The following is a 113,867-nucleotide window of genomic DNA, read 5'->3' on the forward strand; positions in this document are numbered from 1 at the left end:
CGGTGTCCTTGAACGGCATCAGTTTCAGGGAGGGATCGAGCTTGTCGCGGGTGATCAGGCCCTTGTTCTCCATGAACGGCAGCAACGACTCTTCGAGGTCATAGCGGTAACTGGTGTTGTCCATGTCGAACACCGCGTAGTTACCTTTGTTGGCGTTGGCCGCGATCATCGCGTCCAGTGCCTTGGCCTGGTCGGCTGGCCAGTGTTTCAGATCCGTTGCGAAAACCTGGCCGGCAAGGCCCAGGCAAAGTGCTGCAGCCAGTAATTTCGGTGCGAACTTCATTGGCGTTTCTCCCTGAATGTGAAAGAGATCGACGCTAACAAATAAGTGTGACAGTCCCCGCCTGTCAGCGACCGCCTGCGTCCCTTTCGCGCCAGTTGCATTTCTGACAGCGACATCTGCTTATTCCAAAAACGACGGACACCATACGTTTTTGATATTAATTCATTAATTTTCAAGCTGTTAGGCTTGCCGGTTCGCAGCTGCCCCGGAAGGCAGCTGGCAAAAGTCTAATGGGAGTTCCAATGAATCTGCCGCTGATTCTCAATCTGCTGGTGTTCCTCGCCCTGCTCCTGGGCCTGGCGCAAACCCGCCACACCACTTGGAGCCTGGCGAAAAAAGTCCTGCTCGCACTGGTGCTGGGCGTGGCATTCGGTGTGGCCTTGCACACTGTTTACGGTGCCGGTAATCCGGTGCTGAAAGCCTCGATCGGCTGGTTCGATCTGGTGGGCAACGGTTATGTGCAATTGCTGCAAATGATCGTGATCCCGCTGGTGTTCGCCTCGATCCTCAGCGCCGTGGCCCGCCTGCACAACGCCTCATCGCTGGGCAAGATCAGCTTCCTGACCATCGGCACGCTGCTGTTCACCACGGCCATCGCGGCGTTGATCGGCATCGGCCTGACCAACCTGTTCGGCCTGACCGCCGAAGGCCTGGTGGCCGGCACCCAGGAAATGGCGCGCCTGCAAACCATCCAGACCGATTACGCCGGCAAGGTCGCCGACCTGAATGTGCCGCAGCTGTTGCTGTCGTTCATTCCGCAAAACCCGTTCGCCGACCTGGCGCGAGCCAAGCCGACGTCGATCATCAGTGTGGTGATTTTCGCTGCGTTCCTGGGTGTCGCGGCGCTACAACTGCTCAAGGATGATGTCGAGAAAGGTCAGAAAGTGATCAACGCCATCGACACCCTGCAAGCCTGGGTGATGCGCCTGGTGCGTCTGGTGATGAAGCTGACCCCGTACGGCGTGCTGGCACTGATGACCAAAGTGGTCGCCGGCTCCAACCTGCAAGACATCATCAAGCTCGGCAGTTTCGTCGTGGTGTCTTACATCGGCCTTGGCCTGATGTTTGTGGTGCATGGCGTGCTGGTGTCGGCCGCCGGGATCAATCCGCTGCGCTTCTTCCGCAAGATCTGGCCGGTGCTGACGTTTGCCTTCACCAGCCGCTCCAGCGCTGCGACGATTCCGTTGAGCATCGAAGCGCAGACCAGTCGTTTGGGCATCCCGCAGTCCATCGCCAGTTTCGCCGCTTCGTTCGGCGCGACCATCGGCCAGAACGGTTGTGCCGGTCTGTACCCGGCGATGTTGGCGGTGATGGTGGCGCCGACTGTAGGCATCAACCCGCTGGACCCAGCGTGGATCGCGACGCTGGTGGCGATTGTCACGCTGAGCTCGGCCGGTGTGGCCGGAGTGGGTGGCGGCGCGACGTTTGCGGCGCTGATCGTGCTGCCGGCGATGGGATTGCCGGTGTCACTGGTGGCGTTGCTGATTTCGGTCGAGCCACTGATTGATATGGGGCGTACGGCGTTGAATGTGAGTGGTTCGATCACGGCTGGGGCGATTACCAGCCAGGTGATGCAGCAGACTGATAAAGAATTGCTGGATGCGGATGAGCATTCGGCGTTGGCGCAGGCTTGAGTAGCGTCAGTTAGACCGCTATCGCGAGCAAGCTCGCTCCCACAGGGATCTGTGGTGTTCACACAATTTGTGATTCACCTCAAAACACTGTGGGAGCGAGCTTGCTCGCGATGCTTTTAAACCTTTTCCCAGACTTCGAAGTTGTAGGCCGGCTTGTCATCCACCGCCGGATTTTCGGTGTTGGAAACCAGCTTCCACTGGCCCAAATCAAACTCCGGAAACCACGCATCCCCTTCCGGGCTCAGCGCCACTCGGGTCAGGTATAACCGATCAGCCTGCGCCAGCCCTTGCGCATACAACTGCGCGCCACCAATCAGCATCAGCTCATTAACGCCCTGTTCCTTCGCCCATGCTTCAGCGCGAACGATGGCGGCTTCCAGCGACGGATAAACCTCCGCGCCTTCGAGCTGCAGATCCGCCTGACGGCTGACCACGATGTTCAAGCGGCCCGGCAACGGACGACCGAGTGAGTCCCAGGTCTTGCGCCCCATGATGATCGGCTTGCCCAGGGTGGTGGCCTTGAAATATTTGAAGTCCCCCGGCAAGTGCCAGGGCATGCTGTTGTCGACGCCGATCACACGGTTTTCACCAAGGGCTGCGATCAGGCTGAGGGGGAGTGATTTAGTCATACCGGCGAGGATACCAGAGCCTCGCTTTCGCCGATAAGCGTCACAGCGGTTATGCTCTCAGCTCAATGAAGCGACGGGATGCCGCGTGACTGAACTCAATACCCTCTGGCTGACAGAAACTATCCGCCTGCGCGAAGAACACGCAGGCCCCCTGGAAGACCTTGAAGCCAACCGGCTGGCCCGCAGCGTCGGCGGTGATTTGCCGTCGCGCATTCAACGCCGGGCCCTGTGGCTGGCTGAACGTGATGGCTTGGTTACGGCCCTCAAACACTGGCTGCAAGGCGCACGACTGGCGCTGATCGTAATGGCGGTGCTGGCGGTGATCAGCGGCGCCGGCCTGGCCTTTGCCGCAATGGGCGATGGCCTGCACCCGGTGAATGTGTTCTGGGCCTTGGGCAGCCTGCTCGGGCTCAACCTGATCCTGCTGCTGAGTTGGGCCCTGGGCCTGGCGTTTGCCGGAGAACACGGCGCCAGCCTCGGGCGACTATGGCTGTGGCTAAGTGAAAAACTCGCCCGGGACGCAAAGGCCGCGCAACTGGCCCCCGCCCTGCTCCTGTTGTTGCAACGGCAGAAACTCAATCGCTGGGCCATCGGCGTATTGGTCAACGGCCTGTGGTTGCTGGCGATGATCAGCGCCTTGGTCATTCTGCTGACACTGATGGCAACCCGGCGCTACGGCTTCGTCTGGGAAACCACCATCCTCAGTGCCGACACCTTTATTGCCGTAACCCAGGCGCTTGGCGCCCTGCCGGCCCTGCTCGGTTTCAGTGTTCCCACCGAGCAGATGATCCGTGCCAGCGGCGACGCCGCACTGAGTATCGAAAGCGCGCGCCAGGCCTGGGCAGCATGGCTGGTTGGCGTTCTGCTGGTCTATGGGATTTTGCCGCGCCTGCTGCTCGCACTGTTTTGCCTGTGGCGCTGGAAATCCGGGCAAACGGCGCTCCGCCTGGATTTGAACCTGCCCGGCTACGCACAGCTTCGCGAACGCTTGATGCCCACCAGCGAGCGTCTCGGCATCAGCGATGCGGCGCCTGAGCAACTGCATCGCGTGGAAAGCGGCGTCAGCGAACAACAAAGTGATGGTGCTCTATTGGTCGCCATCGAGCTGGACGACGACCGCCCGTGGCCACCGCAATTGCCGAAAAACGTGAGCAACGCTGGCATCCTCGACAGCCGCGAATCGCGACACAAACTCCTCGAACAATTGACCCGCTTTCCCCCGGCACGCCTGGCCATTGCGTGCGATCCACGGCGCTCGCCGGATCGCGGCAGCCTGGCCCTGATTGCCGAACTGGCCCGCAGCGCCAGCGCCACCCGCGTGTGGTTGTTGCAGGCGCCCCCCGGTGAAGCACTGGACGCGGAACGTCTGGGCGACTGGCACGTGGCGCTGCAACAGCTTGAGCTGCCGTTTGCCGATTGTGCACCGATGAACTGGCTGGAGACGGGTCATGACTAATCCCCTGAAACTCGCCGTGGTCGGCCACACCAACGTCGGTAAAACCTCACTGCTGCGCACCCTGACCCGCGACGTCGGCTTCGGTGAAGTGTCCCATCGTCCCAGCACCACGCGGCATGTCGAGGGCGCACGGTTGTCGGTGGACGGCGAGCCCTTGCTCGATCTCTACGACACCCCGGGCCTGGAAGACGCCATCGCCCTGCTCGACTACCTCGAACGCCTGGAGCGGCCTGGCGAACGCCTCGACGGCCCGGCGCGGCTGGCGCGTTTCCTGGATGGCAGCGAAGCCCGGCAACGCTTCGAACAGGAAGCCAAGGTGCTGCGCCAGTTACTGGCGTCGGACGCAGGGCTCTACGTGATCGACGCCAGGGAACCGGTACTGGCCAAGTATCGCGACGAGCTGGAAGTGCTGGCCGGTTGCGGCAAACCCTTGCTGCCGGTGCTGAATTTCGTCAGCAGCGCCAACCACCGCGAACCGGCCTGGCGTGAAGCGCTGGCGCGGCTGGGCTTGCATGCCTTGGTGCGCTTCGACAGCGTCGCGCCGCCGGAGGATGGCGAGCGTCGACTCTATGAAAGTCTCGCCCTGCTGCTGGAAACTGCCCGGCCGCAGCTCGAACGACTGATTGCCGATCAGCAAGCCCAGCGTCTGGCTCGCCAACAAAGCGCAGAGCGATTGATTGCCGAATTATTGATCGATTGCGCTGCCTGCCGACGCAGTGTGGTCAGTGAAGCCGAGCAGGAACAAAAGGCAATCAGCGAACTGCGCAAAGCCGTGCGCCAGCGTGAGCAGCGTTGCGTCGAGTCCCTGCTCAAGCTGTACGCCTTCCGCCCACAGGATGCCGCCGCCAGTGATTTGCCATTGCTCGACGGTCGTTGGGGCGACGATTTGTTCAACCCGGAAACCCTGAAACAACTGGGCGTTCGAGTCGGTGGCGGTATCGCAGCGGGTGCCGCTGCCGGGGCCGGGGTCGATTTGCTGGTGGGCGGCATCACGCTAGGCGCGGCGGCATTAGCCGGAGCGATTGCCGGCGGCGCGCTGCAAACCGCCCGCAGTTATGGCAGCCGCTTGCTCGGCAAGATCAAGGGCCAGCGCGAACTGACGGTGGATGACAACGTGCTGCGCCTGTTGGCGTTGCGCCAGCGGCAATTGCTGCAAGCGCTCAATGCCCGTGGGCACGCGGCGATGGACAGTATTCAGGTGGCCACGCCACAGGATAAAACCTGGCGCGAAGGCAAACTGCCCGAGGCCCTGAACAAGGCGCGGGCGCATCCGCAGTGGTCGTCGCTCAATCCTCATTCAAAATTGAATCAGGGGGAGCGGCAGGAGCAGATCGAGGTTCTGGCACAACAGCTGTAGAGGCAGGAACACTTGCTTTGCCTGGACTGACGCCATCGCGAGCAAGCTCGCTCCTACAGGGGATTTGTGTCGATCACAGATCCAATGTGGGAGCGAGCTTGCTCGCGATGGCCGCGCCTCGGTTCAAAGGCTTTATGCAGCCAACAGCCGCACCGCTTTGCCCTTCAACACTGCCAGATCAATCACCGGCACATGCATCTCTTTCGCCAGCTCATCCCACTGGCGCATGCGCAAGCTCACGGCACACAACGGGTCCTTCTCGAACGCCTCAGCCTCTTCAGCCGTCATCACCCCGCCCTGATATTCCAGGGTTCGGCGACTGGCTTCACTCAAGCGCTCGTAGTATCCCGCCTCCTTGAGCGTCAGGTAACGCTTGGCCTGCACGTGGTATTCGACCAGCCGAGCCATACGCTCGCTGAAGCCGACGCGGCGCAGATAATCCGCGCCCAGACGCTCATGGCTGACAACGCCGAAGCCGCCCATGTTCTCCGCGCTTTCACCACAGATATGCCCGATGTCATGAAAGAACGCCGCCAGCACCACTTCATCGTCGAAGCCTTCGGCCATGGCCAGTTCCGCCGCCTGGGACATGTGCTCGATCTGCGAAACCGGTTCACCGATGTAATCGCTGTCGCCAAAACGCTCGTACAGACTGAATACTTCGGCGACGACTTGTTCATTGCGCCCCATCAGATTTCCCCCAACACAGCTGCGATGTTTCGTTCAGCCATCGCCGGCCCGACGCTCATGCCGACACCGGTGTGCATCAACGCCACGCTCAGGCCTTTTGCCGGGCGCAGGAACGAAAACGGTCCCGGCCCCCGTGAACCATAGACCCCCTGCCAGCGTTCGACCACCTGCACCTTGCAGCCCAGAGTTTGCTCGGCCAGCTCGATCATCCAGTCATCGACCTGCTCGGCATTGAAGGGCGACGGATCGCTGCCGTAATGGTGCGAATCGCCAATGATCAACTCGCCATAGGGCGTCGGGCTGATCAGCAGGTGGATGCCGTTTTCGTGCAGGTGCGGCGCGTGCCGCAGAATGTCTGCCTGCACCGCCGCGGCCTCCGGCAAGTCGGCGAAGGCGCCGTAGTGCACGCAACTCAAACCGGTGAGCAGCGCGTGTTGCAGGTTGAGGTGGATTTGCGGTCGGGCGCGGAGCATTTGCAGGCGGCAAATTTGCGGCTCGAGTTCAGCGATCTGTTCGGCCAGTAACGTCTGATAATCGTGGCCGGAGCAGACAATGATCTGCTCGGCACTGAAGCTGCCAGCGGTGCTGTGCAGGCGACCCGGCTCGATATCGCGCACCAGGGTAGAAAAGTGAAACTTGACCCCCAGGTCGCGGCGCAGGAAATCGATCAACGCCGGAATCGCTTCGCGGGAATACAACTGCTGATCGTCCATGCCATGCAACGCCGCACGGTGATGACGGAACTGACCGTCGTACAAATCGCGCAATGCTGCGCCGCGCAACAGGTCGACACGGTAACCGTGCTCCACCGCGCGGCCGTCGCAGAAGGCTTGCAGCAGCTGTTCTTCCGCCTCGGTTCGGGCGAACAGGTACGAGCCATTGCGCTTGAGTTGCAGGCCGGCGAGCTGGGCCCAATCACCCCAGATTTCGCGACTGGCGCGGGCCAGTTCCAGCATCGGCCCCGGCGGCTGGCCAGTGACCAGTGCCTGGCCGAAGTTGCGCACCGAAGCGCCGAGGGGCGCTTCGCTGCGCTCGAAAACCGTGACCTTGAGACCGCGCTTGGCGGCAGCATATGCGTGGGACAAGCCCAGGATGCCGGCGCCGACGATCAGCATGTCGTTGTGTTGTGTCATGGGGTCTTGTCCTGAATTTGAAACCGCTTTCGCGAGCAAGCCCGCTCCCACAGGAGACCGCATGCCTTATGTGGGAGCGAGCTTGCTCGCGATGAGGCCCTTTCAGCCGATAAAGATCTTACTTGGCCGCCACTTTCTCGGACTTGCCGTCATAGCGCTTGCGCCACTCGGTCAGGATCTCGTCGCGGTTCTTCGAGGCCCAGGCGAAGTCGTTCTTGATCAGGCGTTGTTCGTAGTCGGCCGGCAGTTCGGTCTGTGGCTTGGCGATGCCAGGCTGGGCGAGCACGGCGAAGTTTTCCTTGTAGAGCTCCATCGCCTCAGGGCTGGCCGAGAAGTCAGCCAGTTTCTTCGCCGCCTCTTCGTGGGCAGTGCCCTTGATCACGGCAGTCGCTTCGATCTCCCAACCCAGGCCTTCCTTCGGCAGGATGATGTCCAGCGGTGCGCCCTGGCGTTTCAGTTGAACAGCCGGGTACTCGAAGGAAATACCGATCGGGAATTCACCAGCAGCCGCCAGTTTGCAAGGCTTGGAACCGGAGTGAACGTACTGGCCGATGTTCTGGTGCAGGCCATCCATGTAGGCCCAGCCCTGCTTCTCGCCGAAGGTTTGCAGCCAGGCGCTGACGTCGAGGAAGCCGGTGCCGGACGATGCCGGGTTTGGCATGACGATCTTGCCTTTGTACTCAGGCTTGGTCAGGTCCTGCCAGCTCACGGGCTTGGTCAGGCCCTGCTTCTCGGCTTCGACGGTGTTGAAGCAGATGGTCGCGGCCCACACGTCCATGCCGACCCAGGCTGGTGGGTTGGCCGCGTCGCGGTAGTTGGCGCCGATCTTGCCCAGGTCTTTCGGCGCGTAGCTTTGCAGCATGCCTTGCTGATCGAGAATCGCCAGGCTCGAAGCGGCCAGGCCCCACACGGCGTCAGCCTGCGGACGGGCTTTTTCGGCCAGCAGTTTGGCGGTGATGATGCCGGTGGAATCACGCACCCATTTGATTTCGACGTCCGGGTTGGCCTTTTCGAACGCTTGCTTGTAGGTCTTCAGTTGTTCGGCTTCGAGAGCGGTGTACACCGTCAACTCGGTTTTCGCCGCAAAGGCGTTCAGGCTGAAAGCGGTGAGGACAGCAGCGGCCAGGGCCATAGGCTTGAACATGATCTTTTCCTGTTTTTGAGTTGAGGGGTTGTGCAGATTCAATGACCGGGTGTGGTCTGCCGCCAGGCCTGGGAGCGGCGCAGCAAACCGCGCGAGGCCCAGGCCAGCAGCAGGGACACGCCCGCCGAGGTAATCAGGATCAGGGTCGACATCGCTGCCGCACCGCCGACGTTGCCGGCGTCATCCATGTTCAGCACCGCCACTGCCGCGAGGATGGTGTCGGGGCTGTAGAGGAAGATCGCCGCCGAAACGGTGGTCATGGCCGAGACGAACAGGTAACGCACGATGTCCAGTAGCGCCGGCAGGCAGATCGGCACAGTGACGCGCAGGTAGTGGCGGTACAGCGGCGCCTTGAGCGACAGAGCGGCGGCTTCGAATTCGGCATCGAGTTGACGCAGCGCGGTGGTGGCGGTCATTTGTGCGGTGGTCAAATAGTGAGCAATGGTGCAGACGATCAGCAGCGTCATGCTGCCGTAGAACACGTGCAGCGGGTTGCCGGTGAGGTTGAAGAAGAAGACGTAACCCAACCCCAGCACCAGGCCTGGCACCGCCATCGGTACGAAACTGAGCATGCGCAGGGTCAGGTTCAGGCCGCGCTGACCCTTGGTTTTTTCCATCAGGTAGGCGCCGGTGAAGATCAGCAGGCTGCCGATCAACGCCGTGCCCAAGGCCATCTTCAGGCTGTTGCCATAGGCCAGCCAGCCACCGCCGGCGGTTTCGTTGAACTGATAATGGTTGAGCGACAGCGACAGGTTGTACGGCCAGAACTTCACCAGGGACGAGAACACCGCCATGCCGAACACCAGCAGCAACGCGGCGCAGATCAGCAGGACGATAGCCAGGTAGCAGCTGTCGCGCAGCTTCGACGGCGCGGGTTTGAACACCTGGGCACGACCGCTCATGGAATCACCGTGACGCCGACGCAACCAGGCATCGACCCCGAAGCTGAACAGCGCCGGTAGCAGCAACACCATGCCGATCAACGCGCCACGACCGAACTGTTGCTGGCCGACCACCGCCTTGTAGGCCTCCAGCGCCAACACTTGATAGTCGCCACCGACAACCACTGGTACGCCGAAGTCAGTGATGGTCAGGGTGAACACCAGACAGAATGCGGCGAACACGGCCTGACGGGTCGCCGGCCAGGTGATGCTGCGGAAGGCTTTTGCAGGACTCGCGCCCATGCTGGAGGCGGCATCGAACAGTCGCGCATCGGCCAAGGACAGGGCCGACAGAAGAATCATCAAGGCGTGCGGGAAGGTGTAGATGACTTCACCAAGCACAATGCCCCAGAAGCCGTAGATGTTGTCCGAGAGCAGGCCACGCAGCATGCCCTGGTTGCCGAACAGATAAACCAGCGCGATGCCGGGCAACATCGAGGGCGCCATCAATGGCAGCAGGGAAATGCCACGCCAAATGCCTTTGGCGGGAATCAAGGTTCGTTGCAGCGCGTAGGCAAACAGGTAGGCCAGCGGTACGACAATGGCCGCGACACTGAGGGAAACCTTCAGGCTGTTACCGAGCAACCAGTGGAAGTTCTCGCTGGTCACCAGCTCTTTCGCTGCGACCCAGCCACCGCCCTGCCCGGCCTCGGCGCTGAAACCGCGCCAGAGAATCGCCAGCAACGGCATCAATACGGCAACGCCCAACAACACCAGCATGAGGACTTTGCCGCCGATCACGAACAACCGGTCACCGATCTCGGCGCGGGTGGTCTGCCGAACCTGCTTGTGCGGCAGCGGCAGCGCGATGTTCGCGCTCATCAGGCAAACACCTGCAGGCTACGCGGCGGCAAGGCGACCATGATCTGCTGGGCACCAAGGCGCGGCATGGCTTCTGGCGCCAACTCCGCCAACAGCGGGTGCCCCGGCAACTGATCGAGCTCGAAGCTCATGCGGCAGCGATTGCCGAGGAAGGTGATTTCACGAACCTTGGCCGGGAACAGGTTTTCCTCGTGCACCAGCGGGTTGACGTTGATCGCTTCCGGACGGCAGAACAAACGGCCCGACGCGGACTTGGCGCTGCCTTCGGCCAGACGCATGTTCATCCCGCCGACCTGGGCGTGGCTGTCGCTGTTGCGCTGGAAGGGTAGCCAGTTACCCTGGCCGACGAACTCCGCCACGAATGGCGTGGCCGGGCGGTTGTAGATTTCCTGCGGCGTGGCGTACTGCTCGACCTTGCCGTTGTTCATCACGGCGATACGGTCGGCCATCAGCATGGCCTCGTCCTGATTATGGGTGACCATCAGGGTAGTGATGCCGAGGTTGCGTTGCAGTTGGCGCAACTCGGTGCACAGATGCTCGCGCACCCGGGCATCGAGGGCCGACATCGGTTCGTCCAGCAGCAATAGCGAAGGTGCCGGGGCCAGGGCGCGAGCCAGTGCAACCCGCTGCTGCTGGCCGCCGGACAACTGGCCGGGATACTTTTTCTCGCTGCCGACCAGGCCGACCAATTCCAGCATCTGGCCGACTCGACGGCGCACTTCGTCACGACCGCTGCCGGCGAGGCCGTAGGCAATGTTCGCTTCGACGGTGAGATTGGGAAACAACGCGTAGGACTGGAACAGAATGCCGTAGTCCCGCGCCTGGGGCGCCAGGTGGGAAACGTCGCGATCGCCCAGGTACAACTCGCCGCTGTCCTGCTTCTCCAGACCGGCGATGCAGCGCAGCAAGGTGGTCTTGCCACAGCCCGACGGCCCCAGCAGACACACCAGCTCACCGGCCGCCACGTCGAGGGACACGTCATCCAGCGCCGTGAAGGCGCCAAAACGCTTCTGTACACCGCGCACTTTCATCGGTGCGCCGGGGTTGGTCAGGGCAGTTGCGATCGGGTTGTTCATGGACGGACCTCATCGAGCAGATGAGGGCCATCCTAGAGTTGTAATGAGTCCGTCATGTGGCAGTAAGGCAAAAACTGCCGATAGTGGTATTCGAGGATTTTGGTTCAAGTCTTGTGTTGCCTGAACTGGCCTCATCGCGAGCAAGCTCGCTCCCACAGTGGGTTTGAGGTGAAACACAGATTGTGTGAACACCCAAAATCCCTGTGAGAGCGAGCTTGCTCGCGATGAGGTCGGTACAGGCACCACAGAATTCAGGCCGGGGACATTTCCTGCGCCAACCCAAGAAACGCCGCCGGCAGCCGCGCGTTTTTGCGTTCCTTGAGGCAGTACAGGTATTCGGGAATCTGCGGCGCATTCTCGATAGTCAGCACCCGCAACTGCGGATCGTGCGGCACTTCCTGACGGGCAATGATGCTGATACCGATGTTGCGCAGCACTGCTTCGCGGATCGATTCACGACTGCCGATCTCCAGCAGCGGACCGAAGCACACGCCAGCACTGGTCAGTAACTCTTCGGTCAAACGACGGGTGGTCGAGCCCGGCTCACGCATCAGCAAGGTATGTCCGGCCAGCGCGCTGAGCGGTACGTGATCGTGAACCGCCAGCGGATGATTGCGATGCACCGCCAGCACCAACGGATCGCTGCCGAGCACCCGGCGAATCAGTCGTGCGTCATCGAGCAACTGCGACGAGGCCGCGACATCGACACGGTAATCCTCCAGTGCTTCGAGCACTTGCTGGGAGTTGCCGATTTCCACCGACACCTCCACCTGCGGCAGGCGTTCGCGGAACGTTTTCACCAGGTCGAGGATGTAATACGGCGCCGTGGCGGCAATACGCAACGTGCCCTGGACCTGGCCGCAGTTACGCAGGAAAAACTCGATGTCGGCTTCCTGTTGCATCAGCACCTTGACCATAGGCAGCAGCCGCGCGCCCTCCTCACTGACGCTGAGACGCCTGCCGCCGCGATAGAACAGCTCGACCGAGTACTGACTTTCGAGGTTGCGGATCTGCGTCGTCACCGTCGGCTGGCTCAGGCCAAGCTTTTTGGCAGCCTGGGTAATGCTGCCCAGGCGGGCCACCATGTAAAACGCCTTCAGCTCGGCACTCAGCACAACCGTCCCTCATCCTTTACTTGCGCAGCAGGCGCAAACCGTTGAACACCACCAGCAAACTCACGCCCATATCGGCGAACACTGCCATCCACATGGTAGCGATCCCGGCAAAGGTTACCCCAAGAAAGATCGCCTTGATGACCAAAGCCAGGGCGATGTTCTGTTTGAGGATGCTCGAAGTCTGCCGGGACAGGCGAATGAATGCCGGAACTTTGCGCAGATCGTCGTCCATCAGGGCGACATCGGCGGTTTCGATCGCGGTATCGGTGCCCGCAGCGGCCATGGCGAAGCCGATTTCGGAACGCGCCAGTGCAGGTGCATCATTGATGCCGTCGCCGACCATGCCGACCCGATGCCCTTGAGCATAGAGAGTTTCGATAGCCTGCAATTTGTCCCCCGGTAACAGGTCGCCCTTGGCCTCGTCGATGCCGACTTGTGCTGCAATGGCCTGCGCGGTGTGGACGTTATCGCCCGTGAGCATCAGGGTTTTGATACCCAGGTCATGCAGTTGCCGGATCGCTTCGCGGCTGGACTCTTTTACCGTGTCCGCCACGGCAAACAGCGCCAACGGGCCGGACGAATCAAGCAGCAGCACCACCGACTTGCCCTGCTTTTCCAGGGCAAACAGCTTTTCTTCCAGCGCTGGCGAACACAGGCCCAGATCCTCCACAAGACGATGGTTGCCCAGATGGTAGAGCTGGCCGTTGATCTCGCCGCGCACCCCGCGCCCGCCCAGCGCTTCGAAGTTATCCACAATCAGCGTCGCGGCCTGGTTATCCACAGCCGCCTTGGCGATGGCCAGGGAAACCGGGTGATCCGAGCGCCCGGCCAACGCGGCGGCAATGGCGGGCGCCGAGTCGTCGGCGGTCGGGTCCAGCGACAGGTAATCGGTCTGCACCGGTTTGCCGTGGGTGATGGTGCCGGTCTTGTCCAGGGCCAGGTAGTCGAGCTTGTAACCGCCCTCCAGATAAACGCCGCCCTTGACCAGAATGCCTTTACGCGCCGCCGCCGCGAGGCCGCTGACGATGGTCACCGGTGTGGAGATCACCAGCGCACACGGGCAGGCCACCACCAGCAGCACCAGCGCCCGGTAGATCCAATCGAACCACAACTCGCCCATGAACAATGGCGGGATCACCGCCACGGCCAGGGCCAGGACGAACACTGCCGGGGTGTAGATTTTCGAGAAACTGTCGACGAAACGCTGGGTCGGCGCCCGCGCGCCCTGGGCCTGTTCGACGGCGTGGATGATGCGGGCCAGGGTCGAGTTATCCGCCGCGGCGGTCACCTCGTACTCCAGGGACCCGGCCTGATTGATGGTGCCGGCGAAGACTTTGTCGCCGACGGTTTTTTCCACCGGCAGGCTTTCACCGGTGATTGGCGCCTGATCGATGGTCGAGCGACCGGACAGCACTTCGCCGTCCAGGCCGATACGCTCGCCGGGGCGCACCCGCACCCGCGCGCCGAGCCCAATGTTTTTGACATCCTGCTCAAGCCAGACCCCGTCAGCCTGCAACACCGTTGCCGTGTCCGGCGTCATCTGCATCAAACCGCTGATGGCATTGCGCGCGCGGTCAAGGGACCTGGCTTCGATCAACTCGGCCACGGTGAACAGGAACATCACCATCGCCGCTTCCGGCCACTGGCCGATCAGCACCGCGCCGGTCACGGCAATGCTCATCAGCGCGTTGATGTTCAGATTGCGGTTTTTAAGGGCGATCCAGCCTTTTTTGTAAGTACCGAGGCCACCACTGAGAATCGAGACCAGCGCGATAACCGCCACCACCCAGTTCGGCGCGAAACCGGTGAAGTGGATAACTTCTGCCAGCAATGCACCAACACCGGACAGTGCCAGGGGCCACCACGGCTTTTTCCGGGGCGCGGGCGCCGGGGTTTCATCACCCTGGTCCATCGGCTCGGCCTGCATGCCCAAGGATTTGATGGCCTCGACGATCGGCTCGATACAGGGCAAATCGTGGGTTACGCCGAGCACCCGATTAATCAGATTGAACTCAAGCTGCTGCACGCCGGTCAGTTTGCTTAGCTTGTTCTGAATCAGCGTCTGTTCAGTTGGACAGTCCATTGCCTCAATGCGGAAACTGCTCAGTCGGGCTCCGGGCGTCGGCGATTCGCTCAGTTTTACCAGCGCAGGCGCTGCCGCTTTAGATGAGCAGCAGGCGTCGCCGTGACCGCCGTGGCCATGTTTTTGCACGGGCTTGAGCTTGTGGCTGTGCTCGTGCTCAGCCCCGGGTTTGTGGGAGTGCAGGGAATCGCTCATTGGTTGCGTCCATAAGAGTGCCTGTTGCCAAGTAAAGACCCTGTAGCCACTATAGGGTCAAGCACCCTTTCTGGAGTTTTGGAGATTGGCGTCATGAAAATTGGAGAGTTGGCGAAACTCACGGACTGCGCCGTGGAAACGATCCGCTACTACGAGCGCGAGAACCTTCTGCCGGAACCGGCCCGCAGTGACGGCAATTATCGCGTCTATACCCAGGCCCACGCCGAGCGCCTGACCTTCATCCGCAACTGTCGCACCCTCGACATGACGCTCGAAGAAATCCGCAGCCTGCTGGCGTTTCGCGACAGTCCGCAGGATCAGTGCGAAAGCGTCAACGCGCTGATTGACGAGCACATCCACCATGTAAAGGCGCGGATCGACGGCTTGCTGGCCTTGCAGACGCAACTGCTCGACCTGCGCCAACGCTGCGGCGAAGGGCCAAGTATCGATCAATGCGGGATTTTGCAGCGGCTGGAAGTGAGCGGCGGGGTGGTGGCGACGGAGGTGGAGCATTCCCATGTGGGCCGTAGTCACGGCCACTAGAAACAACACAAAACCCTGTGGGAGCGAGCTTGCTCGCGATGGCGTCTGTTCAGCCAACATGGATGTCGACTGATACACCGCTATCGCGAGCAAGCTCGCTCCCACAGGGTCGGTGGTGTTTTTTCAGACCGCCATCGGCGCGGTCATCGGCGCGTGGTGTTCGTAGCCTTCCAGCGAGAAATCGCCCGGTTCCACCAGCTCCAGCCATTCCGGCTGATAAACACCCGTCTTGGCAAACTCCGGCACACGGTCGGAAATCACCAGTTTCGGCATCGGGAAGGGCTCGCGATTGAGCTGTTCGTTGAGCATGTCCAGGTGGTTTTCGTAGACGTGGGCATCACCGATGAAATAGGTGAACCAGCGTGGCGTGTAGCCGGTCAGGCGACCGATCAGGCTCAGCAGCGCAGCGCCTTCGGTGAGGTTGAACGGCGTGCCCAGGCCCAGGTCGTTGGAGCGAATGTAGAGGGTCAGGGAAATCTCCCTGGTCTCGACATTCGGGTGGAACTGATACAGCAAGTGGCACGGCGGCAGGGCCATTTCATCGAGCTGAGCGCAGTTCCAGCCGTGGAACAGGATGCGGCGGCTGCCCGGGTCCTTGATGATGGTATCGACGCACTGGCGAACCTGGTCGATGGCCTTGTACAGCACCACGTAGGCCTGACCGTCTTCCTCGCCTTCGGCAATCTGGCGATAACCCTGGCTCAGGGTCTGCTCGATGGCAGCCGGGTTGCTGACCGGGATCTGTTTGTACGCCGGCCATTTGCGCCATTGCACGCCGTAGATTTCGCCGAGGTCGTCTTCGCCCTGACGGAACGGGTTGGCCAGCCACTGGGCGTTTTCGTTGGCGTTCTGGTCCCAGACCTTGCAGCCCAGGGCGCGGAATTCGGCAGCGTTATTTACGCCACGCAGGAATCCGCACATTTCGCCGATGGCGGATTTGAAGGCCATCTTGCGCGTGGTGATCGCCGGGAATCCTTCCTGCAGGTCATAACGCAGCATCGCACCGGGAAAACTGATGGTGTTCACGCCGGTACGATTGGCCTGTTTGGTGCCGTTCTTGATGACGTGGGCGACCAGTTCGAGATATTGCTTCATGAATTACCTGTGTCCTTGAACCCGCAACCATCGCTGCGGGGTTCGAATTTTATACGGCTGCCGCTGGAGTCGCCGGGGCGCGGTGATACGCCAGCCAGATCAGGAACAGCCCGCCGACGATCATCGGTACGCACAGCACCTGGCCCATGGTCAGCCAGTTCCAGGCCAGATAGCCCAACTGGGCGTCCGGTACGCGGACGAACTCGACGATGAAACGGAAGATGCCATAGAACAGCGCGAACATCCCCGATACCGCCATAGTCGGCCGCGGCTTGCGCGAGAACAGCCACAGGATCAGGAACAGTGCCACGCCTTCGAGGGCGAACTGGTACAGCTGCGACGGATGACGCGCCAGTTGCGCCGGATCGGTCGGAAAGACCATCGCCCACGGCACGTCGGTTGCCTTGCCCCACAACTCGGCGTTGATGAAGTTGCCGATACGCCCGGCGCCCAGGCCAATCGGCACCATCGGCGCAACGAAATCCATCAGCTGGAAGAACGACTTGTTGTTCTTCTTGCCGAACCACAATGCCGCCAGCATCACGCCGATGAAACCGCCGTGGAACGACATACCGCCCTTCCACACTTCGAAGATCAGCGTCGGGTTGGCCAGATAGGCGCCCAGATCGTAGAACAGCACATAACCCAAGCGCCCGCCGACAATCACCCCCATCGACATCCAGAACACCATGTCGGAGAGTTTTTCCTTGGTCCAGGTCGGGTCGAAGCGGTTCAACCGGCGGGAGGCCAGCAGCCAGGCGCCGCCGATGCCGATCAGGTACATCAGACCGTACCAGTGGATTTTCAGCGGACCGATGGCCAGGGCCACCGGGTCGATCTGCGGGTAAGGCAGCATTGCGACTCCTCGTTAGAGTTCAAATCTTAAAAATTCCCGGGCGACGCTGCCACCTCAGGATTAAGCCAGGATTGCGCTGCCCGTCAGAGCAGATGCTTCAGACTAGAAAGTTCAGGCCAACGCAGAACAGCAAAGCGGCAAACAGCCGTTTCAGCAACCTCGGCGACAACCTGTGGGCCAATCGCGCGCCCAAGCGGGCGAACACCATGCTGGTCAGGGCAACGCCCAGCAACGCCGGCAAATAAATGAAACCGAGACTATGGGCCGGGAGCAACGGATCGTGCCAGCCCAGAATCATGAAACTTAATGCACTGGCCAGGGCAATCGGCAGACCGCAGGCCGATGAAGTGGCCACGGCTTGCTGCATCGGCACACTGCGCCAGGTCAGGAATGGCACGGTCAACGAACCACCGCCAATGCCGAAAATCGCCGAAGCCCAGCCAATCACGCTGCCGGCCACGGTCAGACCGAGTTTGCCCGGCACGGTTCGGCTGGCCTTGGGTTTGACCTCAAGCGCCAGCTGAGCGGCGATCACCAGGGCGAAAACACCAATGAGCTTCTGCAGGTTGGGGCCGGAAATCGCTTCGGCCGTCAGCGCGCCAAACCCGGCACCGACCAGAATGCCGACGGTCATCCACATGAAGATCGGCCAACGCACGGCGCCACGGCGATGATGCTCGCGTACCGCGTTGACCGAGGTAAAGATGATCGTCGCCAGGGAGGTACCCACCGCCAGGTGCGTGAGGATCGACGGATCGAACCCTTGGGCCTTGAAGCTGAACACCAGCACCGGGACGATGATGATCCCGCCGCCCACGCCAAACAGCCCGGCGAGTACACCTGCACAGGCGCCGAGCGCCAGATAGAGCAGAAATTCCATGTCGTCCCGCCCGCATCCCCAAAACCGGAGCGGCATGGTAACGGATGCATGGCCTCAAGCTCCACTGTGCAAGGCGATGGATCGATGAGCGATGTCTGCGTAGAGTGAGCAAAAAACACACAAGGACAGCCTGATGTGCCTGATTGTTTTTGCCTGGCGACCGGGTCATGCCCAGCCGCTGGTCGTGGCGGCCAATCGCGATGAATTCTACGCCCGCCCCAGCCTGCCCCTGGCGCCATGGCCCGAAGCGCCGCATGTGCATGCCGGGCGCGACCTCGAGGCCGGTGGCACCTGGCTCGGTGTCGGTGCCAACGGACGATTTGCGGCACTGACCAACATCCGCGATCCCCATCGACCGCCGGGACGCAAGTCTCGTGGGGAGCTGGTCGCGCGATTCCTCGAGGGCGATTGCTCGATTGATGACTATTTGGCCGACGTTGTCAGACGTTCGCCTGAATATGGCGGTTTCAATCTACTGGTTGGCAACAGGAACGAGCTCTGGCACTTCAACGCCCGGGAATCGGAAGCCGTAATGCTGCAACCGGGAGTCTACGGCGTGTCGAACGCCGGGCTGGATACGCCGTGGCCGAAGCTGCTCAAGGCCAAGGCTGCATTGAGCGAGGTGCTGGATGATCCGAAGCCTCAGGCGCTGCTGGCGTTATTGAGCGATGCGCAGACCGCGCCGTTTGCCGAGTTGCCGGATACCGGAGTGGGGCTGGTCACCGAAACGTTGTTGTCGAGCGTGTTCATTGCCAGCCAGAGTTATGGAACGCGGGCGAGTACAGCGTTGATTGTGCAGGCGGATGGGGCGCTGCATATGGTCGAAAGGAGTTTCGGGCCGTATGGCGGGCATCTTGGGGAAGTGGAGATCAGGCTTTAGTCTTGTGTTGCCAGCACAGGCCTCATCGCGAGCAAGCTCGCTCCCACAGGGGATTTGCGGCGTTCACAGATCCAGTGTGGGAGCGAGCTTGCTCGCGAATGGGGCGCCGCAACTCTAGAGGGGCTTGATTGCTGCCGGATTGATCATCCGCGCCAACCCGAGGTTCTTCAGCGCCAGCTGCAACGAGCTGTGAATCACTTGCGGGTTATCGATAGTCATGAGCTCAGCCAGCAATTCCTTGGCCTTGCTCAGGTTGATCTGGCGCAGCATCCACTTCACTTTCGGCAAGTTGGTGGCGTTCATCGACAGGCTGTCGAACCCCATCGCCATCAACAGCACCGCCGCCGCCGGATCACCGGCCATTTCACCGCAGATGCTCACTGGCTTGCCTTCGGCGTGGGCATCACGCACCACGTTCTGCAGCGCCTGAAGCACTGCGGGGTGTAGGTAATCGTAAAGGTCGGCCACCCGCGGGTTGTTGCGGTCCACGGCCAGCAGGTACTGGGTCAGGTCGTTGGAACCGACCGACAGGAAATCCACTTGCCGCGCCAGTTCTTTGGTCTGGTACACCGCCGCCGGAATCTCGATCATCACGCCAATCGGCGGCATCGGCACGTCGCAGCCTTCGTCGCGTACTTCGCCCCAGGCGCGGTGGATCAGGTGCAGCGCTTCTTCCAATTCATGGGTGCCGGAGATCATCGGCAGCAGAATCCGCAAGTTGTTCAGGCCTTCGCTGGCCTTGAGCATGGCACGGGTCTGCACCAGGAAGATTTCCGGGTGGTCGAGGGTGACGCGAATGCCGCGCCAGCCGAGGAACGGGTTATCTTCCTTGATCGGGAAGTACGACAGTGACTTGTCGCCGCCGATGTCCAGGGTACGCATGGTGACGGGTTGCGGGTGGAACGCAGACAGTTGCTCGCGGTAGATCGCCAGTTGTTCCTTTTCGCTCGGGAAACGCTGGTTGATCATGAACGGCACTTCGGTGCGGTACAGGCCCACGCCTTCGGCACCACGCTTCTGCGCACGCGCCACATCCGCCAGTAGGCCGGTGTTGACCCACAGCGGCATGCGGTGGCCATCGACCGTCACGCACGGCAGATCGCGCAGCGCATCCAGCCCCAGGGCCAGTTGTTTCTCTTCCTCGACCACCTCGGCGAACTGCTTGCGCAGCACTTCACTCGGGTTGGTGTAGACCTCGCCATGGTAGCCGTCGACGATCATCTGGATGCCGTCGACCTTGGAGTATGGCAGGTCGACCAGGCCCATCACGGTCGGGATGCCCATGGCGCGGGCCAGGATCGCGACGTGGGAGTTACCGGAACCGAGTACCGACACCAGGCCGGCCAGCTTGCCTTCCGGCACCTCGCCGAGCATCGCCGGCGTCAGTTCTTCGCTGACCAGAATGGTGTTGTCGGGGTAGACCAGGGTTTGCTGGCGCTCTTCCTGCAAATAAGCCAGCAAGCGACGGCCGAGATCCTTGACGTCCGATGCTCGCTCGCGCAGGTAAGCGTCGTCCATCAATTCGAAACGGTTGACGTGATCGGTGACCACCTGGCGCAACGCACCCTGGGCCCACTGGCCGGTCTTGATCACGGTGGTCACTTCGCTGCCCAGCGCAGCATCGTCGAGCATCATCAGGTAGACGTCGAACAAGGCCCGCTCTTCCGGGCGCAACTGCGTGGCAAGCTTGGCGGACAAGGTGCGCATGTCGGCGCGCACGCCCTCGATGGCGGTCTTGAACAGCCCCAGTTCGGCGTCGATGTCGGTGATGGTCTTGTCCGGCACCACGTCCAAGTCGGCGGGCGGCAGCATGACCACCGCAGTACCGACCGCGGCACCCGGCGAGCCCGGTACGCCGACGAACTTGGCTTCCTGGATGCCCTTGCCCTGACGACCCAGGCCACGGATGGAGCCTGTGGCCTCGGCATGGGCGATAACGCCGGCCAACTGCGCGCTCATGGTCACGAGGAAGGCTTCTTCCCCTTCATCGAACTGGCGACGCTCTTTTTGCTGGATGACCAACACGCCGACGACGCGACGGTGGTGGATGATCGGCGCGCCGAGGAACGAAGCGAAACGCTCTTCACCGGTTTCGGCGAAGTAGCGATAGCGCGGGTGGTCCGCGGCGTTTTCGAGGTTCAGGGGTTCTTCACGCGTGCCGACCAGACCCACCAGACCTTCGTTGGGGGCCATGCTGACCTTGCCGATCGAGCGCTTGTTCAAGCCCTCGGTGGCCATCAGTACGAACCGGTTGGTCTCCGGATCAAGCAGGTAGACCGAGCAGACCTGGCTGCCCATGGCCTCTTTGACGCGCAACACAATAATCCCCAACGCCGCCTTGAGATCCTTGGCGGAGTTAACTTCCTGGACGATCTTGCGCAGCGTATTGAGCATGGCTCGGGGTCGAACTCCGTCGTCAGTCGCGCGCTAAAAGGCGCGGGGCAAGCTCTTTGAGAGCGCGTCGATACACCTCGCGCTTGAATGTCACCACCTGGCCCAACGGATACCAATAGCTGACCCAGCGCCAGCCATCGAATTCCGGTTTACCGGTCAAATCCATCCGCACCCGCTGCTCGTTGGAGACCAGGCGCAGGAGAAACCATTTCTGTTTCTGGCCGATGCACAGCGGTTGGCTGTGGGTACGTACCAGACGTTGCGGCAAACGATAGCGCAACCAGCCCCGGGTGCAGGCGAGAATTTCAACATCTTCGCGCTCAAGGCCTACTTCTTCGTTCAGCTCGCGGTACAAGGCGTCTTCCGGCGTCTCTTCGGGGTTGATTCCCCCCTGCGGAAACTGCCAGGCATCTTGATTGATTCGGCGAGCCCATAGCACCTGGCCGGCGTCATTCGTCAGAATGATCCCGACATTGGGGCGAAAACCATCGGGGTCGATCACGGCAACAACCTCGCAAACGCATGTCGCCGCATTGTTCCACAAAGGTTGTGAAGGCGGCAACGAAGGTTCCTACCTTATGTGCACTCTTGTGAAAAGACCGTATTCTTGTCGCCTTTTTACTGACTTTTCAGCGGGTAACTGCAATGCGCCTGGCTTTATTCGATTTGGACAACACCCTTCTGGGCGGTGACAGCGATCACGCTTGGGGCGATTACCTGTGCGAACGCGGCTTTCTCGACGCCGTCGCCTACAAGACTCGCAACGATGCGTTCTACCAGGATTACCTGGCCGGCAAACTGGATAACGCTGCTTACCTGAACTTCTGCCTGGAGGTACTCGGCCGCACCGAAATGGCCACGCTGGATCAGTGGCACAGCGATTACATGCGCGATTGCATCGAACCGATCGTGCTGCCCAAGGGACTTGAACTGCTGAAGAAGCACCGCGATGCCGGCGACAAACTGGTGATCATCACGGCGACCAACCGCTTCGTCACAGGCCCCATTGCCGAGCGCTTGGGGGTCGAAACCCTGATCGCCACAGAATGCGAAATGGTCGATGGCCGCTACACCGGGCGCAGCACCGACGTGCCGTGCTTCCGCGAGGGCAAGGTTACGCGCTTGAATCGCTGGCTGGAGGAAACCGGGTTTACGCTGGAAGACAGCTACTTCTATAGCGATTCGATGAATGATTTTCCGTTGCTGGAGCAGGTGACCCATCCGGTGGCGGTCGATCCGGATCCGAACCTGCGGGCCGAGGCCGAGAAGCGTGGCTGGCCGGTGATCAGCCTGCGCGGCTGATATCGCCTTACTGTAGGAGCGAGCTTGCTCGCGATGGTCGTTAACGATAACGCGGGGCACCTGATGCCCCGCGGCGATCTTGAGTTTTTCGCGAGCAAGCTCGCTCCTACACAGGCTTGGCCCCCATCAACCCGGCAATGGCGACAAAGCAGACAAAGCTGAACAACGCCAAGGCAAAGGTGAATTTCCCCACGCCACCCGGTGTCTTGCGCAGTTTGTTGAGCCGCACCAGCAGCCAGAACCACGCCAGTGCCGCCACGGTGTACAGCACGCTGGAGGCCAGCAACCAGGTCTGCCCCAGCGGCCAGCCCACCAGGTGCACCATCCACCAGCCGGTAAACGGCATGCTCAGCAGTGCCAGGCCCATCAGCAGCCAGACAAACACCCTTGGCCGCTGCAAGGTGCGACTACCCGCCGTCGCGTCACCCTTGCGCCGCGCCAGCAAAATCCAGACTCCCAGCCCCAGCGCACAAGCCAGCAGTACAACTGTCGCCACCATGTGCGCCGCTTTCAGAGCAGTTAACGTTTCCATTGTCAGATTTCCTTATTGCCTTGCCCGTCAGCGTAGCCGTTCAGCCAAGAAACAGCTGATAGGCCGGGTTGTCGCTTTCGTCCCAGTACGGGTAACCGATTTCTTCCAGCGCCGCCGGCACCAGGTGGCGCTCGTCGTGGGGCACCTGCAGGCCCGCGACGACCCGGCCATCCGCCGCGCCATGGTTGCGGTAGTGGAACATTGAGATGTTCCAACGCCCGCCCAGCTTGTTGAGGAAGTTGAACAGCGCCCCCGGACGCTCCGGGAATTCGAAACGCAGGATCACTTCATCGACCACATGCGCCGCACGCCCGCCGACCATGTGACGGATGTGCAGCTTGGCCAGTTCGTTGTCGGTCAGGTCCAGCACCGGGAAACCCTGCTCGCTCAGGCTGGCGATCAGCGCGCTGCGCGGGTCGTTTTCCGGATGGGTCTGCACGCCGACAAAGATGTGCGCTTCGCTGCCGGTGTTGTAGCGGTAGTTGAATTCGGTGATCTGGCGCTTGCCGATGGCCTCGCAGAACGCCTTGAAGCTGCCCGGTTTCTCGGGAATGGTCACGGCGATGATCGCTTCGCGGCCCTCGCCCAGCTCCGCACGCTCGGCGACGTGGCGCAGGCGATCGAAGTTGACGTTGGCCCCGGAGTCGATGGCCACGAAGGTCTGGCCGCTGACGCCGCGCTGCTCGACATACTTCTTGATCCCGGCCACGCCCAAGGCGCCGGCAGGTTCGGTGATCGAGCGGGTATCGTCGTAGATATCCTTGATGGCGGCGCAGATTTCATCGGTGCTGACGGTGATCACTTCGTCGACATGGTCTTTGCAGATGTCAAAGGTGTGCTGACCGATCTGGGCCACCGCAACACCGTCGGCGAAGAGGCCTACGGTCGGCAGTACCACGCGCTCGCCGGCCGCCATGGCCGCTTGCAGGCAATTGGAGTCATCCGGTTCGACGCCGATGATCTTGATGTCCGGGCGCAGGTACTTCACGTACGCCGCGATGCCGGCGATCAGGCCGCCGCCACCCACCGGGACGAAAATCGCATCCAATGGCTGCGGGTGCTGGCGCAGAATCTCCATCGCCACGGTGCCCTGCCCGGCAATGGTGTGGGGATCGTCGTACGGGTGAATGTAGACGTAGCCTTTTTCGTCGACCAGTTTCAGCGAGTAGGCCAGGGCTTCCGGGAACGAGTCGCCGTGCAGCACCACTTTGCCGCCACGGGAGCGCACGCCTTCGACCTTGATCTCCGGGGTGGTCTTGGGCATGACGATGGTCGCTTTCACACCCAGCACCTTCGCCGCCAGGGCCAGGCCTTGTGCATGGTTGCCCGCCGACGCGGTGACCACGCCGCGAGCGCGTTCTTCGTCGCTCAACTGGGTCAACTTGTTGTAGGCGCCGCGAATCTTGAACGAGAACACCGGCTGCAAGTCTTCGCGCTTGAGCCAAATGCTGTTGCCCAGCCGCTCGGAGAGCTGGCGGGCAGACTGCAACGGAGTTTCTACGGCAACGTCATAAACGCGCGAGGTGAGGATCTTTTTGACGTACTGTTCAAGCATCGGAAAGCATCACTGAGCGGGTTGGGCAGGACCAAGGAGTCTAACCCGGCTTTCAGGCGTGCGACCACCCTGTAGGAGCGAGCCTGCTCGCGAAAAACTCGAGGGCGCCACGGGCCGTCCGGTTTTACGCGTTATCGTTCACGACCATCGCGAGCAGGCTCGCTCCTACAGGGAACAGTCACGACCTGCCAATCGGGCAATGACCTTCCCCGCCCCGAAGCCTATAATGCCGGCCTTTCGTCCCCTCCCAGGCACCCCGGAGCCCGCATGAACCAGGATCAACTCAAACAGGCAGTGGCTCAGGCCGCCGTCGACTTCATCCTTCCGAAACTCGACGACAAGAGCATCGTCGGGGTCGGCACCGGCTCCACCGCCAACTGCTTCATCGACGCGCTGGCCAAGCACAAGGGCGCATTCGACGGCGCCGTCGCCAGTTCCGAAGCCACCGCCGCGCGCCTCAAGGGCCACGGGATTCCGGTGTACGAACTGAACACCGTCAGCGATCTGGAGTTCTACGTCGACGGTGCCGATGAAAGTGACGAGCACCTGAACCTGATCAAGGGCGGCGGCGCTGCCCTGACCCGCGAGAAGATTGTCGCGGCCGTGGCCAAGACCTTCATCTGCATCGCCGACGCCAGCAAACTGGTGCCGGTCCTCGGTACTTTCCCGCTACCGGTGGAAGTGATCCCGATGGCCCGCAGCCACGTGGCCCGCGAACTGGTGAAGCTCGGCGGCGACCCGGTTTACCGCGAAGGCGTGCTGACCGACAACGGCAACATCATCCTCGACGTGTTCAACATGCAGATCACCAATCCGGTGGAACTGGAGACGCAGATCAATGCGATCGTCGGCGTGGTCACCAACGGTTTGTTCGCGGCACGTCCGGCGGATCTGTTGTTGCTGGGGACCAGCGAAGGCGTGAAGACCCTGCGCGCTGAGTAACCAGGACCGCCCACATTTTTGTGGGCAGATGAAAAACCTGTGGGAGCGAGCTTGCTCCCACAGTGTTTTGTGGTGTCGGTCAGAGTTGCGTGGGTTTCTTGAACACGTAGAACAGGTTCGGCTCGCTGACGATGTACAGCGTACCGTCGTCGTCCACGGCGATCCCCTCCGCTTGCGGCACGGTTTTTTGCAGGCCATGGCGTCCCTTGCTCAATGACATTGTGCTCAGCGGCCGCCCATCCACATCCAGCTCCAGAATCAATCGCGACTCATCCGACAGCGCCAGCAAATGCCCGCTGCGCTCATCGTATTGCAGGCTCGACAGATCCCGCACGAACATCCCGGCATCACGCTTGGGGTCGTTGATCACGTGCACCGAGTAGGATTCTTCAGGATTGAAGCGCGGAAAACCGTGCACCTCGTAGATCAGCATCGGGTTGCGCTCCTTGGCGACGAACAGGCGCTTGCCCACTGAATCGTAAGCCAGGCCCTCGAAGCCCTTGTTGCCGCCCATGTGAACGCCAATGGTCATCTGCTCGGCATCTGCCGCATCAACGAAAGTGGTGTCCTGCTCCAGACGAATCTTGATCAGCCGCTGCTGACTTTCGTCAGTGACCACGTAGATGTCTTCGCTGATGAACTCCACCGCCTCCGGATCGCCGAAACCGACCAGCGCCACACGACGCAAGATCCTGCCGTCGAGGGACAACTCGATCAGCTCGCTTCGTTTGTTGGTGACGGTGAACAGGCTTTTGCGTACCGGGTCGTAGGTCAGCGCTGAAACGTTGTCGGCCAGGCCATCGATCACCTGCGCTTCGGTCACGACCTGATACTGGTCCAGGCCCATGGACCGGGAACTCACCGGCTGCCACAGCGTATGCAGATTGAACCAGGTACGCTCGAACAGGCGCATGTACTGGGCGATCGCTATCAATGCGATCAGCAACATCACCGACAGAATCAGAATCAGGGATTTGGGGCGGGCAAATCGACGCATTCGGGTGGGCTCGGGGTCAAAACAGGCGGATGAAATATCACGCCCGTCTGAACTGAAGCTTAATGGCCGCTGGCCTTTTACGTACAGGCAATCAGCGCAGGCGTTGGTTACTTCTGTTTTTCAAAGCGATAAAACAGGTTCGGTTCACTCACCATGTACAGCGTGCCCGCTTCATCCATGGTCACGCCTTCGGCACGGGGAATCGTATTTTTCAGGCCGTTGAAGCCACGCAGCAGGGTGATGAAACTGACCTGCTCACCCTTCTTGTCCAGCTCCAGCAACAGGTGCGAGTCGGCGGACAACACCAGCATGTGGCCAGTCCGCGGGTCGACGGCCAAGGCAGACAAGTTGCGCATGTCCAGCGCATGGCTGGCCAGCTTCAGCTTGTCGCCGGTCAGGACCTTGCCGTCACCTTTCCAGGCAAACAATGCCGGCGGGCGCTCTTCGCCCAGCAGCAGTTGCTGATTGCTCGGGTCCCAGGTGACACCCTCGAACGCCTTGTTCTGGTCGCTGGAAGGCCCGAGGTCGTATTTCGGGAAATCGGCCATATTCAATTCGCGGGTATCGGCATCGACCTTGACGATAGAGATCAGATGCTCGCGCTCATCGACAATGGCCAGCCGGCCGTCGCCCAGCACGGTGACGCCCTCAGGGTTGCTCCAGCCCACCAGCGGCATTTTGCGCAGCACATCGCCCTGCAGGTTCAATTCGACCAGGAACGGGTTCTTGCCCATGACCGAAAACAGAGTCTTGGTCTGAGGGTCGTAGACCATGTCCGATGCTTCATCCTTCTCCATGCCCGGTAACGGCTTGGCATCGATCACCGCACGATAGTCCGGCAGCCAGATGCTCGCCTGGCGCTCGGCCGGGCTCTTGAATTGTTCCTTCACCCAGAGCACGCCCCGCGAATCCCAGTGCATGGCGAATGCAACGCCGTAGGCGACAACAGCCACCAGCAGCAGCCAGGTGTGCCAACGCAGGGCGAAGCGCGAACGGCGGACAGGTTCAAGCGTGGAAAGCGGAGAAGTGGCCATCGGGGAATGCGTTCCAGAAATTCAGGCTAGGGGTAATAGCACAGTTTGGGGCCGGCTCAGAGGCCGAAAGCCCTGAAATTATCCAGACAGGATGTGAAAAAAACGGGAAATGACAGGGTGAGCCTTTTACAGACCCTGAAAAAACCAATGTGGGAGCGAGCCTGCTCGCGATGGGGGGCGTGTCAGCCAACAAAGATATTGAATGACACACCGCTATCGCGAGCAGGCTCGCTCCCACAGGGTACAGCGGTGTTACAACTAGCGAACGCTGCTGGTGAAACTGCTGGCGCCCGGCAATTCCAGAACGATCTCGTCACCGACATTCAGCGGGCCAACGCCCACTGGCGTGCCGGTGAGGATCACGTCCCCGGCCTGCAACGAGAAGCAGCCGGCCATGTGCTGGATCATCGGCACAATCGGGTTGAGCATCGCGCTGCTGTTGCCGTCCTGGCGCACTTCACCGTTGATGGTCAGGCGGATGCCGATGTCGGTCAGGTCGGCAAACGTGCTGCCGGACACGAACGGAGCAAGTACTGCCGCACCGTCGAAGGACTTGGCGATTTCCCAGGGCAGGCCCTTGGATTTCAGCTCGGCCTGCTTGTCGCGCAGGGTCAGGTCCAGGGCTGGAGCGAAACCGGAGATGGCGTCGAGCACTTCTTCGCGGCTCGGTTTGGTCGACAACGGCTTGCCGATCAACACCGCGATTTCCGCTTCGTAGTGCACCGAACCGCGCTCGGTCGGAATGCTGAAACCACCTTCCAGCGGCACCACGCAACTGCCCGGCTTGATGAACAGCAGTGGTTCGGTCGGCACCGGATTGTCCAGTTCCTTGGCGTGTTCGGCGTAGTTACGGCCGATGCACACCACTTTCCCCAACGGGAAGTGAATGCGCGTACCGTCGACATACTGGTGCTGATAGCTCATTACCGACTCCTGCTTCGTTGGCTCTTAAAGTTCGAAAATCAAACAGCGAAAATCTTGCCCGGGTTCATGATGCCGTTCGGGTCGAACACCGCCTTGACCGCTTTCATGTACTCGATCTCGACCGGCGAGCGGCTGTAGGTCAGGTAGTCACGCTTGGTCATGCCCACGCCGTGCTCGGCGGAGATCGAACCGTTGTACTTCTCGACGGTTTCGAACACCCACTTGTTGACGGTGGCGCACTTGGCGAAGAACTCGTCCTTGCTCAGGTTATCCGGCTTGAGGATGTTCAAGTGCAGGTTGCCGTCGCCGATGTGGCCGAACCAGACGATTTCGAAATCCGGGTAGTGTTCACCGACGATCGCGTCGATTTCCTTCAGGAACGCCGGGACTTTCGACACAGTGACCGAGATGTCGTTCTTGTACGGCGTCCAGTGGGAAATGGTTTCGGAGATGTATTCGCGCAGTTTCCACAGGTTCTGCAACTGGGTTTCGCTCTGGCTCATCACGCCGTCCAGTACCCAGCCCTGCTCGACGCAGTGCTCGAAGGTTTCCAGGGCGTGGTTGGCCACTTCTTCGGTGGTCGCTTCGAATTCCAGCAGCGCGTAGAACGGGCAATCGGATTCGAACGGCACCGGCACATCGCCACGCGCCATGACTTTGGCCAGGGCTTTGTCGGAGAAGAATTCGAAGGCGGTCAGGTCAAGCTTGCTCTGGAAGGCGTGCAGCACCGGCATGATCGAGTCGAAATCGGCGGTGCCGAGGACCATGGCGGTGAGGTTTTTCGGCGCGCGGTCCAGGCGCATGGTCGCTTCGACCACGAACCCGAGGGTGCCTTCGGCGCCGATGAACAGCTGACGCATGTCGTAGCCGGTGGCGTTCTTGATCAGGTCGCGGTTCAGCTCCAGCACGTCGCCCTTGCCGGTGACCACTTTCATGCCGGCAACCCAGTTACGGGTCATGCCGTAGCGAATCACCTTGATCCCGCCGGCATTGGTGCCGATATTGCCGCCAATCTGGCTCGAACCTGCCGAAGCGAAGTCCACCGGGTAGTACAGGCCGTTTTCTTCGGCCACGTTCTGCAGGTGCTCGGTGACCACGCCCGGCTGGCAAACGGCCGTGCGGTCAGTGAGGTTCACGTCGAGGATCTGGTTCATGTAGTCGAACGACACGACCACTTCACCATTGGCCGCCACCGCTGCCGCGGAAAGACCGGTACGACCACCCGACGGCACCAGCGCCACCTTGTGTTTATTGGCCCACAGGACAATGGCCTGGACCTGCTCGGTGGTCTTGGGGAACACGATGGCGGTCGGGGCCGGGGCGAAATGCTTGGTCCAATCCTTTCCGTAAGCATTCAGGGAGTCGGCATCGGTCAGCACCTTGCCAGGCTCAACCAGGGTCTTCAGCTCTTCAATCAGGGCAGGATTGGTCATCGACAGAACTCTCGAACAATTCATGGTCATCCTGAGAACGCTTCACGTCGCAGGAATGAGTGTTTAGCGGGGTGCATATGCTAGCATAACGACCCCGCAGGATAGTGCCCAAGGGCTGTTCTGCGGTGACGGCTTTCCTGCCGTGCGGGTCAGCTCCGGGCTGCTCCCTTTCCTGCCATTTTTCTCCGGGATACAGGTTTACGCAGATGAGCAAGACTTCTCTCGATAAGAGCAAGATCAAGTTCCTTCTTCTCGAAGGCGTCCACCAATCGGCTGTCGACGTCCTCAAGGCGGCGGGCTACACCAGCATCGAGTACCTCACTGGTTCTCTGCCGGAAGCCCAGCTCAAGGAAAAGATCGCTGATGCTCACTTCATCGGCATTCGCTCCCGCACTCAACTGACCGAAGAGATCTTCGATCACGCGAAGAAGCTCGTGGCTGTAGGGTGTTTCTGCATCGGCACCAACCAGGTCGACCTGGACGCGGCCCGCGAACGCGGCATCGCGGTGTTCAACGCACCGTACTCCAACACCCGTTCCGTAGCGGAGCTGGTGCTGGCCGAAGCGATCCTGCTGCTGCGCGGCATCCCTGAGAAGAACGCTTCCTGCCACCGTGGCGGCTGGATCAAGAGCGCGGCCAACTCCTTCGAGATCCGCGGCAAGAAGCTGGGCATCGTCGGTTACGGATCGATCGGTACTCAACTGTCGGTCCTGGCGGAAGGCCTGGGCATGCAGGTGTACTTCTACGACACCATCACCAAGCTGCCACTGGGTAACGCCACTCAGGTAGGCAACCTGCACGAGCTGCTGGCGATGTCCGACATCGTTTCGCTGCACGTACCGGAAACCGCCGCCACCCAGTGGATGATGGGCGAGAAGGAAATCCGCGCCATCAAGAAAGGCGGCATCCTGATCAACGCCGCCCGCGGCACCGTGGTCGAACTGGACCACCTGGCGGCTGCCATCAAGGACAAGCACCTGATCGGCGCGGCCATCGACGTATTCCCGGTGGAGCCACGCTCCAACGACGAAGAGTTCGAAAGCCCGCTGCGTGGCCTGGACAACGTGATCCTGACCCCGCACATCGGTGGCTCCACCGCTGAAGCCCAGGCCAACATCGGCCTGGAAGTGGCGGAAAAACTGGTCAAGTACAGCGACAACGGTACGTCGGTATCGTCCGTGAACTTCCCGGAAGTGGCCCTGCCGGCTCACCCTGGCAAGCACCGCCTGCTGCACATCCACGAAAACATTCCGGGCGTGCTCAGCGAGATCAACAAAGTCTTCGCCGAAAACGGCATCAACATCTCCGGTCAGTTCCTGCAGACCAACGAGAAGGTCGGCTACGTGGTGATCGACGTCGACGCCGAGTACTCGGACCTGGCGCAAGAGAAGCTGCAACACGTCAAGGGCACCATCCGTAGCCGGGTGCTGTTCTGATCGCGACTTGAGCGACAAAAAAAGGGAGCCTTCGGGCTCCCTTTTTCATTCACGCTACAACGTTACTTGACGTTGACGGTGATCTTCTCGGAAACGATCGGCGGATCGAACGGCATGTGGTTGCTATCGCCCAGTTCAAGCTGCAAGGTGTGTTTGCCCGGCGTGAGCGTTACTTCAGCCTGGGTCTGCGCGTTGCCGAAATGCTGGTGGTTGGCATCTTTGGGAATCGGCGCACCGGCGGCTGGCAGTTCATCGACGTCAATCAGCAAGTGGTGATGACCGGTGTTCTTGGTGGTATTGCCCGCCGGTGCCAGGGCAACGTTCTCGACAGCGAACTTGACGACGACCGTCTGTGGAACCGTCGCACCATCCTTGGGAGACACGATGGACACTTCGGCGCCCTTCGGAGCCGGCGTTGCACTGGCCAGCACCGAAACACCCATCAACAGGCCAGCCAAAGCAGCACGTGACATAAAGGTTTTCATTCTCTTCTCCAGTTTTTCCGTAAAATTCGCGTGACCATGACAACTTCATGGCCATTCGTTGTCGAAGGCACTCGACAACCATAGCAAAGCGAGCCTGAATCAGAGGATCGCGATAATAAATTCAAAGGAGTGACCATGCGCTTTCTGCCTGGCCTGATCTGCCTGCTACCCCTTCTGAGCCCTTTGGCTCATGCCGAATTGATTGATGACGTCAACGACCGGGGCGAATTGCGCATTGCCGTTGAAGCCAACACTCCCCCGTTCAATTTCAAGGATGACGACAAGCTCACCGGCTTCGAAATCGAGTTGGGCCAACTGCTCGCAAGTGAACTCGATGTCCGGGCCGACTTCGTCGTCACCGACGGCAGCGATCTGCTGACCGGCGTCGAAAGCGGCAAATACGACATCGCTATCAACCACATAGCAGTGACCCCGGATCTCAAGGATCGTTTCGACTTCAGCGAACCTTACATTCAAACCAATGCGCAATTGATCGCGCAGAAAGAAGAGCCTCGCTCCATTTTGCTGGTCCAATCGCTGACGGAAGAGAAGCCCAAAACCAACCCGGCCGTGAACCTGGCGATTCCGTTTCAGAAGGGTAATCCGGCGTTCCAAGCCAGCCTGGAAAACGCATTGCAACGAATCAAGGATGACGGGCGACTGCAAGCGCTGGAACAGAAGTGGCTGGGGGCGGATGCGGGTGTGGTGCCGAAACCTTGAGCCATCGGGAAGTTGAAGTAAAAGATGAACCCTGTGGGAGCGAGCTTGCTCGCGATGGCGGCCTGACATTCAACATCAATGTTGGCTGGACAGGCCTCATCGCGAGCAAGCTCGCTCCCACAGTGCCTTGTGTCGCTCGTTAATCGAGCATTGCCAACGCCTGTGCCGCCTGCGGCAACTCCAGCTCACTGAACACCTGCACCCCGTGACGGTTGAGTAGCGCAGCCGTCACGCCCTCGCCACTGACTTTCACGCCGCTGAACGTCCCGTCATAGGTCAGCAAATTGCCGCAGGACGGGCTGTTGGCCTTGAGGACGGCGATGCGGATGCCATGCTTTTTTACCAGTTCCAGTGCCTGATACGCCCCCGACAGAAACTGCGCACTAACGTCCTCGCCCTCGGTGGTGATCACCAACGCCTGGCCATCGAGGACTTGCGTGCCCTGCCCGCCTGGAATTTCCGCCGCCGCCCGAGGTGTTGGCAATCCACCAGCCACCTCGGGGCACAACGGTATGACCCGACCCTCATCAAGCCACTGCTGAAGCTGATCGAACGGCCCACTGGCCCCGCCGTCGTAACGAACCCTGTGGCCCAACAGGCAGCGGCTGACGAGAATTTTCTGCATGATCAGAACGGCTCGTTGCCGCGCCGGCGGAACCAGCCGGTCAGCGACAGGCGATCCCGGGTTGCGGGCAGGACTTCGTGGGGAACCTCGCCGGAGAGAAACACCACCAGGCAGCCACCGACAGGTTCCACGTCGTAGACGCGATCATTGTCGAGGTACATGCGCAACTGGCCGCCGTGTTCGGGAAGCCAAGCGTCATTGAGATAAACCACCGCCGAAACCATGCGCCGGTCGTCATCGCGAAAACGGTCGACGTGCTTCAGGTAGAAGGCACCGGGCGGGTACATCGCAAAATGGCTTTCGAAATCCTCCAGGCCGAGAAACAGACCGCGATTGATCGCCTCGCGCAGGCTGTCCATCAAACTCAGATAGCTGTCGCACGCCTCGGCCTGGCCGGGGTCGATCCACTGGATATGGTCGCCACGAATCCCTTCGCGGATCTCCGATGACGGCCCACGGCCCACGGCGGCCGGAGCCAGCTGACCCTCGGCAGCACGTTTGCGACACTCGGCCGCCAGCTCTCGGGTCAAGTCCTGAGGCAGGAAAATATTCTGCTGCGACCAGCCGTGCTCGGCCAGGTCGTCGACGATTCGTAGCAGCAGCGGGTGATCAGAGGATATTTGCATGGCGCGCATAGTATTCCTGTGCCCGGAAATCCGACAGAGCCGCGCAGCGGGTTGATACGAATTCTCGACAAGCAGGGGTGCCACACGGAGAATAGTCGCCTGCTGACTGGAGTCCCTATGCGCCGTTTGCTTTTATCCCTGCTGATGTTCTGCGTTTTGCCCGCCTGGGCAGACGGCCACGATCAGTTGTACAAGGTCGCCGGCTGGCCGGAACAACGCGCGCATTTCAGCGATGCCCTCTCGGCTGCTCAGCAACGCTACCAGGGCAGCCTGCCGCCGGCGGTGTTTCAGGCACTGGTCAGCAACAGCAATCAGCGATTTTCCGCCAAGGCCGTGGACCAGCGTGCCGAAGCGCAATTGCGCAAGAACCTCGCCGACCCCAAACCCGCGCTGACGTTTTTCCAGTCGCCCCTGGGCAAGAAAATCGTCGCCGCCGAGTTGCTGGCGACCCGTCGCGACCAACTGGCAAAAAACGCCAAGGGTCTGCCAAAGATGCAGGCCAGCGACAGCCGCATGTTGATCATCGGCCATTTGGCACAAGCCCTGCCCGCTCGCGAGGCCGGTGCGGAAGTCAGTCTGGCGATTGCTGGCGTCGCCGCCGATAGCTTGAGTTCAATGATCCCGGGATTGCTCGGTGCCGGTCAGGCGCAGGGCATGCTCAACGGCCAGCGCCAGCGCCTGATGGAGCAGATCGGTAGCGACCTCAACAACACACTGCTGTATGTCTATCGCGACCTGTCGGACAACGAACTGGAAGAGTTCGCAACCTTTGCCGAATCGGCGGAAGGCCAGGCTTATTATCAAGCGGCGCTGGCGGCGATTCGGGCGGGGTTGGCGGTGGGGCAGAGCAATTCTAACCTGACCCAGTGATCTTCGGCACCTGACCGATCGCTATCGCGAGCAAGCTCGCTCCCACATTGGATCTGCGTACGCCGGCCCATTGTGGGAGCGAGCTTGCTCACGATGGGGCCGGAACAGGCACTAGGGATTGCGACCCTTGATCCGCCTGGTCAAAAACCCGAAATACTCCTGCCGCATCACCAGCGTCTCATTCGCCAGATGATGTCGTGCCTCGGGCAGCATCAGCACCTGCGGCCGATCAAACTTGCCCCGCAACACTTCCAGGTTGTACTCCCAATCCACCGTCATGTCGGCCTGCCCCTGCACGATCAGCGGCCGGCGGGTACTCATGGGGGCGGCCTCGATGCGTTTGATCCAGCGCGCCAACGCACCCACCCAGGCTGTCGGCAAGCGCAACGGCTGCAACGGATCGGCCTGCAGAAACGGCAGAAAGGCCGGGTCGTTGGAGTTCTCGCTGAAACGCCGGGCGATGGCTTTGACGAAAGGCTTGAGCAGGTAGTAACTCAGTTGCGACCAACCCCACGCCCGCGGCCGCACCAGCGGCGACAGCAAAATCACCTGGCCCTGGGCCGGGCTGCTCGCCCCCGCATTCAACACATGATCGATCACGATCGCCCCGCCGGTGCTCTGCCCGCACAAGTGCCACGGCTGCGGCAAGTCGAGGGATTGCGCCTCGCGGAACAACCCTTGCAATGCGTCCTGATACTCGGCGAAATCCTTGATGCTCGCCCGTTCGCCACTGGACAGGCCATGCCCCGGCAAGTCGCAGGCAATCACCGCAAAGCCCTGGTCCAGCGCCCACTCGATCACATGCCGATAGAGCCCGGTGTGGTCGTAGAAACCGTGGATGACAAACAGCGTCGCCTTGGCTCGCTCGGGCCACCAGAACTGGCTGACCAGCTCATAACCGTCGACCTCGAATCGCCCAAGGCCGCTGCGCACCTGACGCGAGGCAAAATCCAGCCCGTAGAATTGCTGGTAAGCCTGCGCCTGCGCCGACAACGCCTGCCCGGCAGCCAATGGCAGCAGGCTTGCACGTAGAAGATCAGGGTCGAAAGTAGCCGGCATGGACGATTCCAGAACGTGAAACGGACTTTATAGGCCTGCGATATTCATCTGTCGCGGCAAGCATGGCAAGCTAGCCACCCTTCGAGGATTGAACCGATGCGCTCGCCCCTTCGCGCCCCCCTGTTTGCCAGCCTGCTCGCCGTGGTGTGTGCTGGCGTATTGTGGGCGGCCTACGACTGGTTCCAGGGGCGTTACCTGAGGGCGTTCAGCGAGCACACCGCGATGTTTTCCGGTGATCCGCTGCGCCTTCCCGAATCCCTCGCCGGCCCTGGCGCCATCCGCCTTGTGCATTTCTGGGACCCGGCCTGCCCGTGCAATGTCGGCAATCAACAACACCTGACCGAGCTGGTCGAGCGCTACCGACCCCATGGCGTGGAATTCTATGCCGTGCAAAAACCCGGTAGCCACGGCCAATTGCCGAGCACCTTGAGCAGCCTCAAAACCATCGACATCCTGCCCGGCTCAGAGCAGATCCCCGCCAGCCCGGCCGTGGCGATCTGGGATCGCAGCGGCAAACTGGCGTACTTCGGCCCCTACAGCGAAGGCCTGACCTGCAACTCGAGCAACAGCTTTATCGAGCCGATCCTGCAAGCGCTGGATGAAGGCCGCGCAGTGAGTGCCACGCACACACTGGCCGTAGGTTGTTACTGCCCGTGGCCTGTCGATCCAACTAAATAGGGAAAGACGCGGTAATACGAATCCCTCCTACGGGCGATGCGCCAAATCGGCACCCCGTGTTACACAGTGGCATCAGGAATCACAATAACAACAAGGACTCTTATGAAACGCAGCCTGACCGCTCTCGCTCTGTTGATCGTCGTGCTGGCCTCCGGAGCCGGCTGGTACCTCTACAGCAAGCAGCCGTCACGCCAGGGCATGGTGGAACTGCAACACCTGCAAGGCTCCGTCACCGTGCGCTACGACGAACGTGGCATCCCGCACATCCGCGCCGACAACGAAACCGACCTGTACCGCGCCCTCGGCTACGTGCATGCCCAGGACCGCCTGTTCCAGATGGAAGTCCTGCGTCGCCTGGCCCGTGGCGAACTGGCTGAAGTGCTCGGGCCGAAGCTGCTCGACACCGACAAACTGATGCGCAGCCTGCGCATTCGCGAACGCGCAGAAACTTACCTGGCGAACCTCGACAAGCAGTCGCCCTCCTTCATCGCCATGCAAGCCTATCTGGACGGCATCAACCAGTATCAGGACAGCCACGTCAAACCCGTGGAGTTCGATGTGCTGGGCATTCCAAAACGCCCGTTCACGGCCCAGGACACCATCAGCATCGCCGGCTACATGGCCTACAGTTTTGCTGCGGCATTTCGTACCGAACCCTTGCTGACCTTCGTGCGCGATCAACTGGGGCCCCAATACCTGAACATCTTCGATCTCGACTGGCAGCCCAAGGGCGTGCTCAACGGGACCGGCACCACCTTGGCCAGCGCCGACTGGAAAGACCTCAACGCCCTCGCCCGCTTGAGCGAACAAGCCCTGGCTGACAACGGCCTGCCACAGTTCGAGGGCAGCAACGCCTGGGTCGTCGCGGGTAGCCGGACCCAAAGCGGCAAGCCGCTGCTGGCGGGTGATCCGCATATCCGTTTTTCCGCGCCGTCGGTGTGGTACGAAGCGCAGCTCTCGGCGCCCGGCTTCGAACTCTACGGCCACTATCAGGCCTTGATGCCGTTTGCGTCGCTGGGCATGAACCACGACTTCGGCTGGAGCATCACCATGTTCCAGAATGACGACCTCGACCTGATCGCCGAGAAGGTCAACCCGGACAACCCCAATCAGGTCTGGTATCGCGGCAAGTGGGTGGACATGACGACCAGCGAGCAGCAGATCGCAGTCAAGGGCCAGGCGCCAGTCACCCTGGTGTTGCGTCAGTCGCCCCACGGCCCGATCGTCAACGATGCCTTGGGCAGCGGCGTCGGTAAAACCCCGATTGCCATGTGGTGGGCATTTCTCGAAAGCCAGAACCCGATCCTGGAGGGTTTCTACCAGCTCAATCGCGCCGACACCCTGGCCAAGGCCCGTGGTGCCGCGGCAAAAATCCAGGCCCCGGGCCTGAACGTTGTCTGGGCCAATGCCAAGGGAGATATCGGCTGGTGGGCGGCGGCGCAATTGCCTAAACGCCCGACGGGTGTACGCCCGTGGTTCATCCTCGACGGCAGCACCGCCGAGGCGGACAAGGATGGCTTCTACCCGTTCAGCGCCAACCCTCAGGAAGAAAACCCGGCCCGGGGCTACATCGTCTCGGCCAACTTCCAGCCGGTGTCGCCAACCGGCATGGAGATTCCCGGCTACTACAACCTTGCCGATCGCGGCCAGCAACTCAATCGCCAGCTCAGCGACAAAGCGATCAAATGGGACCTGGAAAACAGCCAGAAACTGCAACTGGGCACCACTACCGCCTACGGCCCGCGCCTGTTGGCACCGCTGTTGCCGGTGTTGCGCGAAGTGGTGAGCGATCCCGCCGAACTCAAACTCGTGGAGCAACTGGCCCAGTGGAAAGGCGATTACCCGCTCGACTCGACCAGCGCCACGCTGTTCAACCAGTTCCTGTTCAACCTGACTGACGCGACGATGCGCGATGAACTGGGTAACGACTTCTTCGAAACGCTGCTCTCGACCCGGGTGATCGACGCCGCGCTCCCCCGCCTTGCCGCCAGCGCCGATTCGCCGTGGTGGGACAACCGCAGCACCCTCGGCAAGGAAACCCGTGCCGACACGGTGAAGGTCGCCTGGCAAGCCAGCCTCGCGCACCTCAAGAGCACCCTCGGCGCAGACGCCTCGCAATGGCAGTGGGGCAGCGCGCACACATTGACCCATGGCCATCCGCTCGGGCAGCAGAAGCCGCTGGACCTGTTCTTCAATGTCGGCCCCTTCGCCGCACCTGGCAGTCATGAAGTGCCGAACAACCTCTCAGCGAAAATCGGACCGGCACCCTGGCCCGTCACCTACGGCCCTTCGACCCGGCGCCTGATCGACTTCTCCGACCCGGCCCACAGCCTGACCATCAACCCGGTCGGCCAGAGCGGAGTCCTGTTCGACAGCCACTATGATGATCAGGCCGAGGCCTACGTCGAGGGGATGTACTTCCAGGCGCATCTCAATGAAGAAGAGATCACGGCCAATACCCGCAGTACGTTGAAGCTGTTGCCGGCGCGGGCTGTACCATAGATTTTTGCTGGCCGGGCCGGCCTCATCGCGAGCAAGCTCGCTCCCACAAGGATCTGTGTCGAACACAAATTATGTGAACACCAGAGAAACCTGTGGGAGCGAGCTTGCTCGCGATGGGGCCCTGATAGACGCCTACAAATTCAACTCAAACCATCGCCGCAAAGTTCAGCCGGAACTGCTGCGGCGTCACCCCCAACCTGCGATTGAACACACTGCGCATGTGCTGGGCATCGCGAAAACCGCATTGATAGGCCACGGTCTTGAGCGGCGCGCGGGTGCTTTCCAGCAGCGTCCGCGCCGCATCGACCCTCGCTCGCTCGACGAACTCGGCCGGGGTGATTTTCGCTTCCCTGGCAAACACCCGGGAGAAGTTGCGCGCACTCATGTTGGCGGCATTGGCCAGGTCGGCGATGGCCAGGTCGCCCGTCAGGTTGGCCAGCACGTAATGCTGCACCATCGCTACCGCCGAATCCGCTTCGGCGTGGGGTGTGAGGAACGGGCTGAATTGCGACTGCCCGCCCGAACGCTGGGTGAACACCACCAGCCGCTTGGCGACGCTGAGTGCAACTTCCGGCCCGTGATCCCGGCCCAATAGATACAACGACAGATCGATCCCCGCTGTGACCCCGGCCGAGGTGAACAGTTCGCCGTCCTCAACATACAGTCGATCCGCTTCCACCCGGGACGAGGGGCACAGCGCCGCCAGATCCGATGCGTCCTGCCAATGCGTAGTGACCGTGCGCCCCTCCAGCAATCCGGCCCGGGCGAGCATGAACGCGCCGTTGCAGATCGAGCCGAAGCGCTTGGCCCGCACGCAGGCATCGCGCAACCAGCCGTCGAATGCCATGCCGAAATCCATAAACGGCAACTGCGGCCCGCCCGCCACCAGCAACAGGTCATACGGCTCCAGCGCTTCGCTGAAATGCCGATGGGCATTGAGGGCCAAACCGTTGGAGCACGCCATCATCCCGCGCTCGACGCCGATCACCTCCAGCCGATAGTGATCCTGCGGGGCAAGGAAGCGATTGGCCTCGGAAAACACATCCATGGGGCCGGTGACATCCAGCGACTGAACGCCGGCGAATACCACGATGGCTACGGTTTTACTCATGACGTGAATCGCCTCCCTTGGATCTGATTGCACCGTCCCTTTGTAGGAGCGAGCTTGCTCGCGATGCACGTGAGGGCACCGCGTTCATCCAGGCAGCCGGCGTCATCGTTGACCTCCATCGCGAGCAGGCTCGCTCCTACAGGGTCTGCATGCACCCTAGCCAATCCACGCCCAACAAGCGAGGTTGGCGCGATATGCACGCTCATTGGCCGGGATCGCAGCCATGGATCGATTGTCCGGTTTCCGGGGCCGTAACAGACTGAAACCCTCAGCGCCGCCAAGGCGTTCACGACGAGGAAAACTCCATGAGCACCACCATCGCCGGCATCAAGATCCCCGACAGCGCACTGGCCAAGGCCACCACCGAATACATCCGCGACATCGAGTCCGACCTGCTCTACCACCACTCGTGCCGGGTCTTCCTGTTCGGTGCTCTGAGCGGCGAGCGCAAGCAACTGGCCTACAACCCGGAGTTGCTGTACGTCGGCGCGATGTTCCATGACCTGGGACTGGTGCAAGGTCATCGCAGCGACAACGAGCGCTTCGAAGTCGACGGTGCCAACGCGGCAGCGGCGTTCCTCAAGCCTTACGGACTGAGCGATGACGACATCGAACAGGTCTGGCTATCGATTGCCCTGCACACCACGCCGGGCGTGCCTCAGCATTTGCGGCCCACCGTGGCACTGGTCACGGCTGGCGTCGAGATGGACGTGCTGGGCATAGACTACGCGGCGTTTTCCAGCGTGCAGCGCGAAGCGGTGGTGCATGCGCATCCACGGGGCGAGGGATTCAAGGAGTGCATCATCTGCGCGTTTGCCGACGGCTTGCGCCATCGTCCGCAGACCACGTTCGGCAATGTGAAGACTGATGTGCTGGTGGATCAGGAGCCGGGGTTCAAGCCGATGAACTTCGTCGAGGTCATTCGCAAATCCCCTTGGATTTCCTGACCGCAGAAGAACCTGTGGGAGCGAGCTTGCTCGCGATGAGGGCATCACAGTCAACATCGATGTTGAATGTCAGTCCGCTATCGCGAGCAAGCTCGCTCCCACATTGGAATTGGGTAGTCCACTCAAATGTGGTCTACCCAATTCGGGATCAAGCCGCTTCCGGCGCCTGCGCGCGACGCACGTCCGGTTGCTTCCACGAGTCGGCTGCCGCTTCTTCGATCGCCTGCTGGATCGCACGACGACGGCTTTCTTCGGCGCGACGGCTGAAGAACCAGACCAGGAAGGTCACGATCGATACCGCCAACAGGATCAGGCTGGCCACGGCGTTGATCTCGGGTTTGACCCCCAGACGGACCGCCGAGAATACTTCCATCGGCAGGGTCGTGGAACCCGGGCCGGACACGAAGCTCGCCAGCACGAGGTCATCCAGCGACAGGGCGAACGACATCATGCCGCCCGCTGCCAGCGATGGCGCGATCATCGGGATGGTGATCAGGAAGAACACCTTCCACGGCCGTGCACCGAGGTCCATGGCCGCTTCTTCGATGGACAGGTCCAGCTCACGCAAGCGTGCCGAGACCACCACCGCCACATAGGCCGCACAGAACGTGGTGTGGGCGATCCAGATGGTGACGATGCCGCGCTCCTGCGGCCAGCCGATCATCTGCGCCATGGCCACGAACAGCAGCAACAGCGACAGACCGGTGATCACCTCAGGCATGACCAGCGGCGCAGTGACCAGGCCACCGAACAGGGTACGGCCCTTGAAGCGCGTAATGCGCGTCAGGACGAACGCCGCCAATGTACCCAGTGCCACCGCCGCGATGGCGGTGTAGCAGGCGATTTCCAGCGAGCGCACCACCGAACCCATCAGTTGGCTGTTGTCGAGCAGGCCGACGTACCACTTGATCGACCAGCCGCCCCACACCGTAACCAGTTTGGAGGCGTTGAACGAGTAGATGACCAGGATCAGCATCGGCAGGTAGATGAACAACAGACCCAGTACCAGCATCAGGCTGGAGAAACGGAAGCGCTTCATTCTTTACCCTCCATTTCCTTGGCCTGACTGCGGTTGAACAGGATGATCGGCACAATCAGGATCGCCAGCATCACTACCGCCAGGGCAGACGCCACCGGCCAGTCACGGTTGTTGAAGAACTCTTGCCAGAGCACTTTACCGATCATCAGGGTTTCCGGACCACCGAGCAGTTCCGGGATCACGAACTCACCCACCACCGGGATGAACACCAGCATGCAGCCGGCGATGATGCCGTTTTTCGACAGCGGCACGGTGATTTTCCAGAAGCTGTTGAACGTGCTCGAACCCAAGTCCGACGCAGCTTCCAGCAGGCTCTGGTCGTGCTTCACCAGGTTGGCGTACAGCGGCAGGATCATGAACGGCAGGTAGGAATAAACCACGCCGATGTAGACCGCCAGGTTGGTGTTGAGGATCTGCAGCGGCTCGTCGATCCAGCCCATGCTCATCAGGAACCCGTTGAGCAGGCCGTTGTTGCTGAGGATGCCCATCCACGCGTAAACGCGGATCAGGATCGCGGTCCAGGTCGGCATCATGATCAGCAGCACCAGCACCGTTTGCACTTCCTTGCGGGCAACGGAGATGCCGTAGGCCATCGGGTAGCCGATCAGCAGGCAGAGGATGGTGCTGAAAAGCGCCATCTTCAACGAGCCGAGGTAAGCGGCGATGTACAGCTCGTCACCGGCCAGCATCGCGTAGTTGCCCAGGTTAAGCAGCAACTGCAGCTTCTGCTCGGCGTAGCTGTAGATCTCGGTGTATGGCGGAATGGCCACGTCCGCTTCGGCGAAGCTGATCTTCAGTACGATGAAGAACGGCAGCATGAAGAACAGGAACAGCCAGATGAAGGGAACCCCGATGACCATCTGACGGCCACCGGGAATTATTCGATTGAGTCGACGCTTGAATTTGCGCATGTTCATGAGCGCAGTACCACGCCGCTGTCGTCTTCCCAGTACACGTAGACCTGATCACCCCAGGTCGGACGCTGCCCGCGACGCTCGGCGTTGGCCACGAACGACTGCACCAGCTTGCCGCTTGGCAATTCGACGTAGAACACCGAGTGCCCACCCAGGTAGGCGATGTCGTGCACTTTGCCGCTGGACCAGTTGTACTGGCAGGTCGGCATGTCGGCGGTGACCAGCAGTTTTTCCGGACGGATCGCGTAGGTGACCGACTTGTCCTGCACCGAAGTGCTGATGCCGTGGCCGACGTAGATCTGACGATCCAGGTCTTTGCAGGTAATGATCGCGTGACCTTCGGCGTCGTCGATCACTTCGCCTTCGAAGATGTTCACGTTGCCGATGAATTCGCAGACCAGGCGACTGGTCGGGGTTTCGTAGATGTCGATCGGGCTGCCGATCTGGGCGATCCAGCCCAGGTGCATGATCGCGATACGCTCGGCCATGGTCATGGCCTCTTCCTGATCGTGGGTCACCATCACGCAGGTTACGCCGACGCGCTCGATGATCTCCACCAGCTCCAACTGCATTTGCGAACGCAGTTTTTTATCCAGTGCGCCCATCGGTTCGTCGAGCAGCAGCAGCTTCGGGCGCTTGGCCAGGGAACGGGCCAGGGCCACACGCTGACGCTGACCACCGGACAACTGATGCGGTTTGCGCTTGGCGTACTGGCTCATCTGTACCAGCTTGAGCATGTCGGCCACGCGGGCGTCGATCTCTGACGCCGGCAGTTTGTCCTGCTTGAGGCCGAAGGCGATGTTCTGCGCCACGGTCATGTGCGGGAACAAGGCGTAGGACTGGAACATCATGTTGATCGGCCGCTCGTATGGCGGCATATCAGTGATGTCTACGCCATCGAGGAAAATGCGCCCCTCCGTGGGCCGTTCGAAACCTGCGAGCATGCGCAGCAAAGTGGATTTGCCCGATCCCGAACCGCCGAGCAGGGCGAAAATCTCGCCTTTCTTGATTTCCAGGGACACATCGTCCACGGCAATCGTCTCGTCGAACTTCTTCGTGACCCGGTCGATTTTGACCAGCACCTGTTTAGGTGACTGGTCGCCCTCGAGGGCTTTCTTATAGGCGCCGGAGGCAACTGCCATTTACGAAACTCCCGAAAAAAAGAGTGCAGTTCGCTCAAGGTGAGCCAACCTTGGATAGTTTGAGCCTTGAAACTATTTACCCGACTTGACCTTGGTCCAGCTGCGGGTCATCAAACGTTGAATATTCGGCGGTAACTCGACCGACACGTAGGTCTTGTCGAGCACCTCTTGCGGTGGATAAACCGCTTCGTCGGTGCGAATGGACTGTTCCATCAGTTTGTCCGACCCCGGGTTAGGGTTGGCATAGCCGACGTAATCGCTGACCTGGGCAATCACCTCAGGCTTGAGCAAATAGTTGATGAAGGCGTGGGCCTGCTTGACGTTGGCCGAGTCCTTCGGAATCGCCAGCATGTCGAACCAGAGCGCACCGCCCTCTTTCGGAATCGAGTAGGCGATGTTCACGCCTTTCTTGGCTTCTTCGGCGCGGTTCTTGGCCTGGAAGATGTCGCCGGAGAAACCGATCGCCACGCAGATATCGCCGTTGGCCAGATCCGCGATGTACTTGGACGAATGGAAGTAGGTCACGTAAGGCCGCACTGCAAGCAACTTGGCGGTGGCCTTTTCGTAGTCCTTGGGATCAGTGCTGTTAGCGTTCAGGCCCATGTAATTGAGCACTGTCGGCATCATTTCATCGGCGGAGTCGAGGAACGCGACGCCACAGCTTTGCAGCTTCTTGATGTTCTGCGGCTCGAACAGCACGCCCCACGAATCAATCGTATCGACGCCCAGCACAGCCTTGACCTTGTCGACGTTGTAACCGATGCCGTTGGTGCCCCACAGGTACGGCACGGCGTACAGGTTGCCCGGATCGTTCTGTTCCAGGCGCTTGAGCAGCACTGGATCGAGGTTCGAATAGTTCGGCAGCTGCGACTTGTCGAGCTTCTGGAATGCCCCGGCCTTGATCTGCTTGCCGAGGAAGTGGTTCGACGGCACGACCACGTCGTAGCCGGTACGTCCGGCCAGCAATTTACCTTCCAGGGTTTCGTTGGAATCGAAGACGTCATAAACCGGCTTGATACCGGTCTCTTTCTGGAAATCGGCCAGGGTGGTCTCGCCGATGTAGTCGGACCAGTTATAAATATGCACGGTACCGGCGGCCTGGACACTGACAGCAACTGTCAGCCCGGCACTCACCAGCATGGCATTGCGCAACATAGAAAAAATAGGCAAGTGGAGGTCCTCTGAAATTAGTTGGGCCCAAGTTGCCCCGCGCTACATGACAACCGTGGTTGCCCGGCAACAAAACCGGCGCGCAACTTACCCTCGAAAAACCGTTCCAGCAAAACTTTCTGTCATTTAATTACACCTGCTGCCGCCACCGCGCGGGTGGCGACAACAGGTTGTTGCATCAAACCGGCTTATTTACCGGATTTGATCTTGGTCCAGCTGCGGGTCATGATCCGCTGGGTCGCGGCCGGCAAGTCGGCAATCGCGTACAGCTTGGCCAGCACGTCCGCCGGCGGGTAAACGCCCGGGTCGCTGGTGATGTCTTTATCGACCAACGCAGTTGCAGCCGCGTTACCGTTCGGGAAACGCACGGCGTTGGTGATTTCAGCCATGATTTCCGGCTTCTGCAGGAAGGTCATGAACTTGTAGGCGCCTTCGACGTTTTCGGCATCTTTAGGGATGGCGACCATGTCGTAGAAGCTGCCGGCACCTTCTTTCGGAATGTTGTAGCTGACTTTCACCTTGCCACCGGCTTCTTCCGCGCGGGACTTGGCCTGGTAAATGTCACCCGAGTAACCCACGGCCACGCAGATGTTGCCGTTGGCCAGGTCGGAGATGTACTTGGACGAGTGGAAGTAACCTACCGAAGGACGAATTTTCAGGAACAGCGCTTCGGCTTCGGCCAGTTGTTTCTTGTCCTGGCTGTCGGTTGGATAGCCCAGGTAGTGCAATGCCACCGGAATCATCTCGGTTGGCGAATCGAGGAAACTGATACCGCACGCCTTCAACTTCGCGGCGTTTTCAGGTTTGAACAGCAGGTCCCAGGAGTTGGTCGGCGCGTCGGCACCCAGCGCTGCCTTGACCTTCTCGGGGTTGAAGCCGATACCGATCGAACCCCACATGTACGGGAAGGCATGCTCGTTACCCGGGTCGCTCACGGAAACGGCCTTGAGCAGGTCGGTGTTCAGGTTCTTCCAGTTAGGCAGCTTGGACTTGTCCAGCTTCTGGTAGACGCCAGCCTTGATCTGCTTGGCCAGGAAGTTGTTCGACGGTACAACGATGTCGTAACCGGACTTGCCTGCCAGCAACTTGGCTTCAAGGGTTTCGTTGCTGTCAAAGACGTCATAGACAACCTTGATGCCCGACTCGTCTTCAAACTTCTTGACGGTGTCGGGTGCGATGTAGTCGGACCAGTTGTACACGTGCAGTACTTTGTCATCGGCCTGAACCGCGCCGGCCATCAAACCCATTACGGACATGGCAAGCAGAGTCTTGCCAGCGAGCTTTTTACCTAGTGCCTTCATGCGTAATGCTCCAAATTTTTCTTTTTTGAACCACTTGTTCAGCGACCGAACCCGGGCAACTGGAACCGCGGCTAGTCTGGCAAGATCCACATCGGTCTTTCAAGGAAACGGCCACGCTTTCTGACAGTTCTGAGCGAAAGTTCCTACTTCATATGTAGAACTTTGAACCTCCGCTCAGAGCCTAGCACTTAGCCCTGCAATGCACTCAGGGTCAGGTCAAGACACTTGCGAGCCTTGGTCACCAGTTCATCGATTTCCGCCGGTGTAATCACCAGTGGCGGAGCGATGATCATGGTGTCGCCGACGGCGCGCATGATCAGGCCGTTATCGAAGCAGAACTGACGGCAGATCATGCCGACGCCCTTGCCTTCGAAACGCTTGCGCGTGGCCTTGTCCTGGACCAGTTCGATGGCCCCCAACAGACCCACCCCACGAACTTCACCCACCAGCGGGTGATCGTTCAGTTCCCGCAGACGCTTTTGCAAATACGGTGCCGTTTCGGACTTCACGCGCTCGACAATTTTTTCGTCGCGCAGGATGCGGATGTTTTCCAGCCCCACAGCCGCCGCCACCGGGTGCCCGGAGTAGGTGAAACCGTGGTTGAAGTCGCCGCCCTCATTGAGCACGTCCACCACTTCGTCACGCACGATCAGGCCGCCCATCGGGATGTAGCCCGAGGTCAGACCCTTGGCGATGGTCATCATGTCTGGCTTGAGGTCGTAGAAATCGCTGCCGAACCACTCGCCGGTACGACCGAAACCGCAAATCACTTCGTCAGCCACGAACAGAATGTCGTACTTGGCGAGGATTTCCTTGATGCGCGGCCAGTAAGTCTCTGGCGGAATGATCACGCCACCGGCACCCTGGATCGGCTCGGCAATAAAGGCACCGACGTTGTCGACGCCGACTTCCAGAATCTTTTCTTCCAGCTGATTGGCCGCCCACACACCGAACTCTTCCGGGGTCATTTCGCCGCCTTCGCTGAACCAGTACGGCTGGGCAATGTGAACGATGCCCGGGATCGGCAAATCGCCCTGTTCGTGCATGTACGTCATACCGCCCAGGCTCGCGCCGGCCACGGTGGAACCGTGATAGCCGTTCTTGCGGCTGATGATGACTTTCTTGTTCGGCTGGCCCTTGATCGCCCAGTAGTGACGAACCATACGCAGCATGGTGTCGTTGCCTTCGGAGCCGGAACCGGTGAAGAACACGTGGTTCATGCCTTCAGGCGCGATGTCGGCGATAGCCTTGGCCAGTTCCAGTACCGGCGGATGCGCAGTCTGGAAGAACAGGTTGTAGTAAGGCAGTTCGCGCATCTGTTTACTGGCGGCATCGGCCAGTTCATCGCGACCATAACCAATTGCGACACACCACAGGCCGGCCATGCCATCGAGGATCTTGTTGCCTTCGCTGTCCCAGAGGTAAACGCCCTTGGCGTTGGTGATGATCCGCGGGCCTTTCTCTTTCAGCTGTTTGAAATCGCTGAACGGAGCCAGGTGGTGATCATTGCTCAGGGTTTGCCATTCACGGGTTTGCGGATTGTTGCTGGTCATACGAATCTCCTAAAAAAATCACGTGAAGGCGCCGCCAGGCAGCGGCGGCGCCCGGCGTATCAGACGGCAAAGAGCAGGAATTCCCTTTCCCACGAACTGATCACGCGCTTGAAGTTTTCATGCTCGGCCCGCTTGACCGCAACGTAGCCAGTGATGAAATTTTTGCCCAGGTAACGCTCGATGGTCGCGCTGTTTTCCATGCGTTCCAGCGCGTCTTCGATGGTCAGCGGCAGGCGCAGGTTGCGGCGTTCATAGCCACGCCCCACTACCGGCGCACTCGGGTTCAGGCCTTCGACCATGCCGATGTAACCGCAGAGCAGGCTCGCGGCAATCGCCAGGTACGGGTTGGCATCGGCGCCCGGCAGGCGGTTTTCCACCCGACGGTTTTGCGGCCCCGCATCCGGCACCCGCAGGCCCACGGTGCGGTTCTCTTCGCCCCACTCCACGTTCACCGGCGCCGAGGTATCCGGCAGGAAGCGGCGGAACGAGTTGACGTTGGGTGCGAACAGCGGCAACAGCTCGGGAATGAGTTTCTGCAAGCCACCGATGTGGTGCAGGAACAACTGGCTCATGGTCCCGTCGTCATTGGAGAAGATGTTCTTGCCGGTCTCGATGTCGATGACGCTCTGGTGCAAGTGCATGGCACTGCCCGGCTCGCCGGTCATCGGCTTGGCCATGAAGGTCGCGGCGACGTTGTGCTTGAGCGCGGCCTCGCGCATGGTGCGCTTGAACACCAGGATCTGGTCGGCCAGGGACAGGGCATCGCCGTGACGGAAGTTGATTTCCATCTGCGCGGTGCCGTCCTCGTGGATCAGCGTATCGAGGTCCAGGTCCTGCAATTCGCACCAGTCGTAGACGTCTTCGAACAACGGATCGAATTCGTTCGCCGCTTCAATGGAGAACGACTGGCGACCGATTTCCGGGCGACCGGAGCGGCCGACCGGCGGCTGCAACGGATAGTCCGGGTCGTCACTGCGCTTGGTCAGGTAAAACTCCATTTCCGGCGCCACGATCGGCTGCCAGCCTTTGTCGGTATAGAGTTTCAGGACTTTCTTGAGCACGTTGCGCGGCGACAGCTCGATCGGGTTGCCTTGCTTGTCGTAGGTATCGTGGATGACGATGGCGGTCGGCTCGATGGCCCACGGCACCAGGTACACCGCGCTCTGGTCGGGGCGGCAGATCATGTCGATGTCGGCCGGGTCGAGCAGTTCGTAATAGATGTCGTCTTCGACGTAGTCGCCGGTCACTGTCTGCAACAGAACGCTTTCTGGCAGGCGCATGCCTTTTTCGGCGATGAATTTGTTGGTCGGCGAAATCTTGCCCCGGGTAATCCCGGTCAAGTCGGCGATCATGCATTCGACTTCTGTGATCTTGTGGTTTTTCAACCAATCGGTGAGCTGGTCGAGGTTGTTACTCATAAATGCCTCTAGGCTTGAGTTGTCTGACCCTTTTGAGGTCAGGCGTTGTTTGACGCATCGGCGTCGCGTTGTAGAGCGTTTGCGCGGCAGATTATCGTGCTTGGCAACACGGCTGCAGAGGCCGGGCGTGCAGAATCGCGAGCGGTGCCCTGAACAATGGTCAGGCCGCTATTGTGAATCGGTTCTATATTGAATGGAGTAACCGTAATGGGGGTGCCATCGCGACCGTCCAGAATATCGGACGGGGACGGTTGAACCGTCACGGATGGGAGGATCACCAGAACCGCCGGGGCCACGGAACGGACGGACGTGTCATCACTGATGTGATAAGCATGCCGACCGACCTGTCTTGAGCAGTCGGTGACGCCGATTATCGGCAGGCGAGACATGAAGCACCCCGGTATTATTGCTGTTATGGGTTTGATTCGAGCTTAGCCTTGTTCATTTTTTTACACAACACCCCCGTAAAAAATACAACACGGCCCGCTCAAGCCTGCGGGCGCCATAGAGGCCAAGGGCATAAAAACGCCCCAAAGTGCCTCAAAAAAGCCACACGGGCGCTTTTTTAGGGCAAAAAAGGCCTCGCTTGACTTCGGCATGCCGTTCGGGTTGACTGGAATCTGAAAAGATCAATGATTGATATTTTTAACAACAAAGGTGTTGCATCATGTCGGTACCCCCGCGTGCCGTTCAGCTTAACGAAGCGAACGCGTTCCTTAAGGAACATCCTGAGGTTCTGTACGTTGACCTTCTGATTGCGGATATGAATGGTGTGGTGCGCGGCAAGCGCATCGAACGCACCAGCCTCCACAAGGTTTACGAGAAAGGCATCAACCTGCCGGCCTCTCTATTTGCTCTGGATATCAATGGCTCGACGGTGGAAAGCACCGGCCTGGGCCTGGACATCGGCGATGCTGACCGAATCTGCTATCCAATCCCCGATACCCTATGCAACGAGCCATGGCAGAAGCGCCCGACCGCGCAACTGTTGATGACCATGCACGAACTCGAAGGCGAACCATTCTTCGCCGACCCGCGTGAAGTGCTGGCCAATGTGGTGCGCAAGTTCGACGAAATGGGCCTGACCATCTGCGCCGCGTTCGAACTGGAGTTCTACCTGATCGACCAGGAGAACGTGAACGGTCGTCCGCAACCGCCGCGCTCGCCGGTTTCCGGCAAACGTCCGCACTCGACTCAGGTCTACCTGATCGACGACCTCGACGAATACGTCGACTGCCTCCAGGACATTCTGGAGGGTGCCAAAGAGCAAGGCATTCCGGCCGACGCCATCGTCAAGGAAAGTGCCCCGGCGCAGTTCGAAGTCAACCTGCACCACGTGGCTGACCCGATCAAGGCCTGCGACTACGCGGTCCTGCTCAAGCGCCTGATCAAGAACATCGCCTACGACCATGAAATGGACACCACCTTCATGGCCAAGCCTTACCCAGGCCAGGCGGGTAATGGTCTGCACGTCCACATCTCGATTCTCGACAAAGACGGCAAGAACATTTTTGCCAGTGAGGATCCCGAGCAGAACGCCGCACTGCGTCACGCGATCGGCGGTGTGCTCGAGACCCTACCGGCGCAGATGGCTTTCCTCTGCCCGAACGTCAACTCCTACCGTCGTTTCGGCGCACAGTTCTACGTGCCGAACTCGCCGTGCTGGGGCCTGGATAACCGCACCGTGGCGATTCGCGTACCAACCGGCTCCGCCGACGCCGTGCGCATCGAACATCGTGTAGCCGGCGCCGATGCCAACCCGTACCTGCTGATGGCTTCGGTCCTGGCAGGCGTGCACCACGGCCTGACCAACAAAATCGAGCCTGGCGCCCCGGTCGAAGGCAACAGCTACGAGCAGAACGAGCAGAGCCTGCCGAACAACCTGCGCGATGCACTGCGCGAGCTAGACGACAGCGAAGTCATGGCCAAGTACATCGATCCGAAATACATCGATATCTTCGTGGCCTGTAAAGAGAGCGAGCTGGAGGAGTTCGAACACTCCATCTCCGACCTCGAGTACAACTGGTACCTGCATACCGTGTAAGCGGTTGCAGTAGTGAAGAAACGCCGCCGGCCTCACAGCCTGCGGCGTTTTTTTATGGCCAACATTGCTCCCTGTGGCGAGGGGGCTTGTCGGGGCGCCGCACCGCCCCGTTGGGCTGCACAGCAGCCCCAAAAAATGCGCCCTCATGTGTATCAGACATACCGCGATTACCGGGTTTGGGAGTGCTTCGCCCTCCAACGGGGGCAAGCCCCCTCGCCACAGGGTATGGATCATCCTCGCGCTCTGCGTACAATGCCCGCAGCCCCGCAGGAGACTCCAATGACACGCGTAGCCACCCCCCGCAAACCCCGTGCACGCAGCCAGGCCCGGATCGATTCGATACTCGATGCGGCCCGCACGCTGCTGGCTGCCGAGGGCGTGGCCAGCCTGTCGATCTACAGCGTCGCCGAGCGCGCGGAGATTCCGCCCTCCTCGGTCTACCACTTCTTCGCCAGCGTGCCGGCGTTGCTCGAAGCCTTGACCGCCGACGTCCATGCGGCCTTCCGCGCCTGCCTGCAAGCCCCTATCGACCACCACGCCTTGAATGGCTGGCGCGATCTTTCGCGACTGGTGGAACAACGCATGCTCGACATCTATGCAGAGGACGCCGCCGCCCGCCAACTCATTCTGGCCCAGCACGGCCTGACCGAAGTCACCCAGGCCGACCGCCAGCACGACATCGAACTGGGCGTCCTGATGCACAAGCTGTTCGACCATCACTTCGAGCTGCCGACCTTGCCGAGTGATGTCGATGTGTTTGCCCTGGCCATGGAGCTGGGCGACCGGGTGTATGCGCGCTCGGTGCAGCAGCACGGGCAGATTACGCCGCGCATGGCCGAGGAAGGGATGCGGGTGTTTGATGCTTATGTGGGGTTGTATTTGCCACCGTATATGCCCAAGCGGAACCTCTAGTGCGCTCACTGACCTCATCGCGAGCAAGCTCGCTCCCACAAGGATCTTCAGTGAATTCAGATTCTGTGAACGACAAATAATCCTGTGGGAGCGAGCTTGCTCGCGATGGCCGCACCGCTCAGCTCAAGACAAACACACATGAAAAAACCCCGAAGGGCTCAAACCCTTCGGGGTTGTTGTTTACGCATGTGGCTTACAACTTGGCGATCGACACCTCGGTGGATTTCACAAACGCGATCACTTCACTGCCGACCGCCAGTTCCAGCTCTTTCACCGAGCGTGTGGTGATCACCGAAGTGACAATGCCGGACGCGGTCTGCACGTCGATTTCCGACAGCACGTCGCCGAGGACGATTTCCTTGATGGAGCCTTTGAACTGGTTGCGAACGTTGATGGCCTTGATAGTCATGATGTTGATTCCTGTCGTTGGGTAAGACTTGAGTTATTGAGCCCAGCGCAATTGCGTAGGCAAGGGTGAAACAGGTTCCGGTTCCGGCGGTTGGCCGGGCAGCGCCAGCACACGATTGAGGACTTCGGTTTCCAGTGCCGCCAGCCGATGGGAGCCACGAACCCGAGGGCGCGGCAGTTCCACGTGCAGGTCGAGGCCGACTTCGCCGTCTTCGATCAGGATCACCCGATCGGCAATCGCCACGGCTTCACTGACGTCATGGGTCACCAGCAACACCGTGAAACCGTGCTGCTGCCAGAGCCGTTCGATCAGTTGCTGCATTTCAATTCGGGTCAGGGCATCCAGCGCACCCAAGGGCTCGTCGAGCAGCAGCAGGCGCGGCTGATGAATCAACGCACGGGCCAACGCCACGCGTTGTTTCTGTCCACCGGACAGCGCTGCCGGCCACTCGTGGGCGCGATCGGCCAGGCCCACCGCTTCCAAAGCTGCAAGCGCTTGCGGCCGCCAGTTGCCCTTGAGGCCCAGACCGACGTTGTCGATGATCTTTTTCCAGGGCAGCAAACGCGCTTCCTGGAACATCAGCCGCGTGTCTTCCCGCGCGTCGCTCAATGGCGCGGCACCGGCGAGCAACTCACCGCCGGTTGGTTGATCAAGACCGGCGAGCAAGCGCAGCAAGGTACTTTTGCCGCAGCCACTGCGACCGACCACGGCAACAAACTGGCCCGCAGGAATGTGCAAGTCGATCTCGCGCAGCACCTGCCGCGAGCCGAAGGTCTTTTGCAGCTTGCGCACCGCCAGCGGAATGCCGCGCAGCAGGCGTGGAGGTTGCTCCGCAATCATGCCGCACCTCCCTTGGCAACCTGATAGGCCGGGTGCCAGCGCAGCCAGACACGCTCAAGTCCACGGGCCGCGAGGTCGGCCAGTTTGCCAAGCACCGCGTACATCAGGATCGCCAGCACCACCACGTCGGTCTGCAAGAACTCCCGGGCGTTCATGGCCAGATAGCCGATGCCGGAACTCGCGGAAATGGTTTCCGCCACGATCAACGTCAGCCACATGAAACCCAGGGCGAAGCGCACGCCGACCAGAATCGAAGGCAGCGCCCCCGGCAGAATCACCTGCCAGAACAGGCTGAAACCGCTCAGGCCATAGCTACGCGCCATCTCCACCAACGCCGGGTCGACGTTGCGGATGCCGTGATAGGTGTTGAGGTAGATCGGGAACAACGTGCCCAGCGCCACCAGGAAAATCTTCGCCGACTCGTCGATGCCGAACCACAGGATCACCAGTGGAATCAGCGCCAGGTGCGGCACATTGCGGATCATCTGCACCGAACTGTCGAGCAGGCGTTCGCCCCACTTCGACAGGCCGGTGATGAAGCCGAGCGTCAGGCCGATACCACCACCGATGGTGAAGCCCAGCGCGGCACGCCAACCACTGATCGCCAGGTGTGTCCAGATTTCGCCACTGCGTACCAGACTTACACCGGCCTCGATGACGGCGATGGGTGCCGGCAGGATCCGTGTCGACAACCAACCCGCCGACACACTCAATTGCCATACCGCCAGCAGCAACACCGGCAACGCCCAGGGCGCCAGGCTGTGGATGATTTTCTTCATGACCGCGCCTCAGCTCTGGGACGCGGCTTTGGGAAGAATGTCGTTGGCGACCATCTCGCCGAACGGGCTGACGTAACCGGCGCTCTTCGGCAGTTCAGGACGTTCGACATCGAGGTGCGGGAACAGCAACTCGGCCACCCGGTACGACTCTTCCAGGTGTGGATAACCGGAGAAGATGAAGGTATCGATGCCGAGGTCCGCGTACTCCTTCACGCGGGCGGCCACGGTCGGACCATCGCCCACCAGCGCCGTACCGGCACCGCCGCGCACCAGACCGACGCCGGCCCACAGGTTAGGGCTGACCTCCAGGTTGTCGCGGTTGCCACCGTGCAATGCGGCCATGCGTTGCTGACCGACCGAATCGAAACGCGCCAGCGAAGCCTGGGCACGAGCGATGGTCTCGTCGTCGAGATGGGAGATCAGCCGATCCGCGGCTTTCCAGGCTTCATCGTTGGTTTCGCGCACGATCACATGCAGACGAATGCCGAAGCGCACGGTGCGTCCGAGCTTGGCGGCCTTGGCTCGGACCTGTTCGATTTTTTCCGCGACGGCGGCCGGTGGCTCGCCCCAGGTCAAGACCATTTCCACCTGTTCGGCGGCCAGGTCTTGCGCGGCTTCAGAGGAGCCGCCGAAGTACAGCGGCGGACGCGGCTGCTGGATCGGCGGATAGAGCAACTTCGCGCCCTTCACGCTGATGTGCTGGCCGTCGTAATCGACGGTTTCACCTTCCAGTACCCGGCGCCAGATGCGGGTGAATTCCACCGAGGCCTGATAGCGTTCTTCGTGGCTGAGGAACAGACCATCGCCCGCCAACTCTTCCGGATCACCACCCGTCACCAGGTTGAACAGCGCACGACCGCCGGACAGTCGATCCAGGGTCGCGGCCTGACGCGCCGCCACCGTCGGGGAAATGATCCCGGGGCGCAGGGCGACAAGGAACTTCAAACGCTGGGTCACAGGAATCAGCGATGCCGCTACCAACCAAGAGTCTTCGCAGGAGCGTCCGGTCGGAATCAGTACCCCGCCAAAACCCAGGCGGTCAGCGGCTTGCGCGACTTGTTGCAGGTAACCGTGATCAACGGCGCGGGCGCCTTCGGCGGTGCCAAGGTAATGGCCGTCGCCGTGGGTAGGCAGGAACCAGAAAATATTGAGGCTCATGGAGTGGTCTCCTTGGGGAATCGATTTATTGGGCTTTGGCAACGGCGGCCGGCGGCGTCCAGATCACGTCTTTGATGCTCAACGGCTTGGGAATCAACTTGAGCTGGTAGAAGCTGTCGGCAATTTTCTGCTGCGCCGCGACCACTTCCGGAGTCAGGAACAACGCGCCATAGCCCTGGCGTTTCACCGAGGTCAGGGTGATGTCGGCTGGCAGGCCGAGCAGCGGTGAAACCTGTTGGGTCACCTCTTGCGGGTTAGCCTTGGACCACTCGCCCACCGCGCGCACTTCTTCCACCAGGGTCTTGATCACCTCGGGATTTTTCTGCGCATAAGGTTTGGTCGCCAGGTAGAACTGATGGTTGTCGACGATGCCCTGGCCATCGCGCAGAGTGCGCGCTTGCAACTGTTGTTCGGCGGCGGCCTGGTAGGGGTCCCAGATCACCCAGGCGTCGACACTGCCACGTTCGAACGCGGCGCGGGCATCGGCCGGCGGCAGGAATACGGTCTGGATGTCGGTGTATTTGAGGCCGGCGTCTTCCAGTGCACGCACCAGCAGGTAGTGCACGTTGGAGCCTTTGTTGAGGACGACTTTCTTGCCCTTGAGGTCCGCCACCGATTTGATCGCCGAGTCCTTCGGCACCAGGATCGCCTCACTGTGCGGCGCTGGCGGTTCGTAGGCGACGTAGAGCAAATCAGCACCAGCCGCCTGGGCGAACACTGGCGGAGTTTCACCGGTGACACCGAAGTCGATGGAACCGACGTTCAGGCCTTCAAGCAGTTGCGGGCCACCGGGGAATTCCGTCCATTGCACGTCCACGCCTTGGGCGGCGAGGCGTTTTTCCAGGGTGCCTTTGGCTTTGAGCAGCACCAGGGTGCCGTATTTCTGATAGCCGATTCGTAAAGTCTCGGCCTGAGCTTGAGTAATGGCGCCGAAGGTGACAGCCGCAGCAAACAGAGCGACCAGACCACGACGCAAAATGACAGGGCGCATGGCGCTCTCCTTTTTGCAGTTGGGTTTTGGCTGCACCTGCTTGCCCGTTGGCGGGCGAGTAAGGCCAGTACTTCAATTTTCGGTGAGGCTTAAATGCTCCAGCGAGCACTCAACAAACGATCATTCAACAGGTTCGGATCGAGCGGCTTGGGCCGTCGCGCCATGGCGCTGAAAAACAGCTCAAGCGATTCATTCAGTCGTTGCTCCAGCTCCGGCGCCAACTGCGCCAGGGCGCTGCCTTCGCCGTAGGCGATCTGGCTGTCGACGGCAAAAATGCCTTGCAGCATTTCCTGAGCCTTCAATGCCGACAGCACCGGCTTGAGCGCGTAGTCCACCGCCAGCATGTGGGCGATGCTGCCGCCAGTGGCCATCGGCAGAACCACCTTGTGGCTCAAGGCGCGTTCGGGCAGCAAATCCAGCACGACCTTCAATGCTCCGGAAAACGATGCCTTGTAAACCGGTGTGGCGATCAGCAGGCCATCGGCGTTTTCAATTTGTTGCAACAAGTCGATCACCTTGGGGCTGTCGAAGCGTGCGTGCAGCAAGTCCTCGGCCGGGAAGTCCCGTACCTGATAACTCACCACTTCCACGCCCTGCCCCTGTAACCAACGCTGGGAGCGATCCAGCAGCACCCCGGATCGAGAGCGCTGACTGGGACTGCCACCGAGTGAGACAACCAACATTCAGACGATTCCTTGCACGGTGTTGGCGATTCGCGGTTTGCGATCTCGCTTCGATGGAGTGACCTTAACAGTTGATTTATATATCCATAAATCATATTTATTCATTTGGTTATACCTTAAAGAAATATAGAAAGCTGTTTCTTCCAGGCAAAAAAACAGGCCGTCGAAACGGCCTGAAATCCCCTGCTTTGTGGATGCTGTTAACTGTGAAACCTGTGGTGTCTGACCCGACGCCTTCGCGAGCAAGCCCGCTCCCACAAGGGGGTACGCGGACAAATGTGGGAGCGGGCTTGCTCGCGAAGGCGGCATCAGCCACACCGTAAATATTGATGACTCACCGATTAGGCTGCGGCGTCAGGCGCAAGTAAGGCTTAACCGCTCGATAGCCCTTGGGAAAACGCTGTTTGATTTCATCCTCATCTTTAAGCGACGGCACGATCACCACCTCATCACCGTCCTGCCAGTTGGCCGGTGTGGCCACCCTGTAGTTGTCGGTGAGTTGCAGCGAGTCGATCACCCGCAGGATTTCATTGAAATTGCGGCCGGTGCTCGCCGGGTAAGTAATCGTCAGCCGGACCTTTTTCTTCGGGTCGATCACGAACAGACTGCGCACGGTCAGGGTGTCGTTGGCGTTGGGGTGGATCAGGTCGTAGAGGTCCGAGACTTTGCGGTCGGCGTCATCCAGGATCGGAAAGTTGACCACGGTGTCCTGGGTTTCGTTGATGTCCTCGATCCACCTGTGGTGCGAATCCACCGGGTCCACCGACAAAGCGATGGCCTTGACGCCGCGCGCTGCGAACTCATCCTTGAGCTTGGCGGTGAAGCCCAATTCAGTCGTGCACACCGGCGTGAAGTCCGCTGGATGGGAAAACAGCACGCCCCAACTATCGCCCAGCCACTGATGGAAACGGATGGTGCCGGCGCTGGAGTTCTGTTCGAAATCGGGGGCGATATCGCCAAGTCTGAGACCCATGGTGCTGCTCCTTGTGAGTGCTTGATGGGTTCAACTGTGCCTGTGTTTTTTATCTATTAAAAAGAATAAATATCGATTTATTTAGATCATAAAGAAATATTAAATATCTATTCACTGGACGTACCCCGCACAACCGGCCGAACATCGCCCCCAAGGTTCGAGAAGGCCTTGAGTTGCTGCAAAGAGGGAAGTTCAAGGCGGGATTACGGGGGTGAACCCGTCTTGAAAATGTAAAAGCCCCGCCCGGTGCAATACCGGGCGGGGCTTTTTTTGTCTCGGTTACGCGAGCGCTATTACAACAGCGGGATCGAGTAGCTGACGATCAGGCGGTTTTCGTCCTGCGAACGCGTGCTCGGCAGGTCGGTGCGCCAGGTCGCGTTTTTCCACGCCAGGCCCAGGTTTTTCAGCGGACCTTCCTGAACGACGTAAGCCACGCTCAGATCGCGCTCCCACTCGGAAGCACCATTGGCCGCCTCGCCACCCTTGGCGTTAACGGTATCGATGTTGTCGCCGTGCAGGTAAACCAGACCCGCCGTCAGGCCAGGTACGCCGACCTTGGCGAAGTCATAGGAGTAGCGTGCTTGCCAGGTACGCTCGCCAGCACGGCCGAACTTCTGGATTTGCGCATCGGTGATGGTGTAGTTCGACGAACCGTCGCCCTGGTTCAGCCAAGGGAAATCGCTGCTGCCGTTGCTGACCTGATAACCGCCACCGAAGGTGTGACCGGCAACGGTGTACAGGAACAGGCCGCTGTACAGGTTGTTGTCGACCTTGCCTTTACCGTTTGGCGCGTTGTAGTTGCCAGTGGTGAAGTACAGCGGGTCGTGACCGTTGGCGCCATCATCAGAGCTGTTGAAATAACGGAAATCCGACTTCAACACGCCAGGGCCGATTGCCCAGTTGTGCACCAGACCCAGGAAGTGTTGCTTGTAGAACTCTTCCAGATTGCCGTAGTAGTACTGGGCCGTCAGGTCCTTGGTGATCTTGTAGTCGCCACCGGCATAGATGAACTTGTTGCTGTCGCGGAATTTGGTGCCGCGAGTGTTCGCGCCCGAAATCGACATCTGCTCATTGTTGCTGGAGTTACGGCCTTTAACGGCTTCGATCTGGCCACCAACCAGGGTCAGATCCTTGATGTCGCCGGACGTGATCTGGCCACCCTGCCAGGTTTGCGGCAGCAGACGACCATCGTTGGTCACGATCACCGGGTTTTTCGGCTGCAGGGTGCCCAGCTTCAATTCGGTCTGGGAAACCTTGGCTTTGGCCGTCAGGCCCAGGCTGGAGAAATCATCAACTGCCTCGCCGTTGGATTTGCTCGGGAAAACCGTGCCGCCGTAAGAGGTCGCCGTGGCGCCGTTGGTACCGCCGCCCGAATCCAGTTTCACGCCCAACAGGCCGATTGCATCGATGCCGAAGCCGACGGTGCCCTGGGTGTAACCGGAGATGAAACGCAGATCGAAGCCTTGGCCCCACTCTTCGTTTTTGTTGGCACCGGCTCCGTCACGGTAGTCGGTGTTGATGTAGAAGTTACGCAGCCCCAATGTTGCCTTGCTGTCTTCGATAAAACCCGCGGCGCTTGCCTGCTGGGTCAAAACCCCGACGGCCACAGCCATGGCCAAGGTGGACTTGTTCATGTTTCGCTCCTCTCGTTTCTAGTTCTGATGTTCCTGGTCCCGAATCGATTGCCCGGGATCCTGAATGCATAAATTCGCGGCAAACCGTCTAGGCCGGTCATTTGGCGGGCCGCAGGATACATGGCCTTAAAGCCAAAAAGAATTTTTTGATTTTTTTTAATATCACTTAGGAATATGACTTCCCACGACAGATCCGAGGTATCGGCGGCAAGGCCGATTCCTGCACCTGAACTATTGTCGAGGGACGAAATCGCCAAATCCGGGCTCAGGGATGAGTGCCGGACAGGCGCACTTTAAGCGGGATATTTAAAAACTAAAAAGAATAATAAATAATCAGTAAAGATCTTTATGGAATATAAAAAAACAGGCAAAAAAAACCTCGCCAGCAGGCGAGGCTTTTTTACAAGGCTTGTTACAGGAAGCTGTAGGTGTAGTTGAAGATCAGACGAGTCTGGTCAACATCAGGGTTGTTGGAGACTTCACTGCCGCGGTAGACACCATTACGCAGCGTTACGCCGAAGCCTTTGAGAGCGCCCTGCTGGATGGTGTAGTCGATCCGCATGTCGCGTTCCCACTCGGAGCCATCAGGGCCGCTGCCGTTGGTAGCCTTGATGTTGTCGCCATGCAGGTAGGCGATCGAAGTTTTCAGGCCCGGCACGCCCAGTCCGGCGAAGTCATAGGAGTACTGACCGAAGGTGGTGTTTTCACCGGCACGAACAAATCCGTTGATCATGGAGTCGGTGAACAGGTAGAAGCTGGCGCCGCCGTTGCCTTCCGGACGGCCATTGCCATCAACCACGTTGCCCTGGTTCAGGTAGACAAAACCACCGTCATCGCTGACGCGCTGATGACCGAGCAGGAAGGCGTTGCCACCCAGGGTGTAGGTGAACATGGCGCTCCAGGTCTTGTTATCGACCTCGCCCGGGTTCCTGGCGAAACCGTTGTTGTTGTTGAAACGGAAACCCGGATCACCGTTCTTGCCGTCGGAGCTGCTGTCGAAGTAGCGAATATCAGTCTTGAAGGACTGTTTGGCGTCGATCGGAAACACGTGGATCAAGCCCAGGAAGTCCTGCTTGTAGTAGTCCTTCAGATTCGAGTGGTAGTACTGCAGGGTCAGGTCCTTGGTGACCTTCCAGTCAGCACCACCGTAGTAGAACTTGTTGCTGTCCTCTGTGCCGCCAGCCACGGCCAGGCCGGTGGAGTTCGAAGAGGCGCGACCCGCCGAATGCTCCAACTGACCTGCGTTGAAGGTCACGTTGTCGATTTCTTTCGAAGTGATGGTGCCACCGTCAAAGGTCTGTGGCAGCAGACGGCTGTCGTTCGCGACCAGGATCGGCAAGTTGGGTGCCAGGGCGCCACCCAAGTGGGCTTCGGTCTTCGAGAAGCGCGCCTTGACGTTAGCGGCTGCACGGCTCCATTCGGACACGGCCGAACCATCGCTGTCGCTTGGGAAGAAGGTGTTGTTGTCCGGGTGGTGACCCTTGCCGCCGTCCAGGTGGATACCCAGCAATGCCTGGGCGTCGATACCGAAACCGACAGTGCCTTGGGTGAAACCGGACAGATAATCGAATTTCAGGCCTTCTGCGGACTCTTTCTGATCCGCACCGCCTTCACGGTTATCGTTGTTGTAATACATGGTCCGGGAACTGATGGACGCCTTGCTGTCTTCCAGGAAACCTGCGGCGCCTGCCTGCTGCGCCAAAACCCCTACGGCCACGGCCAAAGCCAAGGTGGACTTGTTCATTGTGTAGCTCCTCTCGATTCTAGTTCTTGTATTCCTGGTCTCGAGTCGTCGCCCGAAATCCTAAGATGCGCGATTAGCGCCAGACCGTGACCCACAAGTCAATCGTAACCATGTGTGTCTACGACCTTTGTCTAACCCCCGATTTTTTGGTCCCTGCCGGGTCATGAATTCGTCATGAACCTGAAAAGAATTACCCGATTCTTTTCTAATACCGTTTAGGAATTTAGCGCTCAATTTTCAGCCCCCCCCAGAACAAAGGGTTCGGCTCATAAGCTAATTCCTAAACGGTATTTATTTTTGCTTTTTTAGATCGATTAGTTTCTGACGCAATCCGGAAACAAATCCTTACCGAAAGGCAGCCCCATGACGATCAAGCGCGCACTATCCAGACCAATTGTTACAGTTTGTGTATCTCTCGCATTTTCTTTCACCGCCCAGGCGGCGAACCTCACCGTCGGCTATCAAACCGGAATCGACCCCAGCAAAGTCCCCCAGGCCGATGGCCTTTATGAAAAAACCATCGGCCAGCCCATCGACTGGCGACGCTTCAACAGCGGCCCGGAAGTGGTCACGGCGATTGCCTCCGGCGATGTACAAATCGGCAATCTCGGCTCCAGTCCGCTGGCCGCTGCCGCTTCGCGCAACCTGCCGATTGTCGCGTTCATCGTCTCGGCCCAGATCAATGCCGCCGAAGCGCTTGTGGTGCGCAATGGCAGCGGCATCGAAAAACCACAAGATCTGATCGGAAAGACCATCGCCACGCCTTTCGTTTCAACCTCCCACTACAGCCTGCTCGGTGCGTTGAAGCACTGGGGCCTGGACAGTTCGAAAGTCAAAGTGGTGAACCTGCAGCCGGCGGAAATCGCGGCAGCCTGGAAGCGGGGAGATATTGATGGCGCGTTTGTCTGGTCGCCCGCCCTGGGGGAAATCCGCAAGAGTGGCAAGACCCTGACCGACGCTGCACAGGTAGGCCAATGGGGAGCACCCACCTTCGAGGTCTGGGTGGCACGCAAGGATTACGCCGAGAAGCACCCGGAGGTGGTGGCCAGATTCGCCAAGGTCACCCTCGACGCCTTTGCTGATTACGCGGCGCATAAAGCCAGCTGGACTGCCGACTCGGTACCGGTGCAGAAAATCGCCAAACTGACCGGTGCCAATGCCGCCGATGTGCCGGAGTTACTGGCCGGTTCCGCATTCCCGGATGCCAAGGCGCAACAGAGCGCCGCGCTGCTGGACGGCGGCACGGCCAAGGCCATTGGCGAGACGGCGAAATTCTTGAAGGAACAAGGGAAGGTGGAGACGGTGCTGCCGGATTACTCGCCGTATGTCAGCGCGAAGTTTGTCGCCGAGTAACATCACCGACCTCTGTAGGAGCGAGCCTGCTCGCGAAAAACCCAAGGACGCCACTGGGCATCTGGTTTACGCGTTATCATTCACGATTTTCGCGAGCGAGCTCGCTCCTACAGGGACCGTATCCTGATCAAAGGGCTTTTTCGAAGATCTTCGAATTACGCTGATAGTTGTACAGCGACGCCCGCGCCGACGGCAGACGATCAACGCTGCTCGGCACAAAACCACGCTCGCGGAACCAGTGAGCGGTGCGGGTAGTAAGGACGAATAATGTCTTCAAACCCTGAGCCCGGGCGCGGGTCTCGATGCGCTCCAGCAATTCATCACCGCGACCGCCATGGCGATACTCCGGATTCACCGCCAGGCACGCCAGTTCACCGGCATCCGAATCGGCAATCTGATACAGCGCCGCACAGGCGATGATCATGCCTTCGCGCTCGACCACGCTGAACTGTTCGATTTCGCGCTCCAGCACCTCGCGGGAACGGCGCACCAGGATGCCCTGCTCTTCCAGCGGGCTGATCAAATCCAGCAAACCACCGACGTCTTCAATGGCCGCTTCGCGTACGACTTCGAACTGCTCCTGGGCCACCAGCGTACCGCCACCGTCGCGGGTGAACAGCTCGGTCAGCAGTGCACCGTCTTCGGCATAACTGACGATATGGCTGCGGGCCACGCCGCCACGGCAAGCTTCGGCCGCTGCATCGAGCAATTCTGCCTGGTAGTTACTGCCCAACCGTTGCAGATGCGCCGGCACCTGCTGCGGACGCAGTTCACGCACCAGGCGCCCGTGTTCGTCGATCAGGCCCAGGTCGGCGCCGAACAGCAGCAGCTTGTCCGCGCCCAGGTCGATGGCTGCGCGGGTGGCGACGTCTTCGCAGGCCAGGTTGAAAATCTCCCCGGTCGGCGAATAGCCCAGCGGCGACAACAGCACGATGGAGCGCTCGTCCAGCAGACGGTTGATGCCCTTGCGGTCGACCCGACGCACTTCGCCGGTGTGGTGATAGTCGACGCCTTCAAGCACGCCGATCGGCCGTGCCGTCACCAGGTTGCCGCTGGCCACCCGCAGGCGCGAACCCTGCATCGGCGACGAAGCCATGTCCATCGACAGGCGAGCCTCAATGGCAATGCGCAACTGGCCAACCGCGTCGATCACGCACTCCAGGGTCGCGGCATCGGTGATGCGCATGCCGTGGTGGTAATGCGGGGTCAGGCCACGGGCCGCGAGGCGCGCTTCGATTTGCGGGCGGGAACCGTGAACCAGCACCAGACGCACGCCCAGGCTGTGCAACAGCACCAGGTCGTGGACGATATTGCCGAAATTCGGGTGTTCAACGCCGTCGCCGGGCAGCATGACGACAAAGGTGCAATCGCGGTGGGCGTTGATGTAAGGCGAAGCGTGACGAAGCCAATTGACGTATTCGGGCATGAACCTGGGCCTGTAATAAATAGCAGCCGAAAAAAGGGCGAAACTGAAAACGCACAGCGGGCTGATGGTTATCGTCGGAACAGGCTTGGCGACACGCGCGCTCTCCTCATGAATACGGGTTGGGACATCGGCAATTTAACTGCAAAACCCTGTAGGAGCGAGCTTGCTCGCGATGGATATGAGGGCACCGAGCTCATCCAGGCAGCCCTCGTCATCGTTAACGTCCATCGCGAGCAGGCTCGCTCCTACACGGGAGTCAGGCAATAGTGTTCGATCAGTTGCCTTAATAGATGCACCGTAGGCTGCAAACGTGACATTTCGAGGTATTCCCCCGGCTGATGGGCGCAGGCGATATCACCCGGGCCAAGCACCAGCGTTTCACAGCCAAGACGCTGAAGATAAGGTGCTTCGGTGCCGAACGCCACTGCTTCGGCGCTGTGGCCGGTGAGCTTTTCGGCAATGCGCACCAACTCTGCGTCCTCGGCCTGTTCGAACGGTGGCACTTCGGGGAACAACGGCGCGTAATCGATCTTGACCTGATGCCGCTCGGCAACCGGCTTGAGCTTCTGCAGGATCTCGGCGCGCAGGACCTTGGGGTCCATGCCGGGCAGCGGCCGCAAATCGAATTCCAGCGAACACTGGCCGCAGATGCGGTTGGGGTTGTCGCCGCCATGGATGCAGCCGAAATTCATCGTTGGCGTCGGCACGCCAAACTGTGGATTGCGGAATTCGCGCTGCCATAACAAGCGCAAGCCACGCAGTTCACCGATGGCATCGTGCATGGCTTCCAGGGCACTGTGGCCCAGGCGCGGGTCGGAGGAATGACCGCTCTGGCCGAGGATGTCGATGCGCTCCATCATGATGCCCTTGTGCATGCGGATCGGCTTGAGCCCTGTCGGCTCGCCGATCACCGCCGCCCGCCCCAGCGGTCGCCCCGCTTCGGCCAGTGCGCGGGCACCGGACATCGAACTTTCTTCATCGCAAGTGGCGAGAATCAGCAACGGCTGTTTGAACGGCTGATCGAGCAGCGGTATGACCGCCTCGATGGCCAGGGCGAAAAAGCCCTTCATGTCGCAACTGCCCAGGCCGACCCAACGACCGTCGACTTCAGTGAGCTTCAGCGGGTCGGTTTGCCACAGCGCACCGTCGAACGGCACGGTGTCGCTGTGCCCGGCCAGTACCAGGCCGCCGGGGCCGGAGCCGAAACTGGCCAGCAAGTTGAACTTGCCGGGGCTGACTTGCTGGATATCGCAGGTAAAACCCAGCTCACCGAGCCATGTCGCCAGCAGATCGATGACCGGGCGGTTGGTTTGATCGAGACTGGGTTGGGTGCAACTGACGGACGGTGCAGCGATCAACGCAGCGAATTGTTCTTTCATCGACGGCAATGGCATCGCTGACTCCCGGCACCTGAATTGAAGTCCATCATAGAACCAACCGATGACAGGAATAAACCGTCTCGGCGCGTACTAACCTTGAGTCCTGTACACTGCACGACCTTGGCAGCCACACATTCCCCCGGCTGCGCTCCCGATCCTGGATTTTCCGGCCATGCAGAAAGAAACCGAAATCAAACTCCGCGTCAGCCGCGAAACCCTCGCCGCACTGCGCGAGCACCCGTTACTGAAAAAACGCAACAAAAGTGGCTGGGAACGCCGTGAGTTGATGAATCAGTACTTCGACACGCCCGAGCGTGACCTGGCGCAGGCCAAAGTCGCCCTGCGCCTGCGCAAGGATGGCGAAGAAGTGATTCAGACCCTCAAGACCCGCGGCCAGAGCGTCGCCGGTCTGTCCGTTCGTAACGAATACGACTGGAACCTGCCCAAGGCCAAGCTCGACCTGAAGAAACTCGACGGCGAATGTTGGCCCGAGGAACTGGCCGAACTGGACAAGAAGACCCTGAAGCCAATCTTCACCACCGACTTCGTCCGCGAACGCGCGGAAATCGCCTGGGGTCGCGGCAAGACCAAAGTGGTTATCGAAGCCGCGCTGGACCTGGGTCACGTCGTGGTCGGCAAGCAGAAAGAAGAAATCTGCGAGCTGGAACTGGAACTGCGCGAAGGCGAACCGGCAGCCCTGCTGGAACTGGCCGCCGAGCTGGCCGAGAAACTGGCCCTGATGCCATGCGATATCAGCAAGGCCGAGCGCGGTTATCGCCTGTACGACGCCCACAGCTATTCGTTGAGCCTGCCGGCACCGCAGATCACCGCTGAAACGCCGCTGGACGACGCGTTCGCCGCGCTGAGCTGGCATTTGCTGGGCAGCAGCCAGCGTCTGGCCGAGCAGTATCGCTTCAACGGTCACTGGCGCCTGTTGCAGGACTGGGTCGAGTGCCTCGCGGAAATGCGCGCGCTGATCAGCAGCCTGGGCCAGGCCGCTCCGCGTCAGTCGACCCACGATCTGCGTATCGCCCTCGATGCCTTGCTGGAAGACTGGCGCCCGCTGGTCCAGGCCGGCCTGGACGATGAAGACGTGCGCAAAGCCGCGCCCGAGCAGTTCCTCGAAGAACTCGAAGACCCGCGTTGGGGCCTGTTCTCCCTGACCACCTCGCGCTGGCTGCTGGCCCGCACCTGGGCCGCCGACCGCAACACCCGTGGCAATCGCCAGGGCGCTGCGCAACTGGGCAGCTGGTTGCCGCGCCTGCTGGGCGAAGAAGCCACTTCGTTGCAACTGCAACGTTACCAGCAACAACCGGAAGACCTGGCCGAGCAACTGCCGCGCATCGAACGCATCCAGGTCTGGCTGCACCATGCGCGCAACGTGCTGGAGATCCCGGAAATGGATCGCCTGTACGGCGAGTTGAACAAGCTGGCGCAACTGGCCAACGAGTCGATCACCGACGAAGTCCTGGATGCACGTAAGCAGCAGGCGATTGCGGTGTATCAGAACCGCGCCTGGAAAATGTTGCTGCGCCTGTAATACCTTTGTGGCGAGGGGGCTTGCCCCCGTTGGACTGCGCAGCAGGCCCATTTTTGGGGTCGCTGCGCAACCCAACGGGGGCAAGCCCCCTCGCCACAAAGTCCCTCAAACATCATCAGCGCAACACCGGCAAACTGGTGGTCGACTTGATCTCCGACAACGCCACGATCGAATTGACCTCCTGAATCCCCGGCACCATCGACAGCTTCTCGAAGAAGAAGCGCTCGTACGCCTCGATGTCCGCCGTGACAATCCGCAGCAAGAAATCCACCGCCCCCATCAGCACGTAACACTCCAGCACCTCCGGAAAGCCGCGAATCGCCTCGGTGAATTCGGTGAAGTTCGAACGCCCGTGGGCATTGAGTTTCACCTCCGCGAAGATCTGCGTGTTCAGGCCGATTTTCTTGCGGTCGAGCAAGGTCACCTGGCCGCGAATGATGCCCTCCTCTTTCATCCGCTGAATCCGCCGCCAGCACGGCGATTGCGAGAGCCCCACCTGCTCGGCGATCTGTGCGCTGGAAAGCGAAGCGTCCTCTTGCAGCAAGGCGAGGATCTTGCGGTCGTAGCTGTCCAGTTCGCTGTGCATAAAAAAACCCTTAACTACGTAATAAGTGAATTGATTTATTCTTCATTTCTGCAATACAGCCAATCATAGAGAAGAAATACCCGGCACAGGATGTAAACATTTCTCCAATGATTCTGGAGCCTGACCATGCCGTATCTCGAAACCGTGAACACCCCACCTGCCCGCGCCGATGTCTGGAACGTCGGCAACGCCCATTGCCGGGTTCGCTATCAAATGACGGCCGAGGCTGAACCGGACCTGCTGTGTCGCGCCCTCAATCTGTTCGCCCTGCAATTGCTCACGCCGGAGCAGGTCAGCGCGCAGCGCCAGGACGACTGGCTGACCATCGAAGTTGTCATCGACGGTTTGAGCTGGCACCGCGCGCAAGTGATTGCGGAAAAACTTCGCAACCTGATCAGCGTCTGCTCGGTGGAGCTGCAAGAAGCTGATGCCCCATGGACCGAAGCGGTTCAAGCGGCGGGCTGAAAAACTCCGAAACGGCTTTGTCGGGTAGTGGCCCAGCGGTCAGCCGAGCCACGGCTATCCTTTGCGCACTGTCGTTCAAAAGGAGCCCGCATGTCCGTACAAATCGCCCTTCAGGACCGCTGGCTGGATCTCAATGATCTACTGCGCGAACTCGTCGCCCAGGGCTTTATCAGCCAGGATTCGGCCGAACACGCACTCAATGCCCGCCGCCGCAACGCCTCCCTTGGGCAGATGCATCCGCTGGAGTTCATTGCCAGCCAACAGCTGGACGATCTCAGCCGCCCCGGCAAACCGCTGGACCTCGAGAGCCTGACCCTGTGGCTGTCCCGGCAGGCCGGCCAGCCTTACCTGCGCATCGACCCACTGAAAATCAATGTCGCGGCCGTGACCCCGCTGATGTCCTATGCCTTCGCCCAGCGCCACAAGATCCTCGCGGTAGCCATCGACCGCGAGGCGGTAACCGTGGCCAGCGCCCAGCCTTATGTCAGCGGCTGGGAGGCTGACCTGACCCACGTGCTCAAATTGCCGATCAAGCGTGTGGTGGCCAACCCCGTGGACATCCAGCGCTTGAGCGTCGAATTCTTCCGCCTGGCCAAATCGGTCACCGGGGCGAACAGCGCCGACCCGCAAGTCAGTACCCTCGGCAATTTCGAACAGCTGCTCAACCTCGGCGCCAGCGACCAGGAGCCGGACGCCAACGACGCCCACATCGTCAATATCGTCGACTGGCTGTTCCAGTACGCGTTCCAGCAACGCGCCAGCGACATCCATATCGAGCCCCGGCGCGAGCAAGGCACGGTGCGCTTTCGCATCGACGGCGTGCTGCACAACGTCTATCAATTCCCGCCCCAGGTCACCATGGCCATCGTCAGTCGCCTGAAAACCCTGGGGCGCATGAACGTCGCGGAGAAACGCAAACCCCAGGACGGCCGGGTGAAAACCAAGACTCCGGATGGCGGTGAAGTCGAATTGCGCTTGTCGACACTGCCCACGGCCTTCGGCGAAAAAATGGTCATGCGGATCTTCGATCCGGAAGTATTGCTCAAGGACTTCGACCAGCTTGGTTTCTCCGCCGACGACCTGCGCCGCTGGCAAGACATGACCCGCCAGCCCCACGGCATCATCCTCGTCACCGGGCCGACGGGCTCGGGCAAGACCACCACCCTCTACACCACCCTGAAAAAACTGGCGACGCCGGAGGTCAACCTCTGCACCATCGAAGACCCGATTGAAATGGTCGAGCCGGCGTTCAACCAGATGCAGGTCCAGCACAACATCGACCTGACCTTCGCCGCTGGCGTGCGCGCGCTGATGCGGCAAGACCCGGACATCATCATGATCGGCGAGATCCGCGACCTCGAAACCGCGGAGATGGCGATCCAGGCGGCGCTCACCGGGCACCTGGTGCTGTCGACCCTGCACACCAACGACGCGCCCAGCGCCATCAGCCGTCTTCTGGAGCTCGGTGTGCCGCATTACCTGATCAAGGCCACAGTGCTTGGCGTCATGGCCCAGCGACTGGTACGAACCCTGTGCCCGCACTGCAAGGCGCCGCTGACGCTGGGCGAAGACGACTGGCAAACCCTGACCCGTCCCTGGCAAGCACCGTTGCCGGCCAATGCCCAGCGTGCCATCGGTTGCGTGGAATGCCGCGACACCGGTTATCGCGGTCGCGCCGGGGTCTACGAAATCATGCAACTGAGCGATGGCATCAAGGCGTTGATCAGTCCCGACACCGATCTGCTGGCCGTGCGGCGCCAGGCATTCAAGGAGGGCATGCGCAGCCTGCGGTTGTCAGGAGCGCAAAAGGTCGCCGCCGGGCTGACGACTATCGAGGAGATTCTGCGCGTGACTCCCCAGAGCGAGCAGAACTGAGCCCGGCTGTACTGATCCGGCATCGGCACAGCTACACTCCAGCCATTGCAACTCCACAGATCCACACATCAACAAGGAAACGTTATGCAGATCGGTAGTGTGCTTTTGCTTTTTGTCGGCCTGGTGGTCGCCATTCTGTTCATGGGTTTCAAGGTCGTGCCCCAAGGCTTTGAATGGACCGTCGAGCGTTTCGGTCGCTACACCAACACGCTCAAGCCGGGGCTGAACGTCATCATTCCGGTCATGGACCGCATCGGCCGCAAGATGAATGTGATGGAAAGCGTGCTGGATATTCCGCCACAGGAAGTCATCACCGCCGACAACGCCACGGTGCAAATCGACGCCGTGTGTTTCTTCCAGGTGGTCAACACCGCCCAGGCGGCCTACGAGGTCAACAACCTCGAACACGCCATCCGCAACCTGCTGCAAACCAACATCCGCACCGTGCTCGGCTCGATGGAGCTCGACGCCATGCTCAGCCAGCGTGACGGGATCAACGAAAAACTGCTGCGCACCGTCGACGAAGCGACCGCGCCTTGGGGCATCAAGATCACCCGGATCGAGATCAAGGACATCAGCCCGCCCGCCGACCTGATGGCGGCGATGTCGGGGCAGATGAAAGCCGAGCGAATCAAGCGTGCGCAGATCCTCGAGGCCGAGGGCCTGCGCGCCGCAGCGATCCTGACCGCCGAAGGCAAGAAGCAGGCGCAGATCCTCGAAGCCGAAGGCAGTCGCCAGGCCGCATTCCTGGAAGCCGAAGCCCGCGAGCGGCAAGCCGCGGCAGAAGCCCAGGCCACTAAAGTCGTGTCCGAAGCCATCGCCAGCGGCAACGTGCAGGCGGTGAACTACTTCGTGGCGCAGAAGTACATCGATGCGCTGGGCAAGTTGTCCTCGGCCAACAACAGCAAGGTGATCCTGATGCCGCTGGAAGCCAGTTCGATGATCGGCGCGGTGGGCGGCATTGGCGAAATCGTCAAGGCCACTTTCGATAACAAGAAAGCCTGAGGCACGCCATGTGGGCATTTTTGCAGCACCTTTCATTCTGGGACTGGTTGGCGCTGGGCACGGTGCTGTTGATTCTCGAAGTGTTCGGCGCCGGCGGTTATCTGCTGTGGATCGGTATGGCCGCGGCAACCGTGGGCGTCTTGACCTTCCTGATGCCGGACCTGTCTTGGGAATGGCAGTTTCTGTTGTTCGGCCTGCTGTCGATCACCACCGCGTTGTACTGGTGGCGGCGTCAGCGCACGGCGATGCGTCCCAGTGATCAGCCGCACCTGAATCTGCGCGGCCAGGAACTCATCGGCAAAACCTTCGTGGTGCATGAAGCGATTGTCGACGGTCGCGGCAAGATCAAGGTGGCTGACGGCGTGTGGATGGCCCGCGGGCCGGACACCGCCACTGGCAGCCGCGTGCGGGTGGTCGGCCAGCAAGGCGCCATCCTGCTGGTCGAAGCGGCGGATTAAGCGACCACGGAACTCGATTGGGGGTTGGCAATCCAACCGCGTAGTCAACCCAGTGGAGTCACCCTGTCATGCGTTTCAAACTTGCTGTCGCTACCGTCGCGCTGTTGTCCCTGCCTGTCGGTTCGGCGATGGCCGATACTTTTTGGCGTAACGTTCTTACGTCCGGTGCAACCACCGGTTCGAGCTATCTGACATCCAAGGATAACAAGCTGGTCGTCGCGGCCCAGGACGATGCCAGCAGCTTCGTCGCCAGTGACGGCGGTATCCGCGGTCCGTACCTGGAAGCGGCCATGCAGAAGGTCCGCGCCGAAAACCCGGGCCTGCAAGCCACGGACATGGAACTGGCGAACGCGATCCTGGCGAAGAATGCCGTGGCTTCGGAATAAGCGTTGCGAATAAAAAATGCCGCTCAATTGAGCGGCATTTTTTTGCCTGGCGAACGCAAATCTCATGTTCACCGAGCCCCCCTGTGGGAGCGAGCTTGCTCGCGATAGCGGTGGATCAGTAAAAACTTCATTGACTGTCACACCGCAATCGCGAGCAAGCTCGCTCCCACAGGGGTTATGTACAACCTGGGAAGTCAGCGGTAATCATCCACCGGCACACACGCACAAAACAGGTTCCGGTCCCCATACACATTGTCCACCCGGTTCACCACCGGCCAATATTTGTGAGCCTTGGTGTGCGCGTCCGGCGTGACCGCTTGCACGATGCTGTAGGGTCGTTCCCACACGCCGGTGATATCGGCCAACGTATGCGGCGCACCTTTCAACGGGTTTTCTTCAGCCGGCCAATTACCGTTCTGCACCTCGTTGATTTCCGCGCGGATGCTCAGCATCGCCCCGATGAACCGGTCCAGCTCCGCCTTCGATTCACTTTCGGTCGGTTCGACCATCAGCGTCCCCGGCACGGGAAACGACATGGTCGGGGCATGGAAGCCGTAATCCATCAGACGCTTGGCCACGTCCTCCTCGGTAATGCCGGTCAACGCCTTGAGCGGTCGCAGGTCGAGGATGCATTCGTGGGCCACCCGCTCGTTGCGCCCGGTATAGAGCACCGGGAAAGCACCGGACAAATGCCGCGCCAGGTAATTCGCGGCCAGGATCGCCACTTCGCTGGCGTCCGCCAGTTGCGGGCCCATCATGGCGATGTACATCCAGCTGATCGGCAAAATGCTTGCGCTGCCCCAGGGCGCTGCGCTGACAGCACCATTTTGCGGGTGCGGCCCTTCGATCGGCACCACCGGATGGTTGGCCACGAACGGCGCCAGATGTGCCCGAACACCAATCGGCCCCATGCCCGGCCCACCGCCACCATGGGGAATGCAGAAGGTCTTGTGCAGGTTCATGTGCGAGACATCGGCACCAATATCGGCCGGCCGCGCCAACCCCACCTGAGCGTTGAGGTTGGCGCCATCCATGTACACCTGCCCCCCGTGCTGGTGGATCACCTCACAGATTTCGCTGATGCCTTCCTCATACACCCCATGGGTCGAAGGGTAGGTCGCCATCAGGCAGGCGAGTTTTTCGGCGGCCTGCGCGGCTTTTTCCTTGAGGTCATCCAGGTCGACGTTGCCCGCCTCGTCGCACTCGACGATCACCACGCGCATCCCGGCCATTTGCGCCGACGCGGGATTGGTGCCGTGAGCCGACGAAGGAATCAGGCAGATATCGCGGCCGCCCTGTTGCCGGCTCTCATGGTATTTGCGGATCGCCAGCAGCCCGGCGTATTCGCCCTGGGCACCGGAGTTGGGTTGCATGCAAATCGCGTCGAAACCGGTGATCGCGCACAACCAGCGCTCCAGTTCTTCGATCATCAGCCCATAACCGGCTGCCTGTTCCTTGGGCACGAACGGGTGCAGGTTAGCGAACTGCGGCCAGGTAATCGGGATCATCTCGCTGGTGGCGTTGAGCTTCATGGTGCAGGAGCCCAACGGGATCATCGATTGATTGAGCGCCAGGTCCTTGTTTTCCAGCTGCTTGAGGTAGCGCAGCATCTCGGTTTCGCTGTGATGGGCGCTGAACACGGGGTGACGCAGATAAGGTGAGGTTCGCGCCAGCCCCTGGGGAATTCCGCCAGGCAAGACTTCGGCATCCAGGTCGTCGATGCTGAGCCCGTGATCGGCCCCCAGGAACACGTCGAACAGCTTCGCCACGGTGCCTTCGTCGCAGGTCTCGTCGAGACTCAAGCCCAATTGGCCGCGCCCGAGAATGCGCAGGTTGATCTGCGCAGCCCGGGCACTTTCGATGATGGCGGTCTGGGTCCCGCCGACTTCCAGCGTCAGGGTGTCGAAGAAGTGCCGGTTCACCCGGATGATACCGTTGCGCTCAAGCCCGGCGGCAAGGATGCAGGTCAGCCGATGAACCCGCTGGGCAATCCGCTTGAGCCCTTCGGGGCCGTGGTAGACCGCATAGAAACTGGCGATATTGGCCAGCAGCACCTGGGCCGTGCAGATGTTGGAGTTGGCCTTCTCCCGGCGAATGTGTTGCTCGCGGGTTTGCAGGGCCATGCGCAGGGCGGTGTTGCCCCGCGCATCTTTCGAAACACCGATGATCCGCCCGGGAATCGCACGCTTGTATTCATCGCGGCTGGCAAAAAATGCCGCATGAGGCCCGCCGTAGCCCATGGGCACGCCAAATCGCTGGGACGAGCCGAACACCACATCGGCACCCAGTTCACCCGGCGGAGTCAACAACAACAGGCTCAGCAAATCCGTGGCGACACAGGCCAGAGCCTGTTGCGCGTGCAGGTGATCAATCAGCGGTCGCAGGTCGTGGATTTCACCGTGGGTGTCAGGGTATTGCAGCAGCGCGCCGAACACCTGGTGCCGCTTCAAGTTATCCACAGTGTCGACGATCAGATCGAAGCCGAAACCTTCAGCGCGGGTCTGCACCACGGAAATGGTTTGCGGGTGGCAGTTTTCGTCGACAAAGAACAGGTTGCTTTTGGACTTGGCGACCCGCTTGGCCAGGGCCATGGCCTCCGCCGCGGCGGTGGCTTCATCGAGTAGCGAGGCATTGGCCAGTTCCAGGCCGGTCAGGTCGATGGTCAGTTGCTGGAAGTTCAGCAGCGCTTCAAGTCGCCCTTGGGCGATCTCTGGCTGATAGGGGGTGTATGCGGTGTACCAGCCGGGATTTTCCAGCACATTACGCAGAATGACCGCCGGTGTGAGGGTGCCGTGGTAGCCCATGCCGATCAGGCTGGTCCAGACCTGGTTCTGCTCGGCATAACCGCGCAGCTTGGCCAGCGCGGCCTCTTCATCGAGTGCCGGGGGCAGGTCCAACGGCCGGTTGAGGCGGATGCCCGGCGGCACCGTCTGCTCGATCAAATCGACCCGACTGCCCAGGCCGAGGCTGTCGAGCATCGCCTGTTGCTCGGCGGCATCGGGCCCGAGGTGGCGGCGCAGAAAGGCATTGGGGTCGCGTAACTGGCTCAGGGACGGCAATTGGGACATGACGGGCTCTCTCTTGACTGGCGCTCAGCGTCGATGCAACACGGTCAAACCAGCATAGCAGCCACTCTGTAGGAGCGAGCTTGCTCGCGATGACCCCGAGCGCGCCGCGGGGTCTCAAGTTGCAGCGTTATCGTTAACGACCATCGCGAGCAAGCTCGCTCCTACAAGGGAAATTCGCCAGACAACAAAAAGCCCCGACGAGTCGGGGCTTTGGATGACGCTGAAGGCTTACTCGCCGATGGCGGCCTTGTAGCCGGCGGCATCCAGCAGTTTTTCCAGGTCTGCAGCGTTGCTTGGCTTAATCTTGAAGATCCACGCGCCGTACGGGTCACTGTTGAGCAGTTCCGGCGAAGCGCTCAAGTCTTCGTTGACCGCGATCACTTCACCGGCAATCGGGGAGTAGATGTCGGAAGCGGCTTTAACCGATTCAACGACACCCGACTGATCACCGGCAGCAAACACGTTGCCGACCTCAGTCAGCTCGACAAACACCACGTCACCCAGCGCTTCCTGCGCGTGATCGCTGATGCCCACGGTGACGGTGCCATCGGCTTCCAGACGTGCCCATTCGTGACTTTCGGCAAAACGCAGGTCGGCAGGGATATCGCTCATGTTCTGTGTCCTCAGGAAATGGTCGGCGGTCATGTCCGCCAGAAAAGATTAGATCAAGGTTTTGCCGTGGCGTACGAAGGTCGGTTTGACCACCCGGACCGGGTACCACTTGCCACGGATTTCCACTTCAGCGCGGTCGGCTGTTGCCATCGGCACGCGCGCCAGTGCAATCGACTTGCTTAGCGTAGGAGAGAAACTACCACTGGTGATCTCCCCTTCGCCAACATCGGCGATGCGGACCACCTGATGAGCACGCAAAACACCACGCTCCTCAAGGACCAGACCGACCAGTTTGTGCTGTACACCGGCGGCCTGCTCGGTTTCCAGCGCCTTGCGCCCGATGAACTGCCGGGCGGCAGGTTCCCAGGCAATGCTCCAGGCCATATTGGAGGCCAAGGGTGAAATATCCTGCTGGATGTCCTGACCGTAAAGGTTCATGCCGGCTTCGACCCGCAAGGTATCCCGCGCGCCGAGGCCGATGGGAGAAATCCCGGCTCCGACCAGATCGTTGAAAAAGCCTGGCGCCTGATCGGCCGGCAGAATGATTTCCAGGCCGTCTTCGCCGGTATAACCGGTGCGTGCGATGAACCAGTCACCATCGGACAGGCCTTCGAAAGGCTTGAGGAGCTGGATCAGGTTGCCGCGGGACTGACTGACCAATTCGGCAATTTTCTGTCGGGCGTGGGGGCCCTGGATGGCCAGCATCGCCAACTCGGAACGCTCGCGAAGTTGCACATCGAAACCGTCGAGATGCGCTTGCATCCAGGCCATGTCCTGATCGCGGGTGGAGGCGTTGACCACCAGGCGATAACCCTCATCGAGACGGTAGACGATCATGTCGTCGACAATCCCGCCCTGCTCGTTGAGCATGGTGCTGTACAACGCACGGCCTGGGCTGTGCAGGCGTTCGACATCATTGGCCAGTAAATGCCGGAGCCAGGCTTTTGCCTGGGCGCCACCGACATCGATTACGGTCATGTGGGATACATCGAAGACACCGCAATCGCGGCGCACCTGATGGTGTTCCTCGACCTGCGATCCATAATGCAGAGGCATGTCCCAACCGCCAAAATCGACCATCTTCGCGCCGAGTGCGAGATGAAGGTCATACAGAGGCGTACGCTGTCCCATGGGTTTCTCCTTCCGGGCGTGGCGAAGATGCGGGCAGGTGCTGCACGGACTGAATGCCTTGAAACAAAGGGCCTTCAGCCGATTTCAGCTACCTGGTCTGTCAGACGGACCGCACCGAATGCCGCGCATTGTAGCCGCAAGGTGTAGGACTGACACCTAGCTGTTTCGATGTGCTGAGCGTCGGATCAATCCGATGACCGGTAACAGCCCGACCAGTACCAGGGTCAATGCCGGCAAAGACGCCCGCGCCCATTCGCCTTCGCTGGTCATTTCGAAGATTCGCACCGCCAGCGTGTCCCAGCCAAACGGGCGCATCAGCAAGGTTGCGGGCATTTCCTTGAGCACATCGACGAACACCAGCAGCGCGGCGCTCAACGTGCCGGGTAGCAATAGTGGCAGATACACTTTGAAAAACAGTCGTGGCCCACTGACGCCAAGGCTACGTGCCGCTTCGGGCAAAGATGGCCGTATACGCGCCAGGCTGCTTTCCAGCGGTCCGTAAGCCACCGCAATGAATCGCACCAGATAGGCCAGCAACAATGCCGACAGGCTGCCCAGCAGCAGCGGTTTGCCCGCACCACCGAGCCAGCTCGAGAGCGGGATCACCAGTTCGCGGTCCAGGTAACTGAACGCGAGCATGATCGACACCGCCAGCACCGAACCGGGCAAGGCGTAGCCCAGGTTGGCCAGACTGACCCCGGAACGAATGACCCGGGTGGGCGCCAGTCGTCGGGCAAACGCCAGTAACAAGGCGACGCTGACGGTGATCAACGCCGCCATCGCCCCCAGGTACAAGGTATGGACGATCAACCCGGTGTAGCGCTCGTCGAGATCGAAGCGCCCACGCAGCCAGAACCACACCACCAATTGCAGCATCGGGATAACGAAAGCACAGGCGAACACCAGGCAGCACCACGTCGTGGCCGCCAGCGCCTTGACGCCTCGCAGGTGATACAGCGCCTTGACCCGTGGTCGCTCGTTACTTGCCCTGTTCGCCCCACGGGCACGCCGTTCGCCGTAGAGCACGAGCATCACCACCAGCAGTAACAGGCTGGCCAGTTGCGCGGCGGACGACAGGCTGAAAAAACCGTACCAGGTCTTGTAGATGGCCGTGGTGAAGGTATCGAAGTTGAACACCGACACTGCGCCGAAGTCCGCCAGGGTTTCCATCAGTGCCAATGCCACGCCCGCACCAATGGCTGGCCGCGCCATGGGCAATGCCACCCGCCAGAACGCTTGCCAGGGCGATTGACCAAGGACCCGCGCGGCTTCCATCAGGCCTTTGCCCTGGGCAAGGAAGGCTGTGCGGGCCAGCAGGTAAACATAGGGATAGAAAACCAGCACGAGCACGACGATCACGCCACCCGTGGAGCGCACGCGCGGCAGCCGCAGGCCACTGCCAAACCACTCGCGCAGCAGGGTTTGCACGGGCCCGGCAAAATCCAGCAGGCCGACGAAGACGAAGGCCAGCACATAGGCCGGGATCGCGAAGGGCAGCATCAATGCCCAGTCCAGCCAGCGCCGACCGGGGAATTCGCAAAGGCTGGTGAGCCAGGCCAGGCTGACACCCAGGACTGTCACGCCGACACCGACGCCTAGCACCAGGGTCAGGGTATTGCCCAGCAAACGCGGCATCTGCGTGTCCCAGAGATGAGACCAGATCTGTTGATCGATGGTTTGCCAGGACAGCAGCAACACGCTCAGGGGCAACAGGACCAGCGCAGCAATGGCGAAGACGACTGGATACCAGCGGCGTTGGGCGGGATGGGCCACAGGCTTGGTTCTCTACTATCTAATGGATGAGATCGACACTGGCAGGAGCGAGCTCGCTCGCGAAAAACGTCAACGATAATGCGGGAAGCCTGACGGTCCGCGGCGCCCTGACGTTCATCGCGAGCAAGCTCGCTCCTACAGCGTCAGGGGTGCGTAACGCAAAAACAAACGCCCCGCCTAGGCGGGGCGCAGCATAACAGCTGGCTCAGTTCCAGCCAGCCTTGTCCATCATGCGAATCGCCTCAGCCTGGCGCTTGCCGGCGATTTCCACAGGCAAGGTATCAGCAATGAACTTGCCCCATGCGGCGACTTCAGCCGATGGCTGCACGGCCGGATTCGCCGGGAACTCCTGGTTCACGTCGGCAAAGATTTTCTGCGCTTCAGGGGTGGTCATCCACTCCACCAGAGCCTTGGCCGCTTCCGGGTGTGGCGCGTGTTGTGTCAGGCCGATACCCGACAAGTTGATGTGTACGCCACGGTCAGCCTGGTTCGGCCAGAACAGTTTCACCGGCAGGTCTGGCTTCTGCTTGTGCAGGCGGCCGTAGTAGTAGGTGTTGACGATACCGACGTCGCACTGACCGGCGTTGATCGCTTCCAGCACGGCGGTGTCGTCGGAGAACACGTCAGTGGACAGGTTCCTGACCCAGCCCTTGAGGATTTCCTCGGTCTTCCCGGCGCCGTGCACTTCGATCATGGTCGCGGTCAGGGACTGGTTGTAGACCTTCTTCGCCGTGCGCAGGCACAGACGGCCTTCCCATTGCTTGTCGGCCAGCGCTTCGTAGGTGGTCAGTTCACCCGGCTTCACCCGATCTGTGGAGTAGGCAATGGTCCGCGCCCGCAGGCTCAGGCCGGTCCAGGCGTGGGAGGCTGCCCGGTATTGCAGCGGAATATTGGTGTCGATGGTTTTCGAGGTGAACGGCTGGAGGATGCCCATCTGCTCGGCTTGCCAGAGGTTACCGGCATCGACGGTGAGCAGCAGGTCGGCCGGCGTATTCGCGCCCTCGGCCTTGAGCCGCTGCATCAGCGGCGCCTCCTTGTCGGTGATGAACTTCACCTTCACGCCGGTCTTGGCGGTGTAGGCATCGAATACTGGCTTGATCAGCTCGTCGATTCGCGAGGAGTAGACCACCACTTCGTCAGCGGCCTGGGCGGCGGTGCTGCCGATCAGGGTCAAGGCCAGTGCAGTCAGTAGACGCTTCGGTGCCAACATGGGAGCGGTCTCTCGATTGAAAAATGAGGACAAATGATAAGGACTCACATTTAGCTTCTCAATCGAACCCGCTTGCGGAGGAGTTACCAGATGTTGCACAAGCTGGAATATTGGGTGGCCGAACTGTCGCCATCGCGAGCAAGCTCGCTCCCACAGGGTTCTCCAGCGTTCACACAAATTGCATTAACACCCGAATTCCTGTGGGAGCGAGCTTGCTCGCGATGGGGCCTTTAACCTCAACAAAAAATCTCAGGCCTTGGCGAGTGCCGGTAAATCCCCGATCAACCCCAGCGCTTCACGCACGAACAACGCCTTGGCTTCCGGCATCTTCTCCACCATTTTCAACCCGGTATTACGCAACCAGCGCACCGGCAACGGATCGGCCTGGAACAACCGCTCGAAGCCTTCCATCGCCGCCATCAGCGCCAGGTTGTGGGGCATGCGCCGACGCTCGTAACGGCTGAGGACTTTCACATCCGCCAGGCGTTCGCCACGTGTTGCCGCTTGCAGCAACACTTCGGCCAGCACGGCGGCATCGAGGAATCCGAGATTCACCCCCTGCCCGGCCAACGGGTGAATGGTGTGGGCCGCGTCGCCGATCAATGCCAGGCCTTCAGCCACATACCGCTTGGCATGCCGCTGACGCAGGGGCACACACAGGCGCGGGTCGGCGCTCAGCACTTCACCGAGCCGACCTTCAAAGGCCCGCTCCAATGCCTTGCAGAAACCTTGCTCATCCATCGCCATCAGACGTTCGGCTTCGCCGGGTGTGGTCGACCAGACGATCGAACACCAATCCTGCTGGCCGTCCCGCTCAAGGGGCAGAAACGCCAACGGACCGTTATCGGTGAAGCGCTGCCACGCCGTCATCTGATGCGGTTTGACGCAACGCACGCTGGTGACGATGGCATGGTGCATATAATCCCATTCGCGGGTCGCCACTCCGGCCAGGCGTCGCACCGCCGAGTTGGCGCCATCTGCCGCGATCACCAGCGGCGCGCGCAGGGTGCGGCCATCGGCCAGGGTCAGCAGCCAGTCATCGCCGGAGCGGCGCATCTGCTCCAGGCGAGCATTGGCCAGCAACCCCAGGTCGCAATCGTGCAGGCGCTCGAGCAAGGCATCCTGGACCACGCGGTTCTCGACGATATGCCCCAGCACCTCGGCATGCACGCTGGCCGCCGAGAAGTGGATTTGCCCGGTGCCGCTGCCATCCCAGACCTGCATGTCGGTGTAGGGGCTGCTGCGCCGCCCGGCGATGCCGTCCCACACGCCCAGGCGCTCGAGAATCCGCTGGCTGGCGGCCGACAAGGCGCTCACCCGTGGCTCAAACGCTGCCTGAGCGTTGAACGGTTTGACGCTCATGGGGCTGCCGTCCAGCAGCAGGACTTCCAGCCCGCTGTCCTGCAACGCCAGCGCCAGGGCGCTACCGACCATTCCGGCCCCGACAATCAGCAGATCTGCGCGCATTTCCATGCTTTAAGCCTGTCTCTCTTGCGGCTTGAGCCGCTCGTAAAGGGTTTTCCCGACCCGCGCCACCAAGTGGCCGGCGCTGTCATGAATGTCGAACCTGCAAGGCAGGTATTTTATCAATCGCGCCTTGCCGAATCGGCGGATCAGCCAGTTACGCATCTGGACGCGTACCCAGCCCCATCGCCTGCCGGGCAAACCAGCGTTTGGCCGGTGGCAGCAGATCGAGGCCGAGCAAGCCGATGTTGCGCCCCAGGGACACCAGCGGCTGGGTACTGCCGAACAGGCGCGTAACCTGATCGGAGAAACCCACGGTGAGGTCCTGATCGAGACGCTGGTGTTCGCGATAGGCCTGCAACGTGGCGAAGTCGCCCAATGGTTTTTCACTGGCGAGCAAGGCATTGGCCAAAGCCTGGGCATCGCGCAGGGACAGGTTGAATCCCTGGCCGGCAATCGGATGCAGGCTGTGCGCCGCGTTGCCGAGCACCGCCAGATGCGGGCGCACCTGTTCTTCGGCCTCGACCAGTGTCAGCGGATACAGATGCCGCGCACCGACCTGTTTCAATGTGCCAAGGCGATAACCGAACACACCCTGCAACTCGCTGAGGAAGTTGCGCTCGTCGAGGGCTGCCAGGCGTTGCGCGTCCATGCCCAGGCGGGTCCAGACCAATGCGCAGCGATTATCCGGAAGCGGCAGCAACGCCATCGGGCCTTCGTCGGTGAAGCGCTCGAAAGCCATGCCGTTGTGGGCTTCGCTCGGGGTGATGTTGGCGATCAGCGCGCTCTGGTTGTACGGACGCTTGCGGATGCCGATCCCAAGTTGCTCGCGCAGGCCGGAGCGGCCACCATCGGCGAGCACCGCGAGGTCGCATTCCAGAGTGGTTTCATCATTGAGGGTCAGGCGGTAGCCGTCGGTCAGCGGCTCCATGCGGGTGACTTCCGCCGGGCAGTGCCATCTGATCACGTCCTTGTCCAGGCCTTGCCACAGGCATTGGCCGAGCCAGGCGTTTTCAACGACATAACCCAGCGCTGGAACACCCTCTTCCATCGCCGACAACCGCGCCGTCGAGAATCGACCACGGTCGGAAACATGAATCTGCTTGATCGGCTCGGCTCGGCGCGAGACTTCTTGCCAGACACCCAACCGTTGATAGATTTGCCGCGAGCCGAAGGACAACGCCGAGGAACGGGCATCGTAACTCGGTTGCCAGGTGTCGCCAGGAGCGAACGGTTCGATCAACACGATCTTCCAGCCTCGGGCCTTGGCCCCGGCCTGAAGCGCCAGTGCCAGGCTTGCACCGACCAGCCCGCCACCAATGATTGCCAGATTGACTCGACTCATGCTGCCTGTGTCCGCGCGGCGGCCATCAGGGCCTCTATCTCGGCGACGGTTTTCGGCACGCCGCTCGTCAATATTTCACAGCCGGTTTTGGTAACCACTACGTCGTCCTCGATGCGCACGCCGATGCCGCGCCATTTCTTCGCAACATTCTGGTTGTCCGGGGCGATATAGATCCCCGGCTCAACGGTCAGCGCCATGCCGACTTCCAGCACGCGCCACTCGCCGCCGACCTTGTATTCGCCGACGTCATGCACATCCATGCCCAACCAATGGCCGGCGCGGTGCATGTAAAACGCCTTGTAGGCTTCACTGGCGATCAGTTCGTCAACGTCACCACGCAGCAGACCCAGCTCGACCAGCCCGGCCGTGATGACCCGGACCGTGGCCTCGTGCGCCTGATTCCAGTGCTTGTTCGGGGCGATTTCGGCAAAGGCGGCTTCCTGGGAGGCCAGCACCAATTCGTAGATCGCTTTCTGTTCCGCTGAATATTTGCCGCTGACCGGAAAGGTCCGGGTGATGTCGCTGGCGTAGCAGTCGATCTCGCAACCGGCATCGATCAGCACCAGATCCCCGTCCTTGAGCTGCGCGTCATTCTGCTGGTAATGCAGGATGCAGCTGTTGCGCCCCGCCGCGACGATCGACCCGTAGGCCGGCATCTTCGCCCCGCCCTTGCGGAACTCGTAATCGAGCTCGGCTTCCAGGCTGAATTCGTGCAATCCGGCGCGACAGGCCTGCATTGCCCGTACATGCGCCTGGGCGGAAATCCGCGCCGCCTCGCGCATCACTTTCACTTCTGCCGCCGATTTATACAGGCGCATGTCGTGCAGCAGATGATCCAGGGCAACGAATTCGTTCGGCGGCTGGGCACCGAGGTTGGCCTTGGAGCGGATCACGTTGATCCACTCCATCAGGTGGCGATCGAATTCGGGGTTGCTGCCCATGGCCGAATATACCCGGTCACGGCCTTCGATCAGGCCCGGCAGGATGTCGTCGATATCAGTGATCGGAAAGGCATCGTCGGCGCCGAAGTCGCGAATCGCGCCTTCCTGCCCGGCACGCAGGCCATCCCACAGCTCGCGCTCGGCATTGCGTTCGCGGCAGAACAGGATGTATTCGCCATGCACGCGCCCCGGCATCAATACCAGTACGGCCTGGGGCTCGGGAAAGCCGCTGAGGTACTGGAAGTCGCTGTCCTGGCGGTAAACGTGCTCGACGTCGCGGTTACGAATGGCCACCGCGGCGGCGGGCAGGATGGCGATGCTGTTGGGTTCCATCTGCGCCATCAGGGCCTTGCGGCGACGGCTGTATTCCGATTTCGGGATATGGATCATGGGCAGATGGCGTTCCCTGGCAAACGATTAGTGCAGCGACGGTTTGGCGGCGGCCGGTACGTCTTTTTTGGTCTCGGAGAACAGCAGCAGCGGAGCGACGCGCAGGTATTCCATGACTTCCATGTAGTCGTTTTCGCCGTCGTCGGACTCTTCCAGGGCATCCTGCACCTGGGAAATGGCCGCCAGATCCTGCAGCACCTCGGTGGCCTCGGTGCTCAGGGCGCTGCTGTCACGGCAGTTCAGGCCGAAGCCGCTGAGGAAACCCTGGCACCACTGGCCCAGTGCGACAGCACGGTCGGTGAGGGGGGCGTCATCGGTCGGCAAAAGCAGAACGACGGTCACGTCATCGCCCGTTAGCTCGCCCTTGACCATCTCTTGCAAGCCGATCAAGGCGTTGCGAACGTTGTCCTGCGGTTCGCTTTCGAGCAGTTCGGCGGCGTCGATCAACCACTCTTCGGCATTGAAACCGGCGCCGGCACAGCTGCGGCCGAGCAGCAGGCCATGCAGTTCGGCAGGCGAGACGTTATGACCGCTGGAAGTCAGCAGGGTGGCGAAGGCTTGGTACGGGGAATTCTGAATGGTCATGGGCAGCTAGGCGCCAGACGGCGCTATGTCTAGAATGAAGGCCTTGTATCCTACATCGACTACCCCTGTAGGAGCGAGCTTGCTCGCGATGGTCGTCAATGATAACGCTGGGTACCTGACACCCTGCGGCGTTCTCGGGTTCATCGCGAGCAAGCTCGCTCCTACAGTCCGTCACCCATCAGACAGTGAAGACAATGGAAGACACCGACCTGCAAGCGCTGATGGCCAGACTCGAACTGCTGATTACCCGAGTCGAGCAACTTAAGAGTCAAAACGGACTCTTACTAGCTCAGGAAAAGACCTGGCGCGAGGAACGCGCGCACCTCATTGAAAAAAACGAAATCGCCCGGCGTAAGGTCGAATCGATGATTTCGCGCCTCAAGGCCTTGGAGCAAGACTCATGAGTTCAAGCAATAGCGTCACCGTGCAGATCCTCGACAAAGAGTATTCGATCATCTGCCCACAGGAAGAGCGCAGTAATCTGATCAGCGCCGCCCGTTATCTGGACGGCAAGATGCGCGAGATCCGCAGCAGCGGCAAAGTCATCGGCGCCGACCGTATCGCCGTGATGGCCGCGCTGAACATCACCCACGACCTGTTGCACAAGGAAGAACGGCCGGATATCCAGGCCAGCGGCTCGACCCGCGAACAAGTGCGTGACCTGCTCGATCGCGTCGATCTGGCGCTCGCCACCGATCCGGATGTCACCAAAGGCTGATTCGCGCCGCCGCTTGCGGTATAATCCCCTCACTCCCTGGGGTGCTTGCCAGTTGGCGATGTCCCTGAGCCGATTTGCTATACCCTGGAGGTTGCACGTTGGGCTGGTGTGCATGTCCGCTAGACGGAAAGCCTTAAAGCCTACTGCATCTTCCACCTTGAACTTTCGGGTTCAAGGGCTAAGTCGACAGCGGCACATTCGGGGAGCCTGATTTCAGTCCAATGCCGGTTTTGATACCGGCATTGGCGTTTTTACGGGTACGCTTCACGTATCCGCATTGTTGAAGCCCGAATACATGACCGAACCTGCGCTGCTCCCCCGCCCGCAACTTCGACGCATGCTGCGCAAGGCCCGCCGCGCACTGACACCCAGTCAGCAACGCCAGGCCGCTCGCGGGCTGTACAAGCAATTGGCCCAGCAACCGCTGTTCCGCCGCGCCCGGCACATCTCGCTCTATCTACCGACCGATGGTGAAATCGATCCGCGTCTGTTGCTGCGCGCCGCGCAACGCCGGGGCAAAGCCACCTATCTACCGGTGCTCAGCGCCTGGCCGCGAACCAAAATGGTGTTCCAGCGCATCCGTCCCGGGGAAAAACTCAAACCCAACCGCTTCCGTATTCTCGAACCACGGGCCAACCTCGCCCGGCAGCGCAAGATCTGGGCGCTGGATCTGGTGCTGTTGCCATTGGTGGGTTTTGACGATGTCGGCGGACGCCTGGGAATGGGCGGTGGTTTCTACGACCGGAGCCTGGCCTACCTGGCGCGACGAAATGACTGGCGCAAGCCGACGCTGTTGGGGCTGGCCCATGAATGTCAGAAAGTGGCGCGATTGGCTCAGGCGAGCTGGGATGTACCGCTGCAAGGAACGGTGACGGACAAGGCCTGGTATTACGCAGGCTAGGCGCCACTTCGATCAGTGGCGCCGAGGCAACAGGATCAGCGCTTGAAGGCTGTCGACTGTTGCTGCAACTGGGCGAGCTCGACCGGCGCATCGGTCTTGTTGGCCCATAGGCTTTGGGCATAGCCAGTGGTCACGACGCCAAGGCCAAACAAAATGACCAAAATCCATAGTAAATCCGGTTTGCGTTTCATCGATTGCCCCCCAAAGGCACATCAACACGATGACAGCAGCGGTTTCCGTTTGTAGGCCGTGCAGCAGCGTCAAGCTTTAAAGGCCGGCATTTTGCGACAACGTGAACCGCTGCGCAAATGCTGACGTCAACCGACTGTCGGTTTGTCATAAAATCGCCAACAAGCTGCTCAATCACCACGCAAGGAGCAAAAGACATGGCCTATTGGCTGATGAAATCCGAGCCCGACGAACTCTCGATCAAAGGGCTGGAAAAGCTCGGCAAAGCGCGCTGGGACGGGGTTCGCAACTATCAGGCACGCAATTTCCTGCGGACCATGGCGGTGGGGGATGAGTTCTTTTTCTATCATTCCAGCTGCCCCGAGCCTGGCATCGCCGGAATCGGCAAGATTGTCGAAGCCGCGTATCCGGACCCGACGGCGCTGGAGCCAGAGAGCCATTATTTTGACCCAAAGGCCACCCCGGATAAAAACGCCTGGAGTGCGATCGATGTAGCACATGTGGAAACGTTTGCCCGGGTGCTGAAACTGGATTATCTGAAACAGCAGACGGCGCTGGCCGAGTTGCCATTGGTGCAAAAAGGCTCGCGGTTATCGGTGATGCCGGTGACGCCGGAGCAATGGGCGACGGTGATTGCCTTAAAGCCTTGAGCCATTTGTCGCCTGGACTGGCCTCATCGCGAGCAAGCTCGCTCCCACAAGGTTCTGCGGTGGACATGTGATTGTGCTTCAACACCAATCCACTGTGGGAGCGAGCTTGCTCGCGATGACGCCAGCTCAAGCAATTGAAGTCTTACTGAATGATCAAGTTGTTGAACAACAAATCCTCAACCACCGGCTTACCGGTTTCGTCGTTCATCACCTGTTGGGTCTGTTTCAGGGCTTCCTGACGCAGCTTTTCCTTGGCCTCGACGTTGTTCATCGTCTCGGTGGACTGCTGGGCGAACAGTGCGACCAATTGATTGCGGATCAAGGGTTCATTGGCCTTCACCGCCTTGGCGGCCTCGTCACCGGTCACCCGCAACGCCACATCGGCCTTGTAGACCTTGAGTTTCGGCGTGCCGTCCAGCCCGTAGTTACCCACGAACGGCGGGCTCAGGGTGATGTAACTGACCTTCGGAGCTGCATCTTCTTTGGCTTCTTCGGCCACCGCTGCCACAGGCAGAGACAGGGCCAGCATCAACATGATCCACGCTTTCAAAATTCGCTCCTTATCCGGTTTGCGGCCTAGCATAACGACCCGCTGCGCAAGCACAAGCTTATGGCTGACTATCAGGGCCGGGCATGCTCGTTGACCCATCGACCCACACACCTACACTTATCGGCCATCACTCCCAAAGGAATAGCCCTGATGAAAGCCGTGCTGTGCAAAGCCTTCGGCCCTGCCGAATCGCTGGTGCTGGAAGACGTCGCCAGTCCTGTCGCGAAGAAGAATGAAATCCTGCTGGACGTGCACGCCGCCGGGGTGAACTTCCCCGATACGTTGATCATCGAGGGCAAATACCAGTTCAAGCCGCCCTTCCCGTTTTCGCCGGGTGGTGAAGCGGCTGGCGTGGTCAGCGCAGTGGGTGAAAAAGTCAGCCACTTGAAAGTCGGTGACCGGGTCATGGCCCTGACCGGCTGGGGCAGCTTTGCCGAGCAGGTCGCCGTGCCGGGCTACAACGCACTGCCGATCCCGCCATCGATGGACTTCAACACCGCCGCCGCCTTCAGCATGACCTACGGCACCTCGATGCATGCCCTCAAGCAGCGCGGCAACCTGCAACCGGGCGAAACCCTGCTGGTACTGGGTGCTTCCGGCGGCGTCGGCCTCGCGGCGGTGGAAATCGGCAAAGCCATGGGCGCCCGGGTGATCGCGGCGGCCAGCAGCGCAGAGAAACTCGCCGTGGCCAAGGCCGCCGGCGCCGACGAACTGATCAACTACAGCGAAACCAGCCTGAAGGACGAAATCAAGCGTCTGACCGACGGCCAGGGTGCCGACGTGATCTACGACCCGGTCGGCGGCGACCTGTTCGACCAGGCCATCCGCGCCATCGCCTGGAACGGCCGCTTGCTGGTGGTCGGCTTCGCCAGCGGTCGCATTCCCGAATTGCCGGTCAACCTGGCCTTGCTTAAAGGTGCGGCAGTGCTCGGCGTGTTCTGGGGCTCGTTCGCCCAACGCCAGCCGCAGGACAACGCGGCGAACTTCCAGCAGTTGTTTGGCTGGTTTGCCGAAGGCAAGCTCAAGCCTCTGGTGTCCCAGGTGTATCCGCTGAGCAATGCGGCGCAGGCGATCAATGACCTTGGCCAGCGTAAAGCGGTGGGGAAAGTGGTGGTGCAGGTTCGCTGAATCCCTCTGCTAAAAAGCGCGGCCATGTAGCCGCGCTTTTATTGCCGTCAAAGCAACACCCGAATCTCCTCCGGCAAAAACCGCACATACCGACTCGCCGGATGCGCGCTACACCGCTGCACAATCGAACGGACGCTGGCATTGAGCTTGGCAATCAGAGCCAGACGCTTCTCTTCCGGCAATTGAGTCGGTGAAAGCGAGTGGGTCAGGTAACTGCGGGTCCAGCTGAAAACCGGCAGGTCCACCCACGAGGAAGTGGCGATGTTCAACGATGCCCGTGCGATAGCACTGCATTTCAGCCGCTCCAGCTCCTTGTTGACGTGGAAGGGATGTTCGCTGTCCAGCCTGTATTCCATGGGTGCGACCACGAGGATTTGCGCAGGTTGATCCTTGGTAATTGTCCACGGCTTGAATCGCCATTGGTTGACTGCGGCCAATGACGCCTCTTCGAGTTCGGGATGTGCACTTTGCGCAATCACGGCATTACTGACTGATCCATCGGCCTTCACAGTCATGCTGACACGCACCATGCCGGTGACACCCGCCCGATGCAGCGCCTTCGGATAAATCGGCTTTGGGTTGTTCTCGGGTATCAGAAATACCTCCCCGGCCCTGATATCCGCAGAGACCAGCAACAAAATTCCAACCAACCACCACCGCATGTCCCTCTCCCTTCGTCTGCAACGCCAGACTTGGCAACAGCACAAAGGTTAAAGCGCCGGGCCATTCGACATAACGCCATGACTTCTGCTTTAAACGAAGGATCTTTCCTAAAGTCCTGCCCCATTCCGGGCAGATCAAATGCCCCAAACGAAAACAGGTAACGCTTCCTACACCGCCCTTCACTTACATCTGAGCGACATGTTCATAAAGGAACGCGCGACTTCCAACATTTCCGCTGTTTTGTCGATGAGAACCGGTGCTATTTTCGGTAACGAAACTGTAACATTCGTATCCGCAGTCAAAACAAGAAATCTGGAGCTCTTGAATGTTTGCTTTCTTTCGTCCTGCCGCACATCAGGCTCCATTGCCTGAAGAAAAAATAGACAGCACCTACCGACGCCTTCGCTGGCAGATTTTCGCCGGCATTTTCATTGGCTATGCCGGTTACTACCTGCTGCGCAAGAACTTCTCCCTGGCCATGCCGTACCTGATCGATGAAGGCTACTCCCGTGGCCAGCTGGGTCTGGCGATGTCCGCCATCGCGATTGCCTACGGTCTGTCGAAGTTTCTCATGGGCCTGGTGTCCGACCGTTCCAACCCGCGCTTCTTCCTGCCATTCGGTCTTCTGGTATCGGCTGGGGTGATGTTCATTTTCGGTTTCGCGCCCTGGGCGACGTCCAGCGTGACCATGATGTTCATTTTGCTGTTCATCAACGGCTGGGCGCAGGGCATGGGTTGGCCGCCGAGTGGCCGGACCATGGTGCACTGGTGGTCGCAGAAGGAACGTGGCGGCGTGGTGTCCGTCTGGAACGTGGCGCACAACGTCGGCGGTGGCCTGATCGGCCCGTTGTTCCTGATCGGCATGGGGCTGTTCAATGACTGGCACGCCGCGTTCTACGTACCGGCAGCCGTGGCGCTGGCAGTAGCGGTGTTTGCCTTTGTGACCATGCGCGACACCCCGCAATCGGTTGGCCTGCCGCCGATCGAGCAATACAAGAACGACTACCCGGAAGGCTACGACGCCAGCCACGAAGAGGAATTCAGCGCCAAGGAAATCTTCGTCAAATACGTGCTGCGCAACAAAATGCTCTGGTACATCGCCTTGGCCAACGTCTTTGTCTATCTGCTGCGTTACGGCGTGCTGGACTGGGCACCGACCTACCTCAAGGAAGCCAAGGGTTTCACTGTGGATAAAACCTCGTGGGCGTACTTCTTCTACGAGTGGGCAGGTATCCCGGGCACGCTGCTGTGCGGCTGGATGTCGGACAAGATCTTCCGTGGCAACCGTGGCCTGACCGGCATGGTGTTCATGGCGTTGGTGACGGTCGCGACGCTGGTTTACTGGCTCAACCCGGCCGGTAATCCGATGGTCGACATGATCGCGCTGCTGTCCATTGGCTTCCTGATCTACGGCCCGGTGATGCTGATCGGCCTGCAGGCGCTGGAACTGGCACCGAAGAAAGCTGCCGGTACGGCGGCGGGCTTTACCGGTCTGTTCGGTTACTTGGGTGGGTCGGTCGCGGCCAGTGCAGCGATGGGCTACACCGTGGACCATTTCGGTTGGGACGGCGGTTTCGTGCTGCTGGTCGGTGCCTGCCTGTTGGCGATGGCCTTCCTGGCCCCGACACTACGGCACAAACAAATCGCCAGTCAGGGCCGCGAAGCACTCGCTTGATCGGCCTTTGATTTACAGCGCTTGAGCCGCGCCTCCAGATTCCGGTCTGGCATGGCGTGGCTGCGCAGGGCGTGTGCGGTCTGCTCGACATAATCGCGAGTGGTGCCGTAGCGCCCGCAGGCGTTTTCGAACACATGGCTCAGCACATGGTCCGGCAAGTTGCCGGCATAGCTGGGCAGGTGTCGTTCCAGAACAAAACCCAATGCCTGAACCTGGCTGCCATCGTCGAGGCGGCAGTTGAGCCAGTGCGGGCGGTAGGAAGGGAAAGGCATCTCGCGCTGCCAAAGTGCGTAGAGCGAGGCTTCGAGTTGCTCTTCGGGCAAGCGATAGGCGAAACCGCTGCAAGAACCGCCGCGATCCAGGCCAAACACCAGGCCGGGCATTTCCGGGGTGCCGCGATGTTCGTGGGACCACAGGTACAACCCGCGATGGTAGCCATGCACCCGGCCGCGAACCCGCTCAACCGCCGTGCATTCAGGGCGCCAGATCAGCGAGCCATACGCAAACAGCCACACCGGCCCGCCTTTGTGGCGCGCCATGGTCGATTGCATCGAGCTGAGCAGTTGTTCGTGAGTAAGCTGCGGCCCCAGATCGAGCCGCGGAGGGTAAGCCAGATTCAAAAAAGCAGATTCAATGGCGCTCATGGCGAATAGCGTTCAGCTCCCCGCGGGTGAAGAATTACTTAATAGAACGCACGGCTGTAACAATAAGGCACATAAGTTTTAAGGCAATTTAAATGCCATGGCACAGTTCTTAATGAATTGCCTGGACAACATATAACCTACCGATATTTATAAATATTTATAAATGCCGATTGGCTATATGTGGAGTTATATACCTGTAGGAGCGAGCCTGCTCGCGTTGGAATCAAGAACGCTGCGGGTAGCCTGACTGCCCGAGTAATCGTTAACGACCATCGCGAGCAGGCTCGCTCCTACAAGGTGGTCGGGGCAGATCAAGACCGCGGCGCGTACGCAAACACATCGGCGCGCATTTGATGAGCATCCATTCCCGCTTCCACCAGAGCATCCAGCGTGCCGTAGACCATGGCCGGAGAGCCGCTGGCGTACACGTGTAGCGGCTTGAGGTCAGGGAAGTCTTCACAGACCGCTTCATGCAACATGCCGCACCGCCCTTCCCAACCGCATTGATCGCTGACGACCTTGTGCAGGAACAGGTTGGGCAACTTCAGCCATTCGTCCCAATGCTCGATCTGATAAAAATCTTCAGGACGACGCACGCCCCAATACAGATGCACCGGGTGCTTGAAACCCGAGGCCCGGCAATGCTCGATCAGACTATGGATCTGGCCCATGCCGGTACCCGCGGCGATCAGCACGAGAGAACCTTCCGGCAACTCCTCCAGGTGGGTATCGCCGAACGGCAATTCGACCCGCACCATACTGTTGCGCTGGAGCTGTTCGATCAGGCTCAGCGCACTGGATTCGCGCGCCAGTACGTGGATTTCCAGGTCGCGTCCCGCATGCGGTGCCGAGGCGAGGGAGAATGCGGACTTTTCGCCGTTCTCCCGTTCGATCATCAGGTACTGGCCAGCGTGGTAGCGCGGCGGTTTGCCGGCCGGAGCCCGCAGACGCACGCGCCAGGTGTCGCCGCCCACCTCCTTGCACTCAATGACCTGACACGACACGCTGCGCACCGGCAGTTCTCCCAGCGCGAGCACGCCATCCCACAGCACGATGCAGTCTTCCAGCGGCTCCGCTATGCAAGTGTAGAACTCGCCATGGTCACGCACATTGCCAGCCTGCTCGACCCGGCCTTCTACCAGCAGCGCCGCGCACACGTGGCAATTGCCGTTGCGGCAGCTTTGCGGGCATTCGTAGCCCAGACGTCGTGCGCCATCGAGAATCCGCTCGCCGGGCAATATCTCAAGCACTGCTCCGGAGGGCTGCAAGGTTACACGCATCAATCTATTCCTAACTGATTCCAGATGGCATCGATCCGCTGGGTCACGGCATCGTCCTTGACGATGACCCGGCCCCATTCGCGAGTAGTTTCGCCCGGCCATTTATGCGTGGCATCGAGGCCCATTTTCGACCCCAGGCCGGAAACCGGCGAGGCGAAGTCGAGGTAGTCGATCGGCGTGTTGTCGATCATCACGGTGTCGCGCTTGGGGTCCATGCGCGTGGTGATGGCCCAGATCACGTCGTTCCAGTCCCGGGCGTTGATATCGTCGTCGGTGACGATAACGAACTTGGTGTACATGAACTGTCGCAAAAACGACCAGACACCCAGCATTACCCGCTTGGCGTGGCCCGGATACGACTTTTTCATGGTCACGATGGCCATGCGGTACGAGCAACCTTCGGGCGGCAGGTAGAAATCGGTGATCTCCGGGAACTGCTTCTGCAGGATCGGCACGAATACTTCGTTCAATGCCACGCCGAGGATCGCCGGCTCATCCGGCGGACGGCCGGTGTAGGTACTGTGGTAGATCGGCTTGATCCGATGGGTAATGCGCTCGACGGTGAACACCGGGAAGCTGTCGACTTCGTTGTAGTAACCGGTGTGGTCGCCGTACGGGCCTTCATCGGCCATCTCGCCCGGATGGATCACGCCTTCGAGGATGATTTCGGCGGTGGCCGGCACTTGCAGGTCGTTGCCGCGACACTTCACCAACTCAGTGCGGTTACCGCGCAAGAGGCCTGCGAAGGCGTATTCGGAAAGGCTGTCGGGCACCGGGGTCACGGCACCGAGGATGGTCGCCGGGTCAGCGCCCAGGGCCACGGAAACCGGGAACGGCTGGCCCGGATGCTTTTCGCACCACTCGCGGTAATCCAGCGCGCCGCCACGGTGGCTCAGCCAGCGCATGATGACCTTGTTGCGACCGATCACTTGCTGACGGTAGATGCCGAGGTTCTGGCGATCCTTGTTCGGGCCTTTGGTGACGGTCAGGCCCCAGGTGATCAGCGGACCGACGTCGCCCGGCCAGCAGGTCTGCACCGGCAGCATGGCCAGGTCGACGTCGTCGCCTTCGATGACCACTTCCTGGCACACCGCGTCCTTGACGACTTTCGGCGCCATCGAAATGATCTTGCGGAAGATCGGCAGCTTGGACCAGGCATCCTTCAGGCCTTTGGGCGGCTCGGGTTCCTTTAGGAACGCCAGCAGCTTGCCGATCTCGCGCAGCTCGCTGACCGACTCGGCACCCATGCCCATGGCGACCCGCTCGGGGGTACCGAACAGGTTGCCGAGCACCGGGATGTCATAGCCTGTCGGCTTTTCGAACAACAGCGCCGGGCCTTTGGCACGCAGCGTGCGATCACACACCTCGGTCATCTCCAGCACTGGAGAGACGGGGATCTGGATGCGTTTCAACTCTCCGCGCTGCTCAAGCTGCTGCACGAAATCCCGAAGATCCTTGAATTTCATTGATGATGGCACCCGAAAAATAGGCGTACATCCTACCTGCTCTGCCGGCCGCTGGCAGCTTATCGCTGCTTATCTGGATGCATTCACCTGCGGTTTCCCCGGGTTTGCCCTGGCTTGCAGGCTGACAAACAGCGGTTCGAGGATCGGCGCCACGAACCGCGCACCGACTTCCGAGAGGTGATTGTCATCGGTGTACAACGAGTAGCCGCCGCGTTCGGCGCGGCACAGGCCGCTCGCATCACACAGTCTTGGCGCCGGGTCCACCACCTGTACCGCCGGGTCCTGCGCCAATTGTGCGAACAATTGACTGATGAATGCCTGGCGCTTGTGATGCTCTGCGAGCGCCAGCCCGACATCGTCGACCGGACGGGCCAGCATTGCCAGACGGGTGAGGCGATACGGTGGGCTGAAGGCCTGCAACGGCGCCTCTTTTACCAGCCAGACCCGATGCCCACCGGCACGCAATTGCGCGACTCGGGTACGCAAGCCATCGGCCAGACGTTGTTCGGCAATTGCGCGGTCGTAATGCCCGTCAGCGCTTTTCAGAACGTGGCCCAGATCACCTTTGGCATCGCCGTAGAGGTATAGGCTCCAGTGCGCAACCAGCACCACATCGCTGACAGCTTGCGGCTTCAGGGCCTGCTCAACGCGTTGATTGAACCGCCCACAACGCGCATCGTGCTCCAGGCCTTCGACAGGCAAACAGCCAGCAGAACTGGCGAGCATCACATTGACGCCATGGGCCTTGGCACCCTCGTCGAAAACCGGAATCAACGCCGTGGCATGGCTATCGCCCCAGACAAGCGCTGGGGGCAGGCGGTTTTGCGCGCCATAACGGCAGAACAACTTGTCATCCGGCGTCTTGTCATCGGCCAGGCAGGCCATCAGCTCTGGCCGCCATTCGCGACCCTTGGCGTATTGCAGGGCCTGGTCAGACAGACGCCATGGCAAGCCGTCGGTCCATCGCAAGGCTTGTCCGGCCAGGCCGAGCACCAGGACGCCGCAGGCGCCAGCGAGCAGAATCTGCCGGCGCCCGGCGAGCAGGCGACGCTCACGAAACGGGGTTTCGACGAATTTCCAAGACAGATAACCCAGCAACAGCGTCAGTAAAATCAACCCGGCACTGTCGAAAACACTCGTTTCACCGACGCTGGCATAGCTGGAGAATACGAACACCGGCCAGTGCCACAGGTACCAGGAATATGAAATCAGACCGAGGCCGACCATTATCCGACTGCTCAAAAACTGACCAACCCAGGTTTCACGATGACCGTTGGCCAGAATCAGCAGCACCACACCTGACACCGGCAGCAACGCCGCGACACCCGGGAATGGCGTGGCCTTGTCATAACCGAACACCGCCAACAGGATCAGCAACATACCGAGCAGACTCAGCCACTGCGCTGCCATCGGCTTGAGACGCCATGCAGACTTGGGCGCTACCGCCAGCATCGCACCGGCCAATAGCTCCCACGCACGCATAGGCAACAGGAAGAAAGCTTTTTCCGGATGATGGGCGACAGCCCACACGCTCAAACCAAAGGACAGCAGCAATACGCTGAACAGCGCCAGTCGCCAATGCTTGAGACGGCTCGACAGCAGTGTCAGCAGCAACGGGAAGACGATGTAAAACTGCTCCTCTACCGCCAGCGACCAGGTGTGCAGCAGGGGCTTGAGATCGGAGGCGACATCGAAATAGCCGTCCTGGCGCATGAACAGGATGTTGGAGACGAACATCACCTGGTAACGCACCGATCGCCCCAGCTCTTCGTAATCCTTCGGTGCCAGCAAAAACCAGCCGACCGCCAGCACCGCAATGATCATCGCGAACAACGCCGGCAAAATCCGCCGCGCACGCCGGGCCCAGAAATCGACGAAGCTGAATTGCCCAGCCTGGCGCTGACTCCAGATGATCGACGTGATCAGGTAACCGGAAATCACGAAAAACACGTCCACGCCGACAAAGCCGCCGGTAAACCCAGGAACGCCAAAGTGAAACAGCACGACGGCGATCACCGCCACTGCGCGCAAGCCGTCGATATCCCTTCGATAAGCCAGTGAGCTCATAAGCATTAAACCAGTCAGATCGTTATTTTCAGCGCGCTTGAGCATCGCCCCCGGAGATGACTGCAAACGCGGCTGGTTGAAGTGCTAACCAACTGACCTTGGCCAATCAAAAACCTCCCATGGCCCAGGTAAAAAAAAGGCGCCCCACTGGGGCGCCATTCTCTTGAACTCAACGGGCGATGTTACTTGCGCTTCATCGACAGGAAGAATTCGTCGTTGGTCTTGGTCGTTTTCAGCTTGTCGACCAGGAACTCGATGGCAGCAATTTCATCCATCGGGTGCAGCAGTTTGCGCAGAATCCACATGCGCTGCAGCTCGTCGTCGGCGGTCAGCAACTCTTCGCGGCGGGTGCCGGAACGGTTGATGTTGATGGCCGGGAACACGCGTTTTTCAGCGATGCGGCGATCCAGAGGCAGCTCCATGTTGCCGGTGCCTTTGAATTCCTCGTAGATCACTTCGTCCATCTTCGAGCCGGTTTCAACCAGCGCCGTGGCGATGATGGTCAGCGAGCCGCCTTCTTCGATGTTCCGCGCGGCGCCGAAGAAACGCTTCGGTTTCTCCAGGGCGTGGGCATCGACACCACCGGTCAGTACCTTGCCGGAGCTCGGGATCACGGTGTTGTAGGCGCGAGCCAGACGAGTGATGGAGTCGAGCAGGATCACCACGTCTTTCTTGTGCTCGACCAGGCGCTTGGCCTTCTCGATCACCATTTCGGCAACCTGCACGTGACGGGTTGGCGGCTCGTCGAACGTCGAGGCAACCACTTCACCGCGCACGGTGCGCTGCATTTCGGTTACTTCTTCCGGACGTTCGTCGATCAGCAGCACGATCAGGTGAACTTCAGGATTGTTACGCGCGATGTTCGCGGCAATGTTCTGCAGCATGATCGTCTTGCCGGCTTTCGGCGGTGCAACGATCAGACCGCGCTGGCCTTTACCGATCGGGGCGCACAGGTCGATGACACGACCGGTCAAGTCTTCGGTGGAACCGTTACCGGCTTCCATCTTCATGCGCACGGTCGGGAACAGCGGGGTCAGGTTCTCGAAGAGAATCTTGTTCTTCGCGTTTTCCGGACGGTCGAAGTTGATCGTGTCGACTTTGAGCAGCGCGAAATAACGCTCGCCTTCCTTTGGAGGGCGGATCTTGCCAACGATGGTGTCACCGGTGCGCAAGTTGAAACGGCGGATCTGGCTCGGCGAGACGTAGATATCGTCTGGACCTGCGAGATAGGAAGCGTCAGCGGAGCGCAGGAAGCCGAAGCCGTCCTGGAGAATCTCCAGCACGCCATCACCGGAGATTTCCTCACCGCTTTTCGCGTGCTTCTTGAGCAGGGAGAAAATCACGTCCTGCTTGCGCGAACGGGCCATATTTTCTATGCCCATCTGTTCGGCCAATTCGAGCAGTTCGGTAATCGGCTTTTGCTTGAGTTCAGTCAGATTCATATAGGAATGACGTAATCATTTATGGAGGGGGGAAATTAAGCTTTTGGCTTAATGAGGCCGCGCCGCGGAGAAGGCGACAGGATCGCGTACTTATTCGAAAAGGAGTGCGTCGGCGACGGCTAGCAGGGGGCAATGGAGAAACCAGTGCGGGGCCGAATGTACCACCTGAGTTTAGGAGCGTCTAGCCCTGAATACGCAAAAAGCCCCGCTATTTGCGGGGCTTTTTGAGGACACTTTGCAACGACGCTTAGATGTTGGCGTCGAGGAAGGCAGCCAGTTGCGACTTCGACAGCGCGCCGACCTTGGTCGCTTCAACGTTGCCGTTCTTGAACAGCATCAGGGTCGGGATACCGCGCACGCCGTGCTTGGCCGGGGTTTCCTGGTTTTCGTCGATGTTCAGCTTGGCAACGGTCAGCTTGCCTTTGTAAGTCTCGGCAATCTCGTCCAGAACAGGAGCGATCATTTTGCAAGGGCCGCACCATTCAGCCCAGTAATCGACCAGTACAGCGCCTTCGGCCTTGAGTACGTCGGCCTCGAAGCTAGCGTCGCTAACGTGTTTGATAAGATCGCTGCTCATGGAATTCTCCAGGTTGTAAGCAAAAAAACGTGGCCCATCATAGCGGTCCTTCCCCCGTTCAGGAAGGTGCAGATGATTGAGTCTCGCTATGGTGATCCATGAGTTTGGGTATAGCTCAGGTCATGAAGTGGCGGGAGCGATGAACGCGATTCCGGTGCGCAACGCGGCGTTACGTACGTGCTCTTGCATGGCCTTTTGCGCGGTGCCAGACGCTCGGCGAGCCAGCGCACGAAGGATTTTGCGGTGTTCCTGCCAGGTTTCCATGGCCCGCTCGACCCGGATGAACGGTAGCTTCTGGCTTTCCAGGAAGATGTCGGCGCTGGCGGTCAGGATGCTCAGCATCGCCTGATTGCCGCTGGCCAGCAGGATGCGGCGGTGGAATTCGAAATCCAGGCGGGCCGCGGCTTCGAAGTCGCCGGACTTCAGCTCATTGCGCATGGCGGCGACATTGTCTTCCAGCGCATCGAGTTCGTCGGTGCTCAAGGTTACGGCCGCCAACCCCGCAGCAAAACCTTCCAGCGCATAGCGCAATTGAAAGATATCCAACGGCGAAGCCTGCGCCGCGAACGGCCAGCCAGGCGCCGCATCGCCCCGCGGTAGCTCCACGGGCGATTGCACGAATACGCCTTTGCCCGGCTGGATACTGATGACCCCCAGCGCACTCAGCGATGACAACGCCTCGCGCAACGACGCCCGACTGACTCCCAATTGCACCGCCAGGTCCCGTTGCGAGGGCAAGGCATCCCCCGGCCCGAAGCCCTGTTCGGTAATCAGTTTGCGGATGGCTTGCAGCGCCACTTCAGGTACGGCGCGGGAGATCGAGTTCATGGTTTTCCAGACGAACCAGCCAATGTGCGCTCAGTTGTAAAGCTATTCGCGACGTCCGGCAAGTCGTGCCCCATGGGGGTTCGGAGATTTTCACGGCTGCGCCATCGGGGTGCGAAAAGCAACCTGACTGTTCAGACCAGTAAGACCGTGCGACGCCAGTAAAACCGTGCCCTGGCGCCCTCAAAACCCCATGTTGGCATGGCCCATGCTCTGTCGATCCGCAGAAATCACTTCTTGCCGATCCGGAGATTTGCCATGACCCAGCGTTACAGCGCCCTCCTCGCAGCCTTGTTCGCCAGCCTGATGCTGAGCCAGGCACCCGCCCACGCCGATGGTCTGGAGGATGTGGTCAAGCGCGGCGTCCTCAAGGTGGCCGTGCCCCAGGACTTCCCGCCATTCGGCTCGGTCGGCCCGGACATGAAACCTCGTGGCCTCGATATCGACACCGCGAAACTGCTGGCCGACCAGCTCAAGGTCAAACTCGAACTGACGCCGGTCAACAGCACCAACCGCATCCCGTTCCTCACCACCGGCAAGGTCGACCTGGTGATCTCCAGCCTCGGCAAGAACCCGGAGCGCGAAAAAGTCATCGACTTCTCCCGCGCCTACGCGCCGTTCTACCTTGCCGTGTTCGGTCCGCCAGACGCCGACATCAAGGGCCTGGACGATCTCAAGGGCAAGACCATCAGCGTCACCCGTGGTGCCATCGAAGATATCGAGCTGACCAAGGTCGCCCCCGAAGGCGTGACCATCAAGCGTTTCGAAGACAACAACTCGACCATTGCCGCGTACCTGGCCGGGCAAGTCGACCTGATCGCCAGCGGCAATGTGGTGATGGTCGCCATCAGCGAGAAGAGCCCGAAACGCGTGCCGGCGCTGAAAGTGAAGCTCAAGGACTCACCGGTCTACGTAGGCGTGAACAAGAACGAGTCGGCGCTGCTGGACAAGGTCAACCAGATTCTTGTGACCGCCAAGAGCGACGGCGCGCTGGAAAAGAACGCCCTGACCTGGCTGAAAGAACCGCTGCCGGCCGATCTCTGATTCGGCGCGCTGGAGACGTTTTATGGCTTATCAGTTCGATTTCCTGCCGGCGGTGAACAACACCGATCTGTTGCTGCGCGGTGCGCTGTTCACCCTTGAGCTGACCGCCATCGGCGCTGTGCTCGGCGTGGGGCTGGGCATCGTCGGGGCGCTGGTGCGGGCGTGGAACATCCGGCCTTTCGCGGGGATTTTCGCGGTCTACGTCGAGTTGATCCGCAACACGCCATTTCTGGTGCAGTTGTTTTTCATCTTCTTCGGCTTGCCGTCCCTGGGCGTGCAGATTTCCGAATGGCAGGCGGCGGTGCTGGCGATGGTCATCAACCTCGGCGCCTATTCCACCGAGATCATCCGCGCCGGCATCCAGGCGATCCCTCGGGGTCAGCTGGAAGCCGCGGCGGCACTGGCGATGACGCGCTTCGAAGCGTTCCGTCATGTGGTGCTGCTGCCGGCACTGGGCAAAGTCTGGCCGGCCCTGAGCAGCCAGATCATCATCGTGATGCTCGGCTCGGCGGTGTGTTCGCAAATCGCGACGGAGGAGCTGAGCTTCGCCGCCAACTTCATTCAGTCGCGCAACTTCCGCGCCTTTGAAACCTATGCACTGACCACCTTGCTCTATCTGTGCATGGCGCTGCTGATCCGTCAGTTGCTGAACTGGCTTGGCCACCGCTTCATCGCAAGGAGCAGCCGATGAGCGACTTCACTTTCTGGGACATCGTGCGCAACCTGCTCACGGGCCTGCAATGGACGCTGGCGCTGTCGCTGGTGGCGTTCATGGGCGGCGGACTGATTGGCTTGCTGATCATGGTCATGCGCATCTCGAAAAAATCCCTGCCGCGCAGTTTCGCCCGCACTTACATCGAACTGTTCCAGGGCACACCGCTATTGATGCAACTGTTCCTGGTGTTTTTCGGCGTGGCGTTGGCCGGGATCGAGATTTCGCCGTGGATGGCCGCGGCGATTGCACTGACGTTGTTCACCAGTGCTTATCTGGCGGAGATCTGGCGCGGTTGCGTCGATTCGATTCCCAACGGTCAGTGGGAAGCCTCATCGAGCCTGGCGCTGAACCCGCTGGAACAATTGCGCCATGTGATCCTGCCCCAGGCCCTGCGCATCGCCGTGGCGCCGACAGTGGGGTTTTCGGTGCAAGTGGTCAAGGGCACCGCCGTCACCTCGATCATCGGCTTCACCGAGCTGACCAAGACCGGCGGCATGCTCGCCAACGCAACCTTCGAACCGTTCATGGTCTACGGCCTCGTCGCCCTCGGCTACTTCCTGCTCTGCTACCCCTTGTCGCTCAGTGCGCGATACCTGGAAAGGAGACTGCATGCCTCTGCTTAGAATTTCCGCCCTGCATAAATACTATGGCGATCACCATGTGCTCAAAGGCATCGACCTGAGCATCGAGGAAGGCCAGGTGGTGGCGATCATCGGCCGTAGTGGCTCGGGCAAGTCCACCTTGCTGCGCACCCTCAACGGCCTGGAGTCGATCAACGACGGTGTGATCGAAGTCGACGGCGAGTACCTCGACGCTGCCCGCGCCGACCTGCGCAGCCTGCGGCAGAAAGTCGGCATGGTGTTCCAACAGTTCAATCTGTTCCCGCACCTGACCGTGGGCGAAAACGTCATGCTCGCGCCGCAAGTGGTGCAAAAAGTGCCGAAAGCCAAGGCCGCCGAACTGGCGCGGCAGATGCTGGAAAGGGTCGGACTGGGGGAAAAGTTCGATGCCTTCCCTGATCGGCTGTCGGGCGGGCAGCAACAGCGGGTAGCGATTGCCCGGGCACTGGCGATGTCGCCGAAGGTTTTGCTATGTGACGAAATCACCTCGGCACTGGACCCGGAACTGGTCAACGAAGTGTTGAGCGTGGTCCGGCAACTGGCCAGGGAAGGCATGACGCTGATCATGGTCACCCACGAAATGCGCTTCGCCCGGGAGGTTGGGGATAAGTTGGTGTTCATGCACCAGGGCAAGGTGCATGAGGTTGGGGATCCGAAGATTCTGTTCGCGAATCCGCAGACGGCGGAGCTGGCGAATTTCATTGGGACGGTTGAGGCTGTGGGCTGACAGAGCTTCAGCACCAGCGAGACCGTCATCGCGAGCAAGCTCGCTCCCACAGAGGGCCTGCGTCGGTCGCGGGATTAGAAACACCCTGGAACCCTGTGGGAGCGAGCTTGCTCGCGATTGACCGCGAAGCGGTCACCGGTTTTCATGCACTGGATCAAGGCTTTGAACACTGCGCGTTGGCGCCAGCCTTTGATCGTGGCACGATGTCGAGGTTATCGACCGAGACCCCTGACCATGCCGCAATCCAAAGCCAAGAATCTGTCCCTGATCGCCGCAATCGACCTGGGCTCCAACAGTTTTCACATGGTCGTGGCCAAGGCCCAGAACGGCGAGATCCGTATTCTCGAGCGTCTCGGGGAGAAGGTTCAGCTGGCCGCCGGCATCGACGAAGAGCGCCACCTCAATGAAGAATCGATGCAACGCGGGCTCGATTGTCTCAAGCGTTTCGCCCAACTGATCAGCGGTATGCCCACCGGCGCCGTGCGAATCGTGGGCACCAACGCCTTGCGTGAAGCCCGCAACCGTGCCGAATTCATCCGTCGCGCCGAAGAAATTCTCGGCCACCCGGTGGAAGTCATTTCCGGTCGTGAAGAAGCGCGCCTGATCTATCTCGGCGTGTCCCACACCCTCGCCGACACCCCGGGCAAGCGCCTGGTGGCCGACATCGGTGGCGGCAGTACCGAGTTCATCATTGGCCAGCGCTTCGAACCGCTGCTGCGCGAAAGCCTGCAGATGGGTTGCGTCAGCTACACCCAGCGCTATTTCAAGGACGGCAAGATCACCCCGGCCCGTTACGCCCAGGCGTACACGGCAGCACGGCTGGAGATCATGAGCATCGAGCATGCCCTGCATCGCCTGACCTGGGATGAAGCCATCGGCTCCTCGGGCACCATCCGCGCCATCGGCCTGGCGCTGAAGGCTGGCGGCTACGGCACCGGTGAGGTCAACGCCGAGGGTCTGGCCTGGCTCAAGCGCAAACTGATCAAGCTGGGCGACGTCGAAAAAATCGATTTCGAAGGTATCAAGCCGGATCGCCGGGCGATCTTCCCGGCCGGCCTGGCGATCCTCGAAGCGATCTTCGACTCCCTGGAACTGCAACGCATGGATCACTGCGAAGGTGCCCTACGCGAAGGCGTGCTCTATGACCTGCTGGGCCGCCATCATCACGAAGACGTGCGCGAACGCACCCTCACTTCGCTGATGGAACGCTACCACGTCGATCAGGAACAGGCGGTACGAGTCGAACGCAAGGCACTGCATGCGTTCGACCAGGTGGCCGCGGACTGGGATCTGGAAGACGGCGTCTGGCGCGAACTGCTCGGCTGGGCGGCCAAGGTCCATGAAGTTGGCCTGGACATCGCTCACTACCAGTACCACAAGCACGGCGCCTACCTGATCGAGCACTCGGACCTCGCCGGGTTCTCCCGCGAAGACCAGTTGATGCTCGCGCTGTTGGTACGCGGCCACCGACGCAACATTCCCAAGGACAAGTTCGCCGATTTCGGCGATGACGGCATCAAGCTGATTCGCCTGTGCGTACTGCTGCGCTTTGCGATCCTGTTCCACCACATCCGTGGCACCCAGCAAATGCCCCAGGTGGAACTGAATGCCAATGGCAATAACCTGGAAGTGGTGTTCCCGGAGAACTGGCTGGACGAAAACCAGCTGACCCAGGCCGACTTCGAAATCGAAGCGCAATGGCTGACCCGGGTCGACATCGTGTTGAGCGCTCGCTGAAATTGAAAAAAGGCCTTCTTCGGAAGGCCTTTTTTTGTCTGCGATTCTGCAAACGCCACTATCCCCTGTGGGAGCGAGCAAGCTCGCTCCCACAGGTTGCAGTCGTTACCGAACAGCCAGGATCGGACTGCCCAAACGCTCCAGCAATGTCGCCTGGGCGCTGCGCGGGTTCTGGTTGCCGGTCGGAGTGTTACGGATGTAACGGCCGTCCGACTGCAGGCTCCAACTGTGGGTGTTATCGGTCAGATACAACTCCAGTTCTTTCTTGACCCGCATGATCAGCTTCTTGCCCTCCACCGGGAAGCAAGTCTCGACGCGCTTGTCGAGGTTGCGCTCCATCCAGTCGGCACTGGACAGGAACATCTGCTCGTCGCCACCGTTGAGGAAATAGAAGACCCGGGTGTGTTCCAGGAAGCGGCCGATGATCGAACGCACGTGGATGTTGTGGGAAACCCCGGCGATGCCCGGTCGCAGGCAGCACATGCCACGCACCACCAGATCGATGCGCACGCCCGACTGGCTGGCCTTGTACAGTGCGCGGATGATCTTCGGATCGGTCAGCGAGTTGAACTTGGCAATGATGTGCGCCGGTTTGCCATCGAGGGCGAACTGGGTTTCGCGGGCAATCATGTCGAGCATGCCCTTTTTCAGGGTGAACGGCGCGTGCAGCAGTTTTTTCATGCGCAGCGTCTTACCCATGCCGATCAACTGGCTGAACAGTTTGCCGACGTCTTCGCACAAGGCGTCGTCGGAGGTCAGCAGGCTGTAGTCGGTATACAGGCGGGCGTTGCCGGCGTGGTAGTTACCCGTACCGAGGTGCGCATAACGCACGATTTCACCCGCTTCGCGCCGCAAAATCAGCATCATCTTGGCGTGGGTCTTGAAGCCGACCACACCATAGATCACCACCGCACCGGCCGCTTGCAGACGGCTGGCCAGTTGCAGGTTGGACTCTTCGTCGAACCGTGCGCGCAGTTCGATCACCGCGGTGACCTCTTTGCCGTTACGCGCCGCATCCACCAGCGCATCGACGATTTCCGAGTTCGCGCCGGAGCGGTACAGGGTCTGGCGCACAGCCAGCACGTGCGGGTCCTTGGCGGCCTGGCGCAGCAGGTCGACCACCGGAGTGAACGACTCAAACGGGTGCAGCAACAGGATGTCCTGCTTGCTGATCACGCTGAAAATGTTCTCGCTGTTCTGCAGCAGTTTTGGAATCTGCGGGGTGAACGGCAGATATTGCAGCTCGCGCTGGCTGTCCAGGCCGGTAATGCTGAACAGCCGCGTCAGGTTCACCGGACCGTTGACCTGATACAACTCCGTCTCGCTCAGGTTGAATTGCTTGAGCAGGTAGTCGGACAGGTGTTTCGGGCAGGTGTCGGCCACTTCCAGACGCACCGCATCGCCATAGCGACGGGAGAACAGTTCGCCGCGCAAGGCACGGGCCAGGTCTTCGACGTCTTCGGAGTCCAGCGCCAGGTCGGCGTTACGGGTCAGGCGGAACTGGTAGCAGCCCTTGACCTTCATCCCCTGGAACAGGTCATCGGCGTGGGCGTGGATCATCGACGACAGGAAGACATAGTTGTCGCCGGCGCCGCCGACTTCTTCCGGCACCTTGATGATGCGCGGCAACAGGCGTGGCGCCGGGATGATCGCCAGACCGGAATCGCGGCCAAAGGCGTCGATGCCTTCGAGCTCGACGATGAAGTTCAGGCTCTTGTTCACCAGCAACGGGAACGGGTGCGTCGGGTCGAGGCCGATCGGGGTGATGATCGGCGCGATCTCGTCACGGAAATAGCGACGGACCCAGGTCTTGAGCTTGGCCGTCCAGTTACGGCGACGGATGAAGCGGACCTGATGCTTTTCCAGTTCCGGCAACAGGATGTCGTTGAGGATCGCGTACTGGCGATCGACGTGACCATGGACCAGTTCGCTGATGCGCGCCAGGGCCTGATGCGGTTGCAGACCATCGGCGCCGGCCTGTTCACGGGCGAAGGTGATCTGCTTCTTGAGGCCGGCGACACGAATTTCGAAGAACTCGTCCAGGTTGCTGGAGAAGATCAACAGAAACTTCAGCCGCTCCAGCAATGGATAGGACTCGTCCAGCGCCTGCTCCAGCACACGGATGTTGAACTGCAGTTGCGAGAGCTCGCGGTGGATGTACAGGCTGCTGTCATCCAGGCCGGGAATGGCCAGCACTGGCGCCGGCGCTGTCACGGCGGTTTCGACGACCGCCGCGGGCGGAGCTGGCTCCAGCTCCGGCGGGGTCTCGTCGACTTGCTCCACCACAGGTTGAGCGTCTTTTACGGCAACTTCAGTGAGCACTTCGGTATTCATCGAATGTTCCTGGGAGGGCTATTTTTGCTCTCGTAACAATTGAGCGGCACGAACGGCGAAATACGTCAGGATGCCATCAGCCCCTGCACGTTTGAAAGCGGTCAGGGACTCGAGGATAACCCCTTCGCTCAACCAGCCATTCTGGATCGCCGCCATGTGCATGGCGTATTCGCCGCTGACTTGATAAACAAAAGTCGGCACTTTGAATTCTTCTTTTACCCGGCACAGGATGTCCAGGTACGGCATGCCTGGCTTGACCATGACCATGTCTGCACCTTCTGACAAGTCCGCCGCCACTTCGTGCAGGGCTTCGTTGCTGTTGGCCGGGTCCATCTGATAGGAGGCCTTGTTGGCCTTGCCCAGATTCAGCGCCGAACCGACCGCATCACGGAACGGGCCGTAATAGGCACTGGCGTACTTGGCCGAGTAGGCCATGATCCGCACATTGACGTGACCGGCCACTTCGAGAGCTTCGCGGATCGCCTGGATGCGACCGTCCATCATGTCCGATGGAGCCACGACCTGAGCGCCGGCTTCAGCGTGGGACAGGGCTTGCCTGACCAGTGCGTCGACGGTGATGTCGTTCTGCACGTAGCCTTCTTCATCAAGAATGCCGTCCTGGCCGTGGGTGGTGAACGGGTCCAGGGCAACGTCGGTGATCACGCCCAGCTCAGGGAATTGCGCACGCAGCGCACGGGTCGCGCGCTGGGCGATGCCTTGCGGGTTCCACGCTTCGGCGGCGTCCAGGGACTTGAGTTCCGCTGGCGTCACCGGGAACAGTGCCAGCGCCGGTATCCCCAGTTCGACCCACTTGGCCGCCTCTTCCAGCAACAAATCGATGGTCAGGCGTTCGACACCCGGCATCGAAGCCACCGCTTCGCGACGGTTTTCACCGTCCAGTACGAACACCGGCAGGATCAGGTCATCGACGGTCAGGACGTTTTCACGGACCAGACGACGCGAGAAGTCGTCACGACGATTGCGGCGCAGGCGGGTTGCTGGGAACAAACGGTTGGCGGGGGTAAAGCTCACGGCAGACTCCTGAGCCCGCAGGCGTGCGAGCGTGACAGTTATAAGCGGCCATTATGACGAACGTATTACAGTTGTGTGCACCCCTGTGACAGGTAGCCGCATTCCATTGTCGTTGTAGGAAATGTTCACGTCGAGACACATTTGGACACTTTCCTGAATGTGTCCGAAGGGTTAGGCTGCGCGTTCATTTCGCCAGCACCCAGACAATGCTCCAACAATTTCTGCATGACTTCGGCTATTTTGCCCTTTTTCTAGGCACGTTCTTCGAAGGCGAAACCATCCTGGTACTCGCGGGCTTCCTCGCGTTCCGCGGATACATGGACATCAACCTGGTGGTGGTCGTGGCCTTCTTCGGCAGCTATGCCGGCGACCAACTGTGGTATTTCCTGGGACGCAAACACGGCCGCAAGCTGCTGGCGCGCAAACCCCGCTGGCAAATGATGGGTGACCGGGCGCTGGAACACATTCGCAAGCATCCGGACATCTGGGTATTGAGCTTCCGCTTCGTCTACGGTTTGCGCACGGTCATGCCGGTGGCCATCGGGCTGTCGGGCTATCCGCCGGGCCGTTACCTGCTGCTCAACGGCATTGGCGCAGCGATCTGGGCCACAGCCCTGGCGGCCGCCGCGTACCATTTCGGCGCGGTGCTCGAAGGCATGCTCGGCAGTGTGAAGAAGTATGAACTCTGGGTGCTCGGTGCGCTGCTGGTCCTGGGCTTCGTGCTGTGGCTGCGTCGGCGCTTCAAGAATGCCCGCCTGGCCAAGCAGGTCTACGCCGACGAACAAGCCCTGAAGGCCGAACGAACCAAAGCCGAAGGCCCTACTACGCCAGCCGAGTGATGCGGTTTCTGCAACAGTAGAGACCGATACCGCTCAACAGACTGTAACTGAACAGGCCGACCCAGCCCACAGCGCTGGCCGGCCACAGCCCCACCATCGGGGCCAGCCATACCAATGGCAGATTCGACGCCAGCCGCAGCAGCTCCAGCTTCAACGCCCACGGGCGATTCTCCAGAGCCACGCCCAGCACAAACAGACCGAACGCCACCGCTCCCCAGCCCAACGCCAGGGCGACGACGGACAGCTTCGGCTCAAGATTCATCAAGTAACTGCCCAGCGCGATATAGACGCAGAACTGCAGGAGGACGTAGAGCTGCTGACGCCCGTCCAGCGCCACCTCGAATTTGCGAAACTGGCTCAGGTCCGGCTTGTTCATCGGGTATCTGGCAGCCACCTCCGCCGGGCGCCAGCCGGTGCGCATGAACCAGATCCGCAGCTTGTCCCAGGTGCTTTCGGCACGACGCGCATCTGCCCACAACTGCGCGTAGAACTGCACGTTCGCCCACACGGGGTTCCAGCTCGCCAGTGGCGTGGTCACGCCGAAAATCACCGGCTCGTTGTCGTCTTCTTCCTGGAACGAGCCGAACAGACGGTCCCAAATAATGAACACGCCGCCATAGTTGCGATCCATGTAGAGAGCGTTCTGTGCATGGTGAGCCCGATGATTGGACGGCGTGACAAAGAACCATTCGAACCAGCCAAGCTTGGGAATGTGCCGCGTGTGCACCCAGAACTGGTACAGCAGGTTCAGCGCCGCGACGCTGACGAACACCAGCAGCGGCACGCCGGACACTGCCATCGGCAGATAGAAGATCCAGCCCAGCAGGAAGCCGGTACTGGTCTGGCGCAAGGCCGTGGACAGGTTGTAGTCCTCGCTCTGATGATGCACCGAATGGGCGGCCCAGAGGATGTTGCGCTCGTGACCCATGCGATGCAGCCAGTAGTAGCAGAAATCGTAGAAGACAAAGGCAAACACCCAGGTCCAGATGCTGTCGGCCGACAACTCGAACAACGCCAAGTGCTTGAGGGCAAAGGCGTAGGTCACCAGCCCCACCCCCTTGGTCAACAGACCCGTGGTGGTCGACAGCACGCCGGTGCTGATGCTGTTGATCGCGTCTGCCACCCGATAATTGCTCACCCCGCGCCAACGGTCGGCCAGCAGCTCGGCGGCGATCAGCACAAAGAAAAACGGCACCGCATACAGAATGAAGTCCATGACGCGCCCTGATCGGAATCTTGAGGACAGATGCTATGTGCAGCCGTGAATTAACCCTATGGCAACGCGGGACAAATTAGTGGACATTTAACGCCATGAATCTGGAGAAAAGCCCATGAGCAAAAAAGTTGCAGTGATCCTTTCCGGTTGTGGCGTGTACGACGGCGCCGAGCTCCACGAGAGCGTCATCACCCTGCTGCGCCTGGACCAGCGCGGGGCCCAGGTGCAGTGTTTCGCACCTGACATCGCGCAGTTGCATGTGATCAACCACCTGACCGGTGAAGAAATGCCCGAATCGCGCAACGTGCTGGTGGAGTCGGCGCGGATTGCCCGAGGCAACATCAAGGATATCCGAGACGCGAACGTCGATGAGTTCGATGCGCTGATCGTGCCCGGAGGCTTCGGCTCGGCCAAGAACCTGTCCAGCTTCGCCATCGAAGGTGCCGCCTGCACCGTTCAACCGGATGTCCTGGCACTGACCGAAGCCTTTGCCGAGGCCGGCAAACCGGTGGGGTTGATGTGCATCTCCCCTGCCCTGGCGGCAAAGATCTACGGCCCTGGCGTCACCTGCACCATAGGCAACGACACCGACACGGCAGCTGCGATGAACAAGATGGGCGCGACCCATACCGATTGCGCGGTCAGTGACATCGTCGAGGACAAGGCACGCAAACTGGTGAGCACACCGGCTTACATGCTGGCGCAATCGATCAGTGAAGCGGCTTCAGGTATCAATAAACTGGTAGACCGGGTACTGGAACTGACCCACGAAAACGACGCCTGACACCCTCCAAAACTGTGGGAGCGAGCTTGCTCGCGATGGGGCCAGCACATTCAACATCGATGTTGTCTGTAAGTCCGCTATCGCGAGCAAGCTCGCTCCCACAGGGTTCGCCACTGGTCTTAAGAACTGCGTGCCAAACGTGTGAGAATCCGGTCCAACGCATTGGCAAACGCCTGCTTCTCACGGTCGCCAAACGGCGCTGGCCCTCCGCCCATTTGCCCCTGTTCGCGCAAATCGGTGAACAGGTTGCGAACCGCCAGCCGCTCGCCCATGTTCTGCGCATCAAACTCCTTGCCCCGTGGGTCGAGCGCTGCCACGCCCTTCTTCACCAGACGATCGGCCAGCGGCACATCGCTGCAGATCACCAGCTCACCAGGCACCGCATGCTCCACCAGGTAGTCATCGGCCGCATCCGGGCCGCTCGGCACCACGATCAGCTTGACCAGTGCCAGCCCCGGTTTGGTCTGCGGCTGCCCGGCCACCAGCACCACTTCGAACTGGCGCTTGAGAGCGAACTTCACCACCAGATCCTTGGCTGCCCGAGGACAGGCGTCGGCATCGATCCACACACGCATTGAATTTTCCTCTGTTGAAAAGCATCGCGGGCAAGCCACGCTCCCACAAGTTAACGCGAAACCTGTGGGAGCGTGGCTTGCCCGCAAAAGTGAGCGAAGCGAATGCCGTTTAAGAAACCTGCACCCGCTGCCTCTCAACTACCCGGCTACGACCGTACAACACGACAATCGAAATGATCGCCACAGCCTGGGCGCTCAACGAATAGGCATCGGCATGGATCCCCAGCCATTCAAAGTCAAAGAACGGTACCGGCCGTGTACCGAAGATCCCGGCTTCCTGCAGCGCTTTCACGCCGTGCCCGGCAAACACCACCGACAAGGCGCACAAAAGACCGGCGTTGATGCTGAAGAACAACGCCAGCGGCAACTTCGCCGAACCGCGCAAAATCACCCAGGCCAGGCCGATCAGCAACACCAGCGCCGTGGCCCCACCGGCCAGCACCGCGTTGTGCCCCGCGGGACCTGCCTGCAACCACAGGGTTTCGTAGAACAGGATCACTTCGAACAGTTCGCGATACACCGAGAAGAACGCCAGGGTCGCAAAACCGAAACGCCCGCCACCGCCCACCAGGCTGGTCTTGATGTAATCCTGCCAGGCCGCGGCGTGACGACGGTCATGCATCCACACGCCCAGCCACAGCACCATGACGCTGGCAAACAACGCCGTCGCACCTTCCAGCAATTCGCGTTGGGAACCGCTGACATCAATCACATAGGCTGCCAGCGCCCAGGTGCCCAGCCCCGCCACAAACGCCAGGCCCCAGCCGACGTTAACGCTGCGCACCGCCGCCTGTTGATCCGTGTTACGCAGGAAAGCAAGGATCGCCGCCAGCACCAGAATCGCTTCCAGACCTTCGCGCAGCAGAATCAGCAGGCCGGAAATGTAACTCAGCGACCAGCTCAAACCCTCGTTGCCCAACAGGCCGGCCGATGCCTTCAACTTGTCCTTGGCCACGTCCAGGCGCTGCTCGACCTCGCTCACCAGCAAGCCGTCCTGCAACGACTGACGGTAGGCCATCAGGGATTTTTCAGTGTCTTTACGCACGTTGGCGTCAATGTTATCCAGCGAGCTCTCAACCAGCTCGAAGCCTTCCAGATACGCCGCTACCGATAAGTCATAGGCCTGGTCATGCTCACCGGCACGATACGCCGCGATGCTCTTGTCCAAAGTGGCCGCAGTGTAGTCGAGCAGTTGCGCCGGGCCACGCTTGACCTGTGGCGGCTGCGCCCGCTGGGCACGGAAGGTCGCGGCGGCTTGCGGGCCTTCGACGGCCTGTACTTCGGCCGGGGTCTGACGAGCGAGGTCGGCGATGTTGTAGGTCTTTTCAGCCTTGGCCGTGGCCGGGTCGACACTGAAGCTGGCGATATAGGTGGCCAGGTCCCAACGCTGACGATCATCCAGTTGATCGGCAAAGGCCGGCATGTCAGTCCCTTCGACCCCCAGGCCCAGGGTGCTGTAGATCGCGTAGAGGCTCAGTCGGTCCAGTCGTGTGGTATCACGCAGATTGGATGGCGGCGGCGCCATGCCGACACCTGCCGGGCCGTCGCCGGCCCCTGTATCGCCATGGCAGACCGAGCAATGCTGAGCGTACAGCGGCGCACCACGCACCGGGTCCGGCGTAATGACCGGGGCCTGACTGACTTCATAGGCCACGGCCAGCTTCGCACCCAGTTGCCGGGCCTGGCGCGCGACGTCGGCACCGTCCTGATGGGCGTCAATGGAGTTTCCCAGCGCGGCCAGGCTTTGCTCCAGAGCGGCTTTTTCCGGCTTGGCCGGCATGGTTGCAATCAGATTTCCCAGCGTCTTGACCGAGTCTTGCTGCACGCGAAATCCGGACGGGTCCGTGATGCTGCCCGCCTGCACCGTGTCCGGGTAATCCGCGCCGATGTAATCGAGCAAGTGCAGCGCCTGCGGCGCACCTTCGGCGGGAGCGGCCAGTAGCTGAAAACTGCACGCAGCCAACAGCGGCAGCAACAGCCAGGCCAGGAAACGGGAGGGGGCAATCATGAATGAATCTCAATTGGAAATACGAAGTTACATATTGTTAACGCCAGACGGGTTTCGCTCAAGCTTTGTTGATATCTCTTCGTAATTGCATCAGTTTCGAGAGCGGCTCCTCCAAACAAAAAAGGCGACCTCCAGGGTCGCCTTTTTTTATATCGCCGTTTTACACAGCAGCTTTGCGCAACGTCGCCATGAACGCCGCCGCCCCGATGAACAGCCCGGCAAAGGTCCGGTTCATGCGCTTTTGCTGTTTCGGTGTGCGCAACAGACGCAGCACTTTGGACGCCAGACCGGTGTAGCCGGCCATGACGATCAGGTCGACGCAAACCATGGTCACACCGATTATCAGATACTGAATCAGCAGTGGCGCATGGGGGTCGATGAATTGCGGCAACACCGCCAGCATGAACACCAGCGCCTTGGGGTTGCTGATGTTCACCAGAAAACCACGGAACACCAAGGCCATCGGCTTGCCGATCTGGCGCAGCGCCGCGTCATCGCTCATATCGCTGGGCAGCGCACGCCATTGCTTGATCGCGAGGTAAACCAGATACGCCACGCCAAACCATTTGATGGCGTAGAAGGCCGTGGCCGACGCCGTGAGAATGGCGCCGACACCGGCGCCGACGATGGCGATCTGCAAAGCCAGGCCCAGTTGCAGGCCCAGGGCGTTCCAGTAGCCGCGCCAGAAACCGTATTGCAAGCCGCTGGACATCGACGCAATGGCGCCGGCACCGGGGGACAAGCTGATCACCCAGCAGGCGGCAAAAAACGCCAGCCATGT

At 60.4% G+C, this 113,867-nt stretch carries 105 protein-coding genes, 1 other RNA gene and 1 pseudogene (2 of these 107 cut by a window edge); 36 read left to right on the forward strand and 71 right to left on the reverse strand.

Annotated elements, in window-relative coordinates; translation table 11 throughout:
* Positions 1-283, reverse strand: partial view of an HAD family hydrolase gene (locus PSJE_RS18075; protein ID WP_090451974.1) — the start only. Its footprint begins 773 nt before the window's first position; the window shows 283 of its 1,056 coding nt (coding positions 1-283); it begins with the start codon at positions 281-283; the stop codon falls past the left edge of the window.
* Between the two features lie 242 nt (positions 284-525).
* Here PSJE_RS18075 and PSJE_RS18080 point away from each other — a divergent pair, with 242 nt between their 5' ends.
* Positions 526-1,917 (forward strand): L-cystine transporter, encoded by a 1,392-nt coding sequence (locus tag PSJE_RS18080; protein ID WP_090451975.1) that lies wholly within the window; start codon positions 526-528, stop codon positions 1,915-1,917.
* Positions 1,918-2,033: 116 nt separating this feature from the next.
* Here the strand turns inward: PSJE_RS18080 and PSJE_RS18085 are convergent, their stop codons facing one another.
* Positions 2,034-2,546: a dihydrofolate reductase gene (locus PSJE_RS18085; protein ID WP_090451977.1), complete on the reverse strand. Its 513-nt coding sequence runs from the start codon at positions 2,544-2,546 to the stop codon at positions 2,034-2,036.
* An 85-nt stretch (positions 2,547-2,631) separates the two neighbouring features.
* Between PSJE_RS18085 and PSJE_RS18090 the strand changes: the two genes are divergently transcribed.
* On the forward strand, positions 2,632-4,002 hold the full coding sequence (locus tag PSJE_RS18090) for a DUF2868 domain-containing protein (RefSeq protein WP_090451979.1): 1,371 nt from the start codon (positions 2,632-2,634) through the stop codon (positions 4,000-4,002).
* The gene (locus tag PSJE_RS18095; protein ID WP_090451981.1) at positions 3,995-5,359 is read left to right on the forward strand and encodes a GTPase/DUF3482 domain-containing protein; all 1,365 of its coding nucleotides are present in this window, start codon (positions 3,995-3,997) and stop codon (positions 5,357-5,359) included. Before PSJE_RS18090 ends, PSJE_RS18095 begins: the two co-directional genes overlap by 8 nt.
* 132 nt (positions 5,360-5,491) lie before the next feature.
* Here PSJE_RS18095 and PSJE_RS18100 read toward each other — a convergent pair whose 3' ends face one another.
* The 7 genes from PSJE_RS18100 to PSJE_RS18130 all read right to left on the reverse strand — a co-directional run bounded on the left by PSJE_RS18100 (position 5,492) and on the right by PSJE_RS18130 (position 14,558).
* Positions 5,492-6,049: a phosphonate degradation HD-domain oxygenase gene (locus PSJE_RS18100; RefSeq protein ID WP_090451983.1), complete on the reverse strand. Its 558-nt coding sequence runs from the start codon at positions 6,047-6,049 to the stop codon at positions 5,492-5,494.
* Positions 6,049-7,182, reverse strand: coding sequence for a TIGR03364 family FAD-dependent oxidoreductase (locus tag PSJE_RS18105; protein WP_090451985.1), 1,134 nt, complete (start codon positions 7,180-7,182; stop codon positions 6,049-6,051). The genes PSJE_RS18100 and PSJE_RS18105 overlap by 1 nt, the downstream gene beginning before the upstream one ends.
* 118 nt (positions 7,183-7,300) lie before the next feature.
* Positions 7,301-8,326: a putative 2-aminoethylphosphonate ABC transporter substrate-binding protein gene (locus tag PSJE_RS18110; protein WP_057712880.1), complete on the reverse strand. Its 1,026-nt coding sequence runs from the start codon at positions 8,324-8,326 to the stop codon at positions 7,301-7,303.
* A gap of 38 nt (positions 8,327-8,364) precedes the next feature.
* Positions 8,365-10,089, reverse strand: a complete 1,725-nt coding sequence (locus PSJE_RS18115; RefSeq protein ID WP_090451987.1) for a putative 2-aminoethylphosphonate ABC transporter permease subunit — start codon at positions 10,087-10,089, stop codon at positions 8,365-8,367.
* A complete protein-coding gene (locus PSJE_RS18120) occupies positions 10,089-11,165 on the reverse strand; it encodes a putative 2-aminoethylphosphonate ABC transporter ATP-binding protein (protein ID WP_090451989.1) in 1,077 nt (358 codons plus the stop codon). Before PSJE_RS18120 ends, PSJE_RS18115 begins: the two co-directional genes overlap by 1 nt.
* Before the next feature lie 251 nt (positions 11,166-11,416).
* The gene (locus tag PSJE_RS18125) at positions 11,417-12,280 is read right to left on the reverse strand and encodes a LysR family transcriptional regulator (RefSeq protein ID WP_090451991.1); all 864 of its coding nucleotides are present in this window, start codon (positions 12,278-12,280) and stop codon (positions 11,417-11,419) included.
* 16 nt (positions 12,281-12,296) lie between these two features.
* A complete protein-coding gene (locus tag PSJE_RS18130) occupies positions 12,297-14,558 on the reverse strand; it encodes a heavy metal translocating P-type ATPase (protein ID WP_090451993.1) in 2,262 nt (753 codons plus the stop codon).
* 93 nt (positions 14,559-14,651) lie between these two features.
* On the opposite strand from PSJE_RS18130, the gene cadR reads away from it, so the two are divergent.
* The gene (cadR, locus tag PSJE_RS18135; protein WP_057712875.1) at positions 14,652-15,101 is read left to right on the forward strand and encodes a Cd(II)/Pb(II)-responsive transcriptional regulator; all 450 of its coding nucleotides are present in this window, start codon (positions 14,652-14,654) and stop codon (positions 15,099-15,101) included.
* Between the two features lie 123 nt (positions 15,102-15,224).
* Here cadR and PSJE_RS18140 read toward each other — a convergent pair whose 3' ends face one another.
* The 3 genes from PSJE_RS18140 to PSJE_RS18150 form a co-directional block, all read right to left on the reverse strand.
* Positions 15,225-16,196, reverse strand: a complete 972-nt coding sequence (locus PSJE_RS18140) for a thymidylate synthase (protein ID WP_090451995.1) — start codon at positions 16,194-16,196, stop codon at positions 15,225-15,227.
* A gap of 49 nt (positions 16,197-16,245) precedes the next feature.
* Positions 16,246-17,052: a prolipoprotein diacylglyceryl transferase gene (gene lgt / locus PSJE_RS18145; protein WP_057712873.1), complete on the reverse strand. Its 807-nt coding sequence runs from the start codon at positions 17,050-17,052 to the stop codon at positions 16,246-16,248.
* 97 nt (positions 17,053-17,149) lie between these two features.
* Positions 17,150-17,932, reverse strand: a complete 783-nt coding sequence (locus PSJE_RS18150; protein WP_057712872.1) for a sulfite exporter TauE/SafE family protein — start codon at positions 17,930-17,932, stop codon at positions 17,150-17,152.
* A gap of 133 nt (positions 17,933-18,065) precedes the next feature.
* On the opposite strand from PSJE_RS18150, the gene PSJE_RS18155 reads away from it, so the two are divergent.
* The gene (locus PSJE_RS18155; protein WP_090451997.1) at positions 18,066-18,812 is read left to right on the forward strand and encodes an NRDE family protein; all 747 of its coding nucleotides are present in this window, start codon (positions 18,066-18,068) and stop codon (positions 18,810-18,812) included.
* A gap of 114 nt (positions 18,813-18,926) precedes the next feature.
* On the opposite strand, the gene ptsP is transcribed toward PSJE_RS18155, so the two are convergent.
* Entirely contained in the window at positions 18,927-21,206 is a 2,280-nt protein-coding gene (ptsP, locus tag PSJE_RS18160) for a phosphoenolpyruvate--protein phosphotransferase (RefSeq protein ID WP_090451999.1), read from the reverse strand.
* A gap of 22 nt (positions 21,207-21,228) precedes the next feature.
* On the reverse strand, positions 21,229-21,708 hold the full coding sequence (locus PSJE_RS18165) for an RNA pyrophosphohydrolase (RefSeq protein ID WP_053163553.1): 480 nt from the start codon (positions 21,706-21,708) through the stop codon (positions 21,229-21,231).
* A 143-nt stretch (positions 21,709-21,851) separates the two neighbouring features.
* On the opposite strand from PSJE_RS18165, the gene PSJE_RS18170 reads away from it, so the two are divergent.
* Positions 21,852-22,508 carry a histidinol-phosphatase gene (locus PSJE_RS18170; RefSeq protein ID WP_057712869.1) on the forward strand — a complete coding sequence of 219 codons (657 nt, stop codon included), beginning with the start codon at positions 21,852-21,854 and terminating at the stop codon, positions 22,506-22,508.
* A gap of 106 nt (positions 22,509-22,614) precedes the next feature.
* On the opposite strand, the gene PSJE_RS18175 is transcribed toward PSJE_RS18170, so the two are convergent.
* Both PSJE_RS18175 and ilvA read right to left on the reverse strand, forming a co-directional pair.
* Positions 22,615-23,040 (reverse strand): DUF2269 domain-containing protein, encoded by a 426-nt coding sequence (locus tag PSJE_RS18175; protein ID WP_090452001.1) that lies wholly within the window; start codon positions 23,038-23,040, stop codon positions 22,615-22,617.
* 40 nt (positions 23,041-23,080) lie between these two features.
* A complete protein-coding gene (gene ilvA / locus PSJE_RS18180) occupies positions 23,081-24,595 on the reverse strand; it encodes a threonine ammonia-lyase, biosynthetic (protein WP_057712867.1) in 1,515 nt (504 codons plus the stop codon).
* A gap of 267 nt (positions 24,596-24,862) precedes the next feature.
* Here ilvA and rpiA point away from each other — a divergent pair, with 267 nt between their 5' ends.
* Complete coding sequence (gene rpiA / locus PSJE_RS18185; RefSeq protein WP_046039153.1) at positions 24,863-25,537, forward strand: ribose-5-phosphate isomerase RpiA; 675 nt, start codon at positions 24,863-24,865, stop codon at positions 25,535-25,537.
* 79 nt (positions 25,538-25,616) lie between these two features.
* On the opposite strand, the gene PSJE_RS18190 is transcribed toward rpiA, so the two are convergent.
* The 4 genes from PSJE_RS18190 to PSJE_RS18205 all read right to left on the reverse strand — a co-directional run bounded on the left by PSJE_RS18190 (position 25,617) and on the right by PSJE_RS18205 (position 29,925).
* A complete protein-coding gene (locus PSJE_RS18190; protein ID WP_090452003.1) occupies positions 25,617-26,534 on the reverse strand; it encodes an SdiA-regulated domain-containing protein in 918 nt (305 codons plus the stop codon).
* A 107-nt stretch (positions 26,535-26,641) separates the two neighbouring features.
* On the reverse strand, positions 26,642-27,568 hold the full coding sequence (locus tag PSJE_RS18195; RefSeq protein WP_090452005.1) for an SdiA-regulated domain-containing protein: 927 nt from the start codon (positions 27,566-27,568) through the stop codon (positions 26,642-26,644).
* A 258-nt stretch (positions 27,569-27,826) separates the two neighbouring features.
* Entirely contained in the window at positions 27,827-28,492 is a 666-nt protein-coding gene (locus PSJE_RS18200; protein WP_056726437.1) for a fumarylacetoacetate hydrolase family protein, read from the reverse strand.
* 38 nt (positions 28,493-28,530) lie between these two features.
* Positions 28,531-29,925 (reverse strand): FAD-binding oxidoreductase, encoded by a 1,395-nt coding sequence (locus tag PSJE_RS18205; protein WP_090452007.1) that lies wholly within the window; start codon positions 29,923-29,925, stop codon positions 28,531-28,533.
* Positions 29,926-30,131: 206 nt separating this feature from the next.
* On the opposite strand from PSJE_RS18205, the gene serA reads away from it, so the two are divergent.
* The gene (gene serA, locus PSJE_RS18215; protein ID WP_007976393.1) at positions 30,132-31,361 is read left to right on the forward strand and encodes a phosphoglycerate dehydrogenase; all 1,230 of its coding nucleotides are present in this window, start codon (positions 30,132-30,134) and stop codon (positions 31,359-31,361) included.
* A gap of 62 nt (positions 31,362-31,423) precedes the next feature.
* On the opposite strand, the gene PSJE_RS18220 is transcribed toward serA, so the two are convergent.
* Positions 31,424-31,846 carry a DUF4399 domain-containing protein gene (locus PSJE_RS18220; RefSeq protein ID WP_057712864.1) on the reverse strand — a complete coding sequence of 141 codons (423 nt, stop codon included), beginning with the start codon at positions 31,844-31,846 and terminating at the stop codon, positions 31,424-31,426.
* Between the two features lie 135 nt (positions 31,847-31,981).
* Here PSJE_RS18220 and PSJE_RS18225 point away from each other — a divergent pair, with 135 nt between their 5' ends.
* Positions 31,982-32,566: a transporter substrate-binding domain-containing protein gene (locus tag PSJE_RS18225; RefSeq protein ID WP_090452009.1), complete on the forward strand. Its 585-nt coding sequence runs from the start codon at positions 31,982-31,984 to the stop codon at positions 32,564-32,566.
* A 139-nt stretch (positions 32,567-32,705) separates the two neighbouring features.
* Here PSJE_RS18225 and PSJE_RS18230 read toward each other — a convergent pair whose 3' ends face one another.
* Both PSJE_RS18230 and PSJE_RS18235 read right to left on the reverse strand, forming a co-directional pair.
* The gene (locus PSJE_RS18230) at positions 32,706-33,191 is read right to left on the reverse strand and encodes a 2-thiouracil desulfurase family protein (protein WP_090452011.1); all 486 of its coding nucleotides are present in this window, start codon (positions 33,189-33,191) and stop codon (positions 32,706-32,708) included.
* 2 nt (positions 33,192-33,193) lie between these two features.
* Positions 33,194-33,826, reverse strand: a complete 633-nt coding sequence (locus PSJE_RS18235; protein ID WP_090452013.1) for a 2OG-Fe(II) oxygenase — start codon at positions 33,824-33,826, stop codon at positions 33,194-33,196.
* 108 nt (positions 33,827-33,934) lie between these two features.
* Between PSJE_RS18235 and PSJE_RS18240 the strand changes: the two genes are divergently transcribed.
* Complete coding sequence (locus PSJE_RS18240; RefSeq protein WP_057712860.1) at positions 33,935-34,687, forward strand: DUF2059 domain-containing protein; 753 nt, start codon at positions 33,935-33,937, stop codon at positions 34,685-34,687.
* Positions 34,688-34,798: 111 nt separating this feature from the next.
* Here the strand turns inward: PSJE_RS18240 and bipL are convergent, their stop codons facing one another.
* A complete protein-coding gene (gene bipL / locus PSJE_RS18245; protein WP_090452015.1) occupies positions 34,799-35,746 on the reverse strand; it encodes a phospholipase BipL in 948 nt (315 codons plus the stop codon).
* A gap of 96 nt (positions 35,747-35,842) precedes the next feature.
* Here bipL and PSJE_RS18250 point away from each other — a divergent pair, with 96 nt between their 5' ends.
* Together PSJE_RS18250 and PSJE_RS18255 are read left to right on the forward strand one after the other, a co-directional pair.
* Positions 35,843-36,424, forward strand: a complete 582-nt coding sequence (locus PSJE_RS18250; RefSeq protein WP_090452017.1) for a DUF6436 domain-containing protein — start codon at positions 35,843-35,845, stop codon at positions 36,422-36,424.
* Positions 36,425-36,526: 102 nt separating this feature from the next.
* Complete coding sequence (locus PSJE_RS18255) at positions 36,527-38,926, forward strand: penicillin acylase family protein (protein ID WP_090452019.1); 2,400 nt, start codon at positions 36,527-36,529, stop codon at positions 38,924-38,926.
* Positions 38,927-39,071: 145 nt separating this feature from the next.
* On the opposite strand, the gene PSJE_RS18260 is transcribed toward PSJE_RS18255, so the two are convergent.
* Complete coding sequence (locus tag PSJE_RS18260; RefSeq protein ID WP_090452021.1) at positions 39,072-40,037, reverse strand: GlxA family transcriptional regulator; 966 nt, start codon at positions 40,035-40,037, stop codon at positions 39,072-39,074.
* Between the two features lie 305 nt (positions 40,038-40,342).
* Between PSJE_RS18260 and PSJE_RS18270 the strand changes: the two genes are divergently transcribed.
* Positions 40,343-40,984, forward strand: coding sequence for an HD domain-containing protein (locus tag PSJE_RS18270; RefSeq protein WP_090452025.1), 642 nt, complete (start codon positions 40,343-40,345; stop codon positions 40,982-40,984).
* A 148-nt stretch (positions 40,985-41,132) separates the two neighbouring features.
* On the opposite strand, the gene PSJE_RS18275 is transcribed toward PSJE_RS18270, so the two are convergent.
* The 8 genes from PSJE_RS18275 to PSJE_RS18310 all read right to left on the reverse strand — a co-directional run bounded on the left by PSJE_RS18275 (position 41,133) and on the right by PSJE_RS18310 (position 49,910).
* Positions 41,133-42,023 carry an ABC transporter permease subunit gene (locus PSJE_RS18275; protein WP_057712854.1) on the reverse strand — a complete coding sequence of 297 codons (891 nt, stop codon included), beginning with the start codon at positions 42,021-42,023 and terminating at the stop codon, positions 41,133-41,135.
* Positions 42,020-42,901 carry an ABC transporter permease subunit gene (locus PSJE_RS18280; RefSeq protein WP_191622238.1) on the reverse strand — a complete coding sequence of 294 codons (882 nt, stop codon included), beginning with the start codon at positions 42,899-42,901 and terminating at the stop codon, positions 42,020-42,022. The genes PSJE_RS18275 and PSJE_RS18280 overlap by 4 nt, the downstream gene beginning before the upstream one ends.
* A gap of 35 nt (positions 42,902-42,936) precedes the next feature.
* Positions 42,937-44,079, reverse strand: coding sequence for an ABC transporter ATP-binding protein (locus PSJE_RS18285; RefSeq protein WP_090452027.1), 1,143 nt, complete (start codon positions 44,077-44,079; stop codon positions 42,937-42,939).
* A gap of 72 nt (positions 44,080-44,151) precedes the next feature.
* Positions 44,152-45,249: a polyamine ABC transporter substrate-binding protein gene (locus PSJE_RS18290; protein ID WP_090452029.1), complete on the reverse strand. Its 1,098-nt coding sequence runs from the start codon at positions 45,247-45,249 to the stop codon at positions 44,152-44,154.
* Positions 45,250-45,437: 188 nt separating this feature from the next.
* On the reverse strand, positions 45,438-46,550 hold the full coding sequence (locus tag PSJE_RS18295; RefSeq protein WP_090452031.1) for a polyamine ABC transporter substrate-binding protein: 1,113 nt from the start codon (positions 46,548-46,550) through the stop codon (positions 45,438-45,440).
* A 188-nt stretch (positions 46,551-46,738) separates the two neighbouring features.
* The gene (locus PSJE_RS18300; protein WP_090452032.1) at positions 46,739-48,103 is read right to left on the reverse strand and encodes an aspartate aminotransferase family protein; all 1,365 of its coding nucleotides are present in this window, start codon (positions 48,101-48,103) and stop codon (positions 46,739-46,741) included.
* 59 nt (positions 48,104-48,162) lie between these two features.
* Complete coding sequence (locus PSJE_RS18305; RefSeq protein WP_090452034.1) at positions 48,163-49,521, reverse strand: glutamine synthetase family protein; 1,359 nt, start codon at positions 49,519-49,521, stop codon at positions 48,163-48,165.
* Positions 49,522-49,559: 38 nt separating this feature from the next.
* On the reverse strand, positions 49,560-49,910 hold the full coding sequence (locus PSJE_RS18310) for a hypothetical protein (protein WP_079246700.1): 351 nt from the start codon (positions 49,908-49,910) through the stop codon (positions 49,560-49,562).
* Positions 49,911-50,188: 278 nt separating this feature from the next.
* Between PSJE_RS18310 and PSJE_RS18315 the strand changes: the two genes are divergently transcribed.
* Positions 50,189-51,565 (forward strand): glutamine synthetase family protein, encoded by a 1,377-nt coding sequence (locus tag PSJE_RS18315; RefSeq protein ID WP_053163627.1) that lies wholly within the window; start codon positions 50,189-50,191, stop codon positions 51,563-51,565.
* 279 nt (positions 51,566-51,844) lie between these two features.
* Positions 51,845-52,477 carry a TetR/AcrR family transcriptional regulator gene (locus tag PSJE_RS18320; protein ID WP_090452036.1) on the forward strand — a complete coding sequence of 211 codons (633 nt, stop codon included), beginning with the start codon at positions 51,845-51,847 and terminating at the stop codon, positions 52,475-52,477.
* A gap of 193 nt (positions 52,478-52,670) precedes the next feature.
* On the opposite strand, the gene PSJE_RS18325 is transcribed toward PSJE_RS18320, so the two are convergent.
* From PSJE_RS18325 to PSJE_RS18365, 9 genes are all read right to left on the reverse strand, one after another.
* The gene (locus PSJE_RS18325; RefSeq protein ID WP_007967989.1) at positions 52,671-52,886 is read right to left on the reverse strand and encodes a TOBE domain-containing protein; all 216 of its coding nucleotides are present in this window, start codon (positions 52,884-52,886) and stop codon (positions 52,671-52,673) included.
* 33 nt (positions 52,887-52,919) lie between these two features.
* Positions 52,920-53,726: an aliphatic sulfonates ABC transporter ATP-binding protein gene (ssuB, locus tag PSJE_RS18330; protein WP_090452038.1), complete on the reverse strand. Its 807-nt coding sequence runs from the start codon at positions 53,724-53,726 to the stop codon at positions 52,920-52,922.
* The gene (ssuC, locus tag PSJE_RS18335; protein WP_090452039.1) at positions 53,723-54,505 is read right to left on the reverse strand and encodes an aliphatic sulfonate ABC transporter permease SsuC; all 783 of its coding nucleotides are present in this window, start codon (positions 54,503-54,505) and stop codon (positions 53,723-53,725) included. The genes ssuB and ssuC overlap by 4 nt, the downstream gene beginning before the upstream one ends.
* 9 nt (positions 54,506-54,514) lie before the next feature.
* On the reverse strand, positions 54,515-55,663 hold the full coding sequence (ssuD, locus tag PSJE_RS18340; protein WP_090452041.1) for an FMNH2-dependent alkanesulfonate monooxygenase: 1,149 nt from the start codon (positions 55,661-55,663) through the stop codon (positions 54,515-54,517).
* A gap of 25 nt (positions 55,664-55,688) precedes the next feature.
* Entirely contained in the window at positions 55,689-56,654 is a 966-nt protein-coding gene (locus PSJE_RS18345) for a sulfonate ABC transporter substrate-binding protein (RefSeq protein WP_057712844.1), read from the reverse strand.
* A gap of 89 nt (positions 56,655-56,743) precedes the next feature.
* A complete protein-coding gene (ssuE, locus tag PSJE_RS18350; protein ID WP_007993145.1) occupies positions 56,744-57,337 on the reverse strand; it encodes an NADPH-dependent FMN reductase in 594 nt (197 codons plus the stop codon).
* 334 nt (positions 57,338-57,671) lie between these two features.
* Positions 57,672-58,310 (reverse strand): peroxiredoxin, encoded by a 639-nt coding sequence (locus PSJE_RS18355; RefSeq protein ID WP_090452043.1) that lies wholly within the window; start codon positions 58,308-58,310, stop codon positions 57,672-57,674.
* 293 nt (positions 58,311-58,603) lie between these two features.
* On the reverse strand, positions 58,604-59,944 hold the full coding sequence (locus PSJE_RS18360; RefSeq protein ID WP_090452045.1) for an OprD family porin: 1,341 nt from the start codon (positions 59,942-59,944) through the stop codon (positions 58,604-58,606).
* 412 nt (positions 59,945-60,356) lie between these two features.
* A complete protein-coding gene (locus tag PSJE_RS18365; RefSeq protein WP_090452049.1) occupies positions 60,357-61,688 on the reverse strand; it encodes an OprD family porin in 1,332 nt (443 codons plus the stop codon).
* Between the two features lie 363 nt (positions 61,689-62,051).
* Here PSJE_RS18365 and tauA point away from each other — a divergent pair, with 363 nt between their 5' ends.
* Positions 62,052-63,041, forward strand: a complete 990-nt coding sequence (gene tauA, locus PSJE_RS18375) for a taurine ABC transporter substrate-binding protein (protein WP_090452050.1) — start codon at positions 62,052-62,054, stop codon at positions 63,039-63,041.
* 127 nt (positions 63,042-63,168) lie between these two features.
* Here the strand turns inward: tauA and argA are convergent, their stop codons facing one another.
* Positions 63,169-64,467, reverse strand: a complete 1,299-nt coding sequence (gene argA / locus PSJE_RS18380; protein WP_057712838.1) for an amino-acid N-acetyltransferase — start codon at positions 64,465-64,467, stop codon at positions 63,169-63,171.
* Between the two features lie 245 nt (positions 64,468-64,712).
* Complete coding sequence (gene argE / locus PSJE_RS18385) at positions 64,713-65,861, reverse strand: acetylornithine deacetylase (RefSeq protein ID WP_057712837.1); 1,149 nt, start codon at positions 65,859-65,861, stop codon at positions 64,713-64,715.
* A 157-nt stretch (positions 65,862-66,018) separates the two neighbouring features.
* Between argE and PSJE_RS18390 the strand changes: the two genes are divergently transcribed.
* A complete protein-coding gene (locus PSJE_RS18390; RefSeq protein ID WP_090452052.1) occupies positions 66,019-67,386 on the forward strand; it encodes a CYTH domain-containing protein in 1,368 nt (455 codons plus the stop codon).
* A gap of 115 nt (positions 67,387-67,501) precedes the next feature.
* Here PSJE_RS18390 and PSJE_RS18395 read toward each other — a convergent pair whose 3' ends face one another.
* Entirely contained in the window at positions 67,502-67,972 is a 471-nt protein-coding gene (locus PSJE_RS18395) for an Lrp/AsnC family transcriptional regulator (RefSeq protein ID WP_090452054.1), read from the reverse strand.
* A 126-nt stretch (positions 67,973-68,098) separates the two neighbouring features.
* Between PSJE_RS18395 and PSJE_RS18400 the strand changes: the two genes are divergently transcribed.
* The 5 genes from PSJE_RS18400 to PSJE_RS18420 all read left to right on the forward strand — a co-directional run bounded on the left by PSJE_RS18400 (position 68,099) and on the right by PSJE_RS18420 (position 72,161).
* Positions 68,099-68,437 carry a hypothetical protein gene (locus PSJE_RS18400; protein WP_090452056.1) on the forward strand — a complete coding sequence of 113 codons (339 nt, stop codon included), beginning with the start codon at positions 68,099-68,101 and terminating at the stop codon, positions 68,435-68,437.
* Positions 68,438-68,527: 90 nt separating this feature from the next.
* Positions 68,528-70,312 carry a type IV pilus assembly ATPase TfpB gene (tfpB, locus tag PSJE_RS18405; RefSeq protein ID WP_090452058.1) on the forward strand — a complete coding sequence of 595 codons (1,785 nt, stop codon included), beginning with the start codon at positions 68,528-68,530 and terminating at the stop codon, positions 70,310-70,312.
* Between the two features lie 84 nt (positions 70,313-70,396).
* Positions 70,397-71,317 (forward strand): SPFH domain-containing protein, encoded by a 921-nt coding sequence (locus PSJE_RS18410; RefSeq protein ID WP_057712833.1) that lies wholly within the window; start codon positions 70,397-70,399, stop codon positions 71,315-71,317.
* Between the two features lie 8 nt (positions 71,318-71,325).
* Entirely contained in the window at positions 71,326-71,775 is a 450-nt protein-coding gene (locus tag PSJE_RS18415) for an NfeD family protein (RefSeq protein ID WP_057712832.1), read from the forward strand.
* A 68-nt stretch (positions 71,776-71,843) separates the two neighbouring features.
* Positions 71,844-72,161 (forward strand): DUF2388 domain-containing protein, encoded by a 318-nt coding sequence (locus tag PSJE_RS18420; RefSeq protein WP_057712831.1) that lies wholly within the window; start codon positions 71,844-71,846, stop codon positions 72,159-72,161.
* Between the two features lie 194 nt (positions 72,162-72,355).
* Here the strand turns inward: PSJE_RS18420 and gcvP are convergent, their stop codons facing one another.
* The 10 genes and pseudogenes from gcvP to PSJE_RS18470 form a co-directional block, all read right to left on the reverse strand.
* Positions 72,356-75,229 carry an aminomethyl-transferring glycine dehydrogenase gene (gcvP, locus tag PSJE_RS18425; RefSeq protein ID WP_090452060.1) on the reverse strand — a complete coding sequence of 958 codons (2,874 nt, stop codon included), beginning with the start codon at positions 75,227-75,229 and terminating at the stop codon, positions 72,356-72,358.
* Between the two features lie 228 nt (positions 75,230-75,457).
* Complete coding sequence (gene gcvH / locus PSJE_RS18430) at positions 75,458-75,841, reverse strand: glycine cleavage system protein GcvH (protein WP_090452062.1); 384 nt, start codon at positions 75,839-75,841, stop codon at positions 75,458-75,460.
* Between the two features lie 48 nt (positions 75,842-75,889).
* Positions 75,890-76,972 (reverse strand): glycine cleavage system aminomethyltransferase GcvT, encoded by a 1,083-nt coding sequence (gene gcvT, locus PSJE_RS18435; RefSeq protein WP_090452064.1) that lies wholly within the window; start codon positions 76,970-76,972, stop codon positions 75,890-75,892.
* A gap of 156 nt (positions 76,973-77,128) precedes the next feature.
* Positions 77,129-78,745 carry an ABC transporter permease gene (locus PSJE_RS18440; RefSeq protein WP_057712827.1) on the reverse strand — a complete coding sequence of 539 codons (1,617 nt, stop codon included), beginning with the start codon at positions 78,743-78,745 and terminating at the stop codon, positions 77,129-77,131.
* Between the two features lie 205 nt (positions 78,746-78,950).
* Positions 78,951-79,955: an extracellular solute-binding protein gene (locus PSJE_RS18445; protein ID WP_057712826.1), complete on the reverse strand. Its 1,005-nt coding sequence runs from the start codon at positions 79,953-79,955 to the stop codon at positions 78,951-78,953.
* 249 nt (positions 79,956-80,204) lie between these two features.
* The gene (locus tag PSJE_RS18450; RefSeq protein WP_167362880.1) at positions 80,205-81,422 is read right to left on the reverse strand and encodes a 2-octaprenyl-3-methyl-6-methoxy-1,4-benzoquinol hydroxylase; all 1,218 of its coding nucleotides are present in this window, start codon (positions 81,420-81,422) and stop codon (positions 80,205-80,207) included.
* Positions 81,423-81,431: 9 nt separating this feature from the next.
* Positions 81,432-81,539: pseudogene (locus PSJE_RS31690) on the reverse strand (tetrameric acyl-CoA thioesterase); the annotation flags it as partial.
* A gap of 37 nt (positions 81,540-81,576) precedes the next feature.
* Positions 81,577-82,764, reverse strand: a complete 1,188-nt coding sequence (gene ubiH / locus PSJE_RS18460; protein ID WP_090452066.1) for a 2-octaprenyl-6-methoxyphenyl hydroxylase — start codon at positions 82,762-82,764, stop codon at positions 81,577-81,579.
* Positions 82,761-84,095, reverse strand: a complete 1,335-nt coding sequence (gene pepP / locus PSJE_RS18465) for a Xaa-Pro aminopeptidase (protein ID WP_090452068.1) — start codon at positions 84,093-84,095, stop codon at positions 82,761-82,763. The genes ubiH and pepP overlap by 4 nt, the downstream gene beginning before the upstream one ends.
* Before the next feature lie 27 nt (positions 84,096-84,122).
* Entirely contained in the window at positions 84,123-84,680 is a 558-nt protein-coding gene (locus tag PSJE_RS18470; protein ID WP_057712822.1) for a YecA/YgfB family protein, read from the reverse strand.
* A 194-nt stretch (positions 84,681-84,874) separates the two neighbouring features.
* Between PSJE_RS18470 and PSJE_RS18480 the strand changes: the two genes are divergently transcribed.
* The 4 genes from PSJE_RS18480 (at position 84,875) to PSJE_RS18495 (ending at position 86,299) form a co-directional block, all read left to right on the forward strand.
* Positions 84,875-85,084 (forward strand): TIGR02449 family protein, encoded by a 210-nt coding sequence (locus PSJE_RS18480; RefSeq protein ID WP_007982902.1) that lies wholly within the window; start codon positions 84,875-84,877, stop codon positions 85,082-85,084.
* Positions 85,081-85,398 (forward strand): cell division protein ZapA, encoded by a 318-nt coding sequence (locus PSJE_RS18485; RefSeq protein WP_057712821.1) that lies wholly within the window; start codon positions 85,081-85,083, stop codon positions 85,396-85,398. The genes PSJE_RS18480 and PSJE_RS18485 overlap by 4 nt, the downstream gene beginning before the upstream one ends.
* 30 nt (positions 85,399-85,428) lie before the next feature.
* Positions 85,429-85,607: non-coding RNA, 6S RNA (gene ssrS / locus PSJE_RS18490), on the forward strand.
* Between the two features lie 86 nt (positions 85,608-85,693).
* A complete protein-coding gene (locus tag PSJE_RS18495; protein WP_008048703.1) occupies positions 85,694-86,299 on the forward strand; it encodes a 5-formyltetrahydrofolate cyclo-ligase in 606 nt (201 codons plus the stop codon).
* 35 nt (positions 86,300-86,334) lie between these two features.
* Here the strand turns inward: PSJE_RS18495 and PSJE_RS31315 are convergent, their stop codons facing one another.
* Positions 86,335-86,490 (reverse strand): hypothetical protein, encoded by a 156-nt coding sequence (locus PSJE_RS31315; protein ID WP_007982896.1) that lies wholly within the window; start codon positions 86,488-86,490, stop codon positions 86,335-86,337.
* Positions 86,491-86,685: 195 nt separating this feature from the next.
* On the opposite strand from PSJE_RS31315, the gene PSJE_RS18505 reads away from it, so the two are divergent.
* Positions 86,686-87,138, forward strand: coding sequence for an EVE domain-containing protein (locus PSJE_RS18505; protein ID WP_090452070.1), 453 nt, complete (start codon positions 86,686-86,688; stop codon positions 87,136-87,138).
* 142 nt (positions 87,139-87,280) lie between these two features.
* On the opposite strand, the gene PSJE_RS18510 is transcribed toward PSJE_RS18505, so the two are convergent.
* Positions 87,281-87,688, reverse strand: a complete 408-nt coding sequence (locus tag PSJE_RS18510) for a flagellar basal body-associated protein FliL (RefSeq protein WP_090452072.1) — start codon at positions 87,686-87,688, stop codon at positions 87,281-87,283.
* A 150-nt stretch (positions 87,689-87,838) separates the two neighbouring features.
* Here PSJE_RS18510 and PSJE_RS18515 point away from each other — a divergent pair, with 150 nt between their 5' ends.
* Positions 87,839-88,816: an NADPH:quinone oxidoreductase family protein gene (locus PSJE_RS18515; protein WP_056726390.1), complete on the forward strand. Its 978-nt coding sequence runs from the start codon at positions 87,839-87,841 to the stop codon at positions 88,814-88,816.
* Between the two features lie 47 nt (positions 88,817-88,863).
* Here the strand turns inward: PSJE_RS18515 and PSJE_RS18520 are convergent, their stop codons facing one another.
* Positions 88,864-89,478 carry an energy transducer TonB gene (locus tag PSJE_RS18520; RefSeq protein WP_090452074.1) on the reverse strand — a complete coding sequence of 205 codons (615 nt, stop codon included), beginning with the start codon at positions 89,476-89,478 and terminating at the stop codon, positions 88,864-88,866.
* Between the two features lie 326 nt (positions 89,479-89,804).
* Between PSJE_RS18520 and glpT the strand changes: the two genes are divergently transcribed.
* Entirely contained in the window at positions 89,805-91,154 is a 1,350-nt protein-coding gene (glpT, locus tag PSJE_RS18525; protein WP_008048696.1) for a glycerol-3-phosphate transporter, read from the forward strand.
* Here the strand turns inward: glpT and PSJE_RS18530 are convergent.
* The 7 genes from PSJE_RS18530 to PSJE_RS18560 form a co-directional block, all read right to left on the reverse strand.
* Positions 91,130-91,798: a gamma-glutamylcyclotransferase gene (locus tag PSJE_RS18530; RefSeq protein ID WP_090452075.1), complete on the reverse strand. Its 669-nt coding sequence runs from the start codon at positions 91,796-91,798 to the stop codon at positions 91,130-91,132. The genes glpT and PSJE_RS18530 overlap by 25 nt on opposite strands.
* A 311-nt stretch (positions 91,799-92,109) precedes the next feature.
* On the reverse strand, positions 92,110-93,078 hold the full coding sequence (locus PSJE_RS18535) for a CDP-6-deoxy-delta-3,4-glucoseen reductase (RefSeq protein WP_090452076.1): 969 nt from the start codon (positions 93,076-93,078) through the stop codon (positions 92,110-92,112).
* Entirely contained in the window at positions 93,078-94,544 is a 1,467-nt protein-coding gene (gene ubiD, locus PSJE_RS18540; RefSeq protein ID WP_008048693.1) for a 4-hydroxy-3-polyprenylbenzoate decarboxylase, read from the reverse strand. The genes PSJE_RS18535 and ubiD overlap by 1 nt, the downstream gene beginning before the upstream one ends.
* Before the next feature lie 69 nt (positions 94,545-94,613).
* Complete coding sequence (locus tag PSJE_RS18545) at positions 94,614-96,611, reverse strand: acyltransferase family protein (RefSeq protein WP_090452078.1); 1,998 nt, start codon at positions 96,609-96,611, stop codon at positions 94,614-94,616.
* Between the two features lie 182 nt (positions 96,612-96,793).
* Positions 96,794-98,053, reverse strand: a complete 1,260-nt coding sequence (gene rho, locus PSJE_RS18550) for a transcription termination factor Rho (protein WP_057712815.1) — start codon at positions 98,051-98,053, stop codon at positions 96,794-96,796.
* A 247-nt stretch (positions 98,054-98,300) separates the two neighbouring features.
* Positions 98,301-98,630 (reverse strand): thioredoxin TrxA, encoded by a 330-nt coding sequence (trxA, locus tag PSJE_RS18555; RefSeq protein ID WP_003206727.1) that lies wholly within the window; start codon positions 98,628-98,630, stop codon positions 98,301-98,303.
* Positions 98,631-98,750: 120 nt separating this feature from the next.
* On the reverse strand, positions 98,751-99,458 hold the full coding sequence (locus PSJE_RS18560; RefSeq protein WP_090452080.1) for a FadR/GntR family transcriptional regulator: 708 nt from the start codon (positions 99,456-99,458) through the stop codon (positions 98,751-98,753).
* 255 nt (positions 99,459-99,713) lie between these two features.
* Here PSJE_RS18560 and PSJE_RS18565 point away from each other — a divergent pair, with 255 nt between their 5' ends.
* From PSJE_RS18565 to ppx, 5 genes are all read left to right on the forward strand, one after another.
* Positions 99,714-100,499 carry a transporter substrate-binding domain-containing protein gene (locus PSJE_RS18565; protein ID WP_057712813.1) on the forward strand — a complete coding sequence of 262 codons (786 nt, stop codon included), beginning with the start codon at positions 99,714-99,716 and terminating at the stop codon, positions 100,497-100,499.
* Positions 100,500-100,521: 22 nt separating this feature from the next.
* The gene (locus PSJE_RS18570) at positions 100,522-101,190 is read left to right on the forward strand and encodes an amino acid ABC transporter permease (RefSeq protein ID WP_090452082.1); all 669 of its coding nucleotides are present in this window, start codon (positions 100,522-100,524) and stop codon (positions 101,188-101,190) included.
* A complete protein-coding gene (locus PSJE_RS18575; protein ID WP_090452084.1) occupies positions 101,187-101,837 on the forward strand; it encodes an amino acid ABC transporter permease in 651 nt (216 codons plus the stop codon). The genes PSJE_RS18570 and PSJE_RS18575 overlap by 4 nt, the downstream gene beginning before the upstream one ends.
* Entirely contained in the window at positions 101,824-102,561 is a 738-nt protein-coding gene (locus PSJE_RS18580; protein WP_090452085.1) for an amino acid ABC transporter ATP-binding protein, read from the forward strand. The genes PSJE_RS18575 and PSJE_RS18580 overlap by 14 nt, the downstream gene beginning before the upstream one ends.
* A gap of 234 nt (positions 102,562-102,795) precedes the next feature.
* The gene (gene ppx / locus PSJE_RS18585; protein ID WP_090452087.1) at positions 102,796-104,298 is read left to right on the forward strand and encodes an exopolyphosphatase; all 1,503 of its coding nucleotides are present in this window, start codon (positions 102,796-102,798) and stop codon (positions 104,296-104,298) included.
* Positions 104,299-104,403: 105 nt separating this feature from the next.
* On the opposite strand, the gene ppk1 is transcribed toward ppx, so the two are convergent.
* The gene (gene ppk1 / locus PSJE_RS18590) at positions 104,404-106,632 is read right to left on the reverse strand and encodes a polyphosphate kinase 1 (protein WP_057712808.1); all 2,229 of its coding nucleotides are present in this window, start codon (positions 106,630-106,632) and stop codon (positions 104,404-104,406) included.
* Between the two features lie 18 nt (positions 106,633-106,650).
* A complete protein-coding gene (gene hemB / locus PSJE_RS18595) occupies positions 106,651-107,664 on the reverse strand; it encodes a porphobilinogen synthase (RefSeq protein ID WP_007982864.1) in 1,014 nt (337 codons plus the stop codon).
* 206 nt (positions 107,665-107,870) lie between these two features.
* On the opposite strand from hemB, the gene PSJE_RS18600 reads away from it, so the two are divergent.
* Positions 107,871-108,503 carry a DedA family protein gene (locus PSJE_RS18600; protein WP_057712806.1) on the forward strand — a complete coding sequence of 211 codons (633 nt, stop codon included), beginning with the start codon at positions 107,871-107,873 and terminating at the stop codon, positions 108,501-108,503.
* Here the strand turns inward: PSJE_RS18600 and PSJE_RS18605 are convergent.
* Positions 108,487-109,719, reverse strand: a complete 1,233-nt coding sequence (locus PSJE_RS18605; protein ID WP_090452089.1) for a sterol desaturase family protein — start codon at positions 109,717-109,719, stop codon at positions 108,487-108,489. The genes PSJE_RS18600 and PSJE_RS18605 overlap by 17 nt on opposite strands.
* Before the next feature lie 115 nt (positions 109,720-109,834).
* On the opposite strand from PSJE_RS18605, the gene elbB reads away from it, so the two are divergent.
* Complete coding sequence (elbB, locus tag PSJE_RS18610) at positions 109,835-110,503, forward strand: isoprenoid biosynthesis glyoxalase ElbB (RefSeq protein ID WP_057712804.1); 669 nt, start codon at positions 109,835-109,837, stop codon at positions 110,501-110,503.
* A gap of 119 nt (positions 110,504-110,622) precedes the next feature.
* On the opposite strand, the gene PSJE_RS18615 is transcribed toward elbB, so the two are convergent.
* From PSJE_RS18615 to rhtB, 3 genes are all read right to left on the reverse strand, one after another.
* A complete protein-coding gene (locus PSJE_RS18615) occupies positions 110,623-111,078 on the reverse strand; it encodes a YaiI/YqxD family protein (RefSeq protein WP_090452091.1) in 456 nt (151 codons plus the stop codon).
* 109 nt (positions 111,079-111,187) lie between these two features.
* The gene (locus PSJE_RS18620; RefSeq protein ID WP_090452093.1) at positions 111,188-113,086 is read right to left on the reverse strand and encodes a cytochrome c/FTR1 family iron permease; all 1,899 of its coding nucleotides are present in this window, start codon (positions 113,084-113,086) and stop codon (positions 111,188-111,190) included.
* A gap of 160 nt (positions 113,087-113,246) precedes the next feature.
* Positions 113,247-113,867, reverse strand: the 3' portion of a protein-coding gene (gene rhtB, locus PSJE_RS18625) for a homoserine/homoserine lactone efflux protein (protein ID WP_057712801.1). 12 nt of this gene lie beyond the right edge of the window; the window shows 621 of its 633 coding nt (coding positions 13-633); the start codon falls outside the window, past its right edge; its stop codon occupies positions 113,247-113,249.

The organism is Pseudomonas jessenii, from assembly GCF_002236115.1.
GTDB classification, from domain to species: Bacteria; Pseudomonadota; Gammaproteobacteria; order Pseudomonadales; family Pseudomonadaceae; genus Aquipseudomonas; species Aquipseudomonas jessenii.

Excerpts from the sequence above, each read along its gene's own strand:
- PSJE_RS18400 (WP_090452056.1), top strand. The coding sequence starts at position 68,099 with ATGCCGTATCTCGAAACCGTGAACACCCCACCTGCCCGCGCCGATGTC.
- PSJE_RS18100 (WP_090451983.1), bottom strand. The coding sequence starts at position 6,049 with ATGGGGCGCAATGAACAAGTCGTCGCCGAAGTATTCAGTCTGTACGAG.
- bipL (WP_090452015.1), bottom strand. The coding sequence starts at position 35,746 with ATGCCGGCTACTTTCGACCCTGATCTTCTACGTGCAAGCCTGCTGCCA.
- gcvH (WP_090452062.1), bottom strand. The coding sequence starts at position 75,841 with ATGAGCGATATCCCTGCCGACCTGCGTTTTGCCGAAAGTCACGAATGG.
- PSJE_RS18530 (WP_090452075.1), bottom strand. The coding sequence starts at position 91,798 with ATGAGCGCCATTGAATCTGCTTTTTTGAATCTGGCTTACCCTCCGCGG.
- lgt (WP_057712873.1), bottom strand. The coding sequence starts at position 17,052 with ATGCTGCCTTACCCGCAGATCGACCCGGTGGCCCTGGCCATCGGTCCG.
- PSJE_RS18105 (WP_090451985.1), bottom strand. The coding sequence starts at position 7,182 with ATGACACAACACAACGACATGCTGATCGTCGGCGCCGGCATCCTGGGC.
- PSJE_RS18170 (WP_057712869.1), top strand. The coding sequence starts at position 21,852 with ATGCGCCTGGCTTTATTCGATTTGGACAACACCCTTCTGGGCGGTGAC.
- PSJE_RS18575 (WP_090452084.1), top strand. The coding sequence starts at position 101,187 with ATGAGCGACTTCACTTTCTGGGACATCGTGCGCAACCTGCTCACGGGC.
- PSJE_RS18230 (WP_090452011.1), bottom strand. The coding sequence starts at position 33,191 with ATGCAGAAAATTCTCGTCAGCCGCTGCCTGTTGGGCCACAGGGTTCGT.
- PSJE_RS18300 (WP_090452032.1), bottom strand. The coding sequence starts at position 48,103 with ATGACCAGCAACAATCCGCAAACCCGTGAATGGCAAACCCTGAGCAAT.
- PSJE_RS18150 (WP_057712872.1), bottom strand. The coding sequence starts at position 17,932 with ATGGAATTTCTGCTCTATCTGGCGCTCGGCGCCTGTGCAGGTGTACTC.
- PSJE_RS18200 (WP_056726437.1), bottom strand. The coding sequence starts at position 28,492 with ATGAGCTATCAGCACCAGTATGTCGACGGTACGCGCATTCACTTCCCG.
- PSJE_RS18305 (WP_090452034.1), bottom strand. The coding sequence starts at position 49,521 with ATGAGTAACAACCTCGACCAGCTCACCGATTGGTTGAAAAACCACAAG.
- rpiA (WP_046039153.1), top strand. The coding sequence starts at position 24,863 with ATGAACCAGGATCAACTCAAACAGGCAGTGGCTCAGGCCGCCGTCGAC.
- PSJE_RS18120 (WP_090451989.1), bottom strand. The coding sequence starts at position 11,165 with ATGAACAACCCGATCGCAACTGCCCTGACCAACCCCGGCGCACCGATG.
- cadR (WP_057712875.1), top strand. The coding sequence starts at position 14,652 with ATGAAAATTGGAGAGTTGGCGAAACTCACGGACTGCGCCGTGGAAACG.
- PSJE_RS18565 (WP_057712813.1), top strand. The coding sequence starts at position 99,714 with ATGACCCAGCGTTACAGCGCCCTCCTCGCAGCCTTGTTCGCCAGCCTG.
- serA (WP_007976393.1), top strand. The coding sequence starts at position 30,132 with ATGAGCAAGACTTCTCTCGATAAGAGCAAGATCAAGTTCCTTCTTCTC.
- PSJE_RS18140 (WP_090451995.1), bottom strand. The coding sequence starts at position 16,196 with ATGAAGCAATATCTCGAACTGGTCGCCCACGTCATCAAGAACGGCACC.
- PSJE_RS18285 (WP_090452027.1), bottom strand. The coding sequence starts at position 44,079 with ATGGCAGTTGCCTCCGGCGCCTATAAGAAAGCCCTCGAGGGCGACCAG.
- PSJE_RS18260 (WP_090452021.1), bottom strand. The coding sequence starts at position 40,037 with ATGAGTAAAACCGTAGCCATCGTGGTATTCGCCGGCGTTCAGTCGCTG.
- PSJE_RS18615 (WP_090452091.1), bottom strand. The coding sequence starts at position 111,078 with ATGCGTGTGTGGATCGATGCCGACGCCTGTCCTCGGGCAGCCAAGGAT.
- argE (WP_057712837.1), bottom strand. The coding sequence starts at position 65,861 with ATGCCATTGCCGTCGATGAAAGAACAATTCGCTGCGTTGATCGCTGCA.
- PSJE_RS18325 (WP_007967989.1), bottom strand. The coding sequence starts at position 52,886 with ATGACTATCAAGGCCATCAACGTTCGCAACCAGTTCAAAGGCTCCATC.
- PSJE_RS18470 (WP_057712822.1), bottom strand. The coding sequence starts at position 84,680 with ATGACCATTCAGAATTCCCCGTACCAAGCCTTCGCCACCCTGCTGACT.
- ssuD (WP_090452041.1), bottom strand. The coding sequence starts at position 55,663 with ATGAGCCTCAATATTTTCTGGTTCCTGCCTACCCACGGCGACGGCCAT.
- PSJE_RS18110 (WP_057712880.1), bottom strand. The coding sequence starts at position 8,326 with ATGTTCAAGCCTATGGCCCTGGCCGCTGCTGTCCTCACCGCTTTCAGC.
- PSJE_RS18390 (WP_090452052.1), top strand. The coding sequence starts at position 66,019 with ATGCAGAAAGAAACCGAAATCAAACTCCGCGTCAGCCGCGAAACCCTC.
- PSJE_RS18485 (WP_057712821.1), top strand. The coding sequence starts at position 85,081 with ATGAGTTCAAGCAATAGCGTCACCGTGCAGATCCTCGACAAAGAGTAT.
- gcvP (WP_090452060.1), bottom strand. The coding sequence starts at position 75,229 with ATGTCCCAATTGCCGTCCCTGAGCCAGTTACGCGACCCCAATGCCTTT.
- PSJE_RS18515 (WP_056726390.1), top strand. The coding sequence starts at position 87,839 with ATGAAAGCCGTGCTGTGCAAAGCCTTCGGCCCTGCCGAATCGCTGGTG.
- PSJE_RS18320 (WP_090452036.1), top strand. The coding sequence starts at position 51,845 with ATGACACGCGTAGCCACCCCCCGCAAACCCCGTGCACGCAGCCAGGCC.
- PSJE_RS18220 (WP_057712864.1), bottom strand. The coding sequence starts at position 31,846 with ATGAAAACCTTTATGTCACGTGCTGCTTTGGCTGGCCTGTTGATGGGT.
- PSJE_RS18115 (WP_090451987.1), bottom strand. The coding sequence starts at position 10,089 with ATGAGCGCGAACATCGCGCTGCCGCTGCCGCACAAGCAGGTTCGGCAG.
- PSJE_RS18085 (WP_090451977.1), bottom strand. The coding sequence starts at position 2,546 with ATGACTAAATCACTCCCCCTCAGCCTGATCGCAGCCCTTGGTGAAAAC.
- PSJE_RS18365 (WP_090452049.1), bottom strand. The coding sequence starts at position 61,688 with ATGAACAAGTCCACCTTGGCTTTGGCCGTGGCCGTAGGGGTTTTGGCG.
- ssuE (WP_007993145.1), bottom strand. The coding sequence starts at position 57,337 with ATGTTGGTTGTCTCACTCGGTGGCAGTCCCAGTCAGCGCTCTCGATCC.
- glpT (WP_008048696.1), top strand. The coding sequence starts at position 89,805 with ATGTTTGCTTTCTTTCGTCCTGCCGCACATCAGGCTCCATTGCCTGAA.
- PSJE_RS18235 (WP_090452013.1), bottom strand. The coding sequence starts at position 33,826 with ATGCGCGCCATGCAAATATCCTCTGATCACCCGCTGCTGCTACGAATC.
- ubiD (WP_008048693.1), bottom strand. The coding sequence starts at position 94,544 with ATGAAATTCAAGGATCTTCGGGATTTCGTGCAGCAGCTTGAGCAGCGC.
- tfpB (WP_090452058.1), top strand. The coding sequence starts at position 68,528 with ATGTCCGTACAAATCGCCCTTCAGGACCGCTGGCTGGATCTCAATGAT.
- PSJE_RS18560 (WP_090452080.1), bottom strand. The coding sequence starts at position 99,458 with ATGAACTCGATCTCCCGCGCCGTACCTGAAGTGGCGCTGCAAGCCATC.
- PSJE_RS18480 (WP_007982902.1), top strand. The coding sequence starts at position 84,875 with ATGGAAGACACCGACCTGCAAGCGCTGATGGCCAGACTCGAACTGCTG.
- ssuB (WP_090452038.1), bottom strand. The coding sequence starts at position 53,726 with ATGATTGCGGAGCAACCTCCACGCCTGCTGCGCGGCATTCCGCTGGCG.
- PSJE_RS18505 (WP_090452070.1), top strand. The coding sequence starts at position 86,686 with ATGGCCTATTGGCTGATGAAATCCGAGCCCGACGAACTCTCGATCAAA.
- PSJE_RS18205 (WP_090452007.1), bottom strand. The coding sequence starts at position 29,925 with ATGACCAATCCTGCCCTGATTGAAGAGCTGAAGACCCTGGTTGAGCCT.
- ilvA (WP_057712867.1), bottom strand. The coding sequence starts at position 24,595 with ATGCTTGAACAGTACGTCAAAAAGATCCTCACCTCGCGCGTTTATGAC.
- PSJE_RS18420 (WP_057712831.1), top strand. The coding sequence starts at position 71,844 with ATGCGTTTCAAACTTGCTGTCGCTACCGTCGCGCTGTTGTCCCTGCCT.
- PSJE_RS18520 (WP_090452074.1), bottom strand. The coding sequence starts at position 89,478 with ATGCGGTGGTGGTTGGTTGGAATTTTGTTGCTGGTCTCTGCGGATATC.
- elbB (WP_057712804.1), top strand. The coding sequence starts at position 109,835 with ATGAGCAAAAAAGTTGCAGTGATCCTTTCCGGTTGTGGCGTGTACGAC.
- ptsP (WP_090451999.1), bottom strand. The coding sequence starts at position 21,206 with ATGCTCAATACGCTGCGCAAGATCGTCCAGGAAGTTAACTCCGCCAAG.
- PSJE_RS18095 (WP_090451981.1), top strand. The coding sequence starts at position 3,995 with ATGACTAATCCCCTGAAACTCGCCGTGGTCGGCCACACCAACGTCGGT.
- PSJE_RS18395 (WP_090452054.1), bottom strand. The coding sequence starts at position 67,972 with ATGCACAGCGAACTGGACAGCTACGACCGCAAGATCCTCGCCTTGCTG.
- PSJE_RS18600 (WP_057712806.1), top strand. The coding sequence starts at position 107,871 with ATGCTCCAACAATTTCTGCATGACTTCGGCTATTTTGCCCTTTTTCTA.
- PSJE_RS18620 (WP_090452093.1), bottom strand. The coding sequence starts at position 113,086 with ATGATTGCCCCCTCCCGTTTCCTGGCCTGGCTGTTGCTGCCGCTGTTG.
- PSJE_RS18450 (WP_167362880.1), bottom strand. The coding sequence starts at position 81,422 with ATGCGCGCAGATCTGCTGATTGTCGGGGCCGGAATGGTCGGTAGCGCC.
- PSJE_RS18315 (WP_053163627.1), top strand. The coding sequence starts at position 50,189 with ATGTCGGTACCCCCGCGTGCCGTTCAGCTTAACGAAGCGAACGCGTTC.
- PSJE_RS18580 (WP_090452085.1), top strand. The coding sequence starts at position 101,824 with ATGCCTCTGCTTAGAATTTCCGCCCTGCATAAATACTATGGCGATCAC.
- PSJE_RS18130 (WP_090451993.1), bottom strand. The coding sequence starts at position 14,558 with ATGAGCGATTCCCTGCACTCCCACAAACCCGGGGCTGAGCACGAGCAC.
- ubiH (WP_090452066.1), bottom strand. The coding sequence starts at position 82,764 with ATGAGTCGAGTCAATCTGGCAATCATTGGTGGCGGGCTGGTCGGTGCA.
- PSJE_RS18275 (WP_057712854.1), bottom strand. The coding sequence starts at position 42,023 with ATGAAGCGCTTCCGTTTCTCCAGCCTGATGCTGGTACTGGGTCTGTTG.
- PSJE_RS18270 (WP_090452025.1), top strand. The coding sequence starts at position 40,343 with ATGAGCACCACCATCGCCGGCATCAAGATCCCCGACAGCGCACTGGCC.
- PSJE_RS18255 (WP_090452019.1), top strand. The coding sequence starts at position 36,527 with ATGAAACGCAGCCTGACCGCTCTCGCTCTGTTGATCGTCGTGCTGGCC.
- PSJE_RS18250 (WP_090452017.1), top strand. The coding sequence starts at position 35,843 with ATGCGCTCGCCCCTTCGCGCCCCCCTGTTTGCCAGCCTGCTCGCCGTG.
- tauA (WP_090452050.1), top strand. The coding sequence starts at position 62,052 with ATGACGATCAAGCGCGCACTATCCAGACCAATTGTTACAGTTTGTGTA.
- PSJE_RS18570 (WP_090452082.1), top strand. The coding sequence starts at position 100,522 with ATGGCTTATCAGTTCGATTTCCTGCCGGCGGTGAACAACACCGATCTG.
- ssuC (WP_090452039.1), bottom strand. The coding sequence starts at position 54,505 with ATGAAGAAAATCATCCACAGCCTGGCGCCCTGGGCGTTGCCGGTGTTG.
- PSJE_RS18545 (WP_090452078.1), bottom strand. The coding sequence starts at position 96,611 with ATGAGCTCACTGGCTTATCGAAGGGATATCGACGGCTTGCGCGCAGTG.
- PSJE_RS31315 (WP_007982896.1), bottom strand. The coding sequence starts at position 86,490 with ATGAAACGCAAACCGGATTTACTATGGATTTTGGTCATTTTGTTTGGC.
- ppk1 (WP_057712808.1), bottom strand. The coding sequence starts at position 106,632 with ATGAATACCGAAGTGCTCACTGAAGTTGCCGTAAAAGACGCTCAACCT.
- PSJE_RS18415 (WP_057712832.1), top strand. The coding sequence starts at position 71,326 with ATGTGGGCATTTTTGCAGCACCTTTCATTCTGGGACTGGTTGGCGCTG.
- PSJE_RS18155 (WP_090451997.1), top strand. The coding sequence starts at position 18,066 with ATGTGCCTGATTGTTTTTGCCTGGCGACCGGGTCATGCCCAGCCGCTG.
- PSJE_RS18175 (WP_090452001.1), bottom strand. The coding sequence starts at position 23,040 with ATGGAAACGTTAACTGCTCTGAAAGCGGCGCACATGGTGGCGACAGTT.
- argA (WP_057712838.1), bottom strand. The coding sequence starts at position 64,467 with ATGCCCGAATACGTCAATTGGCTTCGTCACGCTTCGCCTTACATCAAC.
- PSJE_RS18225 (WP_090452009.1), top strand. The coding sequence starts at position 31,982 with ATGCGCTTTCTGCCTGGCCTGATCTGCCTGCTACCCCTTCTGAGCCCT.
- PSJE_RS18190 (WP_090452003.1), bottom strand. The coding sequence starts at position 26,534 with ATGCGTCGATTTGCCCGCCCCAAATCCCTGATTCTGATTCTGTCGGTG.
- PSJE_RS18195 (WP_090452005.1), bottom strand. The coding sequence starts at position 27,568 with ATGGCCACTTCTCCGCTTTCCACGCTTGAACCTGTCCGCCGTTCGCGC.
- PSJE_RS18360 (WP_090452045.1), bottom strand. The coding sequence starts at position 59,944 with ATGAACAAGTCCACCTTGGCCATGGCTGTGGCCGTCGGGGTTTTGACC.
- PSJE_RS18295 (WP_090452031.1), bottom strand. The coding sequence starts at position 46,550 with ATGAAGGCACTAGGTAAAAAGCTCGCTGGCAAGACTCTGCTTGCCATG.
- PSJE_RS18240 (WP_057712860.1), top strand. The coding sequence starts at position 33,935 with ATGCGCCGTTTGCTTTTATCCCTGCTGATGTTCTGCGTTTTGCCCGCC.
- PSJE_RS18345 (WP_057712844.1), bottom strand. The coding sequence starts at position 56,654 with ATGCGCCCTGTCATTTTGCGTCGTGGTCTGGTCGCTCTGTTTGCTGCG.
- pepP (WP_090452068.1), bottom strand. The coding sequence starts at position 84,095 with ATGATCCATATCCCGAAATCGGAATACAGCCGTCGCCGCAAGGCCCTG.
- PSJE_RS18445 (WP_057712826.1), bottom strand. The coding sequence starts at position 79,955 with ATGTTGGCACCGAAGCGTCTACTGACTGCACTGGCCTTGACCCTGATC.
- ppx (WP_090452087.1), top strand. The coding sequence starts at position 102,796 with ATGCCGCAATCCAAAGCCAAGAATCTGTCCCTGATCGCCGCAATCGAC.
- PSJE_RS18495 (WP_008048703.1), top strand. The coding sequence starts at position 85,694 with ATGACCGAACCTGCGCTGCTCCCCCGCCCGCAACTTCGACGCATGCTG.
- gcvT (WP_090452064.1), bottom strand. The coding sequence starts at position 76,972 with ATGGGACAGCGTACGCCTCTGTATGACCTTCATCTCGCACTCGGCGCG.
- rho (WP_057712815.1), bottom strand. The coding sequence starts at position 98,053 with ATGAATCTGACTGAACTCAAGCAAAAGCCGATTACCGAACTGCTCGAA.
- PSJE_RS18535 (WP_090452076.1), bottom strand. The coding sequence starts at position 93,078 with ATGCGTGTAACCTTGCAGCCCTCCGGAGCAGTGCTTGAGATATTGCCC.
- PSJE_RS18080 (WP_090451975.1), top strand. The coding sequence starts at position 526 with ATGAATCTGCCGCTGATTCTCAATCTGCTGGTGTTCCTCGCCCTGCTC.
- PSJE_RS18310 (WP_079246700.1), bottom strand. The coding sequence starts at position 49,910 with ATGTCTCGCCTGCCGATAATCGGCGTCACCGACTGCTCAAGACAGGTC.
- PSJE_RS18355 (WP_090452043.1), bottom strand. The coding sequence starts at position 58,310 with ATGGGTCTCAGACTTGGCGATATCGCCCCCGATTTCGAACAGAACTCC.
- PSJE_RS18410 (WP_057712833.1), top strand. The coding sequence starts at position 70,397 with ATGCAGATCGGTAGTGTGCTTTTGCTTTTTGTCGGCCTGGTGGTCGCC.
- PSJE_RS18605 (WP_090452089.1), bottom strand. The coding sequence starts at position 109,719 with ATGGACTTCATTCTGTATGCGGTGCCGTTTTTCTTTGTGCTGATCGCC.
- trxA (WP_003206727.1), bottom strand. The coding sequence starts at position 98,630 with ATGAGCAGCGATCTTATCAAACACGTTAGCGACGCTAGCTTCGAGGCC.